Consider the following 87,126-nt stretch of genomic DNA (forward strand, 5'->3'; position numbering starts at 1 on the left):
GACCACCGCCGTTCCCGTGCCTGTCAGGGCGTCATTCCATCGTGGCGACGGCCTCCCTGCCGGGGCCGCCACCGGGACCCGTGCCGATCGCGGAAGGCGGCGCGATCGGGCCCGTGGGCGACTTGCGGCTGCGGCGGCTGCGCCGCTCCAGCCAGTGGGCGAGGTAGCTCAGCGCCATGTTGAGCGCCACGTAGATGACGCCGACGACGATCGCCGCCGGGATCAGCGAGCCGAAGAAGCGGGCCGGCAGGATCTTGAAGCCGTAGTTGAGCAGGTCGACGTAGGCGATGATGTAGCCGAGCGCGGTGTCCTTCAGCAGCACCACGAGTTGGCTGACGATGGCCGGCATCATCGCGGTGACCGCCTGCGGCAGCAGCACCAGGCGCATCACCTGGTTCTTGCGCATGCCCACGGCGTAAGCGGCCTCTGACTGGCCGTGCGGCATCGCGTTCACGCCCGCCCTGACGACCTCGGCCAGCACCGAGCCGTTGTAGAGCATCAGGCCGACCACGACCGCCATGAACGTGTAGTCGCCTGGCCCCGCCACGGCGGGCGCCAGGTAGAAGATGAAGAAGATCAGCAGCAGCAGCGGGATGGCCCTGAAGACCTCGACCACCACGCCCGCCGGGACGCGGATCCAGGCGTGGTCGGAGAGCCTGGCCAGTCCGAAGATCGCGCCGAAGGCCAGCGCGAGCAACGCGGCCACCGCGGCGGCCTCGAGCGTGCCGAGCAGGCCGGGAAGGATGTAGGAGGTCCAGGTCTCCGCTTGCAGGAACGGTTCCCAGATCTTGCCTTCCCACTGGCCCTTGGCGTCGAAGCCGGACCAGATGCCGTACAGGACGGCCGCCACCACCACGATGCTGACGAACGTGAGGATGCCGTTGCGCACCCGAGTGCGCGGCCCAGGGGCGTCGAACAGGACGGAGGTGCTCATCGGACCACCGCCAGTCGCCGGGCCAGCCACCCGGTGAAGTAGCCGATGGGCAGGGTCACGGCCATGAACGCCACCACAATGCCGAGGAAGATCGGGATCGAGGCCCCGACCTGGTCGAAAGACTCTTTCATGGCGGCCGCCGCGTCGGCGGCGAACCCGCCCGCCACGGCGACCGTGGTGTTCTTGATCATGGCGATCATCACGCTGCCCAGCGGCGCGACGACCGCGCGGAACGCCTGGGGCAGAATGATCAACGTCAGGGACTGCGTGAACGTCAGCCCGATCGCCCTGGCCGCCTCCGCCTGCCCGAGCGGCACCGTGTTGATCCCCGCGCGCAGCGCCTCGCAGACGAAGGCCGCCGTGTACGCCGACAGGCCCATCGCGACGATCCAGAACGAGTTTGTTCTGGGCACCTGGGAGAAGACCAGCCCGAGCTGGTCGCTGAGACCGAGCGAGGAGAAGGCCAGTACCAGCGTCAGGGGGGTGTTGCGCACCACGTTGACATATATCGTGCCGGCCGCGCGCAGGACCGGTGTGGGGGAAACTCGCATCGCCACCAGGATGGTGCCGAGTATCAGGGAGGCGATCGCGCCCACGATGGAGAGCTTGACGTTCTCCAGGAACCCCTGCGCGAGGTCGGGCGCGTACCTAATCAGATCTTCCATCGTGCTCCACCGCATAGGGCGGCGGCGGCCGGGACACCCGCCGCCGCCACTGGCGTGATCAGGCGCAGCCCTCCGGCGGCGGGGCCGTCTCGGAGAGCTTCAGACCCTGGATGCCGCCGAACCACTTGGTCAGCAACTGGCTGATGGTGCCGTTGTCCCACAGCTTCTTCACCGCGGCGTTGACGGCCTCGCAGGTCTTGGTGTCGCCCTTCTTCAGGCCGATGCCGTACTTCTCGTCCGTGAAGCCCTGGCCGAGCACCTTGAAGTTGCCGCCGGCCTGCTTGGCGAAGCCCGCCAGGATCAGGTCGTCGGTGGTGACGGCGTCGAGGTTGCTGCCGCTCAGCTTCTGCACGCACTCCGAGTAGTTGGCCGCGTCGACGGTGGTCGCGTCGAGGTCGAGCTCACCGTCCGGGGGCGGGTCGGTGATGCGGCGGTAGGAGTTGGAGCCGGCGGCCTTGCAGATCCTCTTGCCCACGAGGTTTTGAGGCGTGTTGATCGAGGTGTCGTCCTTGCGGACCATGACGTCCTGGTGGGCGACGACGTAGGGGCCGCCGAAGGTGACCTTGCCCTTGCGCTCCTCGGTGATGGAGTAGGAGGCGAAGATGATGTCGACCGTGCCGTTCTGGAGGAAGGGCTCGCGGTTGGACGAGGCCGACTCCTTCCACACGATCTCCACGTCCTTGCCGCCGGCGAGCTCCTTCACCACGGCCTTGGCCACGTCGACGTCGAACCCCTCGGGATCGTTGCCCACCTTCAGCCCCAGGCTCGGCTGGTCGTACTTCGTGCCGACCACGACCGTGCTGGCACCCTGGATCTTGTCCACCACGGTGGCGTAGGTCTGGCTCTCGCCGCCGCAGGCGGCCAGGCCGGCTACGAGAGCCGTCGCTGAGAGCACTGCTCCTGCTCGACGCATGTGCATGTGTACCTGCCTCAGTTATCAGTGCGTGAGGATCTTCGAAAGGAAGTCACGCGCCCGGTCGGTCTGCGCGTTGGTGAAGAACTCGTCAGGGGTGTTCTCCTCCACGATCTGCCCGTCCGCCATGAATACCACCCGATTGGCGGCTCTGCGGGCAAACCCCATCTCGTGCGTGACGACCATCATGGTCATCCCGTCACGCGCGAGCCCGATCATGACATCGAGCACCTCCTGCACCATCTCAGGGTCCAGTGCCGAGGTCGGCTCGTCGAAAAGGATCATCTTCGGGTCCATCGCCAGCGCCCTGGCGATCGCGACCCGCTGCTGCTGACCGCCGGAGAGCTGCGCGGGGTATTTGTCGGCCTGTGCCGAGATGCCCACACGCTCGAGCAACTCCATCGCCCGCTTGCTCGCCGCCTGCTTGGCGGTGCCGCGCACCTTGACGGGGCCGAGCGTGACGTTTTCCCTGATGGTCTTGTGAGCGAACAAATTGAACGATTGGAAGACCATACCGACTTCGGACCGCAACCTGGCCAGCGCCTTCCCTTCCTCGGGAAGCACCTGGCCGTCAAATACGATCTTCCCCTCGTCGATCGTCTCCAAGCGGTTGATCGCGCGGCAGAGGGTGGACTTCCCGCCGCCCGAAGGGCCGATGACGACAAGGACCTCGCCACGAGAGACGGTCAAGTTGATGTTCTTCAGGACGTGCAGCGCCCCGAAGTGCTTGTTGACGTTCTCCAGCTGAACCAGTGGAGTGACGTCGCCGTTCTCCGTCATGGACCAAAACGGTAGAGGGCATTAGGGCGCTGTGCACTAACTGAGCGGTACCGATCCGATCACATCCGGCCATCAAGCTGGTCTTTTAGATCGGTGAGGACCGTCCCAAGCCGGACAACGACTACCCTTGAACGTGCCATGACTGTGACCCAGGAGAGCGCCCGCACATACGAAGTGCGCACATACGGCTGCCAGATGAACGTGCACGACTCCGAGCGGCTGTCCGGCCTGCTGGAGGACGCCGGCTACGTGCCCGCGCCCGACGGTGAGACCGCCGACGTGGTGGTGTTCAACACGTGTGCCGTCCGGGAGAACGCCGACAACCGCCTTTACGGCAACCTCGGCCACCTCCGGCCGGCCAAGGTGAGCAACCCGCGCATGCAGATCGCCGTGGGCGGCTGCCTGGCGCAGAAGGACCAGGGCGAGATCGTCCGCAAGGCGCCGTGGGTCGACGTGGTGTTCGGCACGCACAACATCGGCTCCCTGCCGGTGCTGCTCGAGCGGGCCCGCATCGCGGGCGAGGCGCAGGTCGAGCTGAAGGAGTCGCTGGAGGTCTTCCCCTCCACGCTGCCCACCAAGCGCGAGTCGGCCTACGCCGCCTGGGTGGCCGTCTCCGTGGGCTGCAACAACACCTGCACGTTCTGCATCGTGCCTTCGCTGCGCGGCAAGGAGAAGGACCGCCGCCCCGGCGACGTGCTCGCCGAGGTCCAGACCCTGGTCGGCCAGGGCGTCCTCGAGGTCACGCTGCTCGGCCAGAACGTCAACACCTACGGCGTGGAGTTCGGCGACCGGCTCGCCTTCGGCAAGCTGCTGCGCTCCTGCGGCACGATCGAGGGCCTGGAGCGGGTCCGCTTCACCTCGCCGCACCCGGCCGCGTTCACCGACGACGTGATCGCCGCCATGGCCGAGACGCCCAACGTCATGCACCAGCTCCACATGCCGCTGCAGTCGGGCTCCGACCGCGTGCTGCGGGCGATGCGCCGCTCCTACCGCGCCGAGCGCTACCTCGGCATCATCGAGCGCGTACGCGCCGCGATGCCGGACGCGGCCATCTCGACCGACATCATCGTCGGCTTCCCCGGCGAGACGGAGGAGGACTTCCAGGGCACCCTGGAGGTCGTCCGGCAGAGCCGCTTCGCCAACGCCTTCACCTTCCAGTACTCCATCCGCCCCGGCACGCCGGCCGCGACCATGGACGACCAGATCCCCAAGGAGGTCGTCCAGGAGCGTTACGAGCGCCTGGTGGCCGTGCAGGAGGAGATCTCGTGGGAGGAGAACAAGAAGCAGGTGGGGCGCACGCTCGAGGTCCTGGTGGCCGAGGGCGAGGGGCGCAAGGACGACGCCACCCACCGCCTGTCCGGCCGCGCCGCCGACAACCGCCTGGTGCACTTCGCCGTCGGGTCCGAGGCGCCCAGGCCGGGTGACATGGTGACGGTCGACGTCACGTACGCGGCGCCGCACCACCTCGTGGCCGACGGGGCCGTGCGGGCGATCCGGCGGACGCGGGCGGGCGACGCCTGGGAGTCCCGCCGGTCGGCGCCCGCGCAGGGCTCCGGCGTCCTGCTCGGCATGCCCACGGTGGGCCGCCCGGCCCCCGCCCCTGCCACCCCTTCGGGTGCCTGCTCGGCCTCCTGAGCGCCTTCCCGACGCGCCCCTGACGCGACCCCGAGGACTTCTCCCAGCGCGCCCCTGAACTGGCCAGGAGCGCTTTTCCAGAAGTGCCGGGCCCAAAACAGTCCACGGGACTCTCAGGGCCCCTCTGGCCCTCTCAGCGCCTTCCCCAGGGTCGTGGGGGGCTCGGCCGGTTCGCCGGTCAGCGGCTGACGCGGTCCAGGAAGCTGTAGCAGGGTTCACGGCGGAAGTCGTGGAACGTGGCGCAGGGGTCCACGTCTCTTGGCTTGGATCGTTCCATATCGGGCGCACGAGGCGGCGCCTGTGGCACGGCGGAGCCACGTGGAGAGGGCGCGGCGGGTCGTACAGAAGAGGGCGGCTTCGTGCTGAACGGGGACGCGAGCGGCCGCGGCGACGGGACGACGGCGGCCGGCCCGGGGGGCGGGACGTCCCGGATCCACGGCGGTGGGACGGCTCGGATCCAGGGCGATTTCAGCGGTCCGGCGACGAGGTGCACCGGTCGTGTGGATGGTGTTTGGAACGTTCCGATCAGGGCGGCCGCGGGGGTCGTGGGGGCCTGTGGAATGGGCGATGGCGAATTTGATCTTGGAAAATGAGCGGTTTCCTGATCGAATTGCGAAAAGCTTTGCGGTGGCGGTTCGTGGGAGTTCGTGAATGCCAGGAAAATTCCCAGGGTGGCGGTCACGAGCACTCCGGCGGCTCCGGCGACGGGTGCCAGGCGAGTGCGGCCACCTGGGCAAATTGATCTCTGGGGGGACATATCGTGATTCCTTTGTGATTGGTGTGCGAGCATTCCGCCGCTGCGGCTAGTGTGGTGCATCACCCGCGGAAGCCGGCGAGCTTTCCCCGATACGACCGCAGGGGGCCGTAGCACCATGCAAGACCCGATTGAGCCGGATCATCAGGAGATCCTGATGGGGCCCGGTGACACCGGCCAGGAAACCAGGACAAGGCGCTCAAGGAAGAGACGCCCGGCGGACACGAAGAAGACCGCCGTCATCGCCGTCGCGGCGTTGGTCGCCGCGCTCGCGGCGGGCGGCGCCGGCTACATGCTGGCCACCGACTCCGCGAAGCCCGCGCAGCAGGGCAGCAGCCAGCCCGGGGCCACGCAGAGCGGCGGCGCGGACGAGGCGCTCCAGGAGGACGACGACGCCTCGATGGGCGACGCGGCCACCGACGCCCCTGGGGACGACCTGTCCGGCGGCTCTCCCGACGACGGCAGCATGGGCGACGCCGTCACCGACCCGGGCGTGGGCGGCGACGGGTCCACCGACACGGGCTCGACGGGCACCGACTCCTCCCGCGGCACTAACCAGAGCGGCAACGGCAAGAAGCCCACGACGTCCCCGACCAAGTCGCCGCAGGAGCCCGCGGCCGACAATCCTGCGGACGGCCCGGCGGGCACGGTCGGCGGCCAGTGCGCCACGAGCGGCTGCTGATCGCTCCGAGTGGCTTGTCGCTTTCCGGCCGTATTGGACCTGGGGCGGGGCTAGCCGGCTTCGTAGGCTCGCGGCATGACGACTGACAGCGCGGCCACCCTGCGTGCGCTGCATGTTCCTGGGAGCCCCCTCGTTCTGCCCAATGTGTGGGACGCCGCGTCCGCGCGCGCCGTACAGGAGGCGGGGTTTCCCGTGGTGGCCACCGGCAGCGCGGCCGTCGCGCGGGTGCTGGGCTACGAGGACGGCGAGGACACGCCGGTCGGCGAGATGATGGCGGCGATCGCCCGCATCGCCAGGGTCGTGGACGTGCCGGTCACCGCCGACGTCGAGCGCGGCTACGGGCTCAAGCCCGCCGAGCTCGCCGAACGGCTGGCCGAGGCCGGAGCCGTGGGATGCAACCTCGAGGACAGCGATCCACGCACCCACGAGCTGGTGGACGCCGGTGCGCAGGCGGAGTTCCTGGCCGGGGTGCGGACCGCCGCCGGGGACGAGCTTTGATCAACGCCAGAGTCGACACGTACCTCGTCGGCTCGACCGGGCGGGCGGCGGCGGTCGAGCGGGCGCGGCGCTACCTGGAGGCGGGGGCCGACTGTGTCTACCCGATCACGCTGGCGGACGACGGCGAGATCGAGGCACTGGTGGGCGAGGCCGGCGGGCCGGTGAACATCCTGTTCAGGCCGGGGGCTCCGTCGCTCCAGAGGCTGGCCGAGCTGGGCGTGGCCAGGATCAGTTTCGGTGGCGGGCTGCACCGCGCGGCCCACGTCCACGCGCAGGGGCTGTTCGCGAAGGTCCACGAAGGACAGAGCCCCTACTGAGCCCCTACTGAGCGGGGTCCGCGGAGGACGGGGGCCTACCGGGCGAGGGGCGCGGAGGGGCGACGTACGCTTGCGCACGTGCTTGTCGCCGCGGCCGTCTGCCCGCAAACCCCGCTGATCGTGTCCCGGTTGCACGACCTCAGAGCCGCCTGCCGCGCGACGGTCGCCGCCCTCCATGACGTCCGCGCCGACACGCTGGTCGTGGTGGGCGGGGCGGAGAGCGCCATCTCGTACGGCGGCCGCACGGCGGGCACCCTGCGCCCCTGGGGCATCGACGTCACGGTGGGCCACGGCGAGCCTGCGCTGCCGCTGTCGCTGACCCTCGGCCGCTGGCTGCTCGGGGACCGGGCACCCGACATGCTGCAGTCCGTGGCGTTCGACGCGACACCTCAGGAATGCCTCTTGGCGGGCGAAAGATTACGAAAAATCGGGAAAAGGGTGGCGCTGCTGGTCATGGCCGACGGCTCCGCCTGCCTCAGCCCCAGGGCTCCGGGCACGTACGACGACGCCGCGAAGCCGTACAACGACCTGATCACGATCGCCATCGCCCAGGCCGACCCCGCGACGCTGGCCGGCCTCGACCCCGCCCGAGCCGACCGGCTGTGGGTGAGCGGCCGGGCGGCCCTGCAGGTGCTGGCAGGCGCGGCGGGCAGGACGGCGTTCAGCGGCAGGCTGCTGGCCGAGGCGGCGCCCTTCGGCGTCGGCTACTTCGCCGGGCTGTGGACCTGACGGGTCGGCACGGGGATCTTCATCAGGTCGCGCGCGAGCACGACCTCGCCGTCGAAGCTGCGGCGTACGTCGTGGACGAACGACGGCTCGGCGTCGAACGCGTACCGCTCGGAGAAGTGCGTGAGCACCAGTCTGCGCACCCCCGCGTCGGCCGCCACGACCCCCGCCTCGAACGCCGTCAGATGCCCGTACTCCTTCGCCAGCGCGCTCTCGGAGGACAGGAACGTGGCCTCGATCACCAGCAGATCGACCCCGGACGCCAGCTCGAACACGGTGTCGCACAGCCGGGTGTCCATGACGAACGCCATGCTCTGCCCCGGTTTCTGAACGCTGCACTCGTCGAGCGTGACCCCCCTGACGGAGCCGGTCCGCTGCAGCTCGCTGATCTCCGGCCCGCGGATGCCGTGCGCGGCCAGCCGGTCGGGCAGCATCCGCCGCCCGTCCGGCTCCTGGACGCGATAGCCGTACGACTCGACGGGATGGGACAGGCGGCGCGCGGTCAGCGGCCCGACGCCGGCCAGGTCGCCGGAGATCGGGTGCTCCCTGATCACGGGCGTGTCGGCGAAGGCGGCGGCGTGCCGCAGCCGGCGCCAGTAGGTCTCGCCAGAGGCGGGGAACACCGCGCGCACCGGATGCCTGACCCGGTCGCGGGCGATGCGCTGGACGACCCCGGGCACGCCGAGGCAGTGGTCGCCGTGGAAGTGCGTGAGGCACAGCCAGTCGACGTCGTGGGCGCTCAACCCGGCGTGCACCATCTGCCGCTGCGTGCCCTCGCCGGGGTCGAAGAGGAAGCCCTGACCGTCCCAGCGCAGGAGGTAGCCGTTGTGGTTACGGTGTCGGGTGGGCACCGCGCTGGAGGTGCCGAGAACCACGAGTTCACGTGAGGACATGATGACCACGGTCGCGTTCGCGGAGGTGGAGACGCCGGTAGGGCAGTTCGTGCTGGCCATCACCGAGATAGGTCTCGTCGCGTCGGGATGGGCGTCGGGATGGGGGTCCGGGGCGCCGCCGGCCGACCGGCTCGGCCTGGCTGAGGTTCATGATGCGGATCGTACGGCCTTCGCCGTCGCGGAGCTCAACGCTTATTTCGCCGGCGACCTGCGGGCCTTCGAGACGCCCATCGACTGGCGCCTCATGTCCGGCGCGCGGCTACAGGTGCTCAAGGCCCTGTACGAGGTCCCGTACGGCACCGCCGTCACGTACGGCGAACTGGCCGCGCGCAGCGGCTCCAACGTGCCGGCCCGCGGCATCGGCGCCATCATGGGCGCCAACCCGATCCCCATCGTGATCCCCTGCCATCGCGTGATCGCCGGCAACGGCCTGGGCGGATTCAGCGGGGGCGTGGGCGTGGAGACCAAGCGCCGGCTGCTGACCCACGAGGGATACCTGCAGCCGACGCTGCTGGACCTCTGAAGTGTTGACACACTTGTCGGTGTGCGCAAGCAGCCAGTCATCGCCGTCGTGGGCCCCACCGCGGCCGGGAAGTCCGACCTCGCCGTGGAGATCGCGCTCCACCTCGGGGGAGAGTGCGTCAACGCCGACTCCATGCAGCTCTACCGTGGCATGGACATCGGCACGGCCAAGCTCACCCCCGCCGAGCAGCGCGGCGTGCCGCACCACCTGCTGGACGTCTGGGACGTCACGGTCACCGCGAGCGTGGCCGAGTACCAGCGGCTGGCCAGGGCCGTCATCGACGCCGTCGAGGTGCCGGTGCTGGTCGGCGGCAGCGGGCTCTACGTGCGGGCGGCCATCGACGACCTGGAGTTCCCAGGCACCGACCCGGAGATCAGGGCCAGGCTCGAGGCCGAACTGGCCGAGCGAGGCCCCGCCCCGCTTCACGAACGCCTCCGCGAGCGCGACCCGGCCGCCGCCGCGGCCATCCTGGCGAGCAACGGCCGCCGCATCGTCCGCGCGCTGGAGGTGATCGAGCACTCGGGACGCCCGTTCTCGGCCACGATGCCCTCCTACGACGCCGTACACCCGAGCGTGCAGATCGGCCTGGACGTCCCCAGACCGGAGCTGGACGAGCGGATCGAGGTCAGGGTGGCGCGGATGTGGCAGGCGGGCCTGGTCGACGAGGTGCGCGACCTGCTCGGCAAAGGACTCGCAGAAGGCCGCACGGCCGCCCGAGCCCTCGGATACGCCCAGGTCATCCGCTTCCTGGAAGGGGAGTGGAGCGAGGAGCATGCGATGGCGGAGACCGTCAGGGCCACCAGGCGCTTCGCCCGCCGCCAGGAGTCGTGGTTTCGCCGTGATCCCCGCGTGTGCTGGCTGCCGTACGACACACCCGATCTTGTCGAACGATCCCTCGCGCGAATCGCCGAACATCCTTACGCATAAACTTTTGTCATGCGCTTCCTCAAGGGTCACGGCACCGAGAACGACTTCGTCATCCTGCCCGATCCCGAGGGCGAGGTGGACGTGCCGGCCTCGCTGGTCGCGAGGATCTGCGACAGACGGGCCGGCATCGGCGCCGACGGCGTGCTCCGGGTGACGCGCACCGAGCACAACCCTGAGGTGGCCGAGCAGTCCGCCGCGGCCGAGTGGTTCATGGACTACCACAACGCCGACGGCAGCGTGCCCGAGATGTGCGGCAACGGCGTGCGGGTGTTCGCCCGCCACCTGATCGACGAGGGGCTGGAGAAGGGGCCGGAGTTCACGGTCGCGACCAGGGGCGGGGTGCGCACGATCCGCGTCGAGCCGAACGGCGACATCACGGTCGACATGGGCAAGCCCGTCGTCCGCGGCGAGAGCGTCACCACCGTCGGCTGCCAGGAATACACCGGCCTGCACGTCGACATGGGCAACCCCCACCTGGCCTGCGCCATCGGCGACCCCGTCGTCCAACTCGACCTCTCACACCAGCCGGGGTTCGACACCGCGATCTTCCCCGGCGGCGTCAACATCGAGTTGTTCAACCCCGTGGGCACCACCCGGGCGGTCATGCGCGTCTTCGAACGCGGCTCCGGCGAGACCCGCTCCTGCGGCACCGGCGCGGTGGCCACGGCGGTCGCCGCCGCGAGCATGACCGGCGACACCACCGGCACCTGGACGATCGAGGTGCTGGGCGGCACGCTGACCGTCATCCTCGACGAGGACACGAGCTATCTCTCCGGTCCCGCCGTCATCGTCGCCCGCGGGGAGCTGATGCTTGCAGAATGATGTTCTCCTGAGGGATGCTGGGTCTACTTCGCGAACTGAGAGGTGGACATGGCGGACCCACGTACCACTGCGATGCAGGTCAAGGCCCCTATCGGCCGGTTCGGCGGTGGATTCATGGTCTCGCGAGAGGCCAAGGCCGTCTGCGAGGAGTATGGCCTGGGCGCCCGTGAGCTCTACTTCAGAGGCCGGTGCGGCGTGCTGGGCGAGTGCGACGCCGACGTGGTCAACTCGGTCGTCGTCTTCTTCCCGCCCGAGCACGTCCAGAAGAGCTGGGACGCCGGCCGCGAGAAGCTCACCGCGGAGCGGGCCGTCGAGCTCTACGCCGAGGTGTGCCGCGCCTGGGGCAGGCGCAAGCTCGGCGCCCACGACGGCTGCGCCAGGATCGCCGAGCTGCTGGAGCGCGTCGTCGAGCGGGCCCCCTCCGCCGGTGCCCCGCTGTTCGCCGGCTGGCGGAGCGTCCCGCTGGCCGACGACCCGCCCGCCCGCGCCACGCAGCTCATGCACGTCGTACGCGAGCTCCGCGGCGGCCTGCACGCCAACGCCGTGATCGCGGCCGGTCTGCATCCGCTGGAGGCGACGCTGGCGACGGTCCACGACGGCACCCCGTTCGGGCACGCGACGGGGGAGGCGATCGCCAGGTTCTTCAACTGGCCGGAGCCGTACGCCGCGCCGGGCCCCGACGTGGTGTCACGCCGGGCGGCGGTCGAGGAGGCGACCGACGATCTGATGACGCCGGTATTTTCGGCCCTTGACAACAGCGAATCGGAGGAGCTGATCGGGCTCCTGCGTTTTGGGCACGTCCGTTGACCTGGCAGACTGACTGCCCATGGACGTGGACATCTGGGCCTGGGTCAGCGATACCCAGCAGCAGCTTTCCGAGGCGGGCAACGTTGGCCTCGCCATGGCGCTGGGAGACCTCCCCGCACAGGCCTACGACGGCCGCTATCCGCAGCTCGACGTCATGGCGCCGGCCATCGCCCAGCAGGCCGAGGCGCTGGAGCTGCCCTGGCTGGAGTTCTACGCCCGCTACTGGCATCTGATCGGCCGGATCGGCGACCGGGCCCAGGGCGCGGTCGCCGTCGAGGACGCGCAGCAGTTGCTGGCGTTCGCCCAGCGCGAAGACGTCCGCGAGTGCCCGGCCAACCCCGCGGCGGTCGAGGCGCTGGCCATCGCGTGGGCCAACGCCGACGGCCCTGGACACGCGACCGAGCGGCTGGAGACGCTGGGCGCGTTCATCGAGGACATGAGCCCGGAGAAGCCCGCCTTCGCCGGGCTCGTGACGCAGTACGTCGCGGCGCTCATCGACGCGGGCAAGCCCGCCGAGGCGGTGACCTACGCGGAGTCGGCCGTCGAGCGGCTGCGGGTCGCCGGGCGTGAGGCCAGCTGGGAGCTGGGCGCGGAGCGCGCCCGCGCGCTGCTGGCCGCGGACCGCGCGGCGGACGCGCTCGACGCGCTGCAGGAGGCGGCCGAGTTCCAGGCCGACGACCCGGTGGCCAAGGCCCACCGCGACGGCGTGCGCCGGGCGCTGATCCTGGCCACGCTGGAGCGCACCGCCGAGGCCGTCGACGCGCTGCCCGACCTCGACGTGGTCGGCGAGCACCCGCGCGTGTTCGTGGAGTGGGCGCGGGCGGTCACCCTGCTGGCCGGCTCCGCGCAGATCACCAACACCTGGCAGCTCGGCCGCGTGCTGCGCCAGTGGATGGACTACTTCGGCATGATGGGCGGCTACCGCGCCCGCGTCGAGCTCGCGCTGGTCGCGGGTGACCTGGCCGTCGGCAGGCAGGGGGTGTGGCAGGCCAGGCTGCTGGCCGACCTGGCCGAGTCCGGCATCGCCGAGTTGCGCGAGACCGGCGGGCTGGCCGAGCGCGTCGCCGCGCTGCGGGCCGCCGCCGACGCCGTCACCGAGCCCGAGCCGCCGGGCCAGCTGGAGGAGCGGGTCGGCCAGTTCGACGCCGCCGACGGCTTCAACGCCGACCCCGAGCGGTGGATCGGCTGGCTTGCGCCCCTGTCGGGCGAGGACATCGAGGCCACCCGCCGCCACACCACCACGCTCGGCTTCCTCGGCTACCCGGCCACCGGCGCCGACATCTACTGGAAGATGCTGGTCGACACCGGCGACATCGCCACCGCCGCGGACGACGACGTCTCCTACCTCACCACGCTGCTGATCGAGGCCCGCCAGGACGAGCGGCTGGAGCAGATGGCCGCGATGCTCCCGCACGCCGCCCAGTACGTCGCGCTGGCCCGGCTGCACAGCGCGCGTGAGCGCTGGCCGGAGGCGCTCGACGCGGCCGAGCACGCCGTCACGGCCGGCGCCGGGATCGACGCCCGCCGCCTGCTGTCCGGCGCCGCCCAGCAGCTCGACGAGAACGCCAGGGCCGCCCAGGTGCTGGTGGAGGTGCTCGACGAGCTCGAGGACGAGGACGTCTGGCGCATGGTCGTCATGGCGACCTCGGCCGAGGACTGGGAGACCGTGCGCAAGGGCGCGGCCAAGATCGGCATGCCGATCAAGTCCACGGAAGGCCCGATCGAGGAGGAGATGGGCCTCATCAGGGTCATCCTCCCCGCGCCGGACGGCGGGCAGCGGCAGGTGCTGTCGATCCGCACCGGCCCGGCCACCGCCAGGCTGGCCCTCCCGCAGCCGCGCGGCATGGACTACAACGCGGGCGACCTGGTCGTGTTCGACCCGCAGCTGCTGGAGCCCGTCCCCGACGACCCCAAGGAGCAGCAGAACTTCGTGCCGCCGTTCGCGGCGGTGCGCATCCTGCGGCCCGGCGGCTACACCAGCTACTTCTTCGACGGCGCCGCGCCGAGCGAGTCGGACTGGTCGGAGTTCACCGAGGTCATGGCCGAGCGCGGCTGGCCGATGTGGGTCTACAGCGACGAGAACTACACGGTCACCCACCCCTCCAGCGGTGAGCCGCTGCCCGGCGTGTTCGGCTGGGTCGCGGTGCCGCCGGACGTCTCCGCCGCCGAGGTCGACGCGCTGCTCGACGACGCCACCGAGCGGTGGGTGCACCCGCTGGCCTGGCTCGACCTGGCCCGCGAGATCGACGTCGAAGTCGAGCGGCACGAGCGGATCGTCAAGGAATACGGACTCTGACGGTGCTGGAGCGGTTCCGGCTCGACGGCAGGGTCGGCATCGTCACCGGCGCCTCGTCGGGCCTCGGCGTGGCCTTCGCGCGCGGCCTGGCCGAGGCGGGCGCCGACGTCGTGATCGGCGCCAGGCGCGCCGACCGGCTGGAGGAGACGCGGCGGCTGGTCGAGGAGACCGGCCGCCGGTGCCTGGCGGTGCCCACGGACGTGTCACGGCCGCAAGACTGCGACGCGCTCGTGGCCGCCGCGGTCGAGTCCATGGGCGGCGTCGACGTGCTGATCAACAACGCCGGGGTCGGCACCGCCGTGCCCGCGCTGCGCGAGCCGCCCGAGGAGTTCCGGCGGGTCGTCGACATCAACCTGCACGGCACCTACTGGATGGCGCAGGCGTGCGCCCGGGTGATGCGGCCGGGCTCGTCGATCGTCAACATCGGCAGCGTGCTCGCGGAGACCACCGCCGGGCTGCCGCAGGCGGCCTACACCGCGTCCAAGGCGGGGGTGATCGGGCTCACGCGTGACCTGGCCCAGCAGTGGACCGGGCGGCGTGGGATCCGGGTCAACTGCCTGGAGCCCGGCTACTTCGGCTCGGAGATGACCGATCAGTACATCCCCGGCTACCTGGAGCGCATGGTCGAGTCCCGGGTGATCATGGGGCGGCCGGGCGATCCGGCCGAACTGGTGGCCGCCGCGGTCTTCCTGGCGAGCGACGCGGCGTCGTACATCACCGGGGTGACGCTGCCGGTGGACGGCGGGATGCTGCTCACGTAGGGGCGCCCACCAGCAGGTCTCACGTAGGGGCCGGCCAACAGGTGTCTCACGCCGGGGGGACCAGCAGGTCGTGCCGGGCGGCGAGGAAGCCCGCGTGGAAGCGGGTCCGCGCGCCCAGGCGTTCGCAGAGCACCTGCACACGGCGCTGCACCGTACGCGGGCTGAGCCCGAGCTGCCTGGCGATGGCGTCGTCCTTCATGCCGGCCGCCAGCAGCGCCAGCACCTCCGTGTCCGGAGCCTGCGGCCACGTCTCGGTCTCCAGGGCGTCCGCCGACAGGCGGAGCGGCACCGCGGCCCGCCACAACGTCTCGAACAGCCCGACCAGGGCGTCCAGCAGCGCGGAAGGATGCACCACGAGCGCGCTCTCCACCGCCCGGTCCTCGTCGGAGACCAGGGGCAGGATGGCGGTGCCCGCGTCGGCGACGGCCAGCTTGACCGGCACCTGGCCGAGCCTGGCCTGCTCGCCGTCGGCGATGGCGCGGCGCGTGTGGGCCAGCATGCCCGGATGCTCGAACGCCAGCGGGCTGTAGATGCCCCGTATGGGCGCTCCCTGGCGAGCGGCCCGGCGGCGGTTCTCCCGATCGTCGCTGATGTCCACCGCGTACGGCGGATGCACGAGCACCAGCATCTCCTGGGTGGCGCCCCGTTCGAGCTGGAGATACCGGCGGGCCACGGCGTCGCGGCCGCTCACCACCTCCAGCACCTCCTCCGGGTGTGGCCCGGTGCGCTCGGCGACCTCGGTGGCCAGCAGCGCGGCCGCCGCCCTGCTGTGCGTGATCTCCTCCTGGCGGCGCGCGACGAGGATGTCGATGGCGACGTTCGGTGGCGTGGCGATGAGCCGCAGCGGCCGGCCGGCCACGCGCGAGGCGAGCCCGAGGTCCTCCAGCCTGGGCAGCATGCGGCGGATGGCGGCGGCGGACGAGCCGGTCTCCGCGGCCAGCTCGTTCAGCGTGGCGGGCCCGTGCCTGAGCAGGGAGCGGTACGCGCCTTCCTCGGCGACCGTCACCCCGAGCCCTTCAAGTAAGCGCCGCTGCGCCATGCTCCCACCCCCGACGTGCCATGATCCGCAATCAGCGTATGGCGACCGCGTGCAGCGGTCCACCACGGGCGCCCGCGCTCTTGTTCGGAGGTGCGCGGCACTCTATGGTCGTTGCGTAGTCCGATACGTGTTGCGTATTAAGGAACAATCGGAGGCGTCATGAGTCAGCCCCGTTTGGTGATCATTGGGGCGGGGATCGTGGGATGTGCCCTCGCGGACGAGTTCACCGAGCGGGGGTGGACCGATGTCACCGTTCTCGACCAGGGTCCGCTCTTCGCCGCCGGCGGGTCCAGCTCGCACGCGCCGGGGCTCGTTTTCCAGACGAACCCGTCGAAGACGATGACCGAGTTCGCCTCCTACACCGTGCGCAAGTACACCGGGCTCGGGGAGGACTGCTTCCGCCAGGTGGGCGGCCTGGAGGTGGCCACCACCCCGGAGCGCTGGGCCGACCTGCACCGCAAGGCCGGCTGGGCCGAGTCGTGGGGCGTCGAGGGGCGGCTGGTCGACGCCGGCGCCTGCGCCGCGATGTGGCCGCTGCTGGACCGGGACCGGGTGCTCGGCGGGTTCCACGTGCCGAGCGACGGGCTGGCCGGCGCGGTCGCCTGCGGGCGGGTGCAGGCCGCGCGGGCCACCGAACGCGGCGCCACGTTCCTGCCCCGGCACACGGTGGTGGGCATCGAGCAGCACGGCGGCCGGGTCACCGGCGTGTGCGCGCTGACCGCCGGCGAGCACCGGACGATCCCCGCCGACGTGGTGGTGTGCGCGGCGGGCTTCTGGGGTCCCTCGATCGGGAGGATGGCCGGGCTCACCGTGCCGTTGCTGCCCCTGGCCCACCAGTACGCCAAGTCCGGCCCCCTGCCGCTACAGCCCGACGGCCCCATCCTCCGGCACCAGGACCGCGACCTCTACTTCCGCCGGCACGGCGACCGCGTCGGCATCGGCTCGTACGCCCACCGCCCCATGCCGGTCGCTCAGGAGGAGATCGGCCCCAAGGGCACAACGATGCCGTCGGTGCAGGCGTTCACCGAGGACGACTTCGACCCCGCCTGGCGGGACGCGGTCGAGCTGCTGCCCGCGCTCGGCGAGTCCAAGTACGAGGACGGCATCAACGGCGTCTTCTCCTTCACGCCCGACGGTTTCCCGCTGATCGGCGAGGCGCCGCACCTCGACGGCTTCTGGCTGGCCGAGGCCGTCTGGGTGACGCACTCGGCCGGGGTCGCGCGGGCGCTGGCCGAGGTGCTCGTGTCCGGGCGCTCGGAGTTCGACCTGCACGAGTGCGAGCTCAACCGGTTCGAGCAGACGCAGCTCGCGCCCGCGTTCGTCGAGGAGCGCGGCAAGCAGAACTTCGTCGAGGTCTACGACGTCATCCACCCGCTGCAGCCGATGGAGTCGCCGCGGCCGCTGCGAACCAGCCCGTTCTACCCGCGGCAGCGGGAGCTGGGCGGGTTCTTCCTGGAGGCGGCGGGGTGGGAGCGGCCGCACTGGTTCGAGTCGAACGTGCCGCTTCTGGAGGATCTCGTGAAGCGGCGCAGGGCCGAGCCCGGCGAGGACCACGAGATGGCCGTTGAGCCGTTCCTGGGCGCCGCGCAGCGGGACGAGTGGGCGAGCCGTTACTGGTCGCCGATCGCCGCCGCGGAGTCGTACGCGACCAGGGAGCGGGTGGCGCTCTACGACATGACGCCGCTCAAGCGGATCGAGGTGAGCGGGCCGGGTTCGGCGGCGTTCCTGCAGCGCATGACCACGAACAACGTGGACAGGAAGCCCGGCTCCGTCACGTACACGCTGCTGCTGGACAGCGGCGGCGGCATCCGGTCGGATCTCACGGTGGCGCGGCTGGAGGAGGACGTCTTCCAGGTCGGCGCGAACGGCAACCTCGACCTCGACTGGCTGACCCGGCACGCTCCCGGCGGGGTGCGGGTGCGCGACCTGACGCCGGGCACCTGCTGCGTCGGCGTGTGGGGACCGCGGGCCAGGGAGCTGGTGGAGGGCCTCACCGATATGGACGTGTCCCACGACGGTTTCCGCTATTTCACCTGTAAATCCGGATACGTCGGGCAGGTGCCGGTGCTCGCGATGCGGGTCTCGTACGTGGGGGAGCTGGGCTGGGAGCTCTACACCACGGCCGACATGGGGCTCAAGCTGTGGGACACGCTCTGGTCACCGGGGTTGGCGACCACGGGCGGGCGGGCCGCGTTCAACTCCCTGCGGCTGGAGAAGGGCTACCGGTCGTGGGGCGTCGACATGACGACCGAGCACAACCCGTACGAGGCCGGGCTGGCCTTCGCCGTCAAGGACGGCAAGGACTTCGTCGGCCGCGACGCGCTGTCCACCGACATCAACCGCAAACTGGTGCCGCTGCTCAGCACCGAGGTCGTCATGGGCAAGGAGCCGGTGCGCCACGACGGCCGTACCGTCGGGTATGTCACGAGCGCGGCCTACGGTCACACGATCCAGCGGCCCATCGCGTACGCCTGGTTGCCGATCGAGCTCGCCGAGCCCGGGACACACGTGGATATTTCATACTTCGGCCGCCGCGTCCCCGCGGAGGTCGCCGCCGAACCGTTGTTCGACCCCGGGATGGAGAAGATCAGGCGTTGACCCACCCCGAATTCCTCTGGCGCAACCCCGACCCCAAGCCGGCCTACGACGTGGTGATCGTGGGCGGTGGCGGGCACGGGCTGGCGACCGCGTACTACCTGGCCAGGAACCACGGCATCACGAACGTCGCCGTCCTGGAGAAGGGCTGGCTGGCCGGCGGCAACGTGGCCCGCAACACCACGATCATCCGCTCCAACTACCTGTGGGACGAGAGCGCCGCGATCTACGAGCACTCGCTGAAGCTGTGGGAGGGGCTGAGCGCGGAGCTGGACTACGACCTGCAGTTCAGCCAGCGCGGGGTGCTCAACCTGGCGCACAACCTGGGCGACGTGCGCGAGGGCCGGCGGCGGGTGAACGCCAACCGGCTCAACGGCGTGGACGCCGAGTGGCTCGACGCGGACGAGGTCAAGAAGTTCTGCCCGATCATCAACGTGTCCGGCCGGGCACGCTACCCGGTCATGGGGGCCACCCTGCAGCGGCGGGGCGGCATCGCCAAGCACGATCACGTGGCCTGGGCGCTGGCCCGCAAGGCGGACGCGTACGGGATCGACCTGATCCAGGGGTGCGAGGTCACCGGGTTCGAGATCACCGGCAGCAGGGTGACGGCCGTGGAGACCTCGCGTGGGCGGATCGCCGCAGGGAAGGTCGCGCTCGCCTCGGCCGGGCACACGTCGGTGCTCGCCGAGCGGGCCGGGATCCGGCTGCCGCTGCAGTCGCACCCGCTCCAGGCGCTGGTGTCGGAGCTGCTGGAGCCGCTGCTCGACTGCGTGGTCATGTCGAACGCCGTCCACGTGTACGTCAGCCAGGCCCACAAGGGCGAACTCGTCATGGGGGCCGGGATCGACGCGTACAACTCCTACGGGCAGCGCGGCGGGATCCACGTGATCGAGGCGCAGATGGCGGCGGCGCTGGAGCTGTTCCCGATCTTCAGCCGGGTACGCGTGCTGCGCACCTGGGCCGGCATCGTGGACGTCTCCCCGGACGCCTCGCCCATCATCGGCAGGACCCCCGTCGACGGTTTCTACATCAACGCCGGCTGGGGCACCGGCGGCTTCAAGGCCACGCCAGGCTCCGGCTGGGTGTACGCCCACACGATCGCCGAGGGGACGCCGCATCCGCTGGCGGAGCCGTTCGCGCTGGACAGGTTCACCACGGGGGCGCTCATCGACGAGCACGGCGCGGCGGCGGTGGCGCACTGATGCTGCTGATCGACTGCCCGCACTGCGGCCCCCGCGACGAGAACGAGTTCCACTACGGCGGCCAGGCCGGCATCGCCTACCCGACCGGTGACGTGCCGGACGAGGAGTGGGCCGAGTACGTGTTCATGCGCGACAACCCCAAGGGCTGGTTCCACGAGCGCTGGTTCCACGTACACGGCTGCCGCACCTGGTTCGCGGTCGAGCGGCACACGGTCACTCACGAGATCCGGAAGGCGCCATGAGGTTCACGTTCGACGGCCGTCCGCTGCGCGGCGAGCCGGGTGACACGCTGGCCGCCGCGTTGCTGCGCAACGGCGTGCGGGTGGTGGGGCGCAGCGTGGAGCTCGGGCGCCCGCGCGGGATCTTCACCGCCGGCCCCGAGGAGCCCAACGCGCTGGTACGCGTGGGCGCCGACCCCATGCTTGCCGCCACCACCGTGGAGTTGTACGACGGGCTGGAGGCGTGGAGCCTGCGCGGCAAGGGCCGGGTGGACCTCGACGCGGCGGACGACCGGCGTTGCGACAAGGGCTATCTGCACTGCGACGTGCTGGTGGTCGGCGGCGGCCCCGCCGGGCTGGCCGCCACGGTCGCGGCCGGTCGTTCCGGCGCGCGGGTCGTCCTCGTCGACGACCAGCCTGTTCTGGGTGGTGACCTGCTGAACAGCCGGGTGCTGCTGGACGGCGCGCCGGCGCTGGACTGGGTCACGGGGCTCGCGTCGCCTGCTCGGGTCCTCACCAGGACGACGGCGATCGGCTATTACGACCACAACTACGTGGTGGCCGTCGAGCGCCGGGCCGGGGGCGAGCGGTTGTGGCACATCAGGGCGCGGCGGGTGGTGCTGGCGACGGGGGCGCACGAGCGCTCGGTCGCCTTCCCCGGCAACGACCGGCCCGGGGTGATGCTGGCCTCGGCCGCGCGGACCTACGCGAACCGGTACGGCGTGCCGGCTGGGCGGCGGGCGGTGGTGTTCGCCTGCGCGGACTCCGGCTACGAGGCGGCCCGCGACCTCATGGCCCGCGGGGTGGACGTGATCGCCGTCGTCGATCCGCGCCCCGAAGGGCTCGACATCGCGGGGACGACGGTGCTGGCCGGGCAGGTGGTGACCGGGACGACGGGTGACGCGGACGGCGTGCTCAACGGCGTGCGGGTGGGCGACCGGCACTTCGAGGCCGACCTGCTGGCCGTGGCGGGTGGCTGGAACCCGGTCGTGCACCTGTTCAGTCAGTCGCGGGGGCGGGTTCGGTTCGACGAGGACCTGCAGGCTTTCGTCCCGGGCGTCTCGGCCCAGGCGGAGCGGTCGGCCGGCGCCTGCAGGGGCGTCTACGGCACCCGAGAGGCCATCGCCGACGGCCACGCGGCGGGCGCGCAGGCCGCCGAACTGGCGCTCACGGCCGGCCCGGCCGGCCCGGTCCGCGCCGCCGATCCGGTCCACGCGGCCGATCCGGTCCACGCGGCCGGGGCGGTCGAGTGGACGCATGAGGGGGACGACCACGCGGCTGGGACGGCTGACCCGCCGGGCGAAGGTGTCGCCTTCCGGGTGCCGGAGAGTGATGAGCGGCCCCTGCGGTCGCCGGCGGCCCTGTGGTGGGTCGAAGGGGACTCCTCGGAGCCGGCCTTCGCGGACCTGCAGCGGGACGTCACCGTGGCGGACCTGGCCAGGGCCACCGGGACCGGCATGCGCTCGGTGGAGCACGTCAAGCGCTACACCACCGCGGGCACCGGCGCCGACCAGGGCAAGACGTCGGGAGCGGGTGTCGTGGGCGTGATGTCCGCCCTCCTCGGCGCCGATCCCGGCCAGGTCGGCACCACGACGTTCCGGCCGCCGTACACGCCGGTGTCCTTCGCCACCCTGGCGGGACGCGATCGCGGCGGGCTGTCCGACCCCATCAGGACTACCGCCATGCACGACGCGCACGTCGCGCGCGGAGCCGTGTTCGAGGACGTCGGTCAGTGGAAGCGCCCGTGGTACTTCCCGCGGGACGGCGAGTCGATGGAGGATGCGGTGCTGCGCGAGTGCCGGGCGGCTCGTACAGCGGTGGCCGCCATGGACGCCTCGACCCTCGGCAAGATCGACATCCGTGGCGCGGACGCGGGCGAGTTCCTCGATCGCGTCTACACGAACATGTACTCCACGCTCGCCGTCGGCGCCTGCCGCTACGGGCTGATGTGCACGGCGGACGGGATGGTGTTCGACGACGGCACCACGACCAGGCTCGCCGAGGACCACTATCTGATGACCACGACCACGGGTAAGGCCGCCGCCGTGCTCGACTGGCTGGAGGAGTGGCGGCAGACGGAGTGGCCGGACCTGGACGTGTCGTTCACCTCGGTCACGGATCACTGGGCGACGGTCGCCGTCGCCGGCCCGCGCGCCCGTGAGGTCATCGCCGTCCTCGCGCCGGGGGCGGCCGACCTGGCCTTCATGCGGTACGTGAGCACGCCCGTGCTCGGCGTGGACGGGCGGGTGTTCAGGATCAGCTTCTCGGGCGAGTTGGCGTACGAGGTGAACGTGCCCTGGCGGTATGGCAGGGCGCTGTGGGAGGCGGTGCTGGACCTTGGCGCGGTGCCGTACGGGACCGAGACCATGCACGTGCTACGGGCGGAGAAGGGGTTCGCGATCGTCGGCCAGGAGACCGACGGGACGGTCACCCCGCAGGACCTCGGCATGTCGTGGATCGTCTCCAAGCGCAAGCCGGACTTCGTCGGCAAACGCTCCCACGCCCGCCCGGACACCGCCAGGACCGACCGCAAACACCTGGTCGGCCTGCTCCCCGACGACCCGGCGACCCTGGTGGAAGAGGGCGCGCAACTGATCGCGCCCACCAGCCTCCCGAACGGCGTCCTCGCGGACGGCGGGGTGGCGGGCAGCGGGCTCACGGGTGCTGAGATGGGTGCTGCGTCCATGCTCGGTCACGTGACCTCCAGTTACCGGAGTGCCGCGCTTGGCCGTACGTTCTGCCTGGCCCTGGCGCGGGAGGTCGCACCTGGGGACCGGCTCACGGCGGTGTCCGGGGGAGCGGCGCACGGCGTGACCGTCGTGGAGCCCGTCTTCTACGATCCGGAGAACGCCCGCCGCGACGGCGACCGCCAACCTCCCGCCCCGCCCGTGACCGGGGACCGCGCGGAGAGCCCGGTACGGCCTGCCGCGACACCACCCTTGACCGGGGACCGTGTCCCGGCATGGGCTGTCGCGATACCGCCCGCGATCGGGGATCGCGCGGAGAGCCCGGGCGCCGCCTTCGCTGACCGCTTCCAGGCCGTGAGCGGTCCGGTGGTACGCCTGCGCGAGGTTCCGTTCGAGCCGATGTGGGAGGTTCGCGGGACGGACCCGGGTGTGGGCCTCCGTCTGGGCCCGGCCTGGTGGTTCGTTTCCGGAAATATCACACCAGGGCCCGGCTGGGTGGACGTGTCAGGACAGCGTACGATCCTGGAGCTCTCCGGCCCCTCGGCTCATGACGTCCTGATCACCGGATGCCCCATCGACCTGCACCCGTCGGCCTTTCCCGGCCACGCCCAGACCCTGCTGGCCAAGACCTCGGTGCTCCTGGAGCAGCGAGCCCCGGACACGTACCGCGTCTACGTAAGATCATCTTTCACGAAATACCTGGCAGAGTGGCTGATCGACGCCATCATGGCGTTATAAGACCATTTAAGGGCACTTTCTATACCTAGACTTTGCAAAAACGGTCTTGGGGGTAGCAGGTGCGGGTTCGGGCGTTCACGGCCGGTTTGGCCATCACGGCGATGTTGACCGGCTGTGGAGGGCTTGAGGCGGGCTCCGCGGGGCCCGCCGAGCCCGACTCGGCATCCGTGTCGGAGGCCCGCGAGAAACTGGCCGATCTCGCCGTCAAGGGCCGCGCCCCCAAGACGGGCTTCGACCGCGACGAGTTCGGCCCCGCCTGGTCCGACGTGGACCGCAACGGCTGCGACACCCGTAACGACATACTCAAGCGCGACCTGGAGAACGAGACGTTCAGGGCCGGCACCAAGGACTGCATCGTGCTGACCGGCACGCTGGATGACCCGTTCAGCGGCAAGACGATCGAGTTCGAGCGCGGTCAGGACACCAGCTCGGAGGTCCAGATCGATCACCTGGTGCCGCTGTCGGACGCCTGGCAGAAGGGCGCGCAGCAGTGGTCGGAGACCAAGCGCAAGGAGTTCGCCAACGACCCGCTGAACCTCCTCGCCGTGGACGGCCCCCTGAACGGTCAGAAGAGTGACTCCGACGCCGCCACCTGGCTCCCGCCGCGCAAGTCGTACCGCTGCGCCTACATCGCCCGCCAGATCGACGTGAAGGCGAAGTACGACGTCTGGATCACCGCGGCGGAGAAGGACGCCATGGAGACCATCCTCGACGGCTGCTGACGGCTATACGGTCAGTCATGATGTCCGTAAGATCCGTGGGCATGCGCGTGAAACACCGGATTTCTGTGATCGCAGCGTTAGCGCTGGCCGCCACCGCCGTACCTGCCGGTGCTGCACAGGCCGCGACGAGCCTCGTCGTCCTCGGCTGGAACATCCACGGCGAGAGCGCCGACATGACGGCCATCGCGAAGGTGATCCGCGACAGCGGCGCCAACATCGTCACACTCCAGGAGATCCACCGCAGGCCGGACGCCGACCAGGTGCGGCAACTGGCCGACGAACTCGGCTGGAACATCACCGCCAACGCCCACTTCGGCGCCGGCGACAACGTCGGCCCTTGTGACGACCCGCAACCGGGTATGGCCGGCAACGCGATCCTGTCCTCGTACAAGATCCTCGAACGGGTCACCATCCCGCTCACCGACTTCGCCACCTGCCCGGTCAACCGCTCCATGGCCGGCGCCAAACTCGACCTCGGCGGCGGCACGTCGATCACGGTCTTCAGCACCCACCTGTCGCCCGGCCTGTCGGCGACCTCAGTGGCCCGCCGCGAGGCCCAGGCGGACAAGGTGCGTACGTATTTCGGCTCCAGAACCGGCCTGATCCTCACCGGCGACTTCAACGCCAAGCCCACCGACACGCTCTCGAGGAAGTTCGTGAGCGCGGGCTGGCTGGACACCGGCGCCAAGTACGCGAACAAGCCCACCCTCGGCGACGCCCGCATCGACTACATCTACACCAAGGGCGTCACGACCACGAGCGGCTCCGTACTGTCGACCACCGCCTCCGACCACCGGCCACTCGTCATGCGCATGACGCGCTGACCATTCATTTCAGAGGTTCTGTAACGGAAGTCGTCGACGTGCTCCTCGGCCTGTAGAGCCATGGACGGTGCCCGTCGGTGTATTCCTCGATGCCGATGGGTTGAGTCCCCTCGACCAGCCGGTCGAGGTAAAGGACGCCTTCCAGGTGATCGCACTCATGCGCCACCATACGCGCCGCGCCGTCGGTGAACCGCCGTTCGACAGTTTGGCCGTCGGGCATGGCCCAGCGGACGGTGATGGCGCGGGAACGCGAAACCCGGCCACGCAGTTGAAAGCAGGAAAGGCAGCCCTCCCACTGGACGTCGATCTCGTCGGAATGATCTACGACGCACGGATTCAGTAGCGCGATGTCCGCCATGCCCCGCGGACGTACGATCGCGGCGGCCACTGGCCGGCCCAGTTGTGGTGCCGCGATACCGCTCCCCTTCGGGAACGGGCGTGCGGCGCAGATCTGGTCCAGCGCGGTCACCAGGTCCGCCAGGACCATCGCCGCCTGCTCCTGTTCGGCGGGCAGTTCAAAGCGGCGTGCGGGCTGGGCAAGCAAAGGATCTCCCCGGCGACCCAGGCCCATCTCCCTGAGCAGCTCCATGAACGGATCGCTCATGCCGCCCTCCACCGCGCGATGCCCGGCTTGTCACTGTCGACTCGTCTACGCACCACATACTGGTCGATCACCAGCCGGTCCAGCGAGGAGCGCAAGAAGCACTCGACGGCGTCCTCCGGGGTTTCCACGATCGGCTCGCCGCCCAGGTTCAGCGAGGTGTTGAGCACCATCGGGATCCCGGTCAGGGCGTAGAACGCCTCGATCAGCCCGGCGTAGAGACCGCCGCGAGCGACGGTCTGTAGACGTGCGGTCCCGTCGACATGCACGATAGCCGGCACCATGTGCCGCATGGGTTGCCGCACCGTTGCCACCAACTCCATGTAGGGGGCGGAGGTGGCCAGGTCGAAGTACTCGTCGGCGAGGTCGGCCAGGACGCTGGGCGCGAAAGGCCGGAAGGGTTCGCGTCCCTTGACCACCAGGTTCAAGTAGTTCGGCATCGCCGCGTCGCGGGGGTCGGCGACGATGCTACGGCCGCCGAGCGCTCGCGGTCCGAGTTCGCTGCCGCCTTGGAACCAAGCGACGACGTGGCCGTCCGCCACCAGTCGCGCCGTCTCCACGACGGTGTTGTCCACCTTCTCGACGAGCAGCTCCGCATGCCGTAAGGCGGTCTCTATCTCTGTCCCGGCGAAGGTCCGTCCCAGTTGAGCGGGTGGCACGGAGTCGTACCGCCTCGCCCCCGACGCAAGCACATGCCAGCCGTACAGGGCGTTCCCCACGCACTGACCGGTGTCGCCCGGCGCGAAGGGCACGAACAGCCTGCGGAACGGCGACTCGTCGAGGAGACGACGATTCGCCACACAGTTCAGCGCTACACCGCCCGCCAGGCAGAGGTTGTCGATGCCGGTTTTCGCGTGCAGCCAGTACACCTTGGCCAGCAGCGCCTCTTCGAGGCAGTCCTGGACCAGCCGGGCGATATCGGCATGCCGCTGTGTCAGCGGCTCGGACCTCCGTCGGGGCGGGCCGATGTCGACGCCCTGGTCAGCAAAGAACGCTTGGATGGCATGGATCGGATCGTCGTGGCCATTCGGCAGGCTCGAGCGCAACCTGCCATCTTCCAACCGGAACAGCCGGACGTCACCGAACGCGCCCGGCCGCCCGTACGCCGACAAGCCCATCGTCTTGCCTGCGTGCACATAGGACGGCCACCCGAGATAGTAGGTGAAGTGCCGATAGACCTCGCCGGGGCCGATCTCCGCCTCATCCAAGCCGTCATCGGCTGCTTCGAGCACGCTGACGTCGCCGCCACGGCCGACGAAGTAGGTGTTGCGTTCGAACCGGCTGTTCCACCGCTGCTCTGCCGGAGGGCCGAGTAGGTTGCCCTCATTGTCCAGGACAACCACGACGGCCTCGTCGAAGGGTGACGGATAGAACGCCGAGCAGGCATGCGACAGGTGGTGGGACGGCATAGCGTGGATCTTCGACGGAGCCATCCCGAGCAGGTCCGCCCCGTAGCCGTCCTCCGCGGCTTCCTCGCTGCACGTGCTCACGACCACCATGTCGATGTCGTCGCGGGTCGCACCGGCCGTGTCGAGGCAGTACTCGAACGCGAGCCGCGCGCCACCGTCGTGCTTCCGGCGCGACAGTCGCTCCTCGGCGATCGCGACCGTGACGTGTCCGTCGACGGCGAGCGCCGCGGCCCCGTCCTTGAGACGGACCGAGCCGTCCCTGGTGACGCCCATGTTCAGTCCGACGATACGCATCCGCCGCATCATCCGAAGTCCGGGACCGGTAACGGGTAGACCCGTTCGACGGCAAGCTCGCCGGAGTCGCGGTCCCAGTGGTCACGAATGAGCTCGACACCCGGCATGCTGCGCAGGTAGAACGGCTTGTCGAGCTCTTCGCAGATCCGGCGCAGGCCGGCGATCTGACTCTCCGCATGGACGATCTTCCAGTCGCGATTCTGGTCGAAGAAACTCATTCGGCCAATCGTGAACTCGTTGTCGATCGAGGTTCGCAGTCGCCGTTCGATCACGCCGTCGGTGTCCAGGAACAGGGCCTCCCCGAGGATGACCGTGCTGTGCTGAGCCGCGGCCTCCAGCAGCCGGCGATACTCTGAGAGCGGCACCAACTCGGCGGGAAAGGTCGGTCTGGCAGCGAGCATCGTGGGTATGCGGAGTTCCGTCGCGAACCGGCCCAGCTGGTCGACTCTCTCCTGCGGTGTGGCCACCCGGCGGCTCCGTTCGAAACGGCGGAAGCCCTGCCATGCCGGAATGGACACACAGCCCACGACCAGGCGGCGTTTCGCGAACTGGCGGTCGGCGACGTCGCGCAGTGGCGCGTACCATTCGGTATCGATCAGGAGCCTCGTCGTGAACAGCAGGTCCACGTCGAGGCGGTCGGCCGCGAGCGACAGGAACTCGATGGCTTTCGCCGGTTCCAAGAATGGCTCGATGTCCCCCGAAAGATATACCGTGGTGAGCTCGTCGCCGAATTCAGCCAGCCGATCGACTATCTCCTCGGGTCCGCGGCTGGGAAAGTACTGGAATCCTGGCGCGAAGATGTAGCAGTGGGCGCAGTTGATCTCGCACTTCGATCCGCCAAGAGAGACGACGACCTTGCCACCTTGGTCGAGCACGTATTCCGCGTCTCGCACGATATCGTCTCCTCCGCGCTGGGAAATCGAATGGGTGACTAGCCGCAGCCAAGTGTTTCAAGGGCTCGTCGCGGCAGATAGGACGGCATGTCGAACAGGTCAAGCAGTTCGGAGAAATCGGCGTGGATGCGCTTTACCCCATCGGTGAATGTGACGAGTACATGGAAGCTGGCCAGCGGATATTCCGGGCCTGCCATCCTCGGCTCCACTGTGAAGCCCATCGTCGGTAGGATCCGCTGGCCTTCCTCGGCGTTCAGGAAATGCCGCGCGTCGCTGATCGTCCGCGCGATGACCAGGAGGTCACCGCTGTCGAGGGCCTGTTGTTCCTCGGAGGTGGGCTGGTTGAAACTCCACGGCAGCGTGTGTCCGACGTCGACGCCGCCCGACTGGTCGGTGGTGCTGAACGTCTCGTTGGCCAGGGCGGCCTTATCGATGAGGTCGGCTGCGAATCGGTAGAGTTCACGCAACTCCATGCCGACTTCCGCGTACGCAGCCACCTGCGCGGTGATGTCGAAGCAGGCGGCGAGATGGTCCTTGATCCGCGAGTCCGCTCCGTTGTAGAGCGTGATCCCCAAGTCCCCGATCATTTTCGTTTCCCGATCGACGGGGGAGCAATAGGCGTACATAATGGAATTGCCGCCGAGGGTGATGTCGGCTCGCGGCCACGTGGCCTCGTGGCGCAGCGACACATAGGACATGCGTTTGAAGTCGGGTGGGGTGCCGATCAGTGCACTGATGCCATTTGGCGGCGGCTGATACCAGCCTTCCGACAGCAGCTCTTCGTGGTCCGCGAGCAACTGCCCCCAACGTGTGCAGAGGGACAGTTCGCTAAGCTTCGGCGCTTCCTCGCGTATTGCCTTGGCGAGAGTTGCCGCCGCTATCCTGCGCGCTCGCTGGATGGCGGCAATTCGCGGGTCTGGGACAAGTTCACCGTTCATGCGGATCTGTCCTTTTCGAGATTGTGGGCGCACCAACGCTACCATCAATACATGCGTGAGCCGCCATTGATGTGGACGGTTTGCCCAGTGATGAACCCGGCTGTGTCGCAAAGAAGAAAGGCAATGGCATCCGCGACGTCCACTGGCGAACCCAGCCGGCCCAACGGCAGGCCTGGAATCCACGATTCAGGTGGCGTCGCGGGTGGCCACTTCTCATGGAACGGCGTATCGATTGAGGCGGGCGCGACCGCGTTCACCCGAATGTCAAACGGTGCAAGTTCGCCCGCCAATGCCCGGGTGAGTCCGACTAGTCCCGCTTTCGCCGCCGCGTAATGCGCCGAGCCCCGGCTGCCACCGGTGAACCCGGACGATGAAGCCACGTTGACGATGGCAGCGCCGCTCTGGTCGCGCAAGGCCGGTATCGCCGCCCGGCACATGAGATAGGCGCTGGTGAGATTAACGGCGAGCGATCGGTGCCACACCGACAACGGCAGTTCCTCGACCGGTCCGCGGGCAATCGTCGCGCCGGCGTTGTTGACCAGATAGTCGATTCGTCCGAAGCGGGCCAGCGCTCGGTCTACCAACCGGGCAACCTCAGCCTCGTCGGTGACGTCGGCACGCACCGCGATGGTGGGCGATCCAGCGCGGTCAAGCTCGTCGGCCAGCTTGACCGCTTCTTGTGCGCTGTTCAGGTAGCCGATGACCGTCGCCGTCCCACGTCCTGCCAGGACGCGCACGGTCGCTTGGCCGATGCCCGAGGCACCGCCGGTGACGACCGCGACGGCGCCCGACGCCGTCACCGCCCGGCCCGCTTGGAGATGTCCGTGACTTGCCCGATCCACTGGATGGGCACGTCCGGCTGAAGGTGAGCGGCTGCCGCGGGCAGGTCGAAGTCCGACGCGGCGATGACCAGCACGGCGGTGGCGGGACCCCCGCTGCCTGACCAGTCCGCCGTGTCCGCGTGGCTCGAGGTGTCGATCCGGATTCCGCGTGCCGCGAGCTGGGCCAGCTCTCCGGCTACGCCGCCAGAGCCGACGGGGATGACCTCGCGCACTTCGTCGCACTTGACCAGACTCCGGACCGTGGGCACACGCACCATCGCTGGATGGCCGACCCGGACATGGCGGCCGACCAGACGTGACCCGAGCACGAGCAGCCGGTCGCCGGGATGAACGGCGTCCCACGGCACGTCCCGTTCACCGACCAGCCCGCTCATGGTGACCCCGATACCGGTCTGGACGCTCGGAAAGTTGTTCTCCGAGCTGATGGTGAATGCGATGCGGCCATCTAGCGACTCCTCACGAAGCTGCTTTCGGACACCCGCCAGAAGTCGTCGCCCGGTGGGCTCCCGCTCGACACTAAATGTGCACGACACGCTACAAATTGTCGCACCGAGTGTCAATAACTCCAGCATCGTGACGCGCGCGCAGAAATAGCCGACGCTTTCCGGTGGGGCAGGCTCGATATCCTCCCCCTTCTCACCGATGCCACCCGCCGCGTCACATGCGGTCACCAGCAGCGTGCCATTACCGATTGGATACAGTGACATGTCCCGGAAATCCGTGGCCCGCCCCGGTAGAAAATGCATTTCAGCCCTTCCGGTTACTGCGGGTTCAGCGCGACCCGAAACCCGATGTCGTCGTTCCGGTTATCCACTGGATTGCGGAATCGGTACGCGGCGTCCAGACCTTCGATGGTGAACCACCAGTTCCCACCGCGCAGCACGCGCATTGACGCATTACCGGTGCTCACCACCGGATCCACGGTAACCTGGTCCAGTCGCGCGCTGTAGGCGTCTGGGTCCCAGACGTCCAGGCACCACTCCCACACATTGCCGGCCTGGTCCATACAGCCGAACGGTCCCCGGCCGAGCGGGAACGACCCCACCGGTTCGGGGTGACTGTCGATCTGCCCTTCGTAGTAGCAGGCCCTGGTGCGGTCAGGAGGCTCCGAGCCCCATGGATACCGTCTACCGTCCGTGCCGCGGGCCGCGTACTCCCATTGCGCCTCACTTGGCAGCGTGAACGGCAACCTGGAAAGGGTGGCCAGCCATCGGCAGAATTCGGTGGCGTCGTACCAGTTCACACCCACGACGGGTAGGTCCGGCCCGGCGAACATCGGCTCCCGCCAGAATGCGGGCTCCGAGTGCTGGGTCGCCTTGAGGAACAGTTCGTAGTGCCGGTTCGTCACTGTCGTTTCGGCCAGCCAGAACGAGGAGACGCGCACAAGATGCTCTGGCTGCTCGGCTACTCCGATGTCATCGGCGCCCATGGTGAACTGTCCGGCCGGTATCGGCCTCAGCAGGATTCCGGTGAATGGCTCGACGATCGGCTCCTCCGGATTCATGACGGTGGTCGCCCTCGCCGTGGCGCTCTCGGCGGCCTTTTCCCGGATCCGGATCGCGAGTGCCGAGACTTCCGGGGAGTCGTGCCTGGACAGCGATCGCGCCACTCGGCTGATCTCGTGGTCCGGATGGTTGACGAACATGCGCAGGACGTGCGCTTTCGCGCCAGCCGGAACGGCGGGGTCCTCCAGGAAACGCACGAACGGCAGCGTGTTCAGCGATGTCACGGTTTCCACGCACTGGCGCAACGCCGCGTGGCTGCGTTCCACGAGCGGCGGCGTGAGCGCGGCGGCGAAGAACTGGGCCGCTGTCTCGCGGCTCGCGAGTTGGACCGTGAACAGCAGCACCTCGCGCCACCACTTCTCACCAAGGTGCGTAGCGGCCCGGACGAGCTCACGCGAGTTGTCTGCGAGGTGGCTCGCCGTCAAGTATTCCTGAAAGGTGAGATGGCTGAAGCTGTACGTTTCCGTCGACGGCGAAGTCAGCACACCGGCACCGTGGTGTAACCATTCCAGGACCGACTTGGGATCAGTCACGCGACCATCGGCCGTCCGTAGCTTCACGATCGGCGTCGCTGTGATCCGCTCGAACTCTTCGGCGTCGAAGTCGCGTTCACCGGCGTTATGCAGATGGACGGCAAGCAGTCGCAGAATGGTGTGCGCGTCGGCCGCCGAAAGCGGCGGCTCGATGCCTTTTGCCCGCGCCCACCGGCCCAGCAGGGTACGGAGGCACTCCCGGTAGAAATCCACTTCGCTGTGCGGCACTTCGCCACCCCGTAGCGCTATCACGCACAGCAGGCTGAGAATGAGTGGCGAAGACGCGAGCACCGCGAACCGGTGGTTGGCGACGCTCCGGGACACGAGACTTTGGGCCAGTTCGTCACCGAGCAGCGACCAGTCGGTGGCTAAGCTCGCCCCACCGGACTCGGTGAAGCGCTGTGCCGCGTGGAACCACCGGCGGATGAACTCGGTGATCTTGGTATCCGGCAGCGGCCGCACTTCGAAGAATGAGAACCGGGGCCCGAGCTTGACGGCGTCCACCCGTGCGGCGGTCCGGCAAGACGCGACCAGAGTGATCTTACGGGCACGCAGGCCATGAGCCTGGCCGCGAAGATACGCGATCATGGCGGCCCGGGATGACGCGGCGCCGGCCTCGTCGATGCCGTCCAGCAACAGCAGCAGCCGACCGCGCCGCCACAACTGACGTACGAAGTCGTCCGGGAAACGACCCGGCGCGGCGGCGGCGAGCTCGGCCTCCACGAACTCGGCCAGCGGCCGACGCATCGCCTCCGCGGTGAGGTGACGCAGTGGCACCAGAATCGGGACGGTGTCAACGTCCAGGCCGAACACGGAACCGCCGTGCAACAGCGTGGTCGCCAGCAGATGAGCAAGCACGGTCGTCTTGCCCGCGCCAGGCTCGCCGAAGACAACCACACCCTGCATGGCTTCGTCCAGGCGGAGAATGCCGTCGATCGTGACGTTGTGCGTATGGTCCTCGCTGCCCGAAGGCTGTCCCGGTCGCACAGTCCGCAATTCAGGGACGACGAAGACCTCGCCGAGCGGGAAGAAGTACTCTTGGCTGCCGACGCCAACCATTTCGATATAACCGTGCCGGTCGATCGCCCATTGCTGGTAGGCCTCCAGAGTGCCGGTGTCGACACGGGACGGCGACGAGAGCATCCGTCGCCGCAGGGCGTGGCGAGCCACGGCGGCTGAGACGCGTGCCGTGAGATCGTCTACCACGGTGAAGAACTCGACCAGGCCCGTCCGCTGTAGTTTCGCCCGAAACTCCTCCAAACGTCTGCCGGGCTCGCCACGGTCGATTAGCTTAGGCGGCCACGGATGGTCGTCCTTGAGCAGGAAGATCAGTGTAGGAATATCGTTGCGGATCGCAGCCTGATATTCCTCGGCGACGAACGATTCCTCATGACCTGGTGGCGTGAATCCGTACGACCAGGCCACGATACCGACATAGAGGTCGCACGAGGCGACATCGGTGACACATCGCTCGATCGGCGGCATGGTGTCAGCGCCGTAGTCCTCCATCGCAACGCAATGGCAGCCCAGTCGCCGGATGGCATGGATGACGCCGTCCCGGTAGGCGCCCAGGTCACGGACGGTCGACGAGACGTACACCTTGAGCGCGCCGGCCGATTTCTCCGACATGGCTGCCCCCTGCTACCGCAGTTTCCCGCCTAGCCATCTGACTATACTCTCGATCCATGTTGATCGTGGTTCCGAAGCTAAAGCGGAATACGATACCCGCTGGATTTGGATCAGGTTGGCTGCTTGATATCCTCGTGCCGCCAGCGGTGAATAATCCCATTCTGGGGCAGGATAAGTAAATGTCGGGTCTTCAGGTATGAAACCCAGTTTCCTCGGCGGTATCCAACCGAACGCGGATGTGGTTCCCATGGCCGAATCGATTGCCGCATGATGTGGCCTCGATGTCGCACAGCCGGTACGTGCTCAAGTGGTGAATGTCGGACCTACGTAGTCAGGAACACCTCGTCGAGGTGCCACTCGAGAGCCTCGCGTTTCGGCCGGTCCCGAGGCCGGCCCGGAACGTTGATTTCCTGGCCGGCCCGGCGGTAGAACTCCTCGCCGTTCCCGAACTCCTCGCGCAGTCTCGGGCTGACCAGCAGTCGGTGCTTGGGATCGATCGCCAGGTAGCCGCGATCGAACAGCGTGTGCACATCCGAGCGGAGAAGTAATCCATTGTCCAGGCGATGCTCGCCCCCCGCCGCGACCGGGCGGATGTGGGCCGCCTGCAGAACTGGCCGGATCCGGTCCCCGCTGATCGCGCATCGGCGTTCGTACGCATGCAGGACTACGGCCTGGAAAGCCTGCTGGCCGAGCCTGCGCGGGGCCAGTCGGGGATCGCCGTAGACCGGCCCGTCCCGGTGCCATGGCTCCGACAGGTCGATGTTGACGCGGATGCCGATCCTGCGCAGCAGGTCATGAAAGTAGTCGGCTGCTCCGTGACTTGCGAGGTCGTAGCTTTTGCCCTGAACGATGTTGGGTGCGAAGTCTGGCGGTGGCCCGGCGATCCGGTCGTCCGGGAAAAAGAAGACGTCTCGGATGATGACGCAGCCGATGACCGGGTCCTCCCCAGGGACTATCGGCTGGCTGCGGTAGCGCCCGACCTGGTGGCGCAACTCGACAAGGCTCGCAGCACCGTTGCCCTGCCCGAAGAGTTCCCATGCCTCCGAGACGCGAAGGGGCGCGAAGCCACTGAAGAAGCCACCGCCGACTACGCGGTTGTGAGGGTGGTGGGTCTTGAAGAAGAACGGTTCGCCATGGTCGAGCGCACGAAATTCGCGGCTGCTTGAGGGGCGCCAGAAGTTGACCTCGGTGAGCGTCGGACGCGCGGAGAGGAACCGGTACCAGCTTCCGTCAGTGACTCCGACGTACGCTTTCACGGGCGCAATTGTGCACGTTGCTGATCAACCTGCCAAGGGCTGATTCGCACTCAAGATGTTGTGGCGAGACGCGGCCGCATCCACGGGTACGGATCGGTGAGCGCCGTGCGCCTTGCTCGACGGCTCTGTTGTATCTGTTGAAGCGGCTCACCCGCAGTGTAGAAGCGTCCCCTTCCGTTGCCGTGTGGGATGAGGATTCCGGCGTTGGCGAGAGCTGCCAGATCGCGGGTCGCGGTCTGGTCCTCGACGCCAGTGCGCTTAAGATATCCAGCGCGCCGCACGCGGTAGCCCAAGACAGCCTCGAACATGGCGTCAATCGAGCGTTCGGGAAGCGTCCTCACACGACGCCGGCCCACCCTGGCAGGCCGGCGTCTCAGGAAAACGGGGGATCAGTCGTCGTCGTGGTCGTCGTCCCGGCCCCCGTGGTCATCGTCCCGACCGTCGTCGTCTCGGCCGTCGTGGTCGTCTCGGCCCGTCGCGTGGTCGGTGACCCGGCCCGTGGCCGTGTCGACGTCCAGCTCGTGCCGCTGCGAGCCCTTGACCAGGTCGATCTCCCACACGTCCGGCCGCGCGCTCCGTCGGTCGTAGTCGACCTCGCTGACCCAGGCTCCCGGTACCGTCTTGTGCGCGATTTCCATGGCCCGCTCCGCCGTGACCTTCGGCGCGATCGCGGCCGCGGTCGGCGTGGACGCGGAGGTCGTGGCGGCGAAGGCGGCGCCCCCGCCCGCGACCAGCGAGGTGATCCCCATGCCGATGATGATGAACTTCTTCGTGATCTGCATGTCCCCACGAAATCGCGATCTCGGGTAACCGCGCGCTAAGCGGTGGTTAAGGCCGCCTCCTCCCATCTCCTCACGGGAGCTCGCCTTGGAAGCGGCCGACATGCTGCATGCCTCTAGTGATACAAACGCCGGAAACCTCCACGTATCCTGCTTCAGGAGCCGCGATGTCCTATGCCACCACCCTCTTGTCACAGGCCGTCATGAGCGCCGTCGGGCGGGAGTGGGACCTCGCCCCGCCGACTGAGGCGTTCCGGGCCGATGCCGGCGAAGAGACAGGCGGTGTCGTCCGGCTGCATGGCGGGGAAGAGTCCGCCGCCACGTCCTGTCTCCGTGTGGCCGTACGTCAAGGGCGACTGGCTCGACCGGGATGACCCCGAACAGCGTTCCCAGGCCGCCCGGTCTTGAAGTCGCTGATGTGGATGAAGGCGACTCCGGGCTCCAGCATCCGCAGCTCGGATTGATGTTGATCACGGGACATCTCAGGCGGGTTTCTCTGAACTACCGGTAGGGCTTACGGCGTGCGAAAAGAAACGCTTGCGAAGCCTTCTCATCCGGGTCAAGCAGCATCTGGGCCTCGACCTCGAATCCGGCGTCACGCAGCCAGGTGGCCACCTGGTCCGGCTGGCGGAGGTGGACATGGACCTTCATCGGGTGACCGCCGTAGCCCTGTGTCTTCAACCGCGACTCGTCGCCGACGTGAAACAGGAGCTGCAGCGGTCCGCCTGGACGCAACGCTCGATGGAAGTGCCCGAACACACTCGGCACCTCGTCGTCTGGGATGTGGATCAACGACTGCCAGGCGAGCACGCCTGCCACAGAGGCGGCCGGGAGGTCCAGGTCCGTCATCGTGCCCACCTCGAACCGCAGACCGGGGTGGTCGCGCCGGGCCACGTCGATCATTCCAGGGGAGAGGTCGATACCGAAGGCATCGACACCGAGCTCGTGCAGGTGGGCGGTAACGTGTCCGGGGCCGCAGCCGACATCCGCCACCGGCCCGCCGCCCGCGGCCCGCACGTTGCCGGCGAACAACGCCAGAGCCGCACGGAGGTACTGATGCCCGGCGATGGCATCGCGCAGTTGGTCGGCGTAGCTGACAGCGACCGTGTCGTAAGAGGCTCGGGTGTCGGTCAACCAGTCGTCCGTGCTCATGACCGGCACGGTAGTCCATGATCACGAATGGCCGGAAAATGATGAGGCAGCAGGCGGGTTTGAGTAACGCTTCGTTGATGTCGGCTTCAAGGCCACATCCTCCGCTAAGGGGTGGTCAGGAACACCTCCACGCGCGCCCCGCCGCCCGCGGGCGCGGAGACGGTCAAGCTGCCTCCTGACGCCTCGGCGGTGCGGCGGGCGATGTCGAGGCCGAGCCCGGTCGAGCCGCCGCCGCTGTTCCCCCGTTCCAGGAGCGCGGGATCGAATCCCGGTCCCGAGTCCTCGACCGCCAGCAGGGCGCCGGCAGGATCGGGCGCCAATCGTACGGACATGGCGGATCCTTCGGGGGTGTGCGCGAAGACGTTGCCGAGCAGCGCGTCCACGCAGGCCGCCAGCTCCTCGGCACCCACCGCGACCGGCAGCGGCGCGGCGGGCAGGGAGACCGTCACCTCGCGCCCCTGGTCCTCGGCCAGCACCGACCAGAACCGCACCCGCTCCCGCACCACCGCCGCCGCGTCGCAGGAGTCGCGCCCGGCCGAGCGGCGCCGCGCCTCCGTGATGACCGCGCTCACCGCCCGCTCCAGCGCGTCCACCCTGGCCTGCATCCGCGCCGCCTCCTCCGGGTCGTGCAGTGACTCCGCGTCTAGCCGCAGACCCGTCAACGGGGTACGCAGCCGGTGCGACAGGTCCGCCACGGACTCCCGCTCCGCCACCAGCAGTTCGTCGATCCGCCCCGCGAGCTGGTTGAGCGCCAGCGCCACGGAACGCACCTCGGGAGGCCCACCGAGCTCCGCCCGAGCCGTCAGATCGCCCCCCGCGAGCCGGTGCGAGACCCTGGCGAGCCCGTCCACCGGCCGCGTCACCGCCAGCGCCAGCCGGTCGGCCAGCACGATCCCCAGCACCACGAGCGCGAGGCCGAGCAGGAGCAGCGCCAGCCACGCCTCCCGCACGCCTCTCATCAGCTCGTCGTCCGGCACGAACACCCTGATCACGGCCGTGCCCTCGGGCGATTGCGCCGAGACGAGCACCTCCGTGCCCCCTTCGGCGGAGGCGGTCACGCTGCGTCCCGTCGCGGCCAAGCGTACGGCGTCGGTACGGGTGGCGGCCTCGCCCACCGTACGCCCGTCGGGCAGGAACACCGTCACAGGACGCCGCACCTGCTCCACAGCCAGAGCCAGGTCCGGCGTGCCCACCGCGACCGCGACCGACTCGGCGGCGGCCGTGGCCCTGCTCAACGCGCCGTTCTCGGCCACGGCGCGGATCAGCAGCGCCATGGGCACCAGCAACGCGATCAGCACCAGCGACGTCGTGGCCGCCACCAGCAGCGCCAGCCACCGCCTCACGACACCACCGGCCTCAGCGGCCCAGTGGCCTCAACCGGGTCCCACGGCAGGTCCCGTGCCAACGTGAGAGTCATGACGGCTCGACCAGCTTGACGCCGACGCCGCGCACCGTGTGCAGGTAACGCGGCTCGGACGCCGTCTCGCCCAGTTTCCTGCGCAGCCACGACAGATGCACGTCCACGGTCTTGTCCGCCCCGCCGTACGGCAACTGCCACACCTCGGTCAGCAACTCCCGCTTGGTGACCACCTCACCGGGCCGCGCGGCGAGATAGTGCAGCACGTCGAACTCGCGCGGCGTCAGATCCAGCGCCGCCCCGTCGAGCGTGGCGGTACGCGCCCGCGGATCCACCCGCAGCGCACCCACCGCCAGCGGCTCCGGCGCCGACCCGCCCGCGCGCCGCAACACCGCCCGCACCCGCGCGTCGAGCTGCGCCGCGCTGTACGGCTTGACCACATAGTCGTCGGCCCCCGCATCCAGCACCGGAACCATCTCGGCGTCCCCGTCGCGGGCCGTCGCCACGATCACCGGCACCCGGCTGACCGCCCGCAACATCCGCAGCAGCTCAACCCCGTCGAGATCGGGCAACCCCAGATCGAGCACGATCAGATCAGGACGATCCTGTACGGCCAGCCGCAGCCCGTCCAGCGCCGTCGGGGAGGAGGAGACGGCGTGACCCAGCTCCCGCAACCCGCGGCTGAGCGCCGTGCGAATCGCCACGTCGTCCTCGATGAGGAGAATGTCAGCCATATGAAGGAACGTAGACGCTTCCTGGTCATGCGTGAGGCGGCGTTAGCGTCGCCTTAACCTGGCCTTAGTCGTACATGGGGGAAGCTCGCTGGGATGAAGAGACTCGTGCTGGCCTGGGCCGTCACCGCGGTCGCCGCCACCGGCGTGGCCGTGGCGGTGCTCGGGCTGCTCGGCACCGGCCTCACCGGCGGCTCCAGCCACGTGCTCAGTCAGGCGGAGGTACGCGCGGCCCTGGCCACGGTCACTCCGCGCACGGTCACCGCGCCGAGCGGCACCCCTTCGCAGGCGCCCCAGGGGAAGTTGATCCGCAGCGCGGGCGGCACCGTGATCGCCTCCTGCGACGGCGACCAGATCACGCTGCGCTCGTGGAGCCCCGCCCAGGACTACTCGGTGGACCACGTGGAGCCGGGGCCTGGCCATGAGGCCAAGGTCGAGTTCGAGCTCGACGATGGGGAAGAGGTCGAACTCGAAATCACCTGCGCGGGCGGCCAGCCGGTCACCCGTCAGGACTGAGCCGTCACGACGCCGGCGATGACCGTGGTCACCATCTTGTGGACGGCGGCGGTGTCCGGTGGGGGGACTTCGCGGTCGGCGAACTGCAGGTGGCCGGCGCCGATCAGGGTGGGGGCGAGGGTGTTGATGTCGGCGTCCGGTGCGATGCGGCCCAGGTCGCGTTCCGCGGTGAGGTAGGAGGCGATCATGGCCGCCGCCTCCGTCGCCAGCGGGATGCCGCCGCCCGGTCTGGCCTGGCGCAGCCGGGCGCGCAGGTCGTCACGGAAGGTGATGAGGGCGACGATCGCCACCGCGACCGACTGGAACAAGGTCATCAGCGCATCGGTGAGGTTGCCGGCCACGGTGCCGGTGCCGGCGGACTCCCGCAGGGCGGCGGCCTGGGCTTCCATCCGGGCGATGCGGTCGAGCACGAGTTCGGCGAGGAAGGCGTCGAAGTCGTCGAAGTGCCGGTGCAGGACGCCCTTGGCGACGCCCGCCTCGGTAGTGACCGCCCGGCTGGTCAGCGCGTGCGGCCCGTCCCTGAGCAGGACGCGTTCTGCGGCGTCGAACAACTGCTCGCGTACGTCGCGGATGGCCACGCCTGTCGGCACCGTGCATACCTGCCTTCGCTCGCCAGGCCCTTGCTGAGTGGGCGCATGCCCACTAAGGTGGGCGCATGCCCACTATAGCGTCTTCCGAGAACGAGCCTCATCAGCACCGGCAGATGGCGGAGTCGTTCGGCGTGGACGCCGAACGCTACGACCGGACCCGCCCGCGCTACCCCGACGCCATGGTGGATCGGATCGTCGCCGCCAGCCCAGGACCCGACGTTCTCGACGTCGGCTGCGGCACCGGGATAGCGGCCAGGCAGTTCCAGGCGGCCGGCTGTGCGGTGCTGGGTGTCGAGCCCGACGCGCGGATGGCCGACTTCGCCCGGCGCGGCGGACTCGAGGCCGAGGTGGCGACGATCGAGGACTGGGATCCCGCCGGGCGGACGTTCGACGCGGTCATCGCCGGGCAGGCCTGGCACTGGGTGGACCCCGTCGCCGGAGCGGCCAAGGCGGCGCGGGTGCTGCGCCCCGGCGGGCGGCTGGCGGTGTTCTGGAACGCGTTCGAGCTCCCGCCCGACATCGCGGAGGCCGGCGCCGCGGTCTTCAGCCGGGTGGTGCCCGACTCGCCGTTCAAGTTCCCGACGACGCAGAAGGAAGTTCTGGCCGGGAGCCAGATGATGTGTGCCAAGGCCGCCGACGGGATCCGGGAGGCGGGCGGGTTCGGCGAACCGGAGCAGTGGCGGTTCGACTGGGAGCGGCCCTATACCCGGGACGAGTGGCTGGACCAGCTGCCCACCTCCGGTGGCCTCACCAGGCTCCCGCCGGACAAGCTGGCGGAGGTGCTTGAGGGTGCCGGTGCTGCCGTCGACGCGGTGGGAGGCACCTTCACGATGCGTTACATCACGGTGGTGGTCACAGCGGCGATCACCGCGACGCGAACCGGTGCCGCCTGACCAGGACGTGGATAAGCGCAAGCTCGCGCCCATCCAGCACGGACGTGAGCTTGCCGTTGGTCCTGGAGCTGCGGCCCTGCCCGGCGAACACCCTCAACCACCCACCAAGGGATGCCCCGTTGCTGCGCATGACCGACCACACCTTCACCGTCCCGCTGGACCACGCCGACCCGGCGGGCGCCACCATCGAGGTGTTCGCCCGTGAGGTGGTCGCGCCGGACCAGGACGGAACGGACCTGCCCTGGCTGCTGTTCCTGCAGGGCGGCCCCGGCGGCAAATCGCCCCGGCCGCCGGTGGGCGCCGGGTGGCTGGGCCACGCGCTGAAGACTCATCGGGTGCTGTTGCTCGATCAGCGGGGCACCGGCCGCAGCACGCCGGTGACGGCCCGTACGGTGAACGGCATGGCACCGGCCTCGCTGGCGGCCTACCTGGAGCGCTTCCGGGCCGACAGCATCGCGGCGGACGCCGAGTTGATCCGCGGCGCGCTCACCGGCGGCCGGCCGTGGGACACGCTGGGGCAGAGCTATGGCGGCTTCGTCACCCTCGCCTACCTGTCACAGGCGCCGCAGGGCCTGCGCACCTGTTACGTGACCGGCGGCCTGCCCGGCCTGGGTACGACCGCCGACGACGTGTATGCCCGGACATATCCGTACATGATGGAAAGGAACGCCGCCTACTACCAGCGGTACCCGGGCGACGTGGCCGTGGTCCGCGGGCTGGCCGACCACCTGGACGCCCACGACGTACGACTCCCCGACGGCGACCGGCTGACCAGCCGGAGGCTGCGGCTGCTCGGCAACGCGTTCGGCATGAGCGACGGATTCGAGCGGGTGCACTGGATGCTGGAGGGGGCCTGGCACGGCGCCTCGCTCGCGGACGGCTTCCGCTACGAGGTCATGGCGATGACCGGCTTCGTCGACACCCCGATCTTCGCCTTGCAGGAGTACACCTTCGACCAGCCGGGCCGCGCGACCGGCTGGGCGGCGGAACGAGCCCTGGCACAGCATCCGGCCTTCGCCGCCGATGCCGACCCGCTGCTGTTCACGGGCGAGATGATGTACCGCTGGATGTTCGAGGAGATCAACGCGCTCCGGCCGTTCGCGGCCGCCGCCGACCTGCTCGCCGCCGCCGGCGACCGGCCACCCCTGTACGACCATGCCCGCCTCGCCGCCAACGAGGTACCGGTCATCGCCGCCGTCTATTCCGACGACACGTATGTCCCCGCTGACCTGCAACTACGCACCGCCGAGCAGGTGGGGAACACGCGTGTCTGGCTCACGGGCGAATACCAGCATGACGGCCTGCGGGTCTCGGACGGGCGGGTGCTGGCCCGGTTGATGGACATGGCCGCCGGCCGAGCCTGACACCCCGAGACATCGCGGCCGTCAGGCGCTGAACGTCGCCTGCTGGCGCCCAGAGCGTCAGGTTTCGGCGCTGAGCGCCGCCTTGGTGAGGTCGGCCTGTCGCCTGATCTGCCCCATGATGACCGGGTTCACCCCCTTGGCCGCGAAGGTGGCGACCATCTGGTCCATCACCGCGTTCGCCCGGTCCAGGTCCCCCTGCCGCGCCTCGGCCCTGGCCAGCCGCCGCATCACCATGTTCAGGGTGATGTTGTCGATGCTCGCCGCGCGGACGACGCGTACGAGCTGCTCGACCCCCTGCTTGGGGTCCGGCGGGCGGACCCGCAGCCGCTTGTCCGCCGTCAGCGCCTTGAACCCGCGCTCGGCGTTGAGCCCCTTGACCATCCGGGCGTAGACGGACAATGGGTGGCCGGAGTACCGGTCGATCATCTCGTCCAGCGCCGCGTTGCCCGCGCGCAGCGCCGGCGAGTCGGAGCCGAGCAGGGAGAACAGCTTGCCCTGCTCCTCGCCCAGCATCAGCTCGGCCACCCGGTGGTCGTCGCCGGTGACCGGGACACGCACCCTGACCAGGCAGGCGGGGGAGACGACGCGGGAGCCGTCGGCGGCGGCGTACTGGGCGCGGACCTGGTAGTCGCCGGGCTCTTGGAAGTAGTGGCCGTCGCGGCCGTGCCCGACGTACGCGCTGCGGTACATCGCCGGGTTGCCCGCGTCCAGCCGGATCTCCGGCGAGGCGTCCACGCAGTGCCGCATCATCGGCCGGTACAACACGGTCCTGCCGCCCGGCTGCGTGATCGACACCTGGGTGAACTCCGTGTCGGGATGCAGGTGCCCGTGCGTCGTACGAGCCCCGCCCGCGCAGGACAGCTTGAGCTCGACCACGACCGGCTCGCCCAGCTCGAACGACTCCTTGGCGCGCAACTCCAGCCGCAGCCCCGATGAGTCCTCGGCCGGCTGCTCGAACGGCTCGATCTCGGCCGCCCCGACGCCGAACGCGTTCGCGCCCATGACCACGTCACGGTGGAAGCCGTGCCGCAGGTGCACCAGCTCGGGGTCGGTGAACTGGAACGGGAACGCCGCCCAGTAGGCGGGCTCGCCGCCAGGGGAGTAGTTCTGTACGTAGTTCATCCAGGACAGGTCGCCGAAGCCGCCGTCGGGGCCGAGGGGCTGGGGCGGGGTGGCGAGGTTTTTCTGCCAGGAGTGCAGCAGGTTGAAGGCATGCCCCAACTCATGCACATAAGTCCGTAACTGCGCCCGCTGCGCCTCCGGCGTCGTTCCCTTGATGGCGTCGTAGAACACCGCCGAGCCCTGCCGCTGGTGGGCGTCGTTGTAGTCGAACATGATCCCCCGGTAGCCGCCCACGTGCTTGCTCGCCACCAGCAGCCACAACCGCCAGGCCGGCGCGTCCCCGAACGCGCTGAACTGCTGCGTCATCGCGTGATGCAGCTCCGCGTCGTCCCACGCCAGGTCCGCGCCCGACCCGTCCACCGGGATCACCCCCGGCTCGGTCAGGGTCACCTCGACGCCCGCCTCCGCGTACGCCGCCCGCACGTCCAGCTCCCTGGCCGCCGAGCCGCCGGGCCCCGGCAGCGACCCCGTGTGGTACGACACGAACGGCACCGTTCCCACCACGGAGTCCTGCTCCAGCGTCACACCGCGAAAATACGGCGAGACGAAGCCCACCCGGTAGGTACGCCCAGCCACCACGGCGGTCCCCGACCCGTCGGCGATCGTGACGCTCACGTCCGTCACCGCCGTCTCGGCCGTGAAGACCCCGCGCCCCAGGATCCGCGTCCCGTCGGCCCCGGCCCGCACGGACGGCGCCTCGACCACGAACGAGCCCATGTAGGAGGCGCCCGTGAACAGGTCGCCGCTCACCCGCCCGGTCGGCCGGGCCCCGTCGACGTCGACCCGGAGCGCCAGCCGCGAATCGCCGTCCTGTCCCTCGTACGAGCCGCTGATCATGGGAGGAGTCATACCCGGAGACTTCCCCCACCGGGGGTGCCTGTCAACGACCTCCGCGAACTTGCAATGCCCCGAGGAGCTCCTCCGACGCCCTGGTGATCGTCTCGACGGCCCGGTCGAACGCCTCCGCGTTGTGCGCGGCCGGCGCGCGGAACCCGGAGATCTTCCTGACGTACTGCAACGCGGCCGCGCGCACGTCGTCCTCGGTCACGCTCTCGGTGTACGGGGGCCGCAGCGTCTTGATGCTTCTACACATGTCCTAAAGGTAATAGCCGATGCGCCGGCTTATCTCCCGCGCGCCCTCGGCCAGCAGTTCGCCCACCTCGGGCAGCCGCTGCCGCGTCAGCCGGTAGGACGGCCCCGAGGCGCTCACCGCGGCCGTCACCGACCCGTCGTTGCCCCTGATCGGCGCGGCCACCGCGGTCAGCCCCACTTCCAGCTCCTCCACGGTGGTGGCCCAGCCGCGCTCCCTGATCTCGTCGAGCCCCAGCCCGGCCTCGGTCGTGATCGTCCGTGGCGTGTAGCGTTCCAGCTCCGCGGGCAGCGGCAGGGCGCCGAAGGCCAGCAGCACCTTGCCGCTGGAGGTGGCGTGCGCCGGGGTGCCCTGACCGACCCAGTTGTGCCCGCTGATCGCCGAGGGGCCGCGTACCTGGGTGATGTTGACCGCGTCGCCGGCCTGCGGCACCGCGACGTTGACGGTCTCGCCGATCTCCCCGGCCAGCCGCCTGCACACCTCGCTGCTCTCCCGCGCCAGATCGAGCTGGGCCGTGGCCGCGCCGGCCAGGCGCACCACGCCGAACCCGAGCCGGTAGCGCCCCCGATCACCGCTCTGTTCCACCAGCCGGCCCTGTTCCAGCGCCGCCAGCAGCCGGGAAGCTGTGGATTTGTGTACGTCGAGTTCGGTCGCTAGATCCGTCACCCGGGTCGCGCCCTCACGCGCGAGGATCTCCAGGATGGCAATGGCCCGATCTACTGACTGCACCGTGGCGCTGTTGCTCATACCGCAACAGCATACGTCGTTAGGTTTTCGACCCAGGAGCGTCGTCAGGTATCGGTGCCAGCTCGTTGCCGAAATCGAGGGCGATCTTACGCAGTCCCTCGGCCAGGTCGTCGCGGTCCAGCGCGTCGATCCGCTCGGCGGGACCCGACACCGACATCGCCGCCGTCACCCGCCGGCCGTCCCACACGGGCACGGCCAGGCAGTGCACCCCGAGCTCCTCCTCGCCCAGGTCCATGGCGTAACCGCGGCCCTTGACGAGGTCGAGCTCGGTGAGCATGGCCACCATGTCGGTGATCGTGTTGGGGGTGCGGCGGGGCATGCCGGTCCGTTCGAACACGGCCACCGCGTCGGCGGCCGGGCGATCGGCCAGCAGCACCTTGCCCACGGCCGTACTGTGCGGCAGCACCCGCCTGCCGACCTCGGCGAACATGCGCAGCCTGCGCGGCGAAGGCACCTGCGCCACGTAGACGACGAAGTCGCCTTCGAGCACGGCCAGGTTGGCGGTCTCGCCGGACAGCTCGACCATCTTGGTGAGGTACGGCTGCGCCCACACGCCCACCATGCTCTCCGCGATCCCGCCCAGGCGCACGAGACCGCCGCCCAGGGCGTAGCGCCGGTCGGATTCCTGGCGTACGTATCCGCGCGCGAGCAGGGTCCGCAGCAGCCGGTGGATGGTGCCGTACGGCAGCCCTGTCCTGGCCGCGATCTCCGACAGCCCGGCCCCGCCACCGTGCGCGGCCAGGGCTTCCAGCACGTCGAGTGCCCGCTCGACGGACTGGACGCTCACAACGGGACCCCGCGCAGCGAGGCGTCGAGCACCTCGGCGGTGTGCGCCACCCTGATGTCCGCGCCGGCCCGCCGCATGGCGGCGGCGATCTGCATGGTGCAGCCGGGGTTGGCCGAGACCAGCAGCTCCGCGCCGGTCGTGCCGACCTGCTTGGCCTTCCTGTCGCCGAGGTCGCGCGCGGCCTCGGGCTGCAGCAGGTTGTACGTGCCCGCCGACCCGCAGCAGATGGCCGACTCGGGGATCTCCCGCAGCTCCAGCTCGGGGATGCCGCTCAGCAGCGCGCGCGGCTGTGCGCGCACGCCCTGGGCGTGGGCCAGGTGGCAGGCGTCGTGGTAGGCGACGGTGACCGGCATGGGGTGCCGCGTGGCCACGGGACCGAGCTCGGCCAGGAACTCCGACAGGTCCTTCACCTTGAACCCGGGCTCGGCGCCGAGCAACTCGCCGTATTCCTTCATGGTGGAGCCGCAGCCGGCCGCGTTCACCACGACGGTGTCGACCCCGGCCTTCATGAACGCCCTGGCCGTGCGGCGGGCCAGCCGCCTGGCCTGGTCGTCGCGCCCGGAGTGCACGCTGAGCGCCCCGCAGCAGCCCTGCGAGCGCGGGATCACCACGTCACAGCCCTCCAGCGCGAGCACGCGGGCGGTGGCCGCGTTCACCTGCGGGAAGAACTCACCCTGCACGCAACCGGTGAGCATGCCCACCACGGCCCGGCGCTCGCCCCTGGCCCTGACGACGCGCGGCATCCGCGGCCGGTGCTCCACGCCCGGCGCCAGCGCGGCCATGGCGCCGAGACTCGGATGCACCCGGGTGAGGAACGGCGCCATCCGCCGGGCCAGCCACATCGTCGGCCGCAGCAGCCGCAGCCTGCGCGGGTAGGGGAACAGGCTGAACACGATGCCGCGTACGGCCCGCTCCCGCGGCTCGCGTACGTGCTCCCGCTCCACCACGACCCTGGTCTGCTCGATCAGCTTGTCGTACTGCACGCCGGACGGGCACGCCGTGACACAGGCCATGCAGCCCAGGCAGGCGTCGAGGTGCCCGGCCATCTCCGGGGTGATCGGAGTGCCCTCGACGTGCTGCTGCATCAGGTTGATCCGCCCGCGCGGCGAGTCCATTTCCTCGCCCCACAGGGCATAAGTCGGACATGTCGGCAGGCAGAACCCGCAGTGCACACAGTCGTTGATCAGTTTCGGATCGATCATCAGATCCCTCCCACGAACCGTCCGGGAGACATCCTGCGCCCGGGATCGAAGCGTTCCTTGACCCGCCGCATCAGCGGCAGCCCGCTCACCTGCCCCCACCGGTCGATGCTTTCGTACGGCGCGGACAGCACGCTCACCCGCCCGCCTGCGGCCTCCACCCGTTCGCGGAGCTCCGTCACGACGGCGGCCAGCTCGCTCTCGCCGGTCGCGTCCGAGTCCAGCAGCACCCGTCCTGAGACGGGTGAGCCGCGCAGCGCCATGCCGGTCGCGGCCGCCGCGTCGAGCACGGCCCGCGTCCCCGAGGCCGGGAACCGCAGCTCCACCAGCAAGTCGTCCCGCAGGATCAGCCCCCACCACGAGGGCCGCACGTCGCCGATGGTCCCGCCGCCGGTCAGCTCGCGCAACGCCTGCGCCCTGGGCTCGGCCGCCGACCCCTCGACCAGCGCGGCCAGCGTCACCGGCCCGCCGGGACCCGGCCAGTCCACCTCGACCGCGCTCGGCTCGGCCTGCGACGCGGCCAGCGCCGCCGCGATCCCGGGCACCTGGGCGCGATCGAGCTCCGTCGTCAGCCAGCGCCGCGCGGCCGGCAGCGGATGCAGCCGGAACGTGGCCTCCGCGATGACGCCGAGGGTGCCGTACGAGCCGGTGAAGAGCTTGCCGAGGTCGTAGCCCGCGACGTTCTTGACGACCTTGCCGCCCGACCTGGCGACGGTGCCGTCGGGCAGCACGACGGTGACGCCGATCAGCAGGTCCCGCGCGGCGCCGTAGCGGAACGCGCGCGGCCCGGGCAGCGCGGCGGCCAGGGTGCCGCCGACGGTCGTGTTCTCGGTGAACGGCACGTCGAGCGCCAGCTCCTGCCCCTTCTCCGCCAGCGCGGCCGCCAGGGCGTCCATCGTCACCCCGGCCTCGGCGCGTACCACGAGGTCGCCGGCCGCGTGCTCAAGGAGCGTGTTCATGCAGCACATGTCGAGCAGCACGTCGCAGCGCTCCGGCGGGCGGCCCCAGTGCAGCTTCGTACCGCCGCCCGCGGGAACGACCGCCAGGTCGTCCTCCGCGCACGCCCGCAGCACGGCCGCGACCTCCTCGACCGTCTCCGGCAGCGCCACCCAGCGGGGCTGCACCCCGCTCACGGCGTCGTCCGCGTCCGCCTGCCTGACCGTCACGCCCTGCCACGCCGGCGCCATCAGAACTGCTCCGCCTTCCCTGACTCGACCAGCGGGTGGACGCCCTTGCGCACGCCCGGCACCTCGCCGCACAGCCGCGGCGTGGGGAACACCTTGCCCGGGTTGGACAGGCCCCGGGGGTCGAACGCGCACCGGACGAGCTGCATGGTGTCCAGGTCGTCCGCGCCGAACATCCTCGTCATGTAACGCGACTTGTCCACCCCGACCCCGTGCTCGCCCGTGATCGAGCCGCCGTGTTCGATGCACAGGTCCAGGATCGCGCCGGAGACCACCTCGGCCCGCTCGCCCGCCCCCGGCTCGGCGTCGTCGAACAGCACCAGCGGGTGCAGGTTGCCGTCGCCCGCGTGGAAGACGTTCGCCACCCTGATGCCGTGCTCCGCGGAGAGCCGGTCGATGGCGGCCAGCACCGCGGGCAGCGAGGTGCGCGGCACGACGCCGTCCTGCACGATGTACGCGGGACTGATGCGCCCGACGGCCGCGAACGCCGACTTGCGCCCCTTCCAGATCGCCGCCCGCTCCGCCGCGTCGGCCGCCACCCGCAGCTCGAACGCGCTCGAGCAGATCTCTTCGAGCTGCGCGAACTGCCGCTCCACCTCCGCCGCCGGGCCGTCCAGCTCCACGATGAGCACGGCTCCCGCGCCCTCGGGGTAGGAGCAGGCCACCGCCGCCTCGGCCGCCTCGATGGACAGGGCGTCCATCATCTCGATCGCGGCCGGCACGATGCCCGCGCCGATGATCGCCGAGACTGCCTCGCCGCCCTGCTCGATGCTCTCGAACGCGGCCAGCACCGTGGTCACGGCCTCGGGCGCGCGGCTCAGGCGTACCGTGATCTTGGTGGCGATGCCCAGCGTGCCCTCCGAGCCGATGAACGCGCCCAGCAGGTCGTAACCCGGGTCCATGCGGTCGAGCGTGACCAGGTCGCCGTCCGGGGTGACGATCTCGCAGGCCTCGACGTGGTTGACGGTGAAGCCGTACTTGAGGCAGTGGGCGCCGCCGGAGTTCTCCGCGACGTTGCCGCCGATGGAGCAGACCTGCTGGCTGGAGGGGTCGGGCGCGTAGTAGTAGCCCTGGCCGCGTACCGCCTCGGTGATGGCCAGGTTGGTGACCCCCGGCTCCACCACGGCCCTGCGGCCGGGCAGGTCGATCTCCAGGATCGCGCGCATCTTGGCGGTGACGATGAGCACGCCGTCCTCGCGCGGCAGCGCGCCGCCCGACAGGCCCGTGCCCGAGCCCCTGGCGACGAAGGGCACGCCGAAGTCGTTGCAGAGGCGTACTACGCGGGCGACCTGCTCGGCCGTGTCGGGGAGCACGACCACGCCGGGGGTCGCCCGGTGGTAGGTGAGGCCGTCGCACTCGTACGTGCGCAGGCGTACCGGATCGGTGATCACCGAGTCATGGGGCAGCAGCGAGCGCAGAGCCGCTGTCAGCGTTTCTAGCACCGATCCCCCTTTGTGTGGTCGTTATGGCATTTGAGCATAGGCGGGCAGCGTGAGGAACTCGGCGAAATCATCGTCCAGCGCCACTTCCTTGAACAGTGCCGTCGCCTGCTCGAACAGCTTCTCGTCGTATCCCGGCTCGCCGGCGATCTTGTCCAGCTCCTCCGCGATGATCCGCTCCACCAGCTCCTTCGTCACCTGCGCGCCGGTGTCGGCGAGCGTGATGTCGTTGTGGATCCACTGCCAGACCTGCGAGCGCGAGATCTCGGCCGTGGCGGCGTCCTCCATGAGGTTGTGGATGGCCGCGGCGCCCTGCCCGCCCATCCAGGAGGCCAGGTAGCGCAGCCCGACGTCCACGTTGGCGCGCAGCCCGGCCTCGGTGATGTCGCCGGGCGTCTCGGAGACGGCCAGCAGCTCGGCGGCAGTCACGCTGACGTCCTCGCGCAGCCGGTCGAGCTGATTGGGTCGCGATCCGAGCACCCCGTCGAACACCTCGCGGCAGACCGGCACCAGGTCAGGGTGGGCCACCCAGGACCCGTCGAACCCGTCGCCCGACTCGCGCGTCTTGTCCGCCCGCACCTTCTCGAGCGCGACCGCGTTCACCTCGGGGTCGCGCCGCGACGGGATGAACGCCGCCATCCCGCCGATGGCGTGCGCGCCGCGCTTGTGACACGTACGCACCAGCAACTCGGTGTACGCCCGCATGAACGGCGCCGTCATCGTGACCGAGTTACGCTCAGGCAGCAGGAACTCGCGGCCCCTGGTGCGAAACTTCTTGATCACGCTGAACAGGTAGTCCCAGCGGCCCGCGTTGAGCCCCGCCGAGTGGTCGCGCAGCTCGTACAGGATCTCCTCCATCTCGAACGCCGCCGGGTACGTCTCGATGAGCACGGTCGCCCGGATGGTGCCGTAGGGGATGCCGAGGAGCTCCTGAGCCCTGGTGAACACGTCGTTCCAGAGCCGAGCCTCCAGGTAGGACTCGATCTTGGGCAGGTAGAAGTACGGGCCCTTGCCCTTGTCGATCTGCCGCTTGGCACAGTGGAAGAAGTAGAGCCCGAAGTCGAACAGCGCCCCCGTCACCGGCGCGCCGTCCACCGTGGCGTGCTTCTCGTCCAGGTGCCAGCCGCGCGGCCGCACCACGACCGTGGCCAGCTCCGCGTCGGGCCCGAGCGTGTAGGACTTGCCGCCTGCCTCGAAGTCGATCGTGCGGTCGAGCGCGTCGCGCAGGTTGATGTGGCCGCTCACGCAGTTTTCCCAGAGCGGGGAGTTGGCGTCCTCGAAGTCGGCCAGCCACACCCTGGCGCCGGAGTTGAGCGCGTTGATGGTCATCTTCTTGTCGACGGGACCGGTGATCTCGACCCGGCGGTCCTCCAGACCGGGCGCCGGGGGAGCGACCTGCCAGTCGGCCTGCCTGATCTGCTTGGTCTCGGGCAGGAAGTCCAGGGTGCCGCCGGCCGACAGCTCGGCCTGCCGCGTCTGGCGGGCCTTGAGCAGCTCCAGCCGCCTGGCGCCGAACTCGCGCTGGAGGGTCGCCACGAAATCGAGCGCCTCCGGCGTGAGTATCTCGTCGAACCGGTTGAGCATCGGGCCGGTGATCTCCATGGGACCCCTCTTCCTTTTCCGAGGTGTGGAAAACCAGTTCTGGATTATGGAATTCAACCTACTCTTGTGCTGGTTCAGGGGTCAAAGCTGGGGTTCCCCCAGGGGGTGTTCCGGGGCATCCCCGATACGTGCGCGGGCCCGGCGAGGAGAGGATCTGGGGCATGAAGAAAATCGCGATCGCGGGCGGGCTGCTGGCCTCCGCCGTGCTGCTCACCGGTTGCGGGCTCGCGCAGATCGCCGGCCCCTCCCACCAGGACACCGTCTCCTACCAGGTGACGGACAAGGTCGCCAAGCTGCGGGTGGACGGCCACGCGGGCGACACCGTGGTGACGGAGACCGACGGCACGGCCATCCGCGTCGTGGAGACCCTTCGCTGGCACGGCGACGACAAGCCCAAGGCGGAGCACAAGGTCGAGGGCGACGCGTTGATCGTGACGTACGACTGCCCGTCGGACTGGGGCAGCTGCGGCGTCGACTACAAGATAGAGATCCCCAAGGGGCTCCCCGTCGACCTCGACAGCGGCTCGGGCGACATCACGCTCAGGGACCTGACCGGGGACATCGAGGTGTTCGTCGGCTCCGGCGACGTGGACGCCGCCGGCCTGACGGGCAAGAAGGTGTCGGCCGAGGCCGGGTCGGGAAACGTGGAGCTCGTGTACACCTCCGCGCCCGACGACGCGAAGGTGGAGGTCGGGTCGGGTGACGTGGTGCTCAAGGTGCCCGACGTCGCCTATGACGTGTCGACCGACACGGGAGCCGGCGACGCGGAGGTCACCGTCAAGACCGACGGGTCGTCCCCGCACAAGATCTCCCTGGCCTCGGGATCCGGCGACCTCAGCGTGTTGCCTGGATAACCAGGTGTTGGCACGGGGGATGTCGTGCCACCATCGGGGAAGACACTGAGGTGTCCAGACGTTCCCTAATAGAGATGACACGTATGCACGAAAACACCGCGCTCGACGAGTTCGAGACCGGCGACATGGACCTCGAGGAGCGCCAGGCGCTGCGCCGCGTGGCGGGCCTTTCCACCGAACTCCAGGACGTCTCCGAAGTCGAGTACCGGCAGTTGCGGCTCGAGCGGGTCGTCCTGGTCGGCGTCTGGACCTCCGGCACGGCGGCCGACGCCGAGAACTCCCTGCTGGAGCTGAAGCTGCTGGCTGAGACGGCGGGCTCCCAGGTGCTCGACGGCCTGGTCCAGCGCCGGCAGAAGCCCGACCCGGCCACCTACATCGGCTCGGGCAAGGCCCTTGAGCTGCGCGACGTGGTCGAGTCGACCGGCGCGGACACCGTGATCTGCGACGGCGAGCTGGCTCCTGGCCAGCTCCGTCAGCTGGAGGAGACGGTCAAGGTCAAGGTGATCGACCGCACCGCGCTGATCCTCGACATCTTCGCCCAGCACGCCAAGAGCCGCGAGGGCAAGGCCCAGGTCGAGCTGGCGCAGCTCCAATACCTCCTGCCCCGCCTGCGCGGCTGGGGTGGCAACCTGTCCAGGCAGGTCGGCGGCCGGGCCGCCGGCGGCGTCGGCATCGGCGGCCGCGGCCCCGGTGAGACCAAGATCGAGCTGGACCGCCGCCGCATCCGCGAGCGGATGGCCAAACTGCGCCGCCAGATCGGCGGCATGTCCACCTCCCGCGACACCATGCGCTACCAGCGCCAGCGGCGCGAGGTCCCGGCCGTGGCCATCGCCGGCTACACCAACGCCGGCAAGTCCTCGCTGCTCAACCGCGTCACCGGTGCGGGCGTGCTGGTGGAGGACGCGCTGTTCGCCACCCTCGACCCGACCGTGCGCCGGGCGCGCACGCCGGAAGGCAGGCTGTTCACGATCGCCGACACCGTCGGGTTCGTCCGTCACCTTCCGCACCAGCTCGTGGAGGCGTTCCGCTCCACGCTGGAGGAGGTCGCGGACGCCGACCTGATCCTGCACGTGGTCGACGGCTCGCACCCCGATCCCGAGGGGCAGCTGGCGGCCGTGCGCGAGGTCTTCGCCGACATCGAGGGCGCCTCCGACGTACGCGAGATCGTGGTGATCAACAAGGCCGACATGGCCGACCAGGACGTGATCGACCGCATCACCCGGCGTGAGCAGGACACCATCGTGGTGTCCGCGCGGACCGGCAAGGGCGTTCCCGAGTTGATGGCGCTCATCGAGCGGGAGCTGCCGAGGCTGGATCACGAGGTCCACCTGCTGGTTCCGTACGATCGGGGCGACCTGATCTCGCGGGCGCACAAGGAGGCCGAAGTGATCTCCGTGGACCACGTCGAGGACGGCACGATCCTGCACGCCCGCGTGCTGCCCAGCCTGTTCCAGGAGCTGGAGCGGGCCGGCAAGCCGGTCGAACGCGTCTTCTGACCCACAGGTCGGACGCGCCTTCTGGCCCATACCGCCCAGATGGTTGGGCAGCTCTTGCTACAAAGCGCACAGAGCTGCCCAAAAGCGGCAGTGGTCGCCGAACCCTGGGATTGCTAGGATGGCCAGACCTAACGTTGGTCTGCTTTTTGGGTTCGGGTTCTGGTTTCGGATGATGACTCTTCGTGTCGAAGTCGTCAACGGGGGCCGTGGGGACGAGTTGGGGTTGCGTGACGCTTGGGATCGGTGGTCTTTCTTCCGAATAACCCTGTACAGCTGCCCGACATGTGAAATAACGTAACTGAACTGAAATCGCCGGATCATGATTCCGGCGATACGGTCACCGCACAACATATTGCGGATGAGAGCAGGAGACCCCCCATGTCGTCCGGACCCGGAGCGGACTCAGTGGGCGCGGCACAGGCCGTGCGCTGGGCGTTGTGCTCGCGTGGGGGCTCGTGCGGGGCGGTGATGCGGTGACCGTTCGACTCCTGACCAATATCGGGCGTCTCTGGACCGGCAACGAGGTCCTCAGCAACGCCGCCATCCTCGTGCACAACGACCGCATCGCGTGGGTCGGGCGAGCCCCCGACCTGCCGCAGAGCGTGCCCGGAGTCGTCGACGACATCGTCGACGTCGACCACGTCGAAAACCTCGGCGGCGCGCTCGTCACGCCCGGTCTCATCGACGCCCACACGCATCCCGTCTACGCCGGCAACCGCTACGCCGAGCTGGCCATCCGCACCGGCGGCTCCAGCGCCGCCTCGATCACCGCGGCGGGCGGCGGCGTGGGCTCCACCGTCACCGTGACCCGCGGCACCGACCCGTGGACGCTCTGCAACGGCGTGCGCGAGCGGCTGCGCGGCTGGCTGCTCAGCGGCACCACCACGGTCGAGGCCAAGACCGGCTACCACCTCACCCGCGACGGCGAGCTCGCCGACGTGCGGCTCCTGCGCGAGCTGGAGAAGGAGCCGATGATGCCGCGGGTGCACGTCACGTTCCTGGCCGCGCACGTGGTCCCGCCCGAATACTTCGGCCGCCAGCGCGAATACGTCGAGGCCGTGGGCGCCTGGTGCGGCGACGCGGCCGCGGCGGGCGCCGACAGCGTCGACGTCTACTGCGACGAGGGCCACTTCACCACCGAGGAATCCCGCTGGGTCCTCGCCTCCGGCCGCAACGTCGGCCTGCTGCCACGCATCCACGCCGGCCAGTACAGCCGCCGCGGGGCCGTCCAGCTGGCCGCAGAGCTCGGCTGCGCCTCCGCCGACGGCCTGCACCACATGTCCGACGAGGACATCGCCATCATGTCCCGCTACGGCGTGCCCGCCGTCGTCTGCCCCGCCACCGCGCTCCAGCGCGGCCACCTCCCGCCGGTCCGCCAGATGATCAAGCACGGCGTGCAGATCGCGCTCGGCAGCGACCACAACCCCGGCTACTGCGGCATCACCTCGATGGCGCTGGTGATCGCGATGGCGGTGTCGGCGTTCGGGATGAGCGTCAACGACGCGCTGCGCGCAGCCACGCTCGGCGGCGCGACCGTCCTCGGCGCCCCTGACCGCGGCGTGCTGGCGCCGGGCCGGCTGGCGGACATCGTGCAGTGGGACGCGGACCACGAGGGCGCCTTCGCCTGGTCCTTCGGCCTCAAGCCGCGCCGGGTGTGGCGGGGTGGGACGCCCGTCCAGTAGTTGATCTCGGGGCATGCCCTTGGTCGCGGTCGTCACGGATTCCAGCGCCTATCTGCCTCGGGTGGCGGGTGTCACGGTCGTACCGCTGTTTTGCGTGGCTCAAGGGGTCTTGATATGAGTTGAGCGGCCTTTGCGTGACCTCGCGTCTCCCCTGTCACGGCATCCGTGTACGGCCATGAGACGTCTCTCCGGCCCCTTATCCACATGACCAACGTGTGGCGCCTCGACTGTCCACAGAACGCCGCTCGGGCCCATTGCAGCGGTCCCTGAGGGCCTACCTTCGCTGGCGTGCGTACCCCTGACCCGACGGCAGAGCGCGCCATAGCCGAGTCCCGGCTACGGTCGATCATCGCCCCTGCCCGCCGACCCCCTCGGCACGCTCAGCGCGACGGTGAGCGTGGCGACGCCTGGGCAGGACACGCCGTCACCGCAGCCGCCTCCCCAGCAGGGCACGCCGTCACCGGATCCGCCTCCCGGGCAGAGCACGCCGTCACGGGAGCCGCCTCCCGCGCAGGACACACCGTCGCCGCAGCCGCCTCCAGGGCGGAAGGCTCCTGGACCGACGGATCCACGAACGCCGCCCAACCTTCCAGAAAAGTCCCCTCTGCCTCGGTGCCGCCCACCTTCCAGGCGTTCCGCGAAGCCGTCGCCACCCAGGCGCCGGCTCTTGACCCAGGCAGGCCGGGCCTGCGGGTGCTGCTCGCACTGGGCGCCCTCGCCATAGTCGTCGCGGCGTTCGTCGTCTGGCGATCCCAGCCCTCGCCGGAGCCGTTGCCACCCCCCACCCCGATCACACCGTCGACCCCGTCTCCCACCGCCAAGGTGACCGTCCACGTCGCCGGCAAGATCCGTAAGCCGGGCGTCTACCTGCTCCCGTCAGGCGCGCGGGTCACGGACGCGGTGACGGCGGCCGGAGGGGTGAGCCGGGGCACCTCCACCGGATCGCTCAACCTGGCCAGACGGCTGATCGACGGCGAGCAGATCGTGGTCGGCGCGGCCCAGGGCGCGGCAGCGCCCGGTTCACCCGTTACCGACCCGGCCGGCGCCGTTCTCGACCTCAATTCCGCCACGAACGACCAACTCGAAGAGCTTCCGGGTGTGGGGGAGGTCCTCGCGGCCCGCATCGCCGAATTCCGCGACAGTCACGGCGGATTCACCGCCGTGGAGCAACTCAGGGAAGTGAGCGGGATCGGCGATAAAAAGTTCGAAGAGATCAAGCCAAAGGTCCGCGTCTGACATGCCCAGCTCACGCCCAGGGGCACCCCGCAGGGAACGCATAACCCTGGACCCCAGCGAACGCGAACGCGCCTGGCCCCTCATCCTCCCAGCGGTAGCGGCCTGGACCTGCGCCCTGGCCCTGCTCGGCTGCTCCGCGCCCGTAGGCATGACCGTCGCTGCATCGACAGCCCTGACCGCCTCGGCCCTGGCATGGCACACCCGTTCCCGAACTCCTCAAACCGCTGGCCCATCATCGAGCCAGACCGTCTGGCGCTCGCCATTCAGCCAGGCAACGTGGCGCTGGCGGTTGCCGTTCGTGGGGCAGGTCGCGCGGCGCGCCGGGTCAGGAACATCGGGGCCGGCCGCCTCGCGTATGAGATCACCGTCGACCACCACCGCCTGGCGCAACATCGTGATTGCCACCCTCATCAGCGCGACGGCGGCATCGGCATCGGTCGCCTTCCGAGTTCAGGCACTCACCACGGGACCGGTATCCGAGCTGGCCGCGAAGGGCGCGTCCATCACCGCCGAGATCGCGCTGACAGACGACCCCAGACGCAGACCGAACGGAGGCGGCTATTTCAACCAGGAGAGCTACGTGATCCCGGCCACCCTCACAATCATCCAAACCCGTACCGGTCGGCAAGCGGTCAACGTGCCCATCACGGTTTTCTCCAACGGCCGGGTCTGGGGCACGCTCCTCCCCAGCCAGCACCTTCAAGTCACCGGCCGCCTGGCGCAACCGACCCCCGGCGAACTGGTAGCGGCCATTCTGCTGGTCCGGGGCCCACCACGAGTCCTGACGCCCCCATCCCAGCTCCAGACAGCAGCAGGCGCCCTCCGATCCGGCCTGCGAACCGCCGCCGACATCCTCCCCGCGGACCAACGTGGCCTCCTCCCGGGCCTGGTGGTCGGCGACGTCTCCCGCATGGATCCGCAGGTGGCATCCGACCTCAGGGAAGCCGGCCTGAACCACCTGACGGCGGTGAGCGGCGCGAATCTGGCGATTGTCGCAGGCGCGGCACTCGCCATCTCCCGCGTGGTGGGCCTGCCCCTCCCCGCGAGAGCGATCTTCGCCGCCATCGCGATGCTCGCGTTCGCCGTGGTGGCCCGCCCTTCCCCGAGCGTCCTGCGAGCCCTCCTCATGGGCCTGGTGGCCGCTGTCGCTCTCGGCACAGGCCGCGCGAGGGACGGTATGGCCGCTCTGTCCGCGACAGTTCTTCTGCTGGTTCTCTTCGCCCCCGAACTGGCCCGCTCGTACGGCTTCGCCCTGTCCGTCGCGGCCACCGCCGGCATCCTCACCCTGGCCCCACGCTGGCGCGACCGCCTCTCAACCCACAAAGCCACCGATCCCTCCACCACCTCCGGTAGGGAGCAGTCCGGCGGGATGCGGGGCTACCGGATGCCTCGATGGTTGGCCGAGGCGGTGGCTGTGCCGGCGGCGGCGCAGGTGGCCGTGACACCGGTTCTGGTGTTGATGTCGGCGCAGCTCACACCCGTGGCGGTGCTCGCCAACCTACTCGTGGCTCCAGCGGTGGCCCCCGCGACCCTCCTGGGCTTCACGGCCGCCCTGATCGCACCCCTGTGGCTGGATGGTGCGAAACTCCTGCTCATCCCGGCCGGCTATGCGGTCGGCTGGATCATCACGGTCGCCCGCTGGGCGGCGAACCTGCCCTTCGCCACCTTGCCATGGCCCAGCGGTCTCCTGGGGCTCGGCCTGCTCGCCGTCACGGTGGCCATCGCCGTTCTGATCCTGCGCCGCCGCGCGTGGCGGGCGATCACGCTGACGGTGGCCGGCGCCGCCTTGGTGGCGGTACTCGTGGTACGCCCCATCGCCGCGCCGTGGCCGCCCGAAGGCTGGCTGATGGTGATGTGCGACGTAGGCCAGGGCGACGGACTCATCATCGCGGCAGGCCCAGGCCGAGGCGTGGTGGTCGACACAGGACCGGATCCGGTCGCCATGGACAGATGCCTGCGCAGGGTGGGTGTCGATGACGTGCCGCTGCTCGTTCTCACTCACCCGCATGCCGATCACGTGGACGGCCTTCCGGGTGTTCTCAGGGATCGGCGCGTCGGCGCGGCGGTGGTCAGTCGGCAGCAGGCGGGCGTACGCACCTCGGCCAGCCTGGCGCAACGCCGGATCCCCGAATGGACGGTGGCGCCGGGGACCCGATGGCGGTTCGGCCCGTCGGAGGTGACCGTGCTCGCGCCCGACCCCACCCTGGGCGAGAGGCACGGGCAGGGCGAGGGCAGCGCGATCAACAACTCCAGCGTGGTGCTCCACGTACGCTGGCGTCCCGGCTCAGCCCTGCTCGGCGGGGACCTGGAAACGGAGGCCCAGGACGACCTGCTGCGCCGGATGGCCGTACGGGCGGACGTTCTCAAAACCCCGCACCACGGATCTAACAGGCAGTCCCCGGCCTTTCTGGGGTCCTTGGGCGCACGAGCGGCGTTGATCAGCGTGGGAGCCGACAACGACTACGGTCATCCGGCCCCGTCCACACTCGCTCTCCTGCGCCGACTCGGCGCCACCACCTACCGCACCGACCAGTCAGGTGACCTCGCCGTCGTGGAGAAGGACGGAGGGCTGGCAGTGGTTGCGCGCGGCCCGTAGCGCCGGAGGTTCGGGAGGCGTTCGCGCTCAGAGCCCTGTGGGAGCTCAGCCGCCTTCACGGCAGCACGATGCCTCGCTGACAGCTCGAGCCCGTGCGGATATGGCGTCATCGCGGGATCACATGGCTCTACGCCAGTCGCACGACGCGGACGAACCGTGTCGGCTTCCGGCCGGTGTTGACGTAGACGTAGCGTCGGTCGCTCGCCAGGCGTGCCGATCCGCCGGCCTTCACGTTTACCGGCCGCGTCCCTTCGACCTCCAGGGTGAGCGTGCCGTCGATGACGTAGAACAGCTCTTCGGAGCCCGCGGGGTCGGGTTGGGCGTCGTAGCGGTCGCCCGGCTGCAGCGTCCAGTCCCACAGCTCGGCGGCGGGGTGGTGCCGGGTGGCGACCTGCAGTGCCGCGCGGCTGCCTGCGGTGGAGGACCACACGCCGGCCGCGGCGCCGGGAGCGTTGACCACGATCGGGTCCGGCCGGCTGTCTCGGGTCAGCGAGGCGAAGTCCGTCCCGAAGGCGCGGGCGATCTTGTCCACGGTCACCAGGCTGGGGTTGGCCTGGCCCTGCTCGATGAGCGTGAGCATGCGGCGGCTCAGTCCCGTGGCGTCGGCGAGCTGCTGGACGGTCAGCCCGGCGCCCTTGCGACGTCGGCGTACCTCCTCGCCCAGCCGTGCGAGGAACTCGGCGGTCGGCCCGCTGGTGACGTCCTCGTCGGCCACGTCCGTCCTCCCTGGTTACCACCAACAGAAATGCGCACTATATTGCTCATTATGGGTATTCCAATGATAGTCGATGCGAGCGGTCCCGTACTGTCGGAGGCAGCCGTCCAGGCCCTGGTGCGTGAGGCGTTCGCACAGCTGGCGGCGGGCCGCGCGGTCCAGCCGCAGCAGGTCGTGACCGATCTGCCCGACGGCGGCGACGTGATCGCCTACCAGGCGGTCCTCGCCGACGCGGGGGTCTACGCCGTGAAGGTCTCCCCCTATCTCCCGCAGCCGCAGGGCAAGGCGATCGTCACGGCTTGGACGCTGCTGCTGTCGACCCGCACCGGGCAGCCGCTGCTGCTCGCGGACGCCGGCCGCCTCACCACCGAGCGCACCGCCGCCACCACCGCGCTGGCCATCGACCTGCTCTCGCGCTCTGACGCCCGCTCGCTGGCGGTCGTCGGCCTTGGTCCGGTCGGCCGCGCCCACCTGCGCCACGCCCGTGCGGTGCGCGCCTTCGACGACGTGCGCCTCTACTCGCGCACCGCTACTGAGGCAGACCTCGATGGCCTCGCCGGGCTCGGCGAGGTGAGGCTCGCCGGCACCGCGGACGAGGCCGCCGAGGGTGCCGACGTGGTGCTGCTGTGCACCTCGGCGGCTGCTCCCGTCATCGACGTGCGACGCCTGTCGCCCGGCACCCTGGTCACCTCGATCTCGACCAACGCGCCCATGGCGCACGAGATCGACCCAGCCGCCCTGCCCGATCTCGACGTGTACGCCGACCACGCGCCGGGCGCCTACGCCGCCGCCGGTGACATGCGCATCGCCACCGCCGAGCACGGCTTCACCCTCCAGGCCATCCGCGGCGACCTGGCCGGCCTCGTGTCCGGCTCGGCGCCCGCCCCCACCGGCGACAAACCGGTGTTCTTCCGCTCCGTCGGGCTCGGCATCGAGGATGCCGCCGTCGCCCTGGCCGTCCTGGAGACTCTGTCGTGAAGATCGCCCCGTTCGGCGTCGAGCAGTGGATGAACGAGTACGAGACCCGCTGCACCCACAACCTCGCCGAGACCTGCGTGGAGTCGCTCACCGTCGCCCAGCTGCTCGACCTGGCCGGTCACGGCGACTCGCTGCTGCGACAGTTGCTGCCCCTGAAGCTGACCTACGGCGCCATCGAGGGCAGCGACCGCCTGCGCTCGGCCGTCGCCGCCCTCTACGACCGTCAGGCCGCCGGCAACGTCATGATCGCCCACGGCGCCGTCGGCGCCAACCACCTCGTGCACCTGACGCTGGTGGAACCCGGTGACCGCGTGGTGTCGGTGCTGCCGACCTACCAGCAGCACTACTCGATCCCCGAGTCCATCGGCGCCGACGTGCGCCTCCTTCGCCTGCGCGAGGAGAACGCCTGGCTGCCCGACCTGGAGGAGCTGGCCGCGCTGGTCGACGGCGGCGCGAAACTCGTCGCCATCAACAATCCCAACAACCCGACCGGCTCACTGATGGACCGCGCCTTCCTGGAGCAGGTCGTGCGCATCTGCGACCACGCCGGCGCCTGGCTGCTGTGCGACGAGGTGTACCGCGGCATCGACCAGGCAGACCCAGGCACCACCGTCTCGGTGGCCGATCTGTACGAGCGCGGCATCAGCACCGGGTCGATGTCCAAGGCGTTCTCCCTGGCGGGCCTTCGCCTGGGCTGGGTCGTGGGCCCCACCCTGCTCATCCACGAGCTGAGCGTCCACCGCGACTACAACACCATCAGTGTCGGCATGGTGGACGACCTGCTCGCCTCTGTCGCGCTGGAAAGCGCCCCTGCCATCCTCGACCGCAACCGCGCACTCACCCGCGCCAACCTCGCCACGCTGTCCGACTGGGTTGAGGCCCAGCCCCAGATCAGCTGGGTCAAGCCTCAGGGCGGCACCACCGCGCTGCTGCGGCACGACATGCCCATGACCTCCCGCCAGCTGTGCGTCCGCCTGATCGAAGAGACCGGCGTCATGCTCACACCGGGCAGCGCCATGAGCATGGAGGGCTATCTGCGCATCGGCTACGCCAACAACCCGGCCGTGCTGGCGGACGGCCTGCCGCTCCTCGGAGGATTCCTCGACAACGCGTGACCGAGACAACCAGTCAGTACGTGGACAGCAGGTCGCGCAGCACCCGGGCTCCGAACCGCAGCGCCGACACCGGCACCCGCTCGTCCACGCCGTGGAACATGGCCGCGAAGTCGAGCTCCGGCGGCAGCCGCAGCGGGACGAAGCCGTAGCCCCGGATGCCCAGCCGGTCGAAGGTCCTGTTGTCGGTGCCCGCCGACAGGCTGTACGGCACCACCCGCGCCGCCGGGTCCTCGGCCCGCAGCGCCGCCAGCATGGCCTCGACCAGCGGCGTGTCGAAGGGCGCCTCGACGGCCTCCTCGACGTCGATGAACTCCCGCCGCACCGAGGGCCCGGCCAGCCGGTCGATCGTCTCCAGGAAGTCGTCGCGCAGCCCCGGCAGGAACCGGCCGTCCACCTCGGCGACGGCCAGTTCCGGCACCACGTTGGTGGCGTACCCGGCCTGGAACCTGGTCGGGTTGGCGACGTGCACCAGGCTCGCCCCGACGAAGCGGGCCACCGGCCCGAGCCGGGCCAGCACGGAGTCGAGGTCGTCCTCGTCGAAGGGAACGCCGCAGGCGTCGCAGATCTCGGCGAGCATGCGGCGGGTGGTCGGGGTCAGCCGCCGCGGCCACGGGTGGGAGCCGATCCTGGCGACCGCCGCGGCCAGCTCGGTCAGCGCGTTGTCGGGATGCAGCATGGAGGCGTGCCCGGCCCGCCCGCTGGCCGTCAGCCTGAGCCAGGCCAGCCCCTTCTGCGCCGTCTCGACGAGGTAGAGCCGCAGGCCGGGGGCCGGCTCGACCGAGTAGCCGCCGACCTCGCTGATCGACTCGGCGCAGCCTTCGAACAGCTCGGGCCGCTTGGTGACGAGGTGGCGGGCGCCGAGGTCGCCGCCGGTCTCCTCGTCGGCCAGCCAGGCGAAGACGAGGTCGCGGCGGGGCCGCAGCCCCGAGCGGACGACGGCCGCCATCATCGCGGCCATGTGCTTCATGTCCACCGCGCCTCGGCCCCACACGCAGTCGTCGGCGATCTCGCCGGAGAACGGCGGCACCGTCCACTCGCGCGGGTCGGCGGGCACCACGTCGAGGTGCCCGTGCACGAGCAGGCCGGGCAGCGAGGAGTCGCTCCCCGGCACGCGCAGCACGACGTTTCCGCGGCGCGGCGCCGTCTCGATGTAAAGGGGGTCGAGCCCGGCCTCGGTCAGCCAGGTCATGACCAGCTCGGCGGCCTCCCGCTCGCCCGGGCCCGGGTTGCTGGTGTCCACGCGGATGAGCTCGGCGCACATCCGCACGGCATCGTCCTCGTAGCGAGCCGGGGTCATACGGGCCTCCTGGTGAGACGGCCGTCCTTGAGCAGGTGGCCGCGCTTGTAGGCGTGTGTGATGAAGGACATGTCCACGTCGTTGACCTCGTCGAGCCCGCCGATGAACTTGGTGGCCAGCTCGTACAGGTCGCTCTCGTGCGTGAGGCACACCTCGACGAGCAGGTCGTGGGCCCCGGCGATGGCCGCGCAGTAGCGGACGCCAGGATGGCCGGCCAGCGCCCTGCCGACCTTGTCCATGCCGGCCGGCCGTACCTCCAGGCCGAGCTGGGCCTCGACCTGGAGGCCGAGCAGCGCGGGCTCGACCTCGGCCCGCAGGTGAACGAGGCGGCGTTCGAGCAGCCAGCCCACCTTGCGGGCGGCGGTCGGCACGGACGTGCCCAGCTCCTCGGCGATCTGGGTGTAGCTCATCCGGCCGTCGCGTACGAGCAGGTCGGCCACCGCCTGCTCGGCCGGCCCGAGCGCCACGTGAGCGGGCAACTCGGCCAGCGTCGGCACCGCGCACGCCCGCAGCGCCTCGACCTCGCCCGCGTCGAGCAGCGGCGCGTGCCAGTCGGCGACCGTGGTGAACGCGCGCAGCACCACCTCCGACTCGGTGGCCCGCACTCCCGGCATGCCGGGCAGCTCGCGGGTGAGGATCTCGTGCAGCCGCTGGAGCGGGTCGGGCCCGTAGACGATCAGCTCGCACCACACGTCGGTGGCCCCCGTCACGGCGAACACGCTCCGCACGTCGGCCCGCGCGGCCAGCGCCGCGGCGGTGTCGTCCACGCTGCCAGGGTCGGTGACCACGCGCAGGTGAACGGGTTTGCCGATACCAGAGCGGAGATCGTCGAGGATCGCGGTGATCCGGATCGCGCCGTCGGCGAGCAGCCGCTGCAACCGCCGCGACACCGTGCGCTCGTGCTCGCCCATCGCGCGGGCGAGGTCGCCCCACGACGCGCGGGGCGCCACCTGCAGCGCCGCGGCCAGGCGGCGATCAAGCTCATCCAACATGTCTGAATCTTATAGCCAACCTTCCGCTATGACGGTTTTGTTAAAGACTTCGGCTGATGCTTGCCGAAATTTAATGACGAGGAGCAAACTGCGTGACATGGTACTTGCGTCCCCCCTGCGCAGCCGGGTCCGCCAGCTGTCCGCCACCTCGATCGGCAACGCCATCGAGTGGTACGACTGGCTCACCTACGCGTTCCTCAGCACATACTTCGCCGACCAGGTGATTCCCGCTTCCAGTCACGCGGCCTCGCTGCTCGGCACGTTCGCCGTGTTCGCGGTCGGCTTCGTCATGCGCCCGGTCGGGGGGCTGGTCATCGGACTGATCTCCGACAGGCACGGCAGGCGCGCGGCCATGACGCTGACCATTGTGCTCATGGGCATCGGGCAGCTCATGATGGTCGTGCTGCCCACGTACGAGCAGGCCGGCCTGCTGGCGCCCATCCTGCTCCTGGTCTCCAGGCTGGTCCAGGGCTTCTCCGTCGGCGGCGAGTTCGCGGTGTCGTCGGTGTTCCTGGTCGAGTCGGCCACCCCCGGGCGGCGCGGCCTCTATTCCAGCATGAGCTACTTCAGCTCCAACCTCGGGCAGCTGCTCGCGTCCGGCATCGCCGCGCTGTTCAGCAACCTGCTGTCCAAGCCCGACATGCTGAGCTGGGGCTGGCGCATGCCGTTCCTGATCGGCGCCGTCGCCTGCCTGAGCGGTCTGTGGATCAGGAGCGGCACGCACGAGACGTACGCGCTGGCCGAGGCCATCAAGGAGGGCCGGGCCGAGCGGCCGCGCATGTGGGACTTCCTGCGCCACCACCCCCGCGAATCGCTGCTGGTGGTCGGCATGACGATCGGCGCCACGGTGAGCTTCTACACCTGGTCGGTCTACCTGCCCAGTTACGCCGAGACGACGGCCGGCACCGACCCGGCCGAGGCGCTGCCGGCCACCACGATCGCGCTGGCCTTCTTCACCGTGATCCAGCCGCTCGGCGGACTGCTGTCGGACCGCATTGGCAGGAAGCCGATGCTGGTGGTGTTCGGCATCGGGTTCACCCTGCTCACCGTGCCGCTGCTGTCCCTCGTGGACAAGTCGTTCTGGAGCCTGCTCTGGATCTCGTGCGCGGCCATGCTGCTCCTGACCTGCTACACCGCGGTCTGCTCGGCGGTCATGGCCGAGCTGTTCCCCGCCAAGGTGCGCACCGCGGGCCTCGGCATGCCGTACTCCACGACCGTGGCCCTGTTCGGCGGCACCGCGCCGTACGTCGCCACGGCGTTCATCGACGCCGGGCACACCGTGCTGTTCGGCTGGTACGCGACCGTGCTCATGCTGATCTCCACGGTGGTGTACATCAGGATGCGGGAGACCAAGGACGTCGTCGTCGAGGTCGCCGGAGCCGAGGCGTGAGCGGGATCCGGCAGGTACGCCCGCCCTCCGGCGACGACCTCGACCGCGCCTGGGCGGCGGTCGGCGGGCGGCTCGCCCCCACGCCGCTGGTGCCCACCGCGCTCGCGCCCGGCGCGCTGCTGAAGCTGGAGTCGTTCCAGCCGACCGGCTCGTTCAAGGTGCGGGGTGCGATCGCCGCGCTGTCCGCACTCCCGGCCGGAGTGGCGGCCGTCACGGCGAGCGCCGGCAACCACGCGCTCGGCATGGCTCACGCCGCGAAGGCGACCGGCAGGAAGGTCACCGTGGTCGTCGCTGAGACGGCGTCGCCCGCCAAGGTCTCGGCGCTGCGGCGCTTCCCGGTCGAGCTGGTCAGGCACGGCCCCGACTTCGACGCGGCCGAGGCGCACGCGCTGGAGTTGGCCGGTCGCGACCTGGTCTACGTGTCGGCCTACAACGACACGCACGTGATCGCCGGTCAGGCGACCATCGGCCGCGAACTGGACTCCCAGGCCGCCGGCCCGCTCACCGTGGTGTGCGGGGTCGGCGGCGGCGGGCTGGCGGCCGGGCTCGGCCTGTGGGCCGAGCGGCGCGGGGACGTCCGGGTGGTGGGGGTCGAGGCCGCGGCCTCCCGCGGGGTCTCCGCGTCGGTCGCGGCCGGGCACGTGGTGACCGTCACGGTCGGCGAGACCATCGCCGACGGCCTGAGCGGGAACATCGAGCCCGGTTGCGTCACCCCGTCGCTGATCAGCGGCCGGGTTCGGCTCGCCTCGGTCACCGAGCCAGAGACACGCGAGGCCATGCGGTGGCTGTTCACCCGGCACGGGCTGGTCGCCGAAGGCGCCGGAGCCGTGGGCGTGGCGGCCGTGCTGGCCGGAAAGGTGGAGAAGACCGTGGGCAGGCTCGTGGTCGTGCTCAGCGGGCGCAACATCGCGCCCGCGGCATACGCGGAGGCCGTCGCGTGAGGGTGCTGAAGGAAGAGGAGGTGCGGGCCCTGGTCGGCCCCCGGCTCGCACTGGCCATGACCAAGGAGGCCCTGGTGGCGCAGGCCGCGGGGGCGGTGTCCCAGCCCGACCCGTGGCACCTTGAGCTCCCCGAGGCCCGGGGCGAGGTGCACATCAAGGGGGCCCACCTCCACGGTGCCACCCACTTCGCGGCCAAGCTGGCGACGGGCTTCTACGCCAACGCCGCCAAGGGCCTGCCGGTCAGCTCCGGCCTGAGCGTGATCGCCAACGCGGAGACCGGGTTCCCCGAGGTGATCGCCCTCGACAACGGCTACCTGACCGAGCTGCGCACGGGTGCGGCGGGCGCCGCCGCGACCGAGGCCCTGTCACGCCCCGACGCGGCCGTGGTCGCGGTGATCGGCCCGGGTGCCCAGGCCCGCTACCAGCTTCGCGCGCTACTGGAGGTGCGCGAGCTCGTGGAGCTGCGCGTCCACGGGCGCGACCCGGAGCGGACGGCCGCGTTCGCCGAGGAGATGCGCGCGCTGCACGGCTGGAAGGTGGTCGTCGCGCCGAGCGCCGAGGCCGCCGTACGGGGAGCCGACGTCGTCCACACCGTCACGCCGTCGCGCGAGCCCGTGATCTCCGGAGCCTGGCTGTCGCCGGGCACCCACGTCACGGCGGTCGGCGCGGACATGGCCGGTAAGCGCGAGCTGGACGCGGCGGTGCTGGAGCGGGCGGACGTGGTCGCGGCCGACGACGTGCGGCAGTGCCGGGCGATCGGCGAGCTGCAGTACGCCCCGCGGCGGCCCGCCGTCGCGCTGGGTGACGTCATCGCGGGCCGGGTACCAGGCCGCACGTCGCCCGGCCAGATCACCGTGGCCGACCTGACCGGGCTCGGAGCCGAGGACGCGGCCGTCGGCACCGCGCTGGCCCGCGCCCTGTGATCCGCCGGGCGTGCTGGAAAGGATCACGGTGGTGTGGTTCCGTCGAGTACCAGGTTGTCGGTGGCGCATGGCATGCTGCCTGATGTGGCGGGAACCGATCCAGCACTTGTGACCTTGGTCCTCGGCGATGAGGAATTGCTGGCCGAGCGGGCGGTGAGTGGCGTCGTCGCGGCGGCGCGGGGCGCCGATCCGACTGTTGAGGTGCATGACCTCATGGGGAGCAAGGTGACGGTCGGGGAGTTGACGCAGCTGACCTCGCCGTCGCTCTTCGGAGATCGGTCCGTGGTGGTGATCCGGTCGGCGCAGGACCTGGTCAAGGACGTGATCGCCGAAATCGTGACCTATGCCAAGCAACCTTCCGAGGACACCGTGCTCGTGCTGGTCCACCCCGGTGGGGTGAAGGGGAAGGCGCTGGTCGACGGGGTGAAGAAGGCCGGTGCCAAGGTGGTGACCATCAACAAGGTCACCAAGGCCGGGGAACGGCTCGACTTCGTCAAGGGAGAGATCAAGCGGGCTGGGCGCAATATCTCCGGTGACGCCGCGCAGGCGTTGCTGGACGCGGTCGGCACCGATCTGCGGGAGCTGGCGGCGGCGTGTAGTCAGCTGGTGTTCGACACGGAGGACAAGACGATCAGTGCTGCCGCCGTGGCGCGCTACCACAAGGGGCAGGCGGCGGTCACGGGGTTCAACGTGGCGGACTCGGCAGTCGAGGGGCGGCTCGCGGAGGCGCTGGAGCAGTTGCGCTGGGCTCTCGGCACCGGGGTCGCTCCTGTGCTGCTGGTGAGCGCCCTGGCTGGTGGGCTGCGATCGCTGGCCAAGGTCGGCAGCGCCCCACGCAACCTTCGGGGCGGGCAACTGGCCGGTCATGTCGGCATGCCGCCGTGGAAGGTGGATCGGGTGAAACGGCAGCTGAACGGCTGGGGGCCGGAAGGGCTGTCGAGGGCGATCCAGGCTGTGGCGAGCGCGGACGAGCAGGTCAAGGGCGGGGGAGCCGACCCGGCGTACGCACTGGAACACACGGTGCAGGTCATCGTGGCCAGCCGCACGGGACGGTAGCAGTCCCCAGACCCAGGATCCTTTGGGCGTGGGTCACCTGATACGGCTGTCAGCGGGTGGATTCGGCGCGCATCAGGAGGCGTTTGAGCAGGCCGTCCAAGGTCTCCTGGTCTTCTGGGCCGAGGGCGTTGACCATGTTCGCCTCGACCTCACTCCGGATCGTCATGGCCTCCATCCACAGGTCGTGTCCCTTGGAGGTGACCTCCACGTCAACCCGCCGGCGGTCCTCCGTGCTTCGTACCCGCCGTACGAGCCCAGATCTCTCCAGCGTGTCGAGCCGTCCGGTGATCCCGGCCGGTGACAGCAGCAGGTCCGTGGCGAGTTCGGAAGGCGTCGCCGCGCCGCCGCGCGCCACCAGCCGGTGCAGCGTCTCGTACTCGAAGTCCTGCATCCCCACCTCCGCCAGAGCCACCTCCTTCGCGTGGCTCAGGTGCTTGACCAGCAACTGCATGCGCGACACAACCGCCTCCACCCGCTCGTCGAAGGGTGCCTTGCCGCGCCAGCGGGCCAGATGACGATCGACCGAGTCCTCCATTCCAGGGATCATACGCCAGCGAGTATTTTGTTGACGAAACATTAGCTGGCGAAATACTCTCCCCAACCATGATGAACCGGCTTCTGATCGGGCGATGCCTGTCCGCGCTGGCTACGGCCCTCATCCCGACGACCCTGACCCTGGCGGTCCTGCGGGCCACGGGGTCGGGCGAGGCGCTCGGCATCGTGCTGGCCAGTGAGATGATCCCGCTGCTGCTGTTCCTGCCGGTCGGCGGCGTGCTGGCCGACCGGCTCAGGCCCGAACGGCTTGCGCTGCTCGCCGACCTGACCCGATGCCTGGCGCAGGCCGCCATCGCCACCGAACTCCTCCTCGGCGTGCACCGCCTCCTCGACCTGGCCCTCTTGTCGGCCGTGACGGGGGCGGCCATCGCGTTCGGCAGCCCTGCGGTGCCGAGGCTGGTGGCCGCGGTGGTGCCGGGCCGTGACAGGCTACGAATGAACGCCCGGATCGGCGTGGCGACAAGCCTGTCCGCGGTGGCCGCCCCGGCACTCGCCGGTACGATCACCGTGGCCGCCGCCCCCGGCTGGGCGGCGGCCCTCACAGCGGCACTCTTCGCCTGCTCGGCCCTCACCCTCGGCGGCCTCCGCACATACGGCCACTCCAAGACCGCCGCCAGAACCGTCGGAGCCACCGAACCCACCGCCGGAGTCGCCGGCGTCGTCGGATCGGCCGGAGCCGCTGGGGGCGTCGACACCGTTCCCGGGGTTGCCGTGGAAGTCTCCGGCCGGGCGTCCGCGGTCGCCTCCTTCAAGAGGGACCTGTCTGATGGATGGCGGGAGATCAGGGACCGTCCCTGGTTCCTGGCCTGTGTCCTGGGGCATGGCGTGTGGCACTTCGTGGCTGGTCTGTTCCTCACCCTTGGGCCCGTAACGGCGGTGCAGCATCTGGGCGGCGAGACGAGCTGGATGATGATCGTGCAGAGCGGCACGGTGGGCATGCTTCTCGGGGTCTTCGCGGCCCCGCGGCTCCCGATTCGCCGGCCGCTGGCCGTGGTTCAGGCCGGTGCCGCGGCCTACCTGTTGCCCATGGTGGCGCTCGCCGTCGGGGCCCCCGCCTGGGTGACGGCGGGTGCGTACTTCCTGGCGATGTTCGGGCTGGGTCTGCTCAGCCCGTTGTGGGAGACGGTGGTGGCGGAGGAGCTTCCGGAGGCGGCGCTGGGGCGGGTGCGTTCGTTCGACCAGCTGATCTCGTTCGCGTCGCGGCCGTTCGGCCTGGCGGTGGCGGCGCCGCTGGCCGGGGTGATCGGGGTGCCGGCGCTGGCGCTGGCCGGCGGCGTGCTGGCCGCCGTCGCGAACCTGGCCGCCATCCTCCCCGCGACACGGCCGACGGAGAAGGCATCAGGGTAACGCCGGAAGGTCAGGCATCCCGGAGGGTCAGGGCGGCCAGGATGGTCAGGGCAGTGCCGGAGCGGGTCAGGTCAGCGGCGGGAGATCAGGTAGGGCTGGAGAAGGTCAGGTCAGTGCTGAGGACGTCAGGTCAGTGCGGCCTCGTGTACGATGCCGTCGCTGATTTCCAGGACCCGGTCCGCCAGCATGATCAGGCTCGGGTCATGGGTGGCGACCAGCGCCGTGACCCCCTCACTACGCACGAGCGCCCGCAGCAGCTCCATGATCTGCCGCCCCGTCTGCGAGTCCAGTTGCCCGGTCGGCTCGTCGGCGACCAGCAGCCGGGGCCTGTTGGCCAGGGACCGCGCGATCGCCACCCGCTGCCGCTGCCCTCCCGACAGCTCGTACGGCCGCTGGTTCGCATGCTGCTCCAGCCCCACAAGAGCCAGCAGCATGCGTACGCGCTCCTCCCGCTCCGCGGAAGGCGTGCGGAGCAGCCGCATCGGCACCCCCACGTTCTCCGCCGCGGACAGCACGGGGATCAGCCCGAACGACTGGAACACGAACCCCACCACGTCCCGGCGCAGAGCCAGCAGCGCGTCCTCCGACAGCGTCGTGACCTCGTGCCCGGCCACGACCACGCGCCCCGCGTCGGGCCGGTCCAGGCCGCCGATCTGGTTGAGCAGGGTCGTCTTGCCCGACCCGGACCGCCCGCGCACCGCGACCAGCTCCCCGGGCAGCACCGAGAACGACACGTCGCGCAGCGCCGCGACCTCCTTGGGCCCGGTCCGGTACACCTTGCGCAGCCCTTCAACCACAACCAGGGGCGAATCAGTCACCGGACGACTCCTCTCGGGCGGTCACACGCCAAATCAGGCACCGGACGAAAGGCCGAATCAGTCACCGGACGGCTCCTCTCGGGCGGGCCACACGCCGATGTGGTCGGATTCGAGTTCGAGGCGCACCCGCCGCTCCATGGCCAGGGCGCTCATGAAGTCGCGGGGCAGCTGCAACCGCCCCACCCGGTCGAGCACGGCGTACTCCTCGGCGATGATCTGACCCTCTGCATCCGCGCGCCGCAGCGTCTCGCTGCTGGTACGCCCGTCGCGGATGCCGACCGTACGGTCCACCTGCTCCGACACCAGCGGGTCGTGCGTCACGATGACCACGGTCACCTCCAGTTCCCTGTTGGCCTTGCGCAACGCGTCGAACACCTGCTCGGACGTCTCGCTGTCCAGCTCGCCCGTGGGCTCGTCGGCCAGGATGAGTTGCGGGGAGTTCGCCAGCGCGACGGCGATGGCCACGCGCTGCTGCTCACCGCCCGACATTTCCAGAATTTTGCGGCTGGCGCAGTAGCCCACGCCCAGCAACTCCAGCAACTCCACCGCCCGCTCCCGCCGCGCCCGCCCGGAGCCCGCCAGCCGCATCGGCAGCTCGACGTTCTCCCTCGCGGAGAGGTACGGCAGCAGGTTGCGCGCCGTCTGCTGCCAGACGAACCCGACCACGGAACGCCGGTACCGCAGCCGGTCACGAGCGCTCATCGACAGCAGGTCCATGCCCGCCACCCTGGCCACCCCGGCCGTCGGCACGTCCAGCCCGGACAGCACGTTGAGCAGCGTCGACTTGCCCGACCCCGACGCGCCGACGACGGCGACCAGCTCGCCCCTGTCGATCACCAGGTCGAGCCCCTGCAGCGCGACGACCTCGACGCCCTCGGTCTTGTAGATGCGTACCAGGTTGTCGCAGACGATGTGCGCGTCGCCGCCGAACGCGGCCTTCTTCCGCGTTGCCTGGGCTTCCAGCTCGGACAGGGTCGGATTCAAGAGAGATCCCCCACTCGCAGGACGGCGCCGAGGGCGCGGCGGCGGCTGATGGCGGTGTGCGCGTACGCGCCGAGCACGGCGACGGCGGCGAGCCCGGCCGCCAAGGCGCTGGGCGTCACCAGGTCGGTCGAGTAGTCGCCGACGGGCAGGTCGCCGGCGTACGACGACAGGTCCACGCCAGGCCCGAGCACGGCGGGCAGGCCGAGGCCCAGTCCGAGCCCGACCAGCGCGGTGACGACGATCACGGGCAGGACCTCCAGAACGGTCAGCCGCCGCGCCTGCCGGTCGGACAACCCGAGCGTACGCAGGAATGATACGGCCCTGGCCCGGTCGGCGGCCCCGGCCGCCAGCGTCAGGACGACGGCGACCAGCGCGTATCCCGCCAGCGCGACCGTCACCACCAGCAACGTCGAGCGCACGGTGCTGGTGAGCGGGTCGTCCGTGATCGCCGCCAGAGCCCGTGACCGGGACTCCACGGTGGCAGACGGGACGAGTCGCGCCAGGTCTGCGGGTGCGGCGTTCCCCTTGATGAGCAGCGTGTTCACCGCGGGCCTGGTCAGCGTGCTCATGGGCACGACGAGGAACTTGCCGGTGGCGTAGAAGCCGGGCACCGACTCGATCACGCCCCGCGACGGCAGTTTCACCCGCGACTGCCAGCCGATCTCGATCGTCCCGCGTCCCCGCAGTTCGGGGGAGACCAGCGCCCCGTCGGACGACGCGGGCAGGCCGACGGGCGCTCCCTCCATGAGCCGCCGCCACTGCGCCACGTCCACGGCGATGGCGTCGGCCCGCTCGGTGCCGTACCCGATCTGGACGCGGGCGGTCTGCGCGGGCACCACGAGCTCCACGCCGGCGGTCCTGCGGACCCGCTCGACGGCGGCGGCCGGGATCTCGATGTCCGAGGTCATCTTGATCGGTGCCCCCACGCGCTGCCAGGAGGCCACCTGCTGGGTGCCGGCGATCCCATCGGCGATCACCGCCGCGAACACCGACACGCCCAGCGCGGGCAGCAGGATCAGCACCGGCAGCACACTGCCGGACCGCGCCCTGGCCGCCCTGGTCAGTCCCAGGAACGGCACCGCCGCCCGCCCGCGCGCGGTCAGCCGTACGAGCAGCCGCAAGGGGTAGGGGTAGCAGCGCAACGTGACCAGCGCCGCGGCCAGCGTCAGCGCGATCGGCACGAGCAGCAGGAACGGGTCCTGCCCGGCCGAGGCCGACAACCCCCGGGCCCGCAGCAGGTACGCCCCCGCCAGCGCGAGCACGACCACCAGCACCTCCAGCGTGACCCGCCGGGCGGAAGGCCGGGCGGCGGCCACGTCGGCACGCCGTTCGCGCAGCGGCGCCCGATGCGTGACGGCCGGTCGCGCCGTGGCGAACCCGACGGCCACGACCACCACGATCACGGGCCCCGCGGGCACGATCGGCAGCACGGGACCGGGCACGAGGGCGGACAACGCGTACCCGGCGAGAGCCGCGGGCACCACCGCGAGCCCCGCGAGCGCCGCGCCGGCGCCCGCCACCTGCCACAGCGACCCGCCGCGCGCCCGCGCCAGGCCCAGTGTGTGGTCCATCCGCTCGGCCAGCAGTCGCGTGCCCAGCACGATCACGCCGAGCGCCACCGCCAACAGGCCGCCCAGCACCAGGTACATCACGGTCTGCGCGGTGGCCAGCGCGGCGAGGAAGTCGCCGAGCAGCTTGGGCAGCCCGGTCTGCAGGTGGTAGGCACTGGCGCCGCCGGACGACTGGCCGGAAGATTGAATCGCCAGCACCCGGCCGAACTCGGCGACCGCCGCGTCTATGGCCGGCGCGGCCAGCGCGCTCGCCCCCGCGGCGCCGACCGGCAGGACCCAGTTGTAGGACAGGTTGCGCCCCTCGCCGCTGAGCGCGCTCAGCGCCGCTTCGGGGATCAGCGTCGTGATGTGCTTCTCGAAATCCATCTCACCCTGCGGCAGCAGCCGGGTGACGTGCAGCATGTCGGAGTTGTGGCTCCAGTAGCGGTCGTCCGGGTCCTTGGCCGCGAACACGCCTACGATCCGCACGGCGGCGTAGTCGCTCTCGCCGACCATGGTCGTCTGGCCGACCCGCAGGCCCATGTCGCGCAGGGCCTCCTCGACGACGCCCACCTCGAACACGGGGATCGTCTCGCCCTCGTACCGCATGGTGAGCGGCGCGCCGGGCGCGCGGCCGCTGACCCAGTCCACGCGCCGGTCGGCGTCGGACAACCAGCCGAGATTGACGAACGTACGCCCGCCCGTTCCGGTGACCGGCGTGAGCGTCGTCTTGGCGCTCATGTGGCCGCCGGACGCCACCAGGGGCCGCAGCGCCGGGGGCAGGAGCCCGCGCCAGCGGCGGTCGCGGGTGTCGAACTGGGCGCGTTCGCGCAGATCCTCCTGCCACGAGTGCGACTCCACGGTCACGGTCAGGTCTGCCTGCACGGCGGGGGCGTCGCCCAGCGACCGCCGCAGCGCCTCGTCGAACGACGCCTGCATCGCCCTGGGCAGGCCCGCGACGAGCAGGCACGCGACCAGCGTGAGCAGGAAGAGCACGGCGACCGTGCCGAGGTGCGCCCGGGCGAGCAGCGGAATCCTCACTGTTCCTCCCGGAGTCCGAGCCCCCGCCGGCGCACGTTGCGCGCCAGCCCGGCGACGATGGCGAGCAGCACCGCGGCCACCGCCACCAGCATCGCCGCCGTGGCCGCCCACGGGATGTCGAGCACCACGTCCGGCGTGACGGCCGAGGCCTGCCCGGTCAGCACGATGTGCGGCACGACCAGGACACCGACGACCACCGCGAGCCCGGTGCCCGCCGCCAGCGACAACACGATGACGAACGCCTGCTCGATCGCCAGCATCCCGAACACCTGCCTGGAGCTCACCCCGAGCGCCCGCAGGATCGCGAACTCGGTCATCCGCTCCCGCGCCGCGACGGCCGCGTTCACCAGGAACCCGAGCGCCGCGAACACCAGCGCCGCCGCGAACCCGAGCATCAACGCCCCCTGCAGCCCGCTGGCCAGCGGGTCGTCCTGCAACCTGGCCGCCAGCTCGCGCTGGTCGAACGTGGTGACGTCCCACTCGGGCTTGCCCTTGAGCGCGTTCACCGCCGCGCTGCCGTCGCCGGCCAGCCACCACTCCGTGGCAGGCCTGGGCACCTGCGCGGCGGCCAGCTCGTACGCCTGCATCGTCCCCCAGTCGGCGAGCACGGCCGGCTGGCCGGCCGTGGTGGTCGGCATGCTGTCCACCACGGCCACCACCTTGATGTCGAGGACCCTGCGATCGATGCTGGCCCGTCCGATCTGCCCGGCGGACATCTTGAGCGAGGCGGCCAGGTCGGCGGTGAGCACCACGGGCAGCGGTTCCGGCGGGGGCGGCGGCGCGAAGACGCCGACGGCGGGCCACGTACCACTGATCGCCATCGAGATCGGGGGTGCCGCCAGGTCGCGGCCGTCGGCACGGAGGCCGGTCAGGGTCAGGTTCGCGGCGCCGTCGGGCGCGCTCGCGACGAGGCCGCGCAGCGACAGCGGATACGTGATCTTCCCGGTACGCCCGGCCGGCGCCCGCAGATCGACGTCGATCCGATGGTCACCGCGCCTGAGCACGCCCAGCGACAGGTCCCGCCAGACCCCGAGCGCGTCGGAGAGCACCAGCCGCACCTGTGCGTCCGCGTCCACGTCGGCGCGCACGGTGAGCGTGGCGGGCTGCCCGGGAATGTCCAGCTTGCCCGCCTGCGCTCCCACCAGCCCGCGCGACATCTCGGAGAGCGACTGCGCGGACAGATCCGGACGCAGCCGGAACAACTCGCCCAGCTTGCCCGCCTCGACGCCGATCAGCACCGCGTTCTCGCCGCTCACCTCGGTCTGCCCGCGGAACCCGGGGCTGGCCGCGGTGACGCCGGGCAGCGCGGCGAACGCCGTCCCGCGCCCGAACGCCCCCAGCTCGGGACCGTCCGGCGGCCCGGACAGCCGCAGATCGGCCCCGGCCTGGTGGCGGGCCTGGTCGAGCTGCGAGTCCCGCCAGGTGGCCGCGGTCGCCATGGACACGATGCCGATCGCGATCGCCATGGTGAGCAGCAGCGCGGGCCCGGCGTACTTGAGCGGCCGCCTGCTCACCTGCCACGCCCCCAGTGCGGGGGCGAGCGCCGGCCGCCTGGAGGTCAGCCGCTCGGCCAGCCTCGAGATGCGCGGCACCAGCCGCAGTCCCAGCATGCCGCCCGTGAGCAGGGCCAGCGCGGGCCCGGAGATGATGAGCGGGTCGATGCCCAGCTCGCCGGCCGCCGTCGTGGTCACCGGCGCGCCGTAGCGCCGCAACTGCCAGATCGCCAGCCCGGCCACGACCAGCAGCGCCACGTCGGCGCCCGCGCGCTGGACCAGCCCGCGCCCGCCGCCGCGCCCGCGCGCCGACTGCTCCTCCACGTACGTACGCCGCGCCCCTGCCAGTGCCGGCAGCATCAGCAGCACGGCCGCGGCCAGCGCCACGCCGAACGACACGAGGAACGTTCCCAGATCGGCCGCCGGCGCGAGGCGTACCCCCGAGGCCCTGATCCACGGCAGCAGGTTGACCAGCGTGAGCAGCGGCGGCCCGAGGAACGGCGCGATGACCGCGCACGGCACCGCCACCAGCAGCGCCTCCCCACCCGCCAGCGCGGCCAGCCGCACCGTGCCCGCGCCGCGCGACCGCAGCAGCGCCACCTCCATGCGCCGGTGGTCGGCGAGCAGTCGCGCGGTGAGCATCAGCGCGTACGCGGCCAGCAGCAGCAATTGCAGCACCGGGATGAGCATCGTGGAGCGGGCCACCAACGACGCGGTGTCGAGCTGAGTCAGGATCTCGGGCAACCGGGTGGCGGTCACGCAGCTCGCGCAGCCCGCCGCCTTCAGCCGCTCGCCCACCTGCCCGATCGCGCCCGCCAGCGGGCGCAACTGCTCCGGCGTCAGCGCGCTCAGGTCGGGCACGGCGGTCCAGGTGGCGTTCACGCTGGTCGCGAAGCGCGCCACGAACGTCTCGCGCGCCACCATCAGCGGCCCGTACGTCGTGAACTCGCCGCGCTCCACGCCCCTGCTGAGCAGTTGCTCGCCGGCCCAGCGCTCACCGAACGGGTCGTTGAGCTGGAACACCCCGACGATGCGGACCCGGACCGGGCGCGGGTCGAGCCGGCCTCGGGTGGTGAACTCCTGGCCGGCCGCGAATCCGGTCGCCGAGGCGGCCGACAACGAGATCGCGGCCTCCACTGTGTCCCGGCCGGCCTTCGGCCACGTGCCGGCGACCAGCCTGGCGTGCCGGTCGAGCCCGTCGTAGCCGCCGAACCTGAGCAGCTCAGGCCGCTCCCGGCGCTCCTGGCCCGGCATGACGAAGGAGTCCGAGCGGAAGCTGGTGGTGACGGCGGGCGGTTCGCCGTACGCCCTGCCGAGTTCGGCGCGTACCGCCTGGTCGTACCTGGGGAAGGTGTCCGCCGTCACGGGGGCGCTGATGGTGGCCGCGGTCTGGCGATAGGAGGCCGTCTCCATCGTCCTGCGTACGCCCGCGTCGGCGATGGAGGAGGCGTACATGGTCAGCGTGACGAGCGTGGTGGTGGCCAGCAGGATCGACCCGAACGCGGCCAGGAGGAGCAGCGGCTCGCTAAACGCCCGTTTGACGACCAACGGCCCCCGCATGCGTCCCCCTTCGCCCGCTTAGAGCACCTTCGTCCAGGTGTCGGAGCGCAAGCAAGACGATCTCAGCAACGGTGACTCACCCGGTATGACGATGTGATATCGAAACCGTGACACAGCGAGGGAGCGCCGACCGCCGTAGGTCGTGCTGCCGTCAGCCCGGCCGTAAGGTCAGCCGACGGCCGTGACGGTGGGGGAGGGGCGTCGCGGCGTCAGGTCGAACATCCCGGCGAGCAGGTCGTGGCTGTGGCGGCGGGCCGCGGGGTCGGCGATCAGGTCCTGGACCATCAACTCGTCGGCGCCGCTCTCCTCGAGCATCCGCTCCAGCGTGGCGCGCACGTCGCCGGGCCCGCCGGCGACGAACCTGGGCCACCGGCCGTCCACGATCGCCGTCGGCTCCTGCAGTTGGGAGTCGGTCATCTCGCGCGCGGCTCGTCCGGCGGCGGCACGGTGACGTCTCCGGCGGCGCGGCCGCGCGACCCAGGCGGGCGTTGTAGCCCTTCGCGGAGCCCGCCAGATGGCGGCCCTCGGCGGCCGTGTCGCCGACGGTGACGTTGACCGCGAGCATCGCGCGCGGTCGCTCGAGGCCGAACCCCTGAGGCCGGAAGCTCTCGCGGTAGTGGCGCAGTGCCGGCGCCGCGCCCGTGGGGTTGATGAACCCGGCGAACGTGCAGCCGATGCCGAGCCCGGCGGCCAGGCCGGATCCGTTGGGGCTCGACCCGAGGAGCCAGGTCTGTGGGACGCCGGGCACCGTCGTCATCAGGGGGTGACCGGCGAACGGGTCGGGGAACGCGTCGTACAGCCCCGACCTGCCACGAACACAGCAGAACGCCGCACTCCCGGTGTGGAGTGCGGCGTTCTGGGTTGGTCTTACTTGGCGGCCAGGGTCGCGGCCTGCTTGGCGATCGCGGACTTGCGGTTGGCGGCCTGGTTCTTGTGGATGACGCCCTTGCTGACGGCCTTGTCGAGCTGACGGGCGGCGGCCCGCTGCAGCACGATGGCCTCCTGGACGTCGCCCTGCTCGGCGGCCTCGCGGAACTTGCGGACAGCCGTCTTCAGAGACGACTTGACCGCCTTGTTGCGCAGACGAGCCTTCTCGTTCTGCTTGTTGCGCTTGATCTGGGACTTGATGTTCGCCACGAAGAAGCCTCGGTGAAAGTCTGAGTGATGGATGGGCGCGCGGGCTCGAGAGAGGGCGCGCCACACGCAGTTTCACAGGTTACCAATAATTCGGGCGGCTGCTCAAATCAACGCCAGCGCGTCATGTATTCCCGCCAGTCCTCCTCCGTGGCCGCGAAGTCCACGTAGAGGGCCAGCCCGAAGCGCTCGCGGCGGCCGTGGTCCGACAGCGCCAGCCGGGCGCCCTCGGCCGCGGTGGCGACGCTCTCGGCGGCGTCCGACCATGCTATGCCGTGGTCGTGGTAGGCGGGGGCGCCGATGTACAGGGACTTGTCGTCGGGGACCAGGTCCAGGGCCAGTCCGGCCTGCCGGGTCACGTAGCCGCCGTACAGGGACTCGAGCGGGGTGAAGGAGTCGTACGTCATGATCGCCACCTGGTCCACGCGGTCCACGACCTGCTTGAAGTAGCTCTGGGACCAGTACTTGTCGTGGGTCAGGATCACCCTGGCGGCCAGGCGCATCAGCGGGTACGGCTCGATCTGCGGAGTCGAGGTGGACAGCAGACGCGTGTGCTGCCTGGTCCGGTCCAGCAGGTCGAGGAACTCCGTGTCGCCGTCGCCGATCGGCTCGAAGTTGTAGTGGATGCCGTCGTAGCCGGCCTTCATGATGGCGGCGACGCCGGCCAGGACGTTCTCGCGGGACTTGGGGTCGTCGAGGTCGAGGCCGTTGTCGACGCTCTGGCCGAGCCAGGCGGAGATGCGGATGGCGGGGAGGTGCTTCCGCATCCATTTCACGAAATTTCCGGCGTTGGGGTATTTGGCTGGATCTAATCGGCCATCCCACTCGAAGGGGCCGGAGTGGACGTACACGTCCTTGATGCCCGTGGTGCGCAGCCGTACCGCCAACCGCTCGACATCCTGCTCCGTGCGGCGGCCGTCCACCCACATGTGCCCCAGCCAGAGGGCGTCGTTGCCGGTGCTCTTCGCCCAGTCCTCGGGGGCGCCGGTAAACTGAAGGCGGAGCGCGGCGGCGAGGAGGCCGGCCAGCGCCACCACGATGGCCAAGGCAAGCGTGAGCAGGCGCAGGCCGCGGCGGATGACGGTTCGGGAAGTCACCCGGGCATGTCACCATGAAAGACTGCTTGACCTCAACCCTGTCGAAACGGACTTCGGTGCGCACTCAGCCTGGCCAGACCGACCCCGCGTTGATCCGCAACTTCTGCATCATCGCGCACATCGACCACGGCAAGTCAACGCTTGCCGACCGGATGCTGCAGATCACCGGCGTGGTCGACGACCGTTCCATGCGCGCCCAGTATCTCGACAGGATGGACATCGAGCGCGAACGCGGCATCACGATCAAGTCGCAGGCCGTGCGGCTGCCGTGGGACGGCCACGTGCTCAACATGATCGACACCCCCGGGCACGTCGACTTCACCTACGAGGTGTCGAGGTCGCTGCAGGCGTGCGAGGGCGCGATCCTGCTGGTCGACGCGGCCCAGGGCATCGAGGCGCAGACCCTGGCCAACCTCTACCTGGCCATGAACGCCGACCTGCACATCATCCCCGTGCTCAACAAGATCGACCTGCCCGCGGCGCAGCCGGAGAAGTTCGCCGAGGAGCTGGCCGGGCTGATCGGGTGCGACCCGTCCGACGTGCTCAAGGTGTCCGGTAAGACCGGCGTGGGCGTGCGCGAGCTGCTCGACCACGTGGTCCAGACCGTCCCCGCGCCGGTGGGCGACGCCGACGAGGCCGCGCGGGCGCTGATCTTCGACTCCGTCTACGACACCTACCGCGGCGTGATCACGTACGTCCGGGTCATCGACGGGCACCTGGGCAAGCGTGAGCGCATCCTGATGATGTCCACCATGGCCACCCACGAGACGCTGGAGATCGGCGTCATCTCGCCCGAGCCGAAGATCGCCGACCTCGGCCTGGGCGTCGGCGAGGTGGGCTACCTCATCACCGGCGTGAAGGACGTGCGCCAGTCGCGCGTCGGCGACACCGTCACCGCCGCGGCCAAGCCGGCCCAGAAGATGCTGGCCGGTTACGAGCACCCGAAGCCGATGGTGTTCTCCGGGCTCTATCCGATCGACGGCGACGAATATCCGGAGCTGCGCGAGGCGCTCGACAAGTTGCAGCTCAACGACGCCGCGCTGGTCTACGAGCCGGAGACGTCGGCGGCGCTCGGGTTCGGGTTCCGTGTCGGGTTCCTCGGGCTGCTGCACATGGAGATCGTGCGGGAGCGGCTGGAGCGGGAGTTCGGGCTGTCGCTGATCTCGACGGCGCCCAACGTGGTCTACCGCGTGGTCATGGAGGACGGCAAGGAGCTCACCGTGACCAACCCGTCGGAGTTCCCGACGGGCGGCAAGATCGCGCAGGTCTTCGAGCCGGTCACGAAGTCGACGATCCTGGCGCCGTCCGACTTCATCGGCGCGATCATGGAGATCTGCCAGGGCCGGCGCGGGCAGCTGCTCGGCATGGACTACCTGTCGGAGGACCGCGTCGAGATCCGCTACACGCTGCCCCTCGGCGAGATCATCTTCGACTTCTTCGACCAGCTCAAGTCGCGCACCCGCGGCTACGCCTCGCTCGACTACGAGCCGGCGGGCGAGCAGGAGAGCGAGCTGGTCAAGGTCGACATCCTGCTGCAGGGCGAGCCCGTCGACGCCTTCAGCGCCATCGTGCACAAGGACAAGGCCTACACCTACGGCGTCGACATGGCCAAGAAGCTGCGTGAGCTGATCCCGAGGCAGCAGTTCGAGGTGCCCATCCAGGCTGCCATCGGAGCCAGGGTCATCGCCCGCGAGAACATCCGCGCCATCCGCAAGGACGTCCTGGCCAAGTGCTACGGCGGTGACATCTCCCGCAAGCGCAAGCTGCTGGAGAAGCAGAAGGAAGGCAAGAAGCGGATGAAGATGGTCGGCCGGGTCGAGGTGCCCCAGGAGGCCTTCGTCGCCGCGCTGTCCACCGACTCCGGCGCCGAGAAGGCCAAGAAGTAGGCCGTCACAAGCCGAGCGGGCCGGGGTCGCTCGCGAGCTCGCGCCAGCGTGCTCGCGGGTCGTCGAGCAGGCGGCGGGCCCGGAGATCCATTATGCCCGCGACGCCGGTCATCTCGGCCGCCAGCTTGCCGTCCGCACGCCTGAGCTCCTGCCGGTACGCGAACGTCTTGCCCTCTCCGTACTCGAACGCGCACGTCACCTCGACCTCGTCGCCGAGGCGCAACTCGCGGTGGTAGCGGATGGTGGTCTCCAGGACCACGGGCGCGGTCTCCTGCTTCATCAGATCGTCCGGCGACACGCCCGCCGCGCGCAGGCACTCCCAGCGGGCGTGCTCGCCGTACTGGAAATAGACGGTGTTGTTGACGTGGCCCAGCATGTCGATCTCGTAGCCGCGTACGGTGATGCGGGTGGAAAAGGTCATGACCGCTCATTCAACCAGATACGTGATTTTTCCGTCAGATACCGCAGGCCGTCGCCGCCGATCTCCACCCACTCGCCGCGCGCCCAGCCGCCGGTGGTCTGCGGGGCGAACCCGTGCCGCCGGAAGAGCGCCGACGCCTCCTTCTGGGTCAGCCCGCGCCGTCCCCATTCCTCGATGACCTGCGCCGTCCGCTCGTCCTCGTCCGCCCCCGGCTCTCCCAGGGCGTCGGCCAGTTCTTCAAGGCCGCGCGCGATGAGCCGGAGCGAGTTCTGGATCCTGGGAACGTCCATTCTTTGCCTATCAATCGGTAGCGATTGCCTACCGATGCTAGCAAATAGGCTGAGAAACATGGAAGTGGTGCGTACCGCACGATTGGTCCTTTCTCGGGTCACGCCCGATGACCTCCCGGCCGTCCATGAGATTCACTCCGATCCACGTACGAACGTGTACAACCCCGACGGCCCCATCGTCGACCTGGAGTCCAGTCGCGCCATGCTCGACCTCTGGCTGGCCGACTGGGCCGAACGCGGGCTCGGCTACTGGGCCGTGCGGCGAGCGGACGAGCCGGAGGTGCTCGGCTTCGGGGGCCTGCGCCGCGCCGTCATCGGCGGCGACGAGGTGCTGAACCTCTACTACCGCTTCCGCCCGTCGGCGTGGGGCCACGGGTACGCGCTGGAACTCGTCGAGGCGGCTCTGCGGGCCGGCAAGGAGCTCGGGACGGTGGTGGCCGTGATCCGCGACGTCAACGAGCCGTCCCGCAGGGTGGCGGAACGAGCCGGCATGCACAAGGACCGCACGATCTCGTACGGCGGCGTGCCGAGCGACCTGTACGTCGCCTGACCCGCCTTCATGCGGTTCTGGGCTGTTCGGCCGGGGGTGTCGACTCGGTTCGGGCCGGGCGCGAGCGCCACACGAATGCGGCGAGCACCGCCACTCCGGCCACCGCCTGAGCCACCAGGTAGGAGGCCGGATTCCCGGCCCCGGACTGCAGCGCCATCGCGGTGGGCAGGCACCCGAGCACAGCCAGGTCCACACCGGTGGCTGCCCAGGTGGCCACCCCGGTCGGGATGGCGCCGCCGGGGGTGTCGATGACCGGCATCGAGTGGTCGATCGGGCCCCGCCTGGCCATGCGCAGCGCACCGGCGGCCAGCGCCGGCGCCGCCGCCACCCCGAACAGCCACCACACCCCCGGCCCACCGGTGACGAGGGTGACGCCTGTCAGCGCGACGGCCGCCCAGACGCCGCTCACCACAGCGGGCAGGATCGCGCGGGCGGTCAGGGCCGGGCGGTGGCCCACGCCCATCAGACGGGCCAGGGCGGGGTTGTCCCTGTCCCTGCGCGCGCCCGACGTGCTCGCCGTCGCCACGGCCAGCCCGCCCAGGAGGACGGCGGCGCCGAGCGCCACAGAGGTGGCGCCCGCCTGAGCGAACACGGCAGGCAACCCGGCCGTCGCGAGCATGGTCGCCATCCGCCCCGGCCTGCGGGCCAGGCGGCGCCAGTCCTGCCAGGCCAGGGCGAGCGGCGCGGGCAGTGACGGCCACCGCCGGGAGGTCAGCGTCCTGGCCCGCCAGTGGTTGTCCTCGGCTATCCAGGTGAGGGCGCCGGGGTCGAGGCTCGTGGCCGCGCTCGCCAGGTGCCCGGCCCGGGTCGAGGCCGCCACGAGGGTGCGGGCGGGGATCCGGTCGAGCGACGTCCACGCCTGCCGTAGGAGCACGGCGGCGGCGACGGCGGCGCCCGAGACCGCGGCGGTCACCGCGGGCAGGGGCGCGCCCGCGGCGATGGCCAGCACGGTACGGGCCTGCCCGCTCACCGCCACCACGGCCAGCCCCAGCAGGGCGACCATCACGAACGTCAGCCAGAACTGCCACGACTGCGACGCCTGGGCCAGCACCGCCACCGCCATCCCGCCCACGACCACCGAGACGCCCAGCACCAGCGCGCCGAGCACCCGCCACACCAACTGGTCGGGCGCGCCCAGCACCGCCAGGAACGCCAGCCCGAGCACCAGTCCCGCCACCACCGCGACCGTGCCCAGCAGTCGCCCGGTACGCCCGAGCAGCCGCTGCCGGTTCAGCGGCGAGAGCAACAACCAGGAGGCGTCGGCGGCGGGCAACCACACGGGCCCTGCCCCACGGGCCGCGACCAGGAAGCCGCCCAGGCTCAGCGCGATCAACGCCATCCCTGCGCCCATCCGCGTGGGATCGACTGCCCCGGCCAGCCCGCCGAGCATGCCGGCGACCGGGTTGCCGAGCACGGCGGCCAACATCACGAGGGAGAAGACGGTGACGTACCGGTCCAGCACCGTGGACCTGGCCCGGCCGCGGGACCGTACGAAGGCCCGTACCGACCGCACACTCACCTCGGACGCACTCACCTGCCCGCCCCCGCCCCACCGGTAAGCGCCGCCGAGGTCATGATTCCGGCTCCGGGTCTCATGCGGCCACCTCCGACAGTGTTTGAGGTCTGACCGGCGTGGCCGGTTGTGGGTCTCACGCGGCCACTCCCGACGGTGAGATCTGGCGGGCGCGGGCGGCCAGGCGGTCGTCGTGGGTGGCCATGACGACGGTGCCGCCCGCGCTCGCGTAGTCGCCGAGCAGGTCGCCCAGGCGGCCGCGGAAACCGGTGTCCAGGCCGCGTTCAGGCTCGTCGAGCAGCAGCAACGTGCTGGGCCTGAGCAGCGTGGAGGCCAGCGCGAGGCGCTGACGCTGCCCGGTCGACAGGTTGAGCGGCGCCGCGTCGGCCCGCTCCACCAGGGCGAACACCTCCAGTGCCGCCTCAACCGTCATACGGGTCTCCGCGTGTACGGCTCCCATCAACTCCAGGTGCTCGCGCGCGGTGAGCCCCGGATACCAGGCGGGCTCCTCGTTCAGCAGCGCGACCCGCCGCCAGAAGGCGGAGTCGTCGGCCGGCGGCTCACCGAACACCCGCACCACGCCGGAGGTGACGGGCTGCAGCCCGGCCAGGCAGCGCAGGAGGGTGGACTTGCCGGACCCGTTCGGCCCGACCACCGCCACCACCTCGCCAGGGGACACGGTCAACGCCATCCCCCGCAGGACGGGATTGCCGCCGAGCTCCACCGTGAGGTCGGCAACGCTGACGATCGAGGCACACACCGTTCGAGCGTAGCCATTCCGCACACCCACCGCGCGGCCATGATCGTGGCCGCGATCGCAGTCATGATCGCGGTCATGATCGCGCGGCATCGGCTGCGGGCTGCGGGCGGCGGGATCCCCGTGGGCGTAGGGGTTTTTGTCGGTGCCGGCGTCTACCTTCTATTCCCGAACACCTGTGCGACTGGAGGGTGACGTGAGTGCTTCTGAGCGATTCGAGCGGGCCGCGGTGCTGGGGGTTGCCGTGGCTGAGGAGACCCGGCGGCTGCTGCGCCGCCACATGGCTCCTGGTGAGGAGGACGACGACGGCACCGTGCTGGTCGACGTGCCTTACCCCGACGCGGCCGTCGTGACCGCACTGCTGGACGTGGCGGCCGAGTGCTTCGGCGAGCGGGGCGGCTCGGTCGAGGAGACCAGGCAGGCGGCGCTGGAGACGCTCCTGCAGTTGGCCGGGTTCGACGCCGAGTCCCAGCTCAACGCGGGGGCTCCGGGGCCTGGCCCGGGTGGGCGAGGCCGCAGCGATACGCGTAGGTGACGGCCTGAGCCCGGTCACGCAGGCGCGCCTTGGCGAAGAGGTTGTTGATGTGGGTCTTGACGGTCGCCTCCGTGATGTAAAGGCGGGCGGCGATCTCCGCGTTCGACAGGCCGTCGGCGATGAGGGCCAGCACGTCGGCCTCGCGCGAGGTCAGTCCGTCGGGCAGCGACCGCTTGCCCACCGCGCGGGCGGCCGGATCGCCGTCCGTTCGGCGGGGGAGGCCGGGAGCGGCCTCATCGGGCAGACGTCCGGCGCTGGTGGCCTGCCGCCTGTCCTCGCGCCCTGGGGTGCGGCGGACGTCGGGCACAGAGGGGTGCACAGGCGGCTCGGGCTGGGGTGGTGACATGGTGTCGAGGAGGCGGCGTTGCACGGTCGGGTCGAGTTGGGCGTCGCCGCGCATCACCGTGGCGACGGCCCTGGCGATCTCGTCGGAGTCGGCGTCCTTGGTGAGGAAGCCGCGCGCGCCCGCCCTCAGCGCCGCGAAGACGGACTCGTCGTCGGAATACGTGGTGAGCACCACGACCTGGGTGTCCGGGTAAGCCGACCGGATCCGCCCGGTGGCCTCAACGCCGTCCATGCGAGGCATGCGGAGGTCCATGAGCACCACGTCCGGCCGCTGCTCCTCCACCAGCCGGAGCGCCGCCGCGCCGTCGCCCGCCGAGCCCGCCACCTCGATGCCCGGCAGCAGGCCGAGCAGCAGCACCAGGCCCTCGCGCACCACGGCCTGGTCGTCGACCACGATCACCCTCGTCATAACGGGCACCTCCGGGAAGTCTGGGCGAGAGGTCATGACGGCACCTTCAGGTGGACGAGGAAGGCGCCGCCCTGCTCGCCTGCCGAGAGCGTGCCTCCGAGGAGTTCGGCGCGTTCGCGCATGCCCATGAGGCCGTATCCGCCCCCGGCCGAGCCGCCCC

General features: G+C 70.2%; 77 protein-coding genes and 2 pseudogenes. 34 read left to right on the plus strand and 45 right to left on the minus strand.

What is annotated here, in order from left to right; all coding sequences use genetic code 11:
- Positions 1-31: 31 nt before the first annotated feature.
- From ITP53_RS06010 to ITP53_RS06025, 4 genes are read right to left on the minus strand one after another with little or no spacing between them, the layout of a single operon-like run.
- On the minus strand, positions 32-934 hold the full coding sequence (locus ITP53_RS06010) for an amino acid ABC transporter permease (RefSeq protein WP_195894286.1): 903 nt from the start codon (positions 932-934) through the stop codon (positions 32-34).
- Positions 931-1,599 (minus strand): amino acid ABC transporter permease, encoded by a 669-nt coding sequence (locus ITP53_RS06015; RefSeq protein WP_195894287.1) that lies wholly within the window; start codon positions 1,597-1,599, stop codon positions 931-933. The genes ITP53_RS06010 and ITP53_RS06015 overlap by 4 nt, the downstream gene beginning before the upstream one ends.
- Before the next feature lie 58 nt (positions 1,600-1,657).
- Positions 1,658-2,494: a glutamate ABC transporter substrate-binding protein gene (locus ITP53_RS06020; protein WP_328814094.1), complete on the minus strand. Its 837-nt coding sequence runs from the start codon at positions 2,492-2,494 to the stop codon at positions 1,658-1,660.
- A gap of 42 nt (positions 2,495-2,536) precedes the next feature.
- Complete coding sequence (locus ITP53_RS06025; protein ID WP_328814095.1) at positions 2,537-3,292, minus strand: amino acid ABC transporter ATP-binding protein; 756 nt, start codon at positions 3,290-3,292, stop codon at positions 2,537-2,539.
- A 138-nt stretch (positions 3,293-3,430) separates the two neighbouring features.
- On the opposite strand from ITP53_RS06025, the gene miaB reads away from it, so the two are divergent.
- The 4 genes and pseudogenes from miaB (at position 3,431) to ITP53_RS06045 (ending at position 7,907) form a co-directional block, all read left to right on the plus strand.
- Entirely contained in the window at positions 3,431-4,927 is a 1,497-nt protein-coding gene (miaB, locus tag ITP53_RS06030; protein ID WP_195894289.1) for a tRNA (N6-isopentenyl adenosine(37)-C2)-methylthiotransferase MiaB, read from the plus strand.
- 872 nt (positions 4,928-5,799) lie between these two features.
- Complete coding sequence (locus ITP53_RS06035) at positions 5,800-6,363, plus strand: hypothetical protein (protein WP_195894290.1); 564 nt, start codon at positions 5,800-5,802, stop codon at positions 6,361-6,363.
- Positions 6,364-6,438: 75 nt separating this feature from the next.
- A pseudogene (locus tag ITP53_RS06040) lies at positions 6,439-7,178 on the plus strand (isocitrate lyase/PEP mutase family protein).
- Positions 7,179-7,256: 78 nt separating this feature from the next.
- Positions 7,257-7,907 carry a class III extradiol ring-cleavage dioxygenase family protein gene (locus ITP53_RS06045; protein WP_195894291.1) on the plus strand — a complete coding sequence of 217 codons (651 nt, stop codon included), beginning with the start codon at positions 7,257-7,259 and terminating at the stop codon, positions 7,905-7,907.
- On the opposite strand, the gene ITP53_RS06050 is transcribed toward ITP53_RS06045, so the two are convergent.
- On the minus strand, positions 7,883-8,797 hold the full coding sequence (locus ITP53_RS06050; protein WP_195894292.1) for a ribonuclease Z: 915 nt from the start codon (positions 8,795-8,797) through the stop codon (positions 7,883-7,885). The genes ITP53_RS06045 and ITP53_RS06050 overlap by 25 nt on opposite strands.
- Here ITP53_RS06050 and ITP53_RS06055 point away from each other — a divergent pair.
- The 6 genes from ITP53_RS06055 to ITP53_RS06080 are packed head-to-tail and all read left to right on the plus strand — an operon-like array spanning position 8,796 to position 14,933.
- Positions 8,796-9,320 carry a methylated-DNA--[protein]-cysteine S-methyltransferase gene (locus ITP53_RS06055; protein ID WP_195894293.1) on the plus strand — a complete coding sequence of 175 codons (525 nt, stop codon included), beginning with the start codon at positions 8,796-8,798 and terminating at the stop codon, positions 9,318-9,320. The two genes, ITP53_RS06050 and ITP53_RS06055, sit on opposite strands and share 2 nt — an antisense overlap.
- A 21-nt stretch (positions 9,321-9,341) precedes the next feature.
- Complete coding sequence (gene miaA / locus ITP53_RS06060; RefSeq protein ID WP_195894294.1) at positions 9,342-10,247, plus strand: tRNA (adenosine(37)-N6)-dimethylallyltransferase MiaA; 906 nt, start codon at positions 9,342-9,344, stop codon at positions 10,245-10,247.
- Positions 10,248-10,256: 9 nt separating this feature from the next.
- On the plus strand, positions 10,257-11,069 hold the full coding sequence (gene dapF, locus ITP53_RS06065; protein ID WP_195894295.1) for a diaminopimelate epimerase: 813 nt from the start codon (positions 10,257-10,259) through the stop codon (positions 11,067-11,069).
- Positions 11,070-11,117: 48 nt separating this feature from the next.
- Positions 11,118-11,876, plus strand: a complete 759-nt coding sequence (locus tag ITP53_RS06070) for an SCO6745 family protein (RefSeq protein WP_236050502.1) — start codon at positions 11,118-11,120, stop codon at positions 11,874-11,876.
- Between the two features lie 19 nt (positions 11,877-11,895).
- The gene (locus ITP53_RS06075) at positions 11,896-14,172 is read left to right on the plus strand and encodes a tetratricopeptide repeat protein (protein ID WP_195894296.1); all 2,277 of its coding nucleotides are present in this window, start codon (positions 11,896-11,898) and stop codon (positions 14,170-14,172) included.
- Between the two features lie 2 nt (positions 14,173-14,174).
- Positions 14,175-14,933, plus strand: coding sequence for an SDR family NAD(P)-dependent oxidoreductase (locus tag ITP53_RS06080; protein WP_328814097.1), 759 nt, complete (start codon positions 14,175-14,177; stop codon positions 14,931-14,933).
- Positions 14,934-14,979: 46 nt separating this feature from the next.
- Here the strand turns inward: ITP53_RS06080 and ITP53_RS06085 are convergent, their stop codons facing one another.
- Positions 14,980-15,972, minus strand: coding sequence for a helix-turn-helix transcriptional regulator (locus tag ITP53_RS06085; protein WP_195894297.1), 993 nt, complete (start codon positions 15,970-15,972; stop codon positions 14,980-14,982).
- Between the two features lie 159 nt (positions 15,973-16,131).
- Here ITP53_RS06085 and ITP53_RS06090 point away from each other — a divergent pair, with 159 nt between their 5' ends.
- The 6 genes from ITP53_RS06090 to ITP53_RS06115 all read left to right on the plus strand — a co-directional run bounded on the left by ITP53_RS06090 (position 16,132) and on the right by ITP53_RS06115 (position 24,958).
- Positions 16,132-18,570, plus strand: coding sequence for a GcvT family protein (locus ITP53_RS06090; RefSeq protein ID WP_195894298.1), 2,439 nt, complete (start codon positions 16,132-16,134; stop codon positions 18,568-18,570).
- Complete coding sequence (locus ITP53_RS06095) at positions 18,567-19,769, plus strand: sarcosine oxidase subunit beta family protein (protein ID WP_195894299.1); 1,203 nt, start codon at positions 18,567-18,569, stop codon at positions 19,767-19,769. The genes ITP53_RS06090 and ITP53_RS06095 overlap by 4 nt, the downstream gene beginning before the upstream one ends.
- On the plus strand, positions 19,769-20,011 hold the full coding sequence (locus tag ITP53_RS06100) for a sarcosine oxidase subunit delta (protein WP_195894300.1): 243 nt from the start codon (positions 19,769-19,771) through the stop codon (positions 20,009-20,011). Before ITP53_RS06095 ends, ITP53_RS06100 begins: the two co-directional genes overlap by 1 nt.
- Entirely contained in the window at positions 20,008-23,412 is a 3,405-nt protein-coding gene (locus ITP53_RS06105) for a 2Fe-2S iron-sulfur cluster-binding protein (protein WP_195894301.1), read from the plus strand. Before ITP53_RS06100 ends, ITP53_RS06105 begins: the two co-directional genes overlap by 4 nt.
- A 101-nt stretch (positions 23,413-23,513) precedes the next feature.
- Positions 23,514-24,134, plus strand: a complete 621-nt coding sequence (locus ITP53_RS06110) for an HNH endonuclease family protein (protein WP_195894302.1) — start codon at positions 23,514-23,516, stop codon at positions 24,132-24,134.
- A gap of 65 nt (positions 24,135-24,199) precedes the next feature.
- Positions 24,200-24,958, plus strand: coding sequence for an endonuclease/exonuclease/phosphatase family protein (locus ITP53_RS06115; RefSeq protein WP_195894303.1), 759 nt, complete (start codon positions 24,200-24,202; stop codon positions 24,956-24,958).
- Positions 24,959-24,962: 4 nt separating this feature from the next.
- Here the strand turns inward: ITP53_RS06115 and ITP53_RS06120 are convergent, their stop codons facing one another.
- The 12 genes from ITP53_RS06120 to ITP53_RS06175 form a co-directional block, all read right to left on the minus strand.
- On the minus strand, positions 24,963-25,562 hold the full coding sequence (locus tag ITP53_RS06120; RefSeq protein ID WP_195894304.1) for a peptide deformylase: 600 nt from the start codon (positions 25,560-25,562) through the stop codon (positions 24,963-24,965).
- Positions 25,559-27,262: a carbamoyltransferase family protein gene (locus ITP53_RS06125; protein ID WP_195894305.1), complete on the minus strand. Its 1,704-nt coding sequence runs from the start codon at positions 27,260-27,262 to the stop codon at positions 25,559-25,561. The genes ITP53_RS06120 and ITP53_RS06125 overlap by 4 nt, the downstream gene beginning before the upstream one ends.
- Positions 27,263-27,270: 8 nt before the next feature.
- Positions 27,271-28,155 carry a hypothetical protein gene (locus ITP53_RS06130; RefSeq protein WP_195894306.1) on the minus strand — a complete coding sequence of 295 codons (885 nt, stop codon included), beginning with the start codon at positions 28,153-28,155 and terminating at the stop codon, positions 27,271-27,273.
- A 38-nt stretch (positions 28,156-28,193) separates the two neighbouring features.
- Positions 28,194-29,093 carry a M24 family metallopeptidase gene (locus ITP53_RS06135; protein ID WP_195894307.1) on the minus strand — a complete coding sequence of 300 codons (900 nt, stop codon included), beginning with the start codon at positions 29,091-29,093 and terminating at the stop codon, positions 28,194-28,196.
- 44 nt (positions 29,094-29,137) lie between these two features.
- Positions 29,138-29,893, minus strand: a complete 756-nt coding sequence (locus ITP53_RS06140) for an SDR family NAD(P)-dependent oxidoreductase (RefSeq protein ID WP_195894308.1) — start codon at positions 29,891-29,893, stop codon at positions 29,138-29,140.
- Positions 29,890-30,681, minus strand: a complete 792-nt coding sequence (locus ITP53_RS06145) for a hypothetical protein (RefSeq protein ID WP_195894309.1) — start codon at positions 30,679-30,681, stop codon at positions 29,890-29,892. Before ITP53_RS06145 ends, ITP53_RS06140 begins: the two co-directional genes overlap by 4 nt.
- A 14-nt stretch (positions 30,682-30,695) precedes the next feature.
- Positions 30,696-33,602 (minus strand): SUMF1/EgtB/PvdO family nonheme iron enzyme, encoded by a 2,907-nt coding sequence (locus ITP53_RS06150; protein ID WP_195894310.1) that lies wholly within the window; start codon positions 33,600-33,602, stop codon positions 30,696-30,698.
- A gap of 323 nt (positions 33,603-33,925) precedes the next feature.
- Positions 33,926-34,858 (minus strand): HNH endonuclease, encoded by a 933-nt coding sequence (locus tag ITP53_RS06155; RefSeq protein ID WP_195894311.1) that lies wholly within the window; start codon positions 34,856-34,858, stop codon positions 33,926-33,928.
- A gap of 389 nt (positions 34,859-35,247) precedes the next feature.
- Positions 35,248-35,640, minus strand: coding sequence for a PepSY domain-containing protein (locus ITP53_RS06160; RefSeq protein WP_195894312.1), 393 nt, complete (start codon positions 35,638-35,640; stop codon positions 35,248-35,250).
- 498 nt (positions 35,641-36,138) lie between these two features.
- Complete coding sequence (locus ITP53_RS06165) at positions 36,139-36,789, minus strand: class I SAM-dependent DNA methyltransferase (RefSeq protein ID WP_195894313.1); 651 nt, start codon at positions 36,787-36,789, stop codon at positions 36,139-36,141.
- 104 nt (positions 36,790-36,893) lie between these two features.
- Positions 36,894-38,132, minus strand: a complete 1,239-nt coding sequence (locus tag ITP53_RS06170; RefSeq protein ID WP_195894314.1) for a sensor histidine kinase — start codon at positions 38,130-38,132, stop codon at positions 36,894-36,896.
- Positions 38,133-38,202: 70 nt separating this feature from the next.
- On the minus strand, positions 38,203-38,880 hold the full coding sequence (locus tag ITP53_RS06175; protein WP_195894315.1) for a response regulator transcription factor: 678 nt from the start codon (positions 38,878-38,880) through the stop codon (positions 38,203-38,205).
- 93 nt (positions 38,881-38,973) lie between these two features.
- Between ITP53_RS06175 and ITP53_RS06180 the strand changes: the two genes are divergently transcribed.
- Positions 38,974-39,393 carry a hypothetical protein gene (locus ITP53_RS06180; protein ID WP_195894316.1) on the plus strand — a complete coding sequence of 140 codons (420 nt, stop codon included), beginning with the start codon at positions 38,974-38,976 and terminating at the stop codon, positions 39,391-39,393.
- On the opposite strand, the gene ITP53_RS06185 is transcribed toward ITP53_RS06180, so the two are convergent.
- Entirely contained in the window at positions 39,384-39,983 is a 600-nt protein-coding gene (locus ITP53_RS06185) for a TetR/AcrR family transcriptional regulator (protein ID WP_195894317.1), read from the minus strand. The genes ITP53_RS06180 and ITP53_RS06185 overlap by 10 nt on opposite strands.
- A 65-nt stretch (positions 39,984-40,048) precedes the next feature.
- Here ITP53_RS06185 and ITP53_RS06190 point away from each other — a divergent pair, with 65 nt between their 5' ends.
- Together ITP53_RS06190 and ITP53_RS06195 are read left to right on the plus strand one after the other, a co-directional pair.
- Entirely contained in the window at positions 40,049-40,876 is an 828-nt protein-coding gene (locus tag ITP53_RS06190; protein ID WP_195894318.1) for a class I SAM-dependent methyltransferase, read from the plus strand.
- A 44-nt stretch (positions 40,877-40,920) separates the two neighbouring features.
- A complete protein-coding gene (locus ITP53_RS06195) occupies positions 40,921-42,240 on the plus strand; it encodes an alpha/beta fold hydrolase (RefSeq protein ID WP_328814111.1) in 1,320 nt (439 codons plus the stop codon).
- Positions 42,241-42,297: 57 nt separating this feature from the next.
- Here ITP53_RS06195 and ITP53_RS06200 read toward each other — a convergent pair whose 3' ends face one another.
- From ITP53_RS06200 to aceB, 8 genes are read right to left on the minus strand one after another with little or no spacing between them, the layout of a single operon-like run.
- Positions 42,298-44,199 (minus strand): hypothetical protein, encoded by a 1,902-nt coding sequence (locus ITP53_RS06200; RefSeq protein ID WP_195894319.1) that lies wholly within the window; start codon positions 44,197-44,199, stop codon positions 42,298-42,300.
- A 43-nt stretch (positions 44,200-44,242) separates the two neighbouring features.
- A complete protein-coding gene (locus ITP53_RS06205; RefSeq protein WP_195894320.1) occupies positions 44,243-44,455 on the minus strand; it encodes a DUF2277 domain-containing protein in 213 nt (70 codons plus the stop codon).
- Between the two features lie 3 nt (positions 44,456-44,458).
- Positions 44,459-45,199, minus strand: a complete 741-nt coding sequence (locus tag ITP53_RS06210) for an IclR family transcriptional regulator (RefSeq protein WP_195894321.1) — start codon at positions 45,197-45,199, stop codon at positions 44,459-44,461.
- Between the two features lie 19 nt (positions 45,200-45,218).
- Positions 45,219-45,986 carry an IclR family transcriptional regulator gene (locus tag ITP53_RS06215; protein WP_195894322.1) on the minus strand — a complete coding sequence of 256 codons (768 nt, stop codon included), beginning with the start codon at positions 45,984-45,986 and terminating at the stop codon, positions 45,219-45,221.
- On the minus strand, positions 45,983-47,188 hold the full coding sequence (locus ITP53_RS06220; protein WP_195894323.1) for a (Fe-S)-binding protein: 1,206 nt from the start codon (positions 47,186-47,188) through the stop codon (positions 45,983-45,985). Before ITP53_RS06220 ends, ITP53_RS06215 begins: the two co-directional genes overlap by 4 nt.
- Positions 47,188-48,372 carry an FAD-binding oxidoreductase gene (locus ITP53_RS06225; protein WP_195894324.1) on the minus strand — a complete coding sequence of 395 codons (1,185 nt, stop codon included), beginning with the start codon at positions 48,370-48,372 and terminating at the stop codon, positions 47,188-47,190. The genes ITP53_RS06220 and ITP53_RS06225 overlap by 1 nt, the downstream gene beginning before the upstream one ends.
- A complete protein-coding gene (locus tag ITP53_RS06230; protein ID WP_195894325.1) occupies positions 48,372-49,811 on the minus strand; it encodes an FAD-linked oxidase C-terminal domain-containing protein in 1,440 nt (479 codons plus the stop codon). Before ITP53_RS06230 ends, ITP53_RS06225 begins: the two co-directional genes overlap by 1 nt.
- A 21-nt stretch (positions 49,812-49,832) precedes the next feature.
- Positions 49,833-51,410, minus strand: a complete 1,578-nt coding sequence (aceB, locus tag ITP53_RS06235; protein ID WP_195894326.1) for a malate synthase A — start codon at positions 51,408-51,410, stop codon at positions 49,833-49,835.
- A 161-nt stretch (positions 51,411-51,571) separates the two neighbouring features.
- Here aceB and ITP53_RS06240 point away from each other — a divergent pair, with 161 nt between their 5' ends.
- The 4 genes from ITP53_RS06240 (at position 51,572) to ITP53_RS60110 (ending at position 56,678) form a co-directional block, all read left to right on the plus strand.
- Positions 51,572-52,264: a DUF4097 family beta strand repeat-containing protein gene (locus ITP53_RS06240; protein WP_195894327.1), complete on the plus strand. Its 693-nt coding sequence runs from the start codon at positions 51,572-51,574 to the stop codon at positions 52,262-52,264.
- Positions 52,265-52,347: 83 nt separating this feature from the next.
- Positions 52,348-53,760: a GTPase HflX gene (gene hflX, locus ITP53_RS06245; RefSeq protein WP_195894328.1), complete on the plus strand. Its 1,413-nt coding sequence runs from the start codon at positions 52,348-52,350 to the stop codon at positions 53,758-53,760.
- Positions 53,761-54,233: 473 nt separating this feature from the next.
- The gene (gene hutI / locus ITP53_RS06250) at positions 54,234-55,442 is read left to right on the plus strand and encodes an imidazolonepropionase (RefSeq protein ID WP_195894329.1); all 1,209 of its coding nucleotides are present in this window, start codon (positions 54,234-54,236) and stop codon (positions 55,440-55,442) included.
- A 288-nt stretch (positions 55,443-55,730) separates the two neighbouring features.
- Entirely contained in the window at positions 55,731-56,678 is a 948-nt protein-coding gene (locus tag ITP53_RS60110) for a helix-hairpin-helix domain-containing protein (RefSeq protein ID WP_328814118.1), read from the plus strand.
- A 216-nt stretch (positions 56,679-56,894) separates the two neighbouring features.
- Here ITP53_RS60110 and ITP53_RS06260 read toward each other — a convergent pair whose 3' ends face one another.
- Positions 56,895-57,083 (minus strand): hypothetical protein, encoded by a 189-nt coding sequence (locus ITP53_RS06260; RefSeq protein ID WP_195894361.1) that lies wholly within the window; start codon positions 57,081-57,083, stop codon positions 56,895-56,897.
- Here ITP53_RS06260 and ITP53_RS06265 point away from each other — a divergent pair.
- A complete protein-coding gene (locus tag ITP53_RS06265; RefSeq protein WP_328814120.1) occupies positions 57,073-59,274 on the plus strand; it encodes a ComEC/Rec2 family competence protein in 2,202 nt (733 codons plus the stop codon). The two genes, ITP53_RS06260 and ITP53_RS06265, sit on opposite strands and share 11 nt — an antisense overlap.
- A 127-nt stretch (positions 59,275-59,401) precedes the next feature.
- Here ITP53_RS06265 and ITP53_RS06270 read toward each other — a convergent pair whose 3' ends face one another.
- A complete protein-coding gene (locus ITP53_RS06270) occupies positions 59,402-59,989 on the minus strand; it encodes a helix-turn-helix domain-containing protein (RefSeq protein ID WP_195894331.1) in 588 nt (195 codons plus the stop codon).
- Between the two features lie 51 nt (positions 59,990-60,040).
- Here ITP53_RS06270 and ITP53_RS06275 point away from each other — a divergent pair, with 51 nt between their 5' ends.
- Both ITP53_RS06275 and ITP53_RS06280 read left to right on the plus strand, forming a co-directional pair.
- The gene (locus ITP53_RS06275) at positions 60,041-60,967 is read left to right on the plus strand and encodes an ornithine cyclodeaminase family protein (RefSeq protein ID WP_195894332.1); all 927 of its coding nucleotides are present in this window, start codon (positions 60,041-60,043) and stop codon (positions 60,965-60,967) included.
- The gene (locus tag ITP53_RS06280; protein ID WP_195894333.1) at positions 60,964-62,082 is read left to right on the plus strand and encodes an aminotransferase; all 1,119 of its coding nucleotides are present in this window, start codon (positions 60,964-60,966) and stop codon (positions 62,080-62,082) included. Before ITP53_RS06275 ends, ITP53_RS06280 begins: the two co-directional genes overlap by 4 nt.
- 13 nt (positions 62,083-62,095) lie before the next feature.
- Here ITP53_RS06280 and ITP53_RS06285 read toward each other — a convergent pair whose 3' ends face one another.
- Positions 62,096-63,379, minus strand: a complete 1,284-nt coding sequence (locus ITP53_RS06285; protein WP_195894334.1) for a M20/M25/M40 family metallo-hydrolase — start codon at positions 63,377-63,379, stop codon at positions 62,096-62,098.
- Positions 63,376-64,371 (minus strand): Lrp/AsnC family transcriptional regulator, encoded by a 996-nt coding sequence (locus tag ITP53_RS06290; protein WP_195894335.1) that lies wholly within the window; start codon positions 64,369-64,371, stop codon positions 63,376-63,378. The genes ITP53_RS06285 and ITP53_RS06290 overlap by 4 nt, the downstream gene beginning before the upstream one ends.
- Positions 64,372-64,468: 97 nt before the next feature.
- Between ITP53_RS06290 and ITP53_RS06295 the strand changes: the two genes are divergently transcribed.
- The 4 genes from ITP53_RS06295 to holA all read left to right on the plus strand — a co-directional run bounded on the left by ITP53_RS06295 (position 64,469) and on the right by holA (position 68,681).
- Complete coding sequence (locus tag ITP53_RS06295) at positions 64,469-65,761, plus strand: MFS transporter (RefSeq protein ID WP_207755578.1); 1,293 nt, start codon at positions 64,469-64,471, stop codon at positions 65,759-65,761.
- Positions 65,758-66,702 carry a threonine ammonia-lyase gene (locus tag ITP53_RS06300; RefSeq protein ID WP_195894337.1) on the plus strand — a complete coding sequence of 315 codons (945 nt, stop codon included), beginning with the start codon at positions 65,758-65,760 and terminating at the stop codon, positions 66,700-66,702. The genes ITP53_RS06295 and ITP53_RS06300 overlap by 4 nt, the downstream gene beginning before the upstream one ends.
- Positions 66,699-67,625, plus strand: coding sequence for an ornithine cyclodeaminase family protein (locus ITP53_RS06305; RefSeq protein ID WP_195894338.1), 927 nt, complete (start codon positions 66,699-66,701; stop codon positions 67,623-67,625). The genes ITP53_RS06300 and ITP53_RS06305 overlap by 4 nt, the downstream gene beginning before the upstream one ends.
- A gap of 72 nt (positions 67,626-67,697) precedes the next feature.
- The gene (gene holA / locus ITP53_RS06310) at positions 67,698-68,681 is read left to right on the plus strand and encodes a DNA polymerase III subunit delta (protein WP_195894339.1); all 984 of its coding nucleotides are present in this window, start codon (positions 67,698-67,700) and stop codon (positions 68,679-68,681) included.
- A 49-nt stretch (positions 68,682-68,730) separates the two neighbouring features.
- Here the strand turns inward: holA and ITP53_RS06315 are convergent, their stop codons facing one another.
- On the minus strand, positions 68,731-69,216 hold the full coding sequence (locus tag ITP53_RS06315) for a MarR family winged helix-turn-helix transcriptional regulator (protein WP_195894340.1): 486 nt from the start codon (positions 69,214-69,216) through the stop codon (positions 68,731-68,733).
- A 68-nt stretch (positions 69,217-69,284) separates the two neighbouring features.
- On the opposite strand from ITP53_RS06315, the gene ITP53_RS06320 reads away from it, so the two are divergent.
- Positions 69,285-70,583: an MFS transporter gene (locus ITP53_RS06320; protein ID WP_195894341.1), complete on the plus strand. Its 1,299-nt coding sequence runs from the start codon at positions 69,285-69,287 to the stop codon at positions 70,581-70,583.
- Positions 70,584-70,708: 125 nt separating this feature from the next.
- Here ITP53_RS06320 and ITP53_RS06325 read toward each other — a convergent pair whose 3' ends face one another.
- The 8 genes and pseudogenes from ITP53_RS06325 to ITP53_RS06355 form a co-directional block, all read right to left on the minus strand.
- Complete coding sequence (locus tag ITP53_RS06325) at positions 70,709-71,401, minus strand: ABC transporter ATP-binding protein (RefSeq protein WP_195894342.1); 693 nt, start codon at positions 71,399-71,401, stop codon at positions 70,709-70,711.
- A gap of 57 nt (positions 71,402-71,458) precedes the next feature.
- A complete protein-coding gene (locus tag ITP53_RS06330) occupies positions 71,459-72,385 on the minus strand; it encodes an ABC transporter ATP-binding protein (protein ID WP_195894343.1) in 927 nt (308 codons plus the stop codon).
- On the minus strand, positions 72,382-74,976 hold the full coding sequence (locus tag ITP53_RS06335; RefSeq protein WP_195894344.1) for an FtsX-like permease family protein: 2,595 nt from the start codon (positions 74,974-74,976) through the stop codon (positions 72,382-72,384). Before ITP53_RS06335 ends, ITP53_RS06330 begins: the two co-directional genes overlap by 4 nt.
- Complete coding sequence (locus ITP53_RS06340; protein ID WP_195894345.1) at positions 74,973-78,029, minus strand: ABC transporter permease; 3,057 nt, start codon at positions 78,027-78,029, stop codon at positions 74,973-74,975. The genes ITP53_RS06335 and ITP53_RS06340 overlap by 4 nt, the downstream gene beginning before the upstream one ends.
- Before the next feature lie 168 nt (positions 78,030-78,197).
- Positions 78,198-78,446, minus strand: coding sequence for a hypothetical protein (locus ITP53_RS55850; protein ID WP_207755579.1), 249 nt, complete (start codon positions 78,444-78,446; stop codon positions 78,198-78,200).
- 16 nt (positions 78,447-78,462) lie between these two features.
- Positions 78,463-78,786: pseudogene (locus ITP53_RS60975) on the minus strand (LLM class flavin-dependent oxidoreductase); the annotation flags it as partial.
- A 110-nt stretch (positions 78,787-78,896) separates the two neighbouring features.
- Positions 78,897-79,166: a 30S ribosomal protein S20 gene (gene rpsT / locus ITP53_RS06350; RefSeq protein WP_195894358.1), complete on the minus strand. Its 270-nt coding sequence runs from the start codon at positions 79,164-79,166 to the stop codon at positions 78,897-78,899.
- Positions 79,167-79,273: 107 nt separating this feature from the next.
- Positions 79,274-80,260 carry a glycoside hydrolase family 18 protein gene (locus ITP53_RS06355; RefSeq protein ID WP_195894346.1) on the minus strand — a complete coding sequence of 329 codons (987 nt, stop codon included), beginning with the start codon at positions 80,258-80,260 and terminating at the stop codon, positions 79,274-79,276.
- 14 nt (positions 80,261-80,274) lie between these two features.
- Between ITP53_RS06355 and lepA the strand changes: the two genes are divergently transcribed.
- On the plus strand, positions 80,275-82,146 hold the full coding sequence (gene lepA, locus ITP53_RS06360) for a translation elongation factor 4 (RefSeq protein WP_207755580.1): 1,872 nt from the start codon (positions 80,275-80,277) through the stop codon (positions 82,144-82,146).
- Positions 82,147-82,150: 4 nt separating this feature from the next.
- Here the strand turns inward: lepA and ITP53_RS06365 are convergent, their stop codons facing one another.
- Complete coding sequence (locus ITP53_RS06365; RefSeq protein ID WP_195894348.1) at positions 82,151-82,567, minus strand: acyl-CoA thioesterase; 417 nt, start codon at positions 82,565-82,567, stop codon at positions 82,151-82,153.
- Positions 82,564-82,857, minus strand: coding sequence for a hypothetical protein (locus tag ITP53_RS06370; protein ID WP_195894349.1), 294 nt, complete (start codon positions 82,855-82,857; stop codon positions 82,564-82,566). Before ITP53_RS06370 ends, ITP53_RS06365 begins: the two co-directional genes overlap by 4 nt.
- Before the next feature lie 58 nt (positions 82,858-82,915).
- On the opposite strand from ITP53_RS06370, the gene ITP53_RS06375 reads away from it, so the two are divergent.
- On the plus strand, positions 82,916-83,407 hold the full coding sequence (locus ITP53_RS06375) for a GNAT family N-acetyltransferase (RefSeq protein WP_236050503.1): 492 nt from the start codon (positions 82,916-82,918) through the stop codon (positions 83,405-83,407).
- A 7-nt stretch (positions 83,408-83,414) separates the two neighbouring features.
- Here the strand turns inward: ITP53_RS06375 and ITP53_RS06380 are convergent, their stop codons facing one another.
- Positions 83,415-84,926: a DUF6297 family protein gene (locus ITP53_RS06380; protein WP_207755581.1), complete on the minus strand. Its 1,512-nt coding sequence runs from the start codon at positions 84,924-84,926 to the stop codon at positions 83,415-83,417.
- A gap of 130 nt (positions 84,927-85,056) precedes the next feature.
- The gene (gene ccmA / locus ITP53_RS06385; protein WP_328814134.1) at positions 85,057-85,680 is read right to left on the minus strand and encodes a heme ABC exporter ATP-binding protein CcmA; all 624 of its coding nucleotides are present in this window, start codon (positions 85,678-85,680) and stop codon (positions 85,057-85,059) included.
- A 193-nt stretch (positions 85,681-85,873) separates the two neighbouring features.
- Here ccmA and ITP53_RS06390 point away from each other — a divergent pair, with 193 nt between their 5' ends.
- Entirely contained in the window at positions 85,874-86,212 is a 339-nt protein-coding gene (locus ITP53_RS06390; RefSeq protein ID WP_195894352.1) for a hypothetical protein, read from the plus strand.
- Here ITP53_RS06390 and ITP53_RS57065 read toward each other — a convergent pair.
- Positions 86,151-87,002 (minus strand): response regulator transcription factor, encoded by an 852-nt coding sequence (locus ITP53_RS57065; protein WP_236050504.1) that lies wholly within the window; start codon positions 87,000-87,002, stop codon positions 86,151-86,153. The two genes, ITP53_RS06390 and ITP53_RS57065, sit on opposite strands and share 62 nt — an antisense overlap.
- Positions 87,003-87,126 lie beyond the last annotated feature (124 nt).

Origin of the sequence: Nonomuraea cypriaca (assembly GCF_015645445.1) — a bacterium.
Classification (GTDB): domain Bacteria; phylum Actinomycetota; class Actinomycetes; order Streptosporangiales; family Streptosporangiaceae; genus Nonomuraea; species Nonomuraea cypriaca.

Excerpts from the sequence above, each read along its gene's own strand:
- ITP53_RS06135 (WP_195894307.1), bottom strand. The coding sequence starts at position 29,093 with ATGAACGGTGAACTTGTCCCAGACCCGCGAATTGCCGCCATCCAGCGA.
- miaB (WP_195894289.1), top strand. The coding sequence starts at position 3,431 with ATGACTGTGACCCAGGAGAGCGCCCGCACATACGAAGTGCGCACATAC.
- ITP53_RS06175 (WP_195894315.1), bottom strand. The coding sequence starts at position 38,880 with ATGGCTGACATTCTCCTCATCGAGGACGACGTGGCGATTCGCACGGCG.
- ITP53_RS06105 (WP_195894301.1), top strand. The coding sequence starts at position 20,008 with ATGAGGTTCACGTTCGACGGCCGTCCGCTGCGCGGCGAGCCGGGTGAC.
- ITP53_RS06150 (WP_195894310.1), bottom strand. The coding sequence starts at position 33,602 with ATGTCGGAGAAATCGGCCGGCGCGCTCAAGGTGTACGTCTCGTCGACC.
- ITP53_RS06320 (WP_195894341.1), top strand. The coding sequence starts at position 69,285 with ATGATGAACCGGCTTCTGATCGGGCGATGCCTGTCCGCGCTGGCTACG.
- ITP53_RS06200 (WP_195894319.1), bottom strand. The coding sequence starts at position 44,199 with ATGATCAGCGGCTCGTACGAGGGACAGGACGGCGATTCGCGGCTGGCG.
- ITP53_RS06165 (WP_195894313.1), bottom strand. The coding sequence starts at position 36,789 with ATGAGCACGGACGACTGGTTGACCGACACCCGAGCCTCTTACGACACG.
- ITP53_RS06090 (WP_195894298.1), top strand. The coding sequence starts at position 16,132 with ATGAGTCAGCCCCGTTTGGTGATCATTGGGGCGGGGATCGTGGGATGT.
- ITP53_RS06220 (WP_195894323.1), bottom strand. The coding sequence starts at position 47,188 with ATGATCGATCCGAAACTGATCAACGACTGTGTGCACTGCGGGTTCTGC.
- ITP53_RS06160 (WP_195894312.1), bottom strand. The coding sequence starts at position 35,640 with ATGCAGATCACGAAGAAGTTCATCATCATCGGCATGGGGATCACCTCG.
- ITP53_RS06290 (WP_195894335.1), bottom strand. The coding sequence starts at position 64,371 with ATGTTGGATGAGCTTGATCGCCGCCTGGCCGCGGCGCTGCAGGTGGCG.
- dapF (WP_195894295.1), top strand. The coding sequence starts at position 10,257 with ATGCGCTTCCTCAAGGGTCACGGCACCGAGAACGACTTCGTCATCCTG.
- ITP53_RS55850 (WP_207755579.1), bottom strand. The coding sequence starts at position 78,446 with ATGACCGACTCCCAACTGCAGGAGCCGACGGCGATCGTGGACGGCCGG.
- ITP53_RS06370 (WP_195894349.1), bottom strand. The coding sequence starts at position 82,857 with ATGGACGTTCCCAGGATCCAGAACTCGCTCCGGCTCATCGCGCGCGGC.
- ITP53_RS06240 (WP_195894327.1), top strand. The coding sequence starts at position 51,572 with ATGAAGAAAATCGCGATCGCGGGCGGGCTGCTGGCCTCCGCCGTGCTG.
- hflX (WP_195894328.1), top strand. The coding sequence starts at position 52,348 with ATGCACGAAAACACCGCGCTCGACGAGTTCGAGACCGGCGACATGGAC.
- ITP53_RS06340 (WP_195894345.1), bottom strand. The coding sequence starts at position 78,029 with ATGCGGGGGCCGTTGGTCGTCAAACGGGCGTTTAGCGAGCCGCTGCTC.
- aceB (WP_195894326.1), bottom strand. The coding sequence starts at position 51,410 with ATGGAGATCACCGGCCCGATGCTCAACCGGTTCGACGAGATACTCACG.
- lepA (WP_207755580.1), top strand. The coding sequence starts at position 80,275 with ATGAAAGACTGCTTGACCTCAACCCTGTCGAAACGGACTTCGGTGCGC.
- ITP53_RS06035 (WP_195894290.1), top strand. The coding sequence starts at position 5,800 with ATGCAAGACCCGATTGAGCCGGATCATCAGGAGATCCTGATGGGGCCC.
- ITP53_RS06180 (WP_195894316.1), top strand. The coding sequence starts at position 38,974 with ATGAAGAGACTCGTGCTGGCCTGGGCCGTCACCGCGGTCGCCGCCACC.
- ITP53_RS57065 (WP_236050504.1), bottom strand. The coding sequence starts at position 87,002 with ATGACCTCTCGCCCAGACTTCCCGGAGGTGCCCGTTATGACGAGGGTG.
- ITP53_RS06190 (WP_195894318.1), top strand. The coding sequence starts at position 40,049 with ATGCCCACTATAGCGTCTTCCGAGAACGAGCCTCATCAGCACCGGCAG.
- ITP53_RS06110 (WP_195894302.1), top strand. The coding sequence starts at position 23,514 with ATGTTGACCGGCTGTGGAGGGCTTGAGGCGGGCTCCGCGGGGCCCGCC.
- ITP53_RS06055 (WP_195894293.1), top strand. The coding sequence starts at position 8,796 with ATGATGACCACGGTCGCGTTCGCGGAGGTGGAGACGCCGGTAGGGCAG.
- ITP53_RS06125 (WP_195894305.1), bottom strand. The coding sequence starts at position 27,262 with ATGCGTATCGTCGGACTGAACATGGGCGTCACCAGGGACGGCTCGGTC.
- ITP53_RS06100 (WP_195894300.1), top strand. The coding sequence starts at position 19,769 with ATGCTGCTGATCGACTGCCCGCACTGCGGCCCCCGCGACGAGAACGAG.
- ITP53_RS06315 (WP_195894340.1), bottom strand. The coding sequence starts at position 69,216 with ATGGAGGACTCGGTCGATCGTCATCTGGCCCGCTGGCGCGGCAAGGCA.
- holA (WP_195894339.1), top strand. The coding sequence starts at position 67,698 with ATGCTGCCTGATGTGGCGGGAACCGATCCAGCACTTGTGACCTTGGTC.
- ITP53_RS06275 (WP_195894332.1), top strand. The coding sequence starts at position 60,041 with ATGGGTATTCCAATGATAGTCGATGCGAGCGGTCCCGTACTGTCGGAG.
- ITP53_RS06085 (WP_195894297.1), bottom strand. The coding sequence starts at position 15,972 with ATGGCGCAGCGGCGCTTACTTGAAGGGCTCGGGGTGACGGTCGCCGAG.
- ITP53_RS06145 (WP_195894309.1), bottom strand. The coding sequence starts at position 30,681 with ATGCATTTTCTACCGGGGCGGGCCACGGATTTCCGGGACATGTCACTG.
- ITP53_RS06365 (WP_195894348.1), bottom strand. The coding sequence starts at position 82,567 with ATGACCTTTTCCACCCGCATCACCGTACGCGGCTACGAGATCGACATG.
- ITP53_RS06225 (WP_195894324.1), bottom strand. The coding sequence starts at position 48,372 with ATGGCGCCGGCGTGGCAGGGCGTGACGGTCAGGCAGGCGGACGCGGAC.
- ITP53_RS06205 (WP_195894320.1), bottom strand. The coding sequence starts at position 44,455 with ATGTGTAGAAGCATCAAGACGCTGCGGCCCCCGTACACCGAGAGCGTG.
- ITP53_RS06015 (WP_195894287.1), bottom strand. The coding sequence starts at position 1,599 with ATGGAAGATCTGATTAGGTACGCGCCCGACCTCGCGCAGGGGTTCCTG.
- ITP53_RS06010 (WP_195894286.1), bottom strand. The coding sequence starts at position 934 with ATGAGCACCTCCGTCCTGTTCGACGCCCCTGGGCCGCGCACTCGGGTG.
- ITP53_RS06025 (WP_328814095.1), bottom strand. The coding sequence starts at position 3,292 with ATGACGGAGAACGGCGACGTCACTCCACTGGTTCAGCTGGAGAACGTC.
- ITP53_RS06375 (WP_236050503.1), top strand. The coding sequence starts at position 82,916 with ATGGAAGTGGTGCGTACCGCACGATTGGTCCTTTCTCGGGTCACGCCC.
- ITP53_RS06295 (WP_207755578.1), top strand. The coding sequence starts at position 64,469 with ATGGTACTTGCGTCCCCCCTGCGCAGCCGGGTCCGCCAGCTGTCCGCC.
- ITP53_RS06120 (WP_195894304.1), bottom strand. The coding sequence starts at position 25,562 with ATGAGCGATCCGTTCATGGAGCTGCTCAGGGAGATGGGCCTGGGTCGC.
- ITP53_RS06075 (WP_195894296.1), top strand. The coding sequence starts at position 11,896 with ATGGACGTGGACATCTGGGCCTGGGTCAGCGATACCCAGCAGCAGCTT.
- ITP53_RS06210 (WP_195894321.1), bottom strand. The coding sequence starts at position 45,199 with ATGAGCAACAGCGCCACGGTGCAGTCAGTAGATCGGGCCATTGCCATC.
- ITP53_RS06050 (WP_195894292.1), bottom strand. The coding sequence starts at position 8,797 with ATGTCCTCACGTGAACTCGTGGTTCTCGGCACCTCCAGCGCGGTGCCC.
- ITP53_RS06070 (WP_236050502.1), top strand. The coding sequence starts at position 11,118 with ATGGCGGACCCACGTACCACTGCGATGCAGGTCAAGGCCCCTATCGGC.
- ITP53_RS06285 (WP_195894334.1), bottom strand. The coding sequence starts at position 63,379 with ATGACCCCGGCTCGCTACGAGGACGATGCCGTGCGGATGTGCGCCGAG.